The following is a 99,262-nucleotide window of genomic DNA, read 5'->3' as shown; positions in this document are numbered from 1 at the left end:
TCGCCTGTTTTTTCTTTTAGTTTTAGCCATTGATAAATGGTGTTGCGTGAGATTTGGAAAACAGCAGATGCTTCAGAAATACTGCCAGTTTTGTCACAGTATGCGAGAACTTTTTTACGAAAATCTAGTGAATATGCCATAAAAACATGATATCACAAATGTACTGTTTTTACTTCATTTTACTATACATCGAGTCAACAAGGTCTGCTTTTGATTTTAGAAGAGTATCAAGTATTGTTCTGCGTCTTTTTTTGTTCCTTGTTCTGAAAGTTAACTCATTTGACTATAAAAGGAGCTGAGATACTTTAGCCACAGTTCCTCGGTGTCCTCGTGACTTTTTGGGCAATGCTTAGAAATGGAATGCCATAGGAAATCGCTACCGTCTGAAATCACTTAAGAAAAGTTTCAACAAAAGGTTTGCAGATTGAAGAAAAGTCTGTTTTGGATCTTTTTCTTTGGAGTTAAAAGTAAAAAACCCCCAAAAACATTGAAACAACAGTTTTTTGGGGGTTAATGATTATCCATCCTTCTGCAAGATTTCCAAATGATCACATTTTCAGAAAGGGTCTACGTTTTGAGAGAAGTTTCAAAAAACGTTTTATTCTCAATTTGCAAGCACGTTTTTGCTTTCGTTTTATTTTGCGGTTGCTAGTTTCTCAGAAGGGTAAGTTTGTGTTTGGCTTGCTTGAGCTTTTTTAGCGTCTTTTTTGGCACAAAGGTTAGCATAGACGGTTCCCCATAGGGTGTGGACAATGGTACCAGCAGCACCAGCAAGGGCAGCCAGTGGTGAAAAGTGTGCCAAGCCCAGACTAGCAGCAAGTGAGGTATTTTGCAGTCCAACTTCAATAGCCATGGTACGTTGACTAGCAAGATCGTATTTAAAGAGTTTGGCTAGTCCCATACCAGCAAGATAACCTGATAAGCTGTGGAAAAAAACGACCAAGAAGATGACCCAACCCGTTGATAAGAGATTATCACGATTAACAGCAACTGTTCCAACCAGTACCATTAGGACTGCTAAGGAAGAAAATGTAGGCATTGCCACACTGACTTTTTGGGTGTATTTGCCAAAGAAAGCATTGAGTATCATACCACCGACAACGGGGAGTAAGACGACTTGAGCAACTGACATAAACATAGCAGTAAAGCTCATTTCAAAGTAAGAGCCCCCGTAGAGGGTTAGCATAATTGGTGTCATTAAAGGGGCTAATAAAGTAGACACCGATGTCGCAGAAATAGATAAAGGAACATCACCGTTAGCCAGATAAGCCATGATATTTGAAGATGTTCCACCTGGAACAGAACCGAGTAAAATCAATCCGAGGGCAACTTGATCTGGAAGATTGAAAAGTTTGGCAAAGACAAAACCAGAGAAAGGCATAAAAAAGAATTGGAGGACTTCAACTAGGAGAACACGGACGGGACGGCGAAAAACTTCCCCAAAATCTTTCATGGTCAAAGTTAGCCCCATAGTGAACATGATGAACTGTAAAAGTGGTGTTAAATAAGCTGTTATCCATGTAAATAGGTTAGGAAAAGTTAATGCCATAACGGCGACAGCAAGGACAACGTAAGAGAGGTAATCTCTAAAGACTTGGTTGCATTTATAAAATAGTTTCATAATCATTCTCCTGATAGTTCTAACAAAAAAGCTTCCCACAATGAGTGGAAAGCCTACAAGCAAGTCCACTCGTACGACGAATAGGACTTGGCAATATCATCGGTAAACGACGTCTGCTAAGTCCTGATTTTAATAATAATGACTGCTTTAGTATTTGAAACTGTCATTACGAGTGTCTCCAATCTTTTGTGATAATGCTAATACTATATCTTAACTATTCAGAAAAATCAAGTAATTTTTCGAAAAAATCAAAAAAATCTGATTATTAAGAGAAATGACTGTTTATTCAACCATTTATCAAGTCTCTTTAGCATTTTTAGTCAAGTAGTAGCGAGATACATCTGGCACTTAGTCTCCTTAGCCCCTATTAAAAACGTGATAAACAGTGTTGATAAAAGGTTTATGGTTCCATGTCATTAGAAAATAGCCGAAAAATCCCAGTGAAATGATGACCGATTTGTTTTTTATAAATCCTTGAAAATAATATCAACTAAGGTTGATAGGATAGAAGATGGGAATCTTTCTTGAAAAGGCATTCATAACCTGGCTGGCGCGTGATGAGAATGATCAAAGCCTTATCTAGATAAAGAGTGATTTTTATTAAAATAAAAACCATTTAGGAAAGTTAGATGACTGTTTAGGAATCAGAAGTCTTGATTTCCAATTTTTTTGGTATATTTAAAGCATGAAAGGACTTGATTATAAGATACATGATAAGGTGTTTATTAATTGAAATAAGTTAACAATCATAACAAGGAGGTGGGGGTTATGAATCACATTAATCCAATCATTTCCAACCAATGGTTGGAAGACAATAGAAAGCACTTATGTATACCTTTAGCGGACTCTAAATCTTTGAAAAAACTTCAAGAATTAGTTTATTCAAAAGATTGGGAAGAAACAAGAATTAATGGTGAAGCATATATTTAACATATTATAGTCAAATCAAAACTTGCCTAGACTGTATAAGTGTTAAGTTAAGACAGTTTTTAGGCGAATTTGTAGATTCTGATGATAGTGATAATATTTTTCCCAAAAATTGTAGACATTCGCTTTTAGCGACATATTTATTTTTAGAGGTTTTTCAGAAAAAAGCAAAAAGATATTTGATGAATTATACAATAAAGAAGAAATGATGTATTTTTTAAGTAACAGTTGTCTCAATGATTGGCTTTGGGAAAATAAGCAAAAGAAATTCTAGGAGGAAGACAGATTGTTTATGAAAAAATTATATGGTAATGCTTTCAAAGAAGTCTATATTGTAGACTTTTCACTGATGAGAGAAGTTCCCTTGTTTAGCAAGGAATACAATAAAATAGGCACTTGGTTTACAACGACAGGACAGAGATGGATTTGCCATACAGAAATACCGAAGGAAGAATTCAAAAATATGATATTAAGTAGCATAGTATCAGAGGATGTTGATAAAGTGAAGTTTTATAAGGATTATATTCCATTCTCAACTAATCATGAAATACCATTTTAGATCAATTATTTTTAAGTTTTGCATCTATAAATACACCTTATTCTTTACTGTATTTTACAGGTCATTAAAAAAAATAGATAATGATAAAAGAACGAAATATTAGAATAATTGAGAGGTGCAACAAGTATAGTCAAATGAATTAGCTTTCAGACAAGGAACGAAAGACGCAGACAGTACTCGCGTATGGCAAGTCGAAAGTGACGATGTATCAAAGTTAATCCAAAAGACTATACAAGGTGTCAATTAGCCATTGCAACCTGCACTCATGATACTATTTTAGGTGGACTTGGAACATCTAATCCAGAAAGTTTATGTGTTTATACGAGAAAAGTTTGCAAGTAATACCTCTCAAAGAATAAGGTTATTGTTAATAGGGTGGACGATTATTTCGTCCACTTTTTTATTGATATTTCTATGAAAATCTGTGATTGTTTTCTCACTTTATTTTCCTAACGCGCTTATTTTTTGTTATACTTTTTTTAGTTATTATTTTTCCATTTAGGAAATTTGAGTGACCGTTTAGGATTTACTGACTCAATGCGATTCTTTCTATGGTATTCTCCCTTTAGGAGGGTATTAAAATGACTGCTATTGTTTTTAGAATGAATCGTAATTATAAAAAAATTCCTTTATCAAACGTTTATTATATTGCAACTCATCCGACTAAACCTCATAAGCTGAGGATGGTTACAAATATTGGAATAATGGACTTTTTCGATAATTTAAATAAGTTAGAAAAACGCTATTCAGGTCATCTTGTAAGATGTCATAGAAGTTGCTTAGTTAATATTACTAAGATTAGGGAAATTGATTTTAGTGAAAGAACACTGATTTTGGAAAGTCCAGATGAGATGCGTGTTCCTTTTTCGAGAAGGCGTCAACAGCAGCTACTACAATCATGGTTAGAAGAAGGAGAAATGAGATGAATATTTTTGTATTAGAGGATGATTTTGCGCAACAGACACGGATGGAAACACTTATTAAAGAGATTGTTGCTAAACATAAGTTAGACGTTGAAAGTGTTGAAGTGTATGGTAAGCCCGACCATTTATTAGCAGCATCAAAAGAGAAGGGAGCCCATCAATTATTCTTTTTAGATATTGAAATTAAAAATGATGATATGAAAGGGTTAAAAGTAGCTAAGGAAATCACGTATAAAGATCCTTACGCAAACATTGTTTTTGTGACTACACACTCAGAATTTATGCCCTTGTCGTTTAAGTATCAAATCAAAGCCTTAGACTATATTGACAAAGAATTGGAAACGGTCGATTTTGAAAAGCGTATTGAAGATAATATCCTATACGCACAGACAAGAGATAGTAAAACGGTGACAGAAGATTCCTTTTATTTTCAATCAAAATATAACCAAATTCAGTATCCTTTTAATGATTTGCTTTATATAGAAACATCACCGCGTCCACATCGCGTCATCCTTCATACGGCTGTTGATCGCATGGAATTTACGGCTAGTTTATCAGATATTGTTAAGCAGGATAGGCGATTACTACAATGTCATAGGTCTTTTGTTATTAATCCTATGAATGTTATCAAGGTGGATAGGCATGAGCGGATTGCTTATTTAAAGGACGGTTCAACGTGCTTAGTTGCACGTCATAAAATGGATCTTTTACTGAAGACCATAGCAGATTTGCATTGATGGGAGAAATAATGGAGTTTCTTTTTGATATATTCAGTGTGTTTATTGCGTTTGGATTAGATCTATTTTTATTTTTATTCATAAGTAAACGCAAGTTTTCTGTTAGCACGATTTTTATAGCATTTCTTTTATATGAATTGCCTTTGTTATTAACATCTAGTTTGCAAAATTTTTTATTTCTTGATTTTAATTTTATCCCGTACTTATATCGAGCATTAGGGATGTTATCAATACCATTGTTTTTTTTAAGGGAATTACCAAAAAGTTTGCTTATTTTTTACGGTCTGTTTCCTATAACATTGAGAAATTTATTTTATAGATCTATTTCTTTTTTTCTTTTGCCAGTTTTTAGTTTAACAAACGATTATCTTGATTCGACAAAGTACTGGCTATTTTTCTATATCTTATCTGCTTTTTTGAGTACTTTATTTTTGAGATGGTTAAAATATGACTTTACCATTTTAGAACGAAAAAATTTGGATTCAGGCGAAAAACAGTTATTAAATTTCATAAATATTGTAATGATTGTATACTTTATTTTGATAGAAATATTTACCTATTTAGAATTTGAAAAATCATTAGAAACATTAGCCTACAGAAAGTTCTTAGTTATCTTGTTATTGATTCTCTTTATAGGAATTATAAATATACTTGATCGACGTTTGCGTGAGAGAGTCCAAAAAGATTTAATTTTACAAAGAGAGTTACAATTAAAAGATATGGAAACTTATAGCAAGCGGATTGAGGAACTTTACAAGGAAGTTCGTAGTTTTCGCCATGATTATGCCAATCTTTTGACGACTTTGAAGTTGGGGATAGAGAGTAAGGATATTGATGCGGTTAATGAAGTTTACCAATCTGTTCTCAAGGATTCTAATAAAACATTGAAAGATCATAAATATGATATTGGTAGGTTAACGAATGTAAAAAATTCAGCCTTAAAAAGTTTACTTGCTGCCAAATTTATTCAAGCTACTGAAAAAAATGTATCCATTAGTTTGGAGGTTCCAGAAGCAATTGAACCTAAGGGAATGGATTTAGTTGATTTTATTACGATAGTTTCCATTTTATGCGATAATGCTCTAGATGCTGCTTTAGATGCAACCGTATCATCAATTAATATTGCCTTTTTTTCTGAAGGAAATAAACAAATATTCATCATTGAAAATTCTATGAAAAATGAATCACTAAATATTGAGGATATATATAAGTTTGGGGTAAGTAGCAAAGGTAATGGAAGAGGAGTAGGACTATATAATGCACATCAAATTATAAATAAATATCCTAATATTTCATTAAAAACGACTAGTCACAATTATATATTTGCACAAAACTTAGAAATTAAACATTATAAATAGTTAACGCTTTTAATAATGAGATGAGGTTGTGGTAAAAAATATTTTGACGAGTGTTTTAAAAAAAGATAAAATTAGTTGATTTTAATTTAGGAAATTAGTTACCAATCTCGCCTTGAGATGAAAATAAGCAAAACTGGTATTAGTTACTATGAATAGGGGGAAGCGGTGAACATTTATATATTAGAGGATAATCTTTTCCAGAAGTCCTACTTAGAATTTTTGATTGAAGATATTCTTCGCGAAAACCAGTTCAAATCAAGTGCTATCTTTTCTTTTGATAATCCGGATAAGTTAATTCAGGCAATTGCTGGCAAGGGGCAAAAACAAATTTTTCTATTGGATATTGAAATCCATCAAGTAGAACAAGCGGGTTTACAGTTGGCACAACGTATTCGAGAACAGGATCCCTTGGCAACTATTGTTTTTATCACCACCCATACTGAAATGATGCCACTTGTTTTTCAGTTGCAAATTGGTGTTATGGATTATTTAGACAAGGACCTTTCAAAAGAAGCCTTGAAGCAAAGGTTGACATCCTTGTTGGATAAAATAAACGAGAGCAGCGAGCTAGTAGACTTGAAAGACTACTTTATCTATGAGACGGAGTACACGGAAGTTCAGCTTCCCTTTGCTAAGATCAACTATATTGAGACCTCCCCAAGACCACATAAATTAATCCTCCACACCAACACAGACCGTATTGAATTTACAGGAAAATTACAAGAAATCCTACAAAAAGAAAAACGTTTCATCAAGTGTCATCGGTCTTATGTGGTCAATCCGAAAAATATCAGTAAAATCAACACTAAAGAAAGAGTAGCCTACTTTAGTGACGGTAGTTCTTGTATTATTTCAAGAACAATGGTCAAAGAGTTGAAAAGAATAGTGAAAGAAGGGAGAGAGGTGTGACCGATTTAGTTCAATTTTTAGTTCAGTTCATTGACACACTGTGTTTTGTTTTTCTTTTTGCATTTACACAGGACAAAAAAATTACATTATGGCAATGTTTACTAATTGCTTTAGGAAAATACATAATCTTTTCATTACTATTTCTTTTTTTACCGAATTTCTTTTTTGAATTGGTCACTCCATTTTATTTTTTAAGTGTTTCTTTTTTATTAAATAGAAAATTAGAAGGTTGTTTACAGATATTTAGGGGACTTTTTCCGATAACGCTACATCATATTATTTATCTTGGTTTGGTCTATTTTATTATCCCCTTAGCTAAGATGGGTTATGAAGATGTTAATCGGAGTGTCATTATTTCAATCTCCCTTTCTATATCATCAACAATTATCTCTTATTGTTTTTTGAAATATTTTAATTATTATTTTAAAACAGAGTACTTTGCTAAATTAAACGCACAAGAGAGACGCTTTTTAATAATTATTAATGTTAGTATGATTTTATACTATATATTAATAAAATACGTTGTGCAAAGCGTAGGCATTGATACCGACCTCTACAAAGCTTCAATTGTTTTTATTTATATTGTTTTCTTTTTGACCATGATCAATCGTCTTGATAAATCAATGCAGATTGAATTAAAAGAAGAGTTGATGTTTCAAAAGGATATACAACTTCAAAATTTAAAAGAATACAGTAAGCAAATTGAAGATTTGTATATTGATATTAAACGTTTTAGACATGATTACCTGAATATCTTAAAAACGTTAGCTATCGGAATTGAAGAGAAAAATTTTACTGTCATTGAATCCATTTATCAGGAGACGATAAAAGACACAGATAAACCATTCAAGAATACCAAGTATGACATTGGACGATTAATCAATGTTAAAAATGAATCATTAAAAAGTCTGCTTGCCGTTAAGTTGACACAAGCTAGGGAAAATGGAGTAGTAACGTCCATTGAAATTCCTACTACAATTGATGTAGAGGATATTGAAATGATTGATTGTGTTACGATAATCTCAATATTATTAGATAATGCAATGGAAGCTGCTTTAAAATCCGAAAAGAAAATATTAAAATTAGCTTTTTTCGAAACAATTTCACAACAGATAATATTAGTTGAAAACACGATAAAGGAAGAGAGGATTGAAGTCAAACAGCTCTTTGAATTAGGCTTTAGTTCAAATGGATACGGTAGAGGGATCGGACTAGCAAATGTTTCTTCAATTATTGGAAAATATTCACATATTGTTTTAGAAACAAAATCACAAAATTACTATTTTACTCAAACAATAAAAATAAAAAAGAGAGTAAAGAGAGCGATGTAAAAGTCGGATTTCTACGAAATGACCAATTTTTACATCGCTTTCTATTTTTTCTTCAATTGATTTAGCTTCTCAACTTTCTAACGTGCTTTATAATCTGTTTTATGAATAATATCAAGAATTTTTTTAAAGATACTCTTACCTTTTCCTCCATCAATTTCAGCTAATTCTTTTTCGCTAAGCTCCTTGAATTGTTTAGACGTTTTTAAATGAGTCATTATTGCTTCTCCTTTTCGTAATAATGTTAAGTATAAACTAGATTTGTCTATTTATAACCAAAAATCCTGAATGGTTGTTATTTTGTTCTGAATGGATAAAAAACTAAGAAATTCAAGTTAAATATGATTTAAGTAAGTAGTATCGATTTTATTGTATATCATTCAAAATCTTATCCTTGTAATAATTAAAGAATGTTTTTTTCCCAATAATGCTTGTCACTCTTCCCTGCATGCCATATTTCAGAATACGGCTATCAGTTTCTGAAATCTTAGCTTGCGCTTTGACTTTAAAAAGATTTCCCTCCTTGGTTTCAGTTGAAGAGGCGTTGATAGCTCTGACTTTACCAATAACCACCAAATCTTGATTGCTGACTTTATCTAATCTGAGACGGACAGTTTGTCCTTTTTTAATTGTCGCAATGTCACTGGAATTGACGTAGTAAGTAATAGTGACTTTCCTCGTCTTACTCATATCAGGAAGGATCTGCGCAATCTCAGTCCCTTTTGGAATGATGCTCGTTTTAGATAGATGTCTTAAGAGGTGAACAATACCGTCTTGTGGCGCTTTAATCGTGTTATTTTGAACTTGAACATCTGCTTGTTGGAGTTTTCCCTCAAGCTCCGCGATTTGATTGGTAACAGTTGTCAACTGGTCATCCGTTTTTTGGATGTACTCCGTTCGGAGAATATCAATTTGTGATTGACCGTTCTGTGAGGCATTCTCTGTCAAAATAAACTTACCTCGGCTGTGGATTTCTTTAATTGCACTTTTAGGCGTGTGATACGTTAATAACTTTCCTCTTGCAGATCTAAAAGAAGTCATAGCCGTTTGCGGTGCTTGTTGTGATGGGATTTGAGGGGGCTGTTCCTGTATTCCTGTTGCGACATCTGGCTGACTAGAGGGGAGATTTGGCGTCTGAGGGACTTGAATTCCCTGATCTTGTTGTGGTGTTTGGCTAGGGTAGGGATAATTCCCATAGGGTTGTGATGGTGTCGTTTTAGGTTCCAATTCCTTTACTTTAAGCATAAAACTGTTATAAGTATTCAAATAGCCAAATTCATCCACGCCATCATCAATGAAAAAATTAACCCCTTGCTTTAAACTAGCTTTCAAAGTTTCAAGACCAATTTTTTGGCGTTTAGCACTGGCTAATTGAGTTTCTAGAACCGTTTTCTGAGATTCATCCATCGTCTCAGAATAGTTTAGGAGGACATCGTCTTTTTTGACGACCTTATTTTCCTCAAGGTGATGACTTGATAAGGGATTATCACTAGTTGATTGAATCGAGGCAATGACACTGGTTGGTGTGATTTCACCAATCGTTGAAACACTAATTTCTTTCTTGGCTACTAAAGAAAAGAGTCCTAAGAAGCCAACTAATAGGAGTAAGGGGTAAATCAGTAAGGTCGCAAAATTTTGGTAGCGTCTTCTGTAAAATTCAGCACCTTGAAAAAGATTCGGATTCATAAATTCTCCTTATTTACTAAATAAATGATAATAAAACCCTTGTCGTCTGACTAAGTCTCTATGCGAGCCTTCTTCGACAACTTTTCCTTGCTCTAGAACAAGAATTTTCTCCGCACGTTGGGCGATGCTCAAGCGGTGAGCGACAAAGATAATGGTCTTATCAAGGGCTAAGAGGTTGTCAATTACCTTTTTCTCAGTTAAGACATCTAACCCACTAGTAGCTTCATCAAGAATGAGTGTTGGTGCTTTTGTGAGCAAGGCACGAGCTAGAGCAATGCGCTGCTTTTGACCACCAGATAGGCCGGCTCCATCTGAGAGTTCGGTCTGATAGCCCATGGGCATCTGCTCAATGTCTTGACGGATTTCCGCAATCTCACAAGCCTTCAGGATGTCTTCTTGGCTAACGGTTTCTTTGATACCTAGGGTGAGGTTTTCAAGAATAGAGCCATTAAAAATATAGGCTTGTTGAGGCAAGTAGTTGATATGACGTCGTAGCACTTTCTTATCCAACGTTTTAAGATCCGTGCCATTCAAACGAATAGTCCCTTGATAAGGTTCGTAAAAATTGACAATCATCTTGGCAAGAGTTGTTTTGCCTGAGCCACTAATACCTACGAGAGCAACTTTTGTTTTTTCCTTGATGGTGATGGTAATATCAGACAGGGTGTCTCGTCCAAAACCATATTTATAAGAGACCTGATCAAAAACAATATCCCCTTTAAGTGTGGCAGGATCGGTCTCAAAGGTCTGGTCTTTAAATTCGGAATCAACCAAGTAGACTTCATTGAGACGTGTGTTGGCAACTTTGGCAGATTGCAACTTGGTTTGCAAGTTGATGATATTTTCAAGGGGGTCAGTGAAATAACTTAACAGGGTATTAAAGGTGATGAGCTGACCGACGGAAATCTTTCCTTTAATGACAAGGTCTGATCCCAACCAGAGAATGAGGACGTTTAGAAGGAGTTGAGCGCCTTGCTTCAAGGCTGATTGAAGGGTTGACAGTTTGCTTAAGGTAAAGGATTTGTCTAAGTAATCGACAAATTCACGGTCAATCTTTTGATAACGAATTTCTTCGCTAGTTAATGACTTAATCGTTTCAATCCCATTAATATCCTCAATAATGGCTGAACTAACCATGGAGTTGCTTTGCATGACATCGTTATTCATGCGTTCAAAAGGTTTCATAAAGGCAAAAATAATCACCAAATAAATGGGAATGGAAACTAAGGAGAGAAAGAAAAGGTTGGGGTTTTGAAGTAACAAGACACTTCCGACGATGATGACGATAGAGAAATCTAGGAAAAGGGAAAGAATAGTTGAAGCTAGTGCATCGATAATGGCATTGGCATCAGTAAAACGTGAGATAATTTCCCCAGTGCGTCTAGTCGCAAAAAAAAGACATGGGCAAGTTAAAGATGTGCTTGATATAAGATAAAATGACATCAATCGTCAAACGCTGACTGAGCACAGTGAGGAGGTAGTCTCTGGCAAAGGTCATGATTTGTTGGATGATGTAGGTGATAATCAATCCAACAGAAATAATGCCCAGCGTGGATAGCATGTGATTGGGGATGTAATCATCTAGGATAGATTGCAGGTAGTAAGAACCGACAATATTAATGACGGTAACCAGTAGGCTAGCAATGACAATTTGGGCAATCACTGCTTTTTGCTTAAAGATGAGTGGAAGAAAACTAGCTAGCCCATTCTTTTTATCTTTGTGCGGTTGATAAGATGGCTTAGGCGCCATGAAAAGCGCTACACCTGTCCATTCAGAAAGAAAGGTGTCGTAGGACATTTTAGTGACCTTGACACTCGGGTCAGGGTCACCAATGATGAGTCCCTTTTTGGTCGTTTGATAGACGACATAGTAGTGTTGAAGTTTACCTTCTTTATTGACATGAGCGATGAAAGGATAGGGGACATCTGTCATGTCAAAAAGGCTGGCGTCAGCTTGAATAGCACGTGTCTCAAAACCAATCTCTTGAGCAGCTTTGATCAAACCAAGAGCAGTCGTTCCTTCTTTATTAGTTTTCGCTAGTTCTCTCAAGTGTGCTAGGGAATATCTAGACCCATAAAAGGCAGCAATAGAAGCTAAAGCTGCCACTCCGCAGTCTCTAGCATCTACTTGGGGGATGAACGTACGTTTGTATTTGGACATTAATTCCTCCTCTAATGACTTTAATTTATGATATGCCTTTTTAATACTATCAAAAAGTAAGTCATGAAGATAAAAAAATCTTAAACGGTAAAAAATGAGTAGTGAATGGTAAAAAATGACCGTTCGCAACAAAAAAACGACTGTTTAGGATTTGAGTAAAAAAATAACTAAAAGTGAGTTACAATAAAAACGTGGTCGCGACACAAAATAAAAAATAGGAGGTATTCAAAATGAATACAAATACACTAGAACAGTTTACAATGATGGATGAGATGGTACTTTCAAGTATTGAAGGTGGTAAATGCACATGGAGTGGACTTGGTAAAGCAGCGATTGGCACTGGTGCAGGAAATGGTTTGAGAATGGGTATAAAAACTGGAACTTGGCAAGGAGCCATTGGAGGAGCTGCAGGCGGAGCAATCATTGGTGGTGTCGGATATGGAGCAACTTGTTGGTGGTGATGCATGGATTTTAAAAGTTTTTTTATAGGATTAATAATTGGTTTTTTATTACCAGCGTTAGATAGATTTTTGATGAAGAAAAAATAAAAATAATATTCAGAAAGTTTTTCTAGTGCTTCAAGTCAGGAAAATGAATAAACGTTTAGTCTTTGGAACTATTGCTAATAATTCAGTTATGAATGGATTAACAGGTGGAAATGCAGGTTGGCATTCGGGTGGTATCGGTTAATACAATAGCTAATGCCTTTGGAACAAATTTTAAAAAAGGTACTTGAGAATGAAAATTTCTAAGCACTCTTTCTATTGTTTTATATAAAAGGTTACCAAATAGAATAATAAAAGAACTTTGAAAATAAAGTAAACTATAATGGAGGATGTAAATTTGAGTATCGTTAAATGGTTTTCAGGTGGGAAGGAGCGAAAAGATAAGGCTTCAGAATTAATTCAGGATTTAATTTTAGATTTAAAAAACAGTCCTAATACTAAGCAATTAGAACAATTACTTGTATCCTATAAAAAGGAATTGGATGAAGAAAAATCATCTGTCCCTTTTATCTTAAGTCGATTAAATGTATCAATCTCAAAAATAATAAGTGAAAACAATATTTCTTTGACAAAGAGTCAGGCTGATATTTTAAAGAAAATAAGGACTTTATCGCACATTCGTTATGGATATTGAGAGTAGTAGCTGGCACGGGGAATGTTCAACCAAGGACGCATAGCTAAAATGCTTTTAGGTATTGAAGATAGTAACAATAACTGGTAAGCTAATGTCTTTGGTGCCTTGGTTTCAGGTAGTGTAGGAGCTGCTATAGTGTTTTTCCAATTTGTGGAATAGCTTGTGATTATATTGGTGCTAAAGCGGGTATTACTTTATGGACAATAGCAACAGGGGCAACAGGTGGATTTTAGAGAGGGTATACTGATGAAAAAATATAAAGAATTAGCAACAAATGATATTGCCAATATAAGTGGTGGTAACCCTACTGGAAATGCTGCAATTGGTGGACTTTCAGGTCTTAGTGCAGGTACGAAATATTGTAAAATTCCTCATCCTGTTTTAAAGGGAGTTTGTGCTGTTGGCGTTACAGCAGGTAGTGCCTATTTGGCATATAAGGTTAATTAAATGATTTACACAGTTTTTATAGTTTTATCATCTTCTATAATTGTTTTTACGACTATTCATGCTATTTATAGAAAAAGTGTAACTCATCTAACACCGTACTTATTCTTTTTAGTTTTTTATCAACTATCGTTATCAAAACAAACGACAAATATGTTATCAATTGTTACTTTATTAGCCTCTTTACTCGTTTATTTTGATAAAAAAGATTGAAAAGTGGATGACACGGCTGTGGAAGAAGATAATTTTCTTGTCAAGATTTTCCAAAGTTGTAAATGGAAAAACAGATTGTCTTATGATAAGAAACGAACTGTTCTTAAATGGTCTCATTATTATCTTAAACGGTAAAAAATGAGTAGTGAATGGTAAAAAACGACCGTTCGCAACAAAAAAACGACTGTTTAGGATTTGAGTAAAAAAATAACTAAAAGTGAGTTACAATAAAATCGTAGTCGCGATACGAAATAAAAATAGGAGGTGTTCAAAATGAATACAAAAATAGTTGAACAGTTTGAAGTTTTAAATGTTGAGAGTCTTTCAGTTGTTGAAGGTGGAGCCTTACCTCTGGGACCAGTTATCAAAGGGCTTGGGATCTATGTCGCTGGAAAAATTTTTGATGGCGTGGGAAAAGATAGCACAAAAAGTTGTCAACAAAATCCAAAGCAATGGTTTTGTTTTAAAGTTTAGTCCACCTTCAGGTACAGTTACGAATGAATAATTTAAAATCTTTAATAATTCTATTTTTAATATATAGATTTTCAGTACTTATTATAGAAATCGTTTCGGAAATCTATCCTTTAACGATTTGGTTGAAAGAATTATCTACACTGATAATTACGATTATCGGCTCAGTTTGTTACTATAAATATATTGGAAAGGGAAAATGATGAGTGCAATACAGACAAAAGAAATTAGTGAATATCAACTAGCAATAATTTCTGGAGGGAAAGTTTGTTCTATAGGGGATCCAAGCTGTTGGATTTGGCCGACAACTAAAAAAATAATCGGATTGATAAGTAACTCACCTACTAAATCAGCTCCGAAATGTTTTCCAAGAAGTGCTTCTAACCCTGCACCTCCAGTTTTCTGTCCATAATTTTTATTCTATAATCAATTAATTACTATTTTAGTATTCTTATTAGTTTTTCTCTTACTAGAATTAAGAATTTTCCAAGACTTGTCAGCATATGAGTCTTGGATTTTTACCATTCAGGAAAGTTAAATGACTGTTTAGGATTTAGACATTTATTTTAAAAAATGATTGCTATAATAAAATCGTAGTCGCGATACGAAATAAAAAATAGGTGGTATTCAAAATGAATACAAAAGTATACAAACAGTTTCCAGAATTAAGTGGCGATACTTTAGAAAACATTACAGGCGGTGATGATTTTACTAGAGGTATGTATAAATTAGGGAGAGCTGTAAGAGATACAGTAAACAAAACTGGTAAATTCATTTGTGATCGTGCACCATGGTGCTAAAACAATACGATATTTTAGAAATTATTTATAGTAAGTATTAAAGGAGAAAGAAACATGTCACAAAAAGAACTTAGTCACAAAGAACTTGAAAAAATCCTAGGAGGCGCTCCTGTTATCAATCTTGGTGCTGATGTCATTAAAGTTGTTAATAAACTTTTTGCAGGGACTTGTTCATTTATTGATGGTGTGAACGGTAAAAAGTATAAAGGTAAATGTTAAAAAGGGGAAAATAGAATGATTGGTGTATTTAAGAAGTGTTTCAGATTGGCTCTGTCTATTATATTCTTTATGGTCATGATTATGTTTATCCAAACACCTGTTATTTCTACTTTATCCAAAGACCATGTCAACTTTAAGCAAGATACTCAAGGGGATATACTAAGAGTTATGACGTGTATTGGAGCTATTATCCTCTCCCTTTATTTTCTGAGACTTTTAGCAAAATGTTTAGGGATAAATTTGAGTAAACCTCAGTCTAAAAGAAGGCTGTTCAATGATAAACGTTTATTGGCATATATCGTAGTAATACTTCTTATAACATTAATCTATTTGATTCTTTTGTTTATTGGTAATGGTTACAGTGTAGGAGTTGTGCCAAAAGAAATTTCTGAAATGTCCAACAAGCCAGTAATATTTATATTGTATATGTTTACAACTATTATTTCTCAACCTATTTTAGAGGAACTTTTATTTCGAGGGATACTTCAAGAAAGGTTAGCACGTTATTCAAGTTGGATAAGTATCATAATCACTTCGATAGTATTTTCATATATCCATGGCTATGGTGCAATAATTAATTCGCAATTCATCAGTTCCATAATATATGGCATAATCTACAAATCTAGCGATGATGTTAGGTTTCCTATTATCATACATTCTTTGCAAAATTTAGTAGTGGTGCTCTTCGTAATTGTATTTGCGTAAGAATTAATATTGAAAAGACAAGTCTATTACAACACCTTTCACTTAAACTAAGACATACGAATCCTGGTCACCAGCTTACATTGGTGACTAGGATTTTTGATATTTTTACCATTTAGGACGTTTCGGTGACCGTTTAGGATTTTAATGAAAAAATAAACAAATGAGAGTTATAATAAACATATGGTTGCTACACAAAATAAAAATAGGAGGTATTCAAAATGAATACAAAAGCAATGGAAAAATTTAACGATTTGAACTCTGCTGATCTTGCTACTGTAGAAGGTGGTGATGGAGGAGCATCTTTATTATGGTTCTTGGTAGGTGGGGTTTATTCATACTATGCTAATGAAGCTACGGCTAGCTGTCGGAAAAATCCTAAACAATGGCACTGTATTAATATTAAATAATAGGGAGGAATAAGTAAAATGAGACAGGCAGAATTACAATCAGCAGAATTAGAAACTATTGTCGGTGGGAAAGTTTGTTCAGTATTTGATATTTTTTGTGTGATTGGAGAGGGGATAAAAAGTGGTAGCAAGGGGCCAGTTAAACCACCTACTTGTAGTTATCCTTCTGCCTGGAATCCAGCTCCAGTAATTAGGTGTTATTGAGGGAAGTATTTATGAAAAAAATACTTATAATTGCTATACAAATACTAGTTTCGGCACCTTTAATTTATTATATTAGAGAAACTTTTGGTATATATAGTTTCATACATTGGGGGCTATTCCTCCTTATCTACTTAGTTAATCTCATCATTTATAAGAAAATTTGTCAGAAAATTACACCTAAATAAGTTATCTCAATTTTATTAGTCACTCAATTATTGATAGTGTGGGGTAAATATAAAATTGGTTGTTAGTTTAATTTACTATGCAATTGATTTTATTATCAGGCTCCTTCTCGAACGGTAGAATTTTCCCATTTAGGACAATTCAATGACCATTCAGGATTTTAATATAAAAATAACCAAATGTGAGTTACAATAAAAACGTGGTCGCGACACACAATAATAAAAGAGGAAAAATTAATATGAATTCAAAATCAATAATAAGTTTTCAAGAAATACAATTAGAAAGTCTATCCAATGTAAATGGTGGAGCAAATAAATGGAATAATGCAGCTACTGGAGCTGTATACGGAGCAGGAATTGGTGTAAGCTTATGTACAGCTGCAGGTATGATGACAGCAGGGGCTACCTTAGCTGCGACTGCTGGGTGTGCTTGGGCAGGTGCAAAAATAGGTGGTTCTATAGCATTTATTGCAGATAATATCATTAAATAGGAGATATATAATGGATAAAAACTTTTTTAATGAACTTTCAGTTAGTGATTTGTCAGATGTTTGTGGTGGTGGACTAGGTGGGCACTCGTAACTGGTGCTCTAGCAGGAGCTTTCCAAGCTGGACAACAGTGTATTTTAGCAGGTCCTCAAGCTTACTTAATTTGTGCAGCAGGAGGTGCTGTTGTTGGGGGAGTTGTTGCATATGGATTACGTCCTCCAAAATTGTAAGTAGGAGAAATTATGGGCACTATCATAACTCAGATGGTTATCTTAATCGTCTTTCTGCTCTATATTTTAATTAGTATTTCGTTAAAAAAATTTCACGGCAAGATTTATAGGGCTTGTACCTTCATTTTTATAATTGCAGGAATGGTTTCTTATGTGACCAAGGGTTCAAATTGGTTTGATTTTTTAGCTCTTCTTATTCCTTTGATGGTACTGTATCAGTTTGAAGATAGATTCACCAAGTGATAAAAACTATTATCTTATTGGAGGCAACATGGATAAACTAAAACGTCTTCTTCAGTTTGGATTTTTATTGTGTTTGACCATTGACTTGACAGTCTTTTATTTATTCTTTAGAACAATTCGTGTCGAAGAGAGTCATTTGACAGTTTATTTCTTGTTATTGACAATATTACATGTATTGGTTGTTTTATGGGCTTATGCCATGTTAAAACGTTATAAAGTAAACTATGTTTTTTTAAAACAACAAATGAAAATCGCTCTTCTAGTTGTCGTTGCCTCAGTTCTAGTAGTTGTCCCCCTCTTTATTTTAAAAGAGGATACAATACCAATGGCAATGCTATTAACAAATAGTGTTATATTCTTTTTATATCCGAATCGAAGAGGTTATATCAGTTAAGTAGGGTAGGAACAAAACTACATTAACTAGTTTGACTGGTATAAGTAGAAAACTACTGAAAATCAAGAGGACCTTTAATGAGTCTTCTTGGTTTTTGTTTAAATAAGAGTTGACAATTTAAAGTGATGAATGAAATGGTGCTTTCAGGTATTGAAGGTAGTAAAAATAATTGGCAAGTTAATGTCTCGGGTGCCTTGGTTTCAAGTAGTGCCAGAGCTACTATAGTGTTTTTCCAATTTGTGGATTAGCTTGTGTCTATATTGGGGCTAAAGCGAGTATTACTTTATGGACAGTAGCAACAGGGGCAACAGGTGGATTTTAGAGAGGAGTATAATGAAGAAAAAATATAAAGAATTAGCAACAAATGATATTGCCAATATAAGTGGTGGTAACCCTACTGGAAATGCTGCAATTGGTGGACTTTCAGGTCTTAGTGCAGGTATAAAATATTGTAAAATTCCTCATCCTGTTTTAAAGGGAGTTTGTGTTGTTGGCGTTACAGCAGGTAGTGCCTATCTGGCATATAAGGTTAATTAAATGATTTACACAGTTTTTATAGTTTTATCATCTTCTATAATTGTTTTTACGACTATTCATGCTATTTATAGAAAAAGTGTAACTCATCTAACACCGTACTTATTCTTNTTAGTTTNTTATCAACTATCGTTATCAAAACAAACGACAAATATGTTATCAATTGTTACTTTATTAGCCTCTTTACTCGTTTATTTTGATAAAAAAGATTGAAAAAATAGCTAATATATCTATAAACGAAGCCAATCTTCTTAATCAGTCTTTATAAAGTCCTAAGTGGAGGACGTCATGGAAACTATCATACCTCAAATGGTTATATTGACCGTCTTTTTTATCTATATTTTGGTCAGGATTTCCTTTAAAAAATTTCACGACAGAATTTATAGGGCTTGTACATTGGAAGCTTCAATTACCAAACATTCATAGCTCTTAGACTGATAACACATTAATAATTTATGAATTCTGTACAAAAAGTACTGCCTTTCAACTAGCTAGTTAATTTTTATCAGTACTGTTAAACCGTCGCTTATTTGGCATATATCATTTATATACCTCAACAATATTGAACATTACAGGAGAAAAATTAAAATGAAAATTTATGAAGAAATTGCAACAGAGAAACTGCTTGATATCAATGGTGGTGTCATGTTACCTTGGCACGATTATGGTTTAATACTATCACCTAAAAGTTCCGTTGATGCCGTTTTAAAATAACTATATTTTTCTATGCTAAAAAAAACATCCATTTACTTATTTCCCGTCTTTATTTATATTGTCTTCCATAATATATTAGCTCAGATACAGTTATATTGGTGGAAACAAAGGAATTTTGATGACAACTTCTATTTATTAGTAAATGCTATTCTCCTTCTGAATATCCTAATAATTTGCCTATGGCAAAGTACAAGATTTAATTCTAAGCCATTTCGTATATTCGGGGCAAAATGGTGGTATGCTCCGATAACTTTTTGCTTAGGTAGCGCTATATTTATCTTTGATCTAACTAGCTCTCGATTGTTTTCAATACCATTGACCGAAAACACTAATAGTCTGAACACCATCTTATCTTACAGCAATGGAAATTTCTTTTTACAAGGTTTTATACTTTGGAATGTCATCTTAGGACCAATACGAGAAGAAATATTTAATCGTATGCTCCTAATGGAGACCTATTTTAAAGAGTCACCCTATTACTTTGATGTTTTGCTTTCTGCAATAGTATTTAGTGCTAGTCACGTATTACCAAGTGGCAATTTCCAAGCATTCTGGGTGTATGCCATACCTGGAACTTTATATGCCCTGATGTATCGTTTTACTAGAACTATCTATTGTCCAATACTAGTTCATATATTATGGAATGGATATGTCTATTGGGATTTAATTAATCTAGTCATTACTTAAATAGGATGTTTTCACCTAACTGATAAATAGTTTAGGTGTTTTTAATATTTGTTGAAATTTCGTTTTTTAATTATACTGACACAATTAAAACTACTAACAAATGGTGTCCACTACTTTTTATCTGAATAAAAATGATTATATTAACTAAATATAACAATGGTGGCACTTTTAGCCAGTTATTATACATTCTTCCATAATAAATAACAGTCAAGGAGGCAGTGCAGTAGTCTTCTTGATTTTTGATATGCACTCCTGTTTTTGGATAGTGGTTCGTTTAGGAGAACAATGAGTAAGGGACAAATATTTGCCTCATATCTAACGTTTTATCTGCTCTTTTTATACAATAAATTGTAGATTTAACCACTTTTCCTTTAAATTAATGACCTTTTTACCATTCAGGAAAGTTAAACGACTGTTTAGGATTTAGACATTTATTTTAAAAAATGATTGCTATAATAAAATCGTAGTCGCGATACGAAATAAAAATAGGAGGTATTAATAATGAAGAACACAATTGAACAATTAGAAGTGATGGCTAATTTGAACCTTGAGAATACTGTCGGAGGTTATAGCGCAGGTGCTTGTTTTACTGATATTGTTTTGGTGGCAATAGATGGCATAGCATCTGGTGCTGCGGGAGGCGCACTAAGTGCAGGAGTTGGATGTTTTATAGCTGGTGCACAAGAGATTTCAGATGGACTATTTAAATGATTATTGTTAAATTTTTGTTACCTTATTTAATATTGACTCCAATTATGTATGTAATATCCAGAAAATCAAAAAATCTTTTCAAAAAATATATGCTAATCGCTACTATTTTTTTTTCTCATCCAATTACTATCTGAGATAGCTTATCATTTTTTTAGATAATGAGTTTTAAATCATTAAAATCAAGAAGACAGTAGCGGGATCTTCTTGATTTTTGATATGCACTCCTGTTTTTGGATAGTGGTTCGTTTAGGAGAATAATGAGTAAGGGACAAATATTTGCCTCATATCTAACGTTTTATCTGCTCTTTTTATACAATAAATTGTAGATTTAACCGCTTTTCCTTTAAATTAATGACCTTTTTACCATTCAGGAAAGTTAAACGACTGTTTAGGATTTAGACATTTATTTAAAAAAATGATTGCTATAATAAAATCGTAGTCGCGATACGAAATAAAAATAGGAGGTGTTCAAAATGAATACAAAAATAGTTGAACAGTTTGAAATGATGGATGAGATGGTGCTTTCAAGTGTTGAAGGTGGAATTCAAGTACCTTGGTATGATTATATGATATTTCCTAGAGATATTTCATCGGCACCGTGGAATAAATAGAATGAAAAAAGATAAGAGTCTTTTTAACATTATAGCTATGGGGCTAATAATGTTTTTTCATTTATCAATTCCTAAATGTTTGGATATTTTATTTCCATTTTATGGTTTTTATTCGGACTTATATTATCTATATTATGTTTTGTTGGATACAGTGACAATAATATTAGCCTATTTATTATTTAAACAAGTCAATAACGAGGAATTGTATCAGAACAAACTACTCACTCTAGAAAATATAAGAATTCTATGCATCAGTTTACTTGGTATATATAGCGTTGAATATTTTCTAATAAAACATTTAACTAATAGTACAGCTAATTCTCAAGCGATTAATGATTTTCTTTACTACAGTACCGGAAAATATTACTCCTATTTATTTTTATTATTAATCTGTCTGCTAGGTCCAATTGTTGAAGAATTGATTTATCGAGGATTGTTAATGAATGCATTATTCAGGAAAAGCACGTATGGAATTGATATTCTTATTTCAGCATGCTTATTCTCAATGATTCATATCTATAAATATCCTTGGTCAACCATCGCATTTTTTATTTACTTTGTTTATGGTTTAGGATTTGCGATGATTTACCATTATTCAAGGAATTTAAAGTTATCAATGGTTGCTCATGTTGCCGTTAATACTTTTATCAGTATTCCGTATATCATATATGTATTCACCAATTAAAATTTACGACAACCGTCATTATCATCCATTGTGAATAGATGGTCTAAATGAAAAGGCAACGCTTTTTCTGTACAAATGTTATAAAGTGTTTTTTCTTAAGCGATTAATCTCTTAGTCATTGGTGTTTAATAGCTAAGAACTGCTGTGAATACGGTGCGGTGGAGGTTCCACCAGTGAACATATTCCTCGGTTTTAAGATTGATTCTTCCAGAGTATGGAAGGTCTCTTGCTTGATAAACTCAATCTTAAAAGAATGGTAATTACTCTCAGAGACGGCATTGTCATAAGGGCAGCCGGCTTGATAAAGTGAACGAGTGATGTCAAAGACTTCTATGAAGTCATCAATCATTCGATTATCGAATTCTTTTCCGCAATCAGAGTGGAGTTAGTCTTGGTTAAGGCGTAAGGGGAGGATCTGAATAGCTTATTTCACCAACGCAGAGGTCTTACGCTAAACAACGGATACGTCAATGATTTCACGATTGAAGAGGTTGATAATGAATCAGACATAGGTTAATTCTGTCACAATAGTATTCAAAGGCTCTTGTTCGTAAAATAGTCTAGCTAAATGATTTGGAATTAGCGCCTCATTTTTCCCTTTAGAATGCGTTTTGAATCAGACTGTTGATAGATACAAACTAAGTTCAGTGTCTATTTATGATTCGACGACGGGATACGGTGATTCCCTTGGCTTCGAGACTTTCGTTATCTTTCTAGCTCTTTATTACGCTTCCCAAGGACAATCAGCTCACGCTGTTCATCCGTTAGCTCATCAATGGTTTTGTATGAATCAGTGGGTTTTGCCTATTTACCCCACTTATCAAAGGTTTAGGGTGTTAAATCATATTTCTTGATAAGCTCACTACGCTTTTTCCTGTATTCTGAAGTTCAACCATTTGTTGTTTGAGGTCACCTGTAGATTGTTGGCGTATTTTTTAGCCATCAATTCCCCTATTTCTTTTCCAGTGTAGAACACTTTGTAATTACTATCTAGTTTTTCTCTTACTGGAATTAAGAATTTTCCAAGACTTGTCAGCAGATGAGTCTTGGATTTTTACCATTCAGGAAAGTTAAATGACTGTTTAGGATTTTAAAAGAAAATACTACTTATTGGTGGTATACTTATTGAACAAGAGAAAATTAGTGTATAGGAGATAAGTCAATGACTAATGATAGAGAACAAATGTTGATTAGGGTTTATAATCTGATTTTAGACCCATCAGTCAGTCAAGAAGAAAGAGACATTTTACGGGCTTTTATGTCTGATTTGGAGCGTGGTAGTGACTATCAAGTTAGTGTGATGCGGTTTGCGGAGGATTTGCGACAGCTGGCAGTGAAAAATCTTAAAGACTATAAAAAATTATCTCCAAATGTTGCAAGGCTTTATCGGGAGATTGCCTATCGTGGTGAAAAATATTCAAATATCGCCAAGGGATTGATGAGCATAGGTTTATGGGGGCTTGGTAAATAATTTTAGGAGATTTCAGGTGGCGATTTTATATAGAAATGAACCTGTTTTGGTTTGGAAAGTTAATCGAATTGAACCTTATCCAGACTGGGTTCAAGAAGCTTTTGATAAAAACATTATGGTTTGGATTGATCATCATGTGAGGATTTTGATGGCTGCTTTACAACCATCAGCAATTGAAAATGCTAAAACAGGCGCCGTTGGTGCGATGGCAGGCGGATTTGGTGGCTACGGGATGTATGTCTTAGCCTATCCAGGTGACTATCTTGATGTCACCAATCATCGTGTCATTTCTGAAAAAACGTTTCAAAAGGAATACCAACTCGTTGAAGGAGAGGAAACTAATGTCTAAGAAATTAAAAGCAGAATTGAAAAATGAATTGATGAAGGTGCTAAACGATTATCATGTGCAAAGAAATGGTGACTTAAATTTATTATTTGAGAATTGTATGGCTGAGTTGGAGAATGCCAAAACGAATCGTGATGTTTCGGCAATTACAGCACGGCTTAGCCAATCTATTTCTTATTATCTCGTTTGTCATCGTTATGAGGCTCCCAAGTCGGTTATTGACTTAGGATTATGGTTGGCCAAATATCCTAGTGTTGAGCGTGGTCATCTAGCGCCATTACAGATGTTGGCTCAATCGTTAGCAGGCTTACTAAGATAAGAGACATAAGTATCACAAGATGACTATAAGCGATTGGAAGAAAAAAATCTCTTGAATGAAATAGGAATATCGTCATACCGAATGAAAGACAAGATAAGTGTTACAGGGGTTAATTGCCTTATCACTTTAATTTTGAGCTATTGTTGTGGACAAAGTTGGTGATAAAGTTTATTACGAATCCTGTTTATGGAGCTAATCCTGTTCTTCCTCAATCTGAGAATCTTCTTTTCTTATCTATCAAATCAAGAAAAATCTGACGTTTAAAAAAAGACATAATTCTGTCTTGCTATTACTTGAAGTAAAGCCAGTGGATGTTTTTATTCTTGATTATTCTCATTGGTGCATCCACTCTGGTCTCATCCGAGTGGTCTTTTAGTGTATATTTTTTTGAGCATTATCTCTTTTTAAAATTTCAAATCTGTTAGAAGTGTCGTGAATTTTCCGATAAAGCTCGGCGGTAAAGTAGATGACGTTATTGGTGAGGGCTAACACTCTTTTTTATCTCAAGACGCTTTTCTTGATAATATAACTAGTTAGTAATAAAATATTTTCAAGATAAAGAATTGAGGTATTATAAATGACTATTGAACTGGGAATTACAACTTTTGGCGAGACAACTCCTTTGGAAAAAACAGGTGAGCTTTTAAGCCACGGGCAACGTATTCGCAACCTGGTGGAGGAAATTGAGTTGGCTGACAAGGTAGGTTTGGATATTTATGCTATTGGCGAACACCATCGCGAAGATTTTGCGGTGTCTGCACCGGAGATTATTTTAGCAGCAGGAGCAGTTAATACCAAGCGTATTCGTCTCTCGAGCGCGGTGACTATTTTATCTTCTAATGATCCTGTTCGTGTTTACCAACAGTTTGCGACTATTGACGCCCTATCAAACGGTCGTGCAGAAATCATGGCTGGTCGTGGCTCATTTATCGAATCCTTCCCACTCTTTGGCTACGATTTACGGGATTACGATGAGCTATTTGATGAGAAATTGGATATGCTCATTAAGATACGTGATAATACAGAACTAAGCTGGGCAGGCAAACATACCCAAACGGTGGAAAAAAGACCTGTCTATCCAAGAGCTATCCAAGAAGACTTTCCAATTTGGGTGGCGACAGGTGGAAACTTGGATTCAACGGTTAAAATTGCGGAGCGTGGTTTACCTATCGCCTATGCGACAATCGGTGGCAATCCCAAGGCCTTTGGACAGTTAGTCGCTATTTATCGTGAAATTGCGAGTCGACATGGTCATGATTTGAGCAAAATGAAAGTTGCAGCACATTCATGGGGGTGGCTGGAAAAGAGTAACCAATCAGCTATTGACAATTATTACTACCCAACCAAGACTGAAACAGATAATATTGGGAAGGATCGTCCTCACTGGTCATCGATGACTTATGAGACTTACTTGCAACAAGTAGGACCAGACGGGGCAATGTTTGTCGGAGATCCAGAGCATGTTGCCACAAAAATCATCGGATTGATTGAAGCACTTGGACTTAACCGTTTCATGTTGCATTTACCGATTGGCTCAATGCCCCATGAAGAAGTATTGGAAGCCATTCGCCTCTATGGGGAAGAAGTAGCTCCCCTTGTTCGAAAATATTTTGACGGGAAATAAGTAGTTATTAAAAACAGTAAATGACCTAAAATAAATTAAGATAAAACCTGAGTACTGGATCAGGCAAAGTTGAAAAAAGTTCATTTTGGGTAATTTTGATATACGTCCCTGATAGTAGACAGTACTTGAGTACGGCAAGTCGAAAGTGACGATCTATCAAAGTTAATCCATTTGACTATACTTTTTCAATTTTTCTATTGTTTAGAGGGGGTGACCTTTTGTAGTATCTTTCTGAGTTGTTTTTCATACCCTAAGTTGACTAATGTTATTTTTAGAATTTTTCTTTTTGAAATAAAATTTGGAAAATTTGAATTTTTTTGAAAATAGTCTTGTTTTCAAGCTTATTTTCATGATATAATAAGCACAATTTTTATTTAGGAGGAACTCATGTGAAACAAACGCTATCACGAAAAGATTCATTCTTCATTGGCTCAATGCTTTTTGGTATTTTATTTGGAGCTGGTAATCTGATTTTCCCAGTTCATATGGGTCAAGAAGCAGGAGCAAACATTTGGTCAGCCAATTTAGGGTTTTTATTGACAGCTATAGGTTTTCCTTTTCTCAGTATTATGGCTATTGGGCTCTCAGGAGGAAAGGGGGTATTTCATTTGGCAAGTCGCGTAACTAAACCATTTGCCTACTTTTTCACAATTGCATTATATCTAGTGATTGGTCCTTTTTTTGCGATGCCACGTTTGGCGACAACTTCATTTGAAATTGCATTTGCTCCTTTTTTAAGTGATACAATGAAGACACCAGCACTGGCTGTTTATTCGGTGATTTTCTTTGGTTTAGCCTATCTGTTATCGAAAAAACCTGGTAAATTGATTGATATTATTGGAAAATATATCAATCCAGCCTTCTTATTGGTACTGGGAATTGTTCTTCTTCTTGTGATTGTCAGTCCATTAGGGGCTGTTAAAACTGCAGCAGTAGGTCAAGCCTATCAGTCTGCCCCATTCTTAAAAGGCTTTATTGAAGGCTATAATACTCTTGACGTTTTGGCTGGTTTAGCCTTTGGTATCGTCGTCATTACGGCTCTTAAACAAAAGGGGATTACTCAACCTAAATCACTTGCAATAGAGATGACAAAATCAGGTTTGATAGCCATGGGGCTTATGGGACTCATCTACACCCTGCTCGGCTATGCAGGAGCTACAAGTCTTGGTGGTTTTGATATGAGTGAAAATGGTGGTATTGCACTTGGACAAATTACAGCTCATTATCTTGGCGCCCTTGGAAGCATTATCCTTGCGCTTATCGTTTTCCTAGGTTGTTTTAAAACGTGTATTGGATTGACAACTGCTTGTTCAGAAACCTTTAACGAACTCTTTCCAAGCAAACCTTATGACTTCTACTTGATGGTCTTTTCAATCCTTCCAGCTATTATTGCAAATGTTGGTTTGACACAAATTATCCAACTATCACTCCCGGTTTTGATGTTTATCTATCCTTTAGCGATTGTCTTAGTTTTATTGGGAATTGCGTCAGCTTGGTTGCCATTGTCACAAAAAGTTTACCAATCCGTTATTGTGTTTACTTTATTAGCAGCTATCGTAGATGGATTAAACGCAACACCAGCGCTTATCCATGAGTTAGCACCTGTTCAAGGACTAATCAACTTTGCAGCAAAAGTGTTACCGTTTTTTGAACTTGGTATGGGATGGATTTTACCAGCTCTAGTTGGTCTAGCAGTAGGTGTCATCTGGCAACAGTTTGAAAAAGAAAAATTAACAGTTTATAGTTAATGTTTATGTTCTGATACTCATCCAAAATCAAAAACTAACTTTCTGTAACCATTGTCTGTTGACGATGGTTTTTAATACTCTGCAAAAATCCCAAGCAGACCTTATTGACGTGATTTGATGAACTTTAGTTCTATCTGCTATCTGTGTCGCCTAGTTTGCTTTGGATTTTCATTGAGTATAAGTTTGATAAGCTGCTATGAACACTAGTCGTGTGATAATATCTTCAAATCGTATAAAAGAGTGATTGTGCTTTCTTTTTCTGTGAGAAAGACTACAGTCACTCTTTTTATTGACCTAGCGAAATTCGGCTATTTAAGCTATAATAATTAAGTTATGGAAAATCAAAATCTTAGTAAAATCACCCAGGAATTGGGATTAAAAAGTCAACAAATTGAGCAAGTTTTAGCCTTAACGGCAGAAGGAAATACCATTGCTTTTATCGCTCGTTATCGTAAAGAAAAAACGGGTAATTTAGACGAAGTCCAAATCAAAGCTATTATCGATTTGGATAAGTCTTTGACGGTTCTTTCAGATCGAAAAGAGACTGTCCTTGCAAAGATTGAGGAGCAAGGTAAGCTAACAGAACAACTTCGTCAGGCTATTCAAGCAGCTGAAAAATTAGCGGATGTTGAAGAACTTTATTTACCCTATAAAGAAAAACGCCGTACCAAAGCGACAATTGCGCGTGAAGCAGGTCTGTTCCCATTAGCCCGTCTCATCTTGCAAAATGTTCCTCATCTCGAAAAAGAAGCAGAAAGCTTTACCACTGATGGCTTTGAAACAGCCGAAAAGGCCTTAGCAGGTGCTTGTGATATCTTGGTTGAGGCTTTATCAGATGATAATAAATTGCGGTCTTGGACTTATAATGAAATTTGGGCTAACAGTCAGTTAACTTCTCAGCTCAAGGATCAAGAAGCGGATGATAAGCAAATTTTCCAAATCTATTATGATTTTGAAGAAGCTGTGAAAAAAATTCAAGGGTATCGTGTTCTTGCCCTCAACCGCGGAGAAAAATTAGGAGTCTTAAAGGTTACTTTTGAGCATAACCTTGAGAAAATGCTTCGTTTCTATGAAGCCCGATTCAAAGAAAAAAACGACTATATCCACAAGATTGTTCAAGAAGCTTGTAAGAAAAAAATTATTCCAGCAATGGAACGTCGTATTCGGACAGAATTAACAGAAAGTGCAGAAGATGGAGCCATTGGTCTCTTTTCAGAAAACCTTCGTAATCTGCTTTTGGTATCTCCATTAAAAGGTAAAATGGTTCTTGGTTTTGATCCAGCCTTTCGTACAGGAGCTAAATTAGCTGTTGTTGATCAGACAGGAAAGTTGATGACAACACACGTTATCTATCCAGTACCACCAGCAGGTCAAGCGAAGATAGAAACAGCTAAAAAAGAATTGGCAGAACTCATCCGAACCTATGCTATTGAAATCATTGCTATTGGTAATGGGACAGCTAGCCGTGAAAGCGAAGCCTTTGTTGCAGAAGTTCTTAAGGAGTTTCCACAAGTTTCCTACGTTATTGTGAATGAATCCGGCGCATCTGTCTATTCAGCCTCAGAATTGGCTCGTCAGGAATTTCCTGATTTAACTGTTGAAAAACGTTCAGCCATTTCCATTGCACGCCGCCTCCAAGATCCGCTGGCAGAATTGGTGAAAATTGATCCAAAATCCATTGGTGTCGGTCAATATCAGCACGATGTTAGTCAGAAAAAACTGGCAGAGAATCTTGATTTCGTTGTGGATACCGTGGTTAACCAAGTTGGTGTCAATGTAAATACAGCAAGTCCAGCTCTCTTGGCTCATGTTTCAGGACTAAACAAGACTATTTCTGAAAACATTGTCAAATACCGTGAAGAAAATGGTACTATCAAATCTCGTGCGGAGATCAAAAAGGTTCCTCGTCTTGGTGCTAAAGCTTTTGAGCAAGCGGCAGGTTTCCTACGTATTCCAAACGCTAAGAATGTCCTTGATAATACGGGGGTTCACCCAGAAAGTTATGCGGCTGTTAAAACACTCTTCAAACAGCTTGACATCAAGGATTTGGATGATTCCGCAAAAGTAAAATTACAAGCCCTAAATGTTGCTGAAACAGCTAAGCAGCTCGAACTTGGTCAAGAAACGCTGAAAGATATTATTCAAGACCTTCTCAAACCAGGTCGCGATCTTCGTGATGACTTTGAAGCTCCTGTTCTTCGCCAAGATGTTCTTGATATTAAGGATTTGACGATTGGGCAAAAACTTGAAGGAACTGTACGTAATGTTGTGGATTTCGGTGCCTTTGTGGACATCGGTCTTCACGACGATGGTCTTATCCACATCTCACAAATGTCCAAGACCTTTGTCAAACACCCAAGCCAAGTCGTCTCAGTTGGTGATATTGTGACTGTCTGGGTATCAAAACTTGACCTTGAGCGCGATAAAATTAATCTTTCCTTGGTAAGTCCGCGTGAATCTAACTGATTTCGTTAGACAAGTTTCACTGGAAGATTTTGGTTGTGACTTTCGTCACCAAGCCTACTGGAATAAGCGCTTGAGAACGACTGGTGGACGATTCTTTCCTAATGATGGCCATTTAGATTTCAATCCTAAACACTTGGAAGTATATGGAGAAGCGATTTTTCGTCAGATTGTTCGACACGAGCTGTGTCATTATCATCTTTATTTTCAGGGAAAAGGTTATAAACACCAAGATCGAGACTTTAAACAGTTGCTAAAAGAAGTTGATGGGATTCGCTTTGCTCCTAAGCTTCAAGAAATCAGCTACAAACATACTTATTATTGTCAAAATTGTGGACAAATCTATCCTCGCAGACGACGAATTGACCTCAAAAAATACCGTTGTGGTAGGTGCCAAGGTAAGTTAAGTGATGAAAATATTGCAAATCAGTCGTAAGGCTGATTTGTTTTTTTCTGCTTTGGCTTATACTTATATTATGAAAATACGGGATCAGATTTATGGTTAGAAGGAGAATATGATGGAGGATCAATTTTATCGATTGAAACGTGGACGGGTTCTGGCAGGAGTGCTTGCTGGTCTATCAGATAAGTTCAATTGGGACCTTAATTTGGTGAGAGCACTTTTTGTAGTATCCTGTCTGTTTGCACAGTTTCCAATTATTATCTACGTGGTATTAGCTATCTTTTTACCCTATAAAGAAGATTTGGAGAGACAGCGTTTTGGTAGTAGCAAACGTCGTCGTAAAAATGCTGAATCAGTAGGTTCTGACGATGATGACTGGCTTTGGTAAGTCTATAAAAGAGCTATTTAAGAAGTATTACAGCAACAGCTATGTCTTTTGATATTATCGCTAGCTAGCTTTGAAGCCATAGTTTATGACTTGGAAGAGCAAACTATTTATGAGGACAAGGAAAGATTAGATTGGTTTGTGACATTTTCTAGCAAACTAGTCTCTCTTTTTTTGAAAATGCCCCCCTTTTTCTGAAAGTTGGTGAGCGCTTACTTTTTTCTGAAAATATGATATAATGTTCTGAAATAAAGCTTTTAGTTAAGGAGAACTTATGTCTGTTACAGTTCAAATGCTGGTAGATAAAATTAAGTGTGATATTATCTATGGTGATGACACATTGCTAGCTAAAAAAATAACGACTTCAGATATTTTAAGACCCGGTCTTGAAATGACAGGTTATTTTGATTACTATGCGCCTGAGCGTGTTCAATTGGTAGGAATGAAAGAGTGGTCTTACCTCAATGCCATGACGGCACATAACCGTTTTCAGGTTTTGAGTGAGATGTTCAGATCTCAGACACCTGCTATTATTGTCTCTCGTGGTTTGGAAATTCAGGAAGAAATTATTCAAGCGGCTAGTAAAAATGGTGTTGCTGTTCTCTCCAGTGAAATCCCAACTAGTCGATTATCCGGTGAAATCTCATGGTATCTTGATTCTTGTTTGGCTGAGCGAACCAGCGTACATGGAGTCCTTATGGATATCTATGGCATGGGTGTTCTGATTCAAGGTGACTCGGGAATTGGTAAGAGTGAGACCGGACTAGAGTTGGTCAAACGTGGTCACCGTCTCGTTGCTGATGACCGTGTTGATGTTTATGCCAAGGATGAAGAAACGCTTTGGGGCGAGCCAGCAGAAATTTTACGTCATCTCTTGGAAATTCGTGGTGTTGGTATCATTGATATCATGAGTCTTTACGGAGCAAGTGCTGTCAAAGATTCCTCACAAGTTCAATTAGCCATTTATCTTGAGAACTTTGAACCCGGAAAAGTTTTTGATCGCCTCGGAAACGGTAACGAAGAAATTGAATTTTCAGGTGTTAAAGTTCCCCGTGTGCGTATCCCTGTAAAAACAGGACGAAATGTATCGGTTGTGATTGAGGCAGCCGCGATGAACCACCGCGCAAAGTTAATGGGCTTTGATGCAACGAAAACATTTGAAAATCGTTTGACAAACCTTATTTCTAGAAATGAGGCTGCAGAAAATGATTGATCCTACAGCCTTAAAGCTAGGACCTCTTGAAATTCGCTGGTATGCCTTGTGTATCGTTACAGGCTTAATTTTGGCTGTTTATTTGGCTATGAAAGAAGCACCGCGAAAAAAAATAAATCCGGATTCTGTTCTTGATTTTATTCTCATCGCCTTTCCTATCGCTATTCTTGGGGCACGTTTTTATTATGTTATCTTTGAATGGTTATACTACAAGGATCATCTATCTGAAGTCTTCGCTATTTGGAATGGTGGGATTGCTATTTATGGCGGTTTAATAGCTGGAGCCTTGGTTCTTTACTTTTTCACGAGACATCATTTTATTGATACAGTGGACTTCTTGGATATTGCCGCACCGGGTGTTATGATTGCACAAAGTTTGGGACGCTGGGGAAATTTCTTCAATCAAGAAGCTTTTGGTAAATCAGTTCAACACTTGGACTACCTTCCAGAATTTATCAGAAATCAGATGTATATTGATGGTGCGTATAGAACGCCAACTTTCCTCTATGAATCACTTTGGAATCTTATTGGCTTTATTATCATCATTAGTTTGAGACACAAACCGAAACTTTTGAAAAAGGGTGAGCCAAGTCTCTTTTACCTAATATGGTATGGTTGTGGTCGTTTTGTAATCGAAGGCATGCGAACAGACAGTCTTATGTTGGCAGGATTGAGAGTATCACAATGGTTATCGGCTCTGTTGATTATCGTTGGACTAATTCTTTTTATCTACCGCAGACGCCGTTCTGATATTCCTTTTTACCTTAATCTTAAAAATGCAAACAAATAATAGGAGAACATATGAATTTAGTAGGTATTTCAGTTTTTATTATCGCTCTGGCCTTTGTTGCCTTAGTGGTTTACTTGATTATGGTATTGAAAAAAGTTGCAGGAACAATTGATGAGGCACAAGAGACCATCAAGGTACTGACCAGTGATGTGAATGTAACGCTCTTTCAAACCAATGAAATTTTAGCCAAAGCCAATGTCTTAGTTGAAGATGTTAATGGTAAAGTTTCGACGATTGATCCACTTTTTGTCGCTATTGCTGATTTGTCAGAAAGCGTCTCTGATTTGAATGTTAAAGCTCGTAATATTGGTCAGAAAACTAATGGTGTCGGCAGTGCATTAAGTACAGTTGGTAAATCATACGTTACTGGTAAAGTTGGCGCAAAATTATTTAAAAAAAAGAATAAATAAGTATTTGTTTAGGAGGAAACAACATGGCAAAATTAGGAAAATCATTACTCATTGGTGCAACAGTTGGTGTAGTGGCGGCGTATTTCTTTAGTACAGCTAAAGGAAAAGAAGCCAAAGCTAAAGCTAGTGACTTTATCACTGACTACAAAGAAAATCCTGAAGAATATAATCAGTACGCCAAAGAAAAAGCTAATAGCTATAAAGATTTGACTGTTGAAAAGTTCAATGATTACAAATCAAAATATGAAAACGGAAACTTGACTCCCGAAGAAGTTTTTGAACAGGTTAAAGAAAAAGCAGCTCTTGTTAAAGAAATAGCCGTTCAAAAAATGAATCAGATTGCTGATTGGGAAGGTGATGAAAAGGCAGATAAGAACAATCAAGATGTCAAAAGTGCAGTAGAAGTAGATGATATTGTTATTGACTACTCTGATGATGAAGAAGCTTAGTCATAACCGCCCGTGACGACAGGTGGTTATGATTTTCACAACGTGAAAAACTGGCTTGAAGCCATAATCACAAAAAGAGCGACAAAGTCGGATTTCTAGGAAATCAGCGATTTTGTCGTTCTTTTTTTATGGTTAGGTTATCTAGTTTGCTGGGGTATTTGTTTCTACTGCCCGTCAGTTACCGTCTTTACAAGCAATGCTAACTAAAAATCAAAAATAGATTATGCTCCAATTCTATAAACAATTGATTTTATATTCAATGAAAATTAAAATTAGACTGGGTAGCTCTGATGCAGCTAGAACTAAAGTTTATCACCTCAAGTCAATAAGGTTTGGATGTGATTTTTAAAGAGTGTTAAGTCAAAACAATGCAAATTTTGAAAGACTTTCTGCAGTTTTCAATCACTTCATTAAGCATTTTAAAGGCTTGATTCTCAAACGTTTGTGACGCGAAAGCAAGAAGATTACCGACAGGTAAAAACGTAAGTTCTCAGGACAGAGAATCATGCATTGGAGGTATCTGCAATAGAAAACATAGGAAAGATTGTTTAATTCGTTTCATCGATTAAGATAAAGTTGTTTTATAGTATTTGGGGTGTATCTATTTTTATTAAATATAAGGTAATCAAATGAAGAAGCTATGTGTTTTCGACCTTAACTGTTATTCAGGGGTGCAAAAATCCTACTACAACGAAAATAGTACCTCACAAGAAAAGTTGTAAGGTACTATTTTTTTAGAAATGTAATGATAATTTGGTATACAATAGAGGTTAAAGCAGTGGCAACCAACATTGCAATCGGAAAGGCTAAATAGGGTTCAACGCTAAAACTTAAAAGAACAAATGCTGTAAGTACAGTAAAAATCGAGAAAATCGCAATTTGTCCAAAAAAGGCTAACTCTCTAAGTCTGATGTTATTATGATCAAAGTCTTGGTAACTTTGATATTTTTCCTCTAACTCTACTTCTTGATGACGTTGCTCATCTGGCAGAGTTTTTTTATTTAAATGACTTGCCATAACAACTCCTACGTTTAATTCCATATCATAATACCATAATAAACGAAGCTTGTCACTAGTTTTTAGAAATAAAAAAGCTGTTTTAGTATTTAAATACCACAACAACTCAAAGTATTTCTTTTTGTAGTATTAGAATACAAAAAAAACACTTCCAAAATTAAGGTAAAATAATGATATAATGTCCCTATAATATCGAATTGATAATTAGGAGGTCTTTATGGCAGAATTTAAATTTGAAATTGTTGAAAAACTCTTAGTGTTATCGGAAAATGATAAGGGATGGACCAAAGAATTAAACCGTGTCAGTTTTAATGGAGCAGAACCAAAGTTTGACATCAGAACTTGGAGCCCTGACCATACTAAAATGGGTAAGGGAATTACGCTGACCAATGAAGAATTTCAAGTTCTGGTTCAAGAATTTAAGAAATAAAAAATAAGATTGGTGTTATTTACCAATCTTATTTTTATGTTGTAGACGATCCGCAATGCCAATGATAATAAAAACAGCACCGAGAAAGACAAATATCCATTTGGCTGCCATTAAACCGTATAAAATAAAAATAGCAGCGGATAAATAAGCAAGATATTCCCTAGACATGATAACTCCTCAAATTGTTATGAATATATAGTCTTTTGAATTAACTTTGATACACGTCATTTCCGATTTGTCGTACTCAAGCACTGCCCGCATCTTCCGTTCCTTATCTGAAAGTTAATTCATTTGACTATAGTGTAACATTTTTAGAATGACGGATAAAGAAAAATCGCCCTTTGAAAGAGTGATTTTTCTTTTTTATTACAGGTTATTTTTGAAACCAAATTTAAAATGAAATAGTATGTGCAACACGCATCCTCCCTAGATAAAAATTATTTTATTCAAGGGAGTAAGAGTGACCAGTAGGCATTCTTTGACCGTGATTCAAACCAGAAGGTAAACTTTTAGGATATGCTCTACTAATCTTGTCTCCAATGTAAGAATCACTTCATCGTTGGGAAAAGTAACACATCACGAATGGTTGTTGTGTCTGTTAGGAGCATGCAGAGGCGGTCAATACCAATACCCAGTCCACCTGTTGGTGGCATACCATATTCAAGAGCTTCAACGTAGTCATAGTCGATACCAGTTGCTTCGTCGTCACCTAGTTCTTTAGCTTGTGCTTGTGCTTCAAAACGTGATAACTGATCAATTGGATCGTTCAGCTCTGTAAAGGCATTACCGTATTCTTTAGTCATGATAAAGAGTTCAAAGCGGTCTGTGAAACGAGGGTCTTTATCATTTTTCTTAGCAAGTGGTGACACCTCAACAGGATGTCCATAGACAAAAGTAGGCTGAATGAGTGTTTCTTCAACGAATTCTTCAAAGAAAGCATTGATGATGTGACCGACGGAAGTAAAGTGTTTTTCAAGCGGTACTTTTTTCTCCTTAGCAACAGCAACAGCTTCTTCTAAAGTCATGTCTTGCCAGAAGTCAACTCCAGTGATTTCTTTAACAGCATCAACCATGTGGACGCGTTTGAACGGTTCATTGATTTTGATTTCAGTTTCTTGGTAGATGACTGGCTCATCTCCTTTTACAGCTTTTGTTACGTGCTGGATGATACCTTCTGTCAAGTCCATGATGTCTTGATAGTCAGCATAGGCTTGATAGACTTCGATAGATGTGAATTCAGGGTTGTGGGTAGCATCCATTCCTTCGTTACGGAAAATACGTCCGATTTCGTAAACACGCTCCATACCTCCAACGATAAGACGTTTTAAATGCAACTCAGTTGCAATACGAAGTACCATGTCAATGTTTTGAGCATTATGATGGGTGATAAATGGACGGGCAGCAGCACCACCTGCCTCATTATGAAGAACGGGTGTTTCTACTTCAAGGAAGCCAAGACCATCAAGGTAACGGCGCATTTCAGAAATGATTTTTGAACGGGTTACGAAGCGATCAAAACTGTCACGGTTAGAAATCAAATCAAGGTGGCGTTTACGATAAATGGTTTCAACGTCTGTCAATCCGTGGAATTTCTCAGGAAGAGGACGAAGAGCTTTTGAAAGGTGCGTTAATTTTGTAGCTTTAATAGAAAGTTCACCCATGTCTGTGCGCATGATTTCACCTTCAACACCAAGAAAATCACCCAAGTCAGCTTTTTTGAAAATCTCATAATTTTCTTCACCAACAGTATCTTTACGAACATAAAGTTGAATTTGACCTTCACGGTCTTGAAGGTGGGCAAATCCAACCTTACCTTTACCACGCTTAGTCATTAAACGACCTGCAACAATAGCAGTTTCGTTTAGATCGTGCAAGTCTTCCTTGCTCTTATCAGCATATTTTTCTTTTAATTCGCCAGAATTTGCAGTGCGTTCGAAACGTTTACCGAATGGGTCGATACCTTGTTCAGCAAGAGCCGTCATTTTTTCGCGACGGACAATCTCCTGGTCATTCAATTCTTCCATATGTTCTTTAGACATGATGACATCCTCCAATAAATAATCACCCTATTGTAACACAAAACGCTTGATAATTCACTATTGTTAGAATGCTGTTTGGTAAAAAATAAAGAAAATGATATAATAGTCACGTTTGAAAAAATAGAAAAAGGATTTAGCATTCATGATAACCTCAATTGTTTTTGATGTCGATGATACGATTTATGATCAGCAAGCACCTTATCGTTTGGCGATGGAGAAGTGTTTTCCTGATTTTGATATGAGTCAGATGAATCAGGCTTACATTCGTTTTAGACACTATTCAGATATTGGTTTTCCGCGTGTTATGGCTGGAGAATGGACGACAGAGTATTTTCGTTTTTGGCGTTGTAAAGAGACGTTGGTGGAATTTGGTTATCGTGAGATTGATGAAGCTGAAGGGAATCACTTTCAAGAAATCTATGAGCATGAGTTAGAGAATATCACCATGCTTGATGAGATGCGCATGACTCTTGATTTTTTGAAGTCTAAGAATGTGCCAATTGGGATTATCACCAATGGTCCAACTGAGCATCAATTAAAAAAAGTGAAGAAGCTTGGACTTTACGACTATGTTGATCCTAAGCGTGTGATTGTGAGTCAGGCGACTGGGTTCCAAAAACCTGAAAAAGAAATTTTTAATTTAGCCGCCGAGCAGTTTGACATGAGTCCAGCGACAACGCTTTATGTTGGGGATTCCTATGACAATGATGTCATGGGTGCTAAAAATGGTGGCTGGCATGCTATGTGGTTTAACCATCGTGGGCGGAGCTTAAAAGCAGGTACGAAACCGGTTTATGATGTCGCTATTGATAATTTTGAGCAACTGTATGGGGCGGTAAAAGTCTTGTTTGACCTCCCTGATAACAAGTTTATTTTTGATGTTAATGACAAGAAAAACCCTATTCTTGAAATGGGACTTAATAACGGACTTATGATGGCAGCTGAACGACTTCTAGAAAGTAATATGAGTATTGATAAAGTGGTTATTTTACTTCGTCTTGATGCCAAGCAAGAAAAAATCTTACGTATGAAATATGCAAATTAAAGGTCTTTGGGACGTGTTCCCAAAGACCTTTAATTATTATAATGACTGGTATCATTCCAGAGCTTCAAAGTATAATTTTTTAAATCATCGGTTTCTAGTATGGTGAGACTGGCATTATCCAAACCACCTTGTGCTCGTAATAAAGCAGGCTCAAAACCAAGTAGACTTCGGATGGAAGCCGTCAGATGGGCACCGTGTCCGACAAGAAGTATGTTCTCAAGTTGTTTATCGATTTTCTCTTGTAGGAAAACTTCTAAACGATGGGTTGCTTGGTAGACTGATTCCGCTTCAAAGTTATGTGCCTTGAAGACGCCTAGATTATGGCTAAAGGCGTTCATTTGAGAAGGATAGATTGATTTAACCAGACTTATTTTTTGTCCTTCAAGTTTTCCAAGATCCCATTCCCTCAAAGCCTTTGTGGTGATGATTTCTGTTGGGGTGTGACTTTGAGCCATGATCAGTTTTGCTGTGACTTTGGCTCTTTTCAAATCACTTGAGTAAACTTTGTCGAAGTGAACATCAGCTAGTCGTTTTCCTAATTTTGCAATAGTATCGTAGGATTCTTCTAGTAAGGGCGAGTCTCCTTTAGCGCCCTGAAAACGACCCTCTTCATTCCACAGGGTTTTACCATGTCGTACAAAATATAGTTTCATATTTACTCCTTACTCTTTGATGACTGTGATTCCAAAAGGGAAAAGACTGATTTGTACTAGTTTCCAACATTGTCTAGCAAAAGGGATTCCAATGATGGTTAGGCAGAGGAAAAAGGCAAACGTTAAGTGAAGTAGGGCTAATTCCCAACCAAAAAGCAGAATCCAGATGATATTGAGAAATAGGCTCGTTCCTTTATCAGAGATGATTACTTCTTTTCCAAAAGGGAAAAGACCAAAACTGGCAATTTTGAAACATTGCAGTCCTAGTGGGATTCCAACGATGGTTATACAGAGTAGGATACCGATCATTGACCATGTGATAAAAGACCAGAACCCAGAGAAGATGAACCAAATAAGATTTCCAATAAATGACATACTACTCCTTTATATCAGCGAATTTAGCTTGAACAAAATCAGCTAGGGTTTGACTATCAATTCTAATTGATCGACCGATCTCACCACCAGATACAATCATGTTTCCTTTTTCAAGAGCCACTTCATCAATAAAAATGGGGAAATTGTATTTCTGACGAATACCGACAGGATTGTTAGCGCCGTGGACATAGCCAGTTGTCTTTTGCAGATCTTTTTGAGGAATCATGTGAACTTTTTTATTACCAGAAATCTTAGCTAGTTTCTTTTCAGCTAAATGTTCTGTTATGGGGATAATACCAATGATTGGACCGGTTTTATCTCCGATTAAAGCTAGCGTTTTGAAAATATCATCTTTTTTGATATTTTCTGGAAGTTGTCCTGTCTTGGCATTGATGACAAGACTGTCGTGTTTTATACCGGCCTTATCGAGAATTTGATCAACGAGGGTTTTCTTGATTTTATTTTTCTTACTCATTTTTTGTATTTTCCTTCAAGACGACTCATCCAAACCCCTAGGGCAATCCCTGCTACAAATAAAATGGCAGAAAAGATGAAGGTAGCAAAACTTGCACCTGCATAGGAAATGCTTTCAGCTGAACGAGGATTTGGCAAAATAATTAAGAGGGTACTTGATGTTACCAAGCCCAAAATAAAATGGTAAACACGAGAATGATGGTTTTCGAGCGCATAATCCATTACTTTTGAAAAGAGAATCATGGTGACGGCGCCACCGATAGCGATGGGGAGAAATACACCAGCTAAGTCTAAGCGTTTAAATCCTGTAAGCATAGGGCTGTAAAGTCCCATGATTAAGAGGAGGTTGGATGGGCTTAATCCAGGAACCAGAACTCCCAGAGCAATAAGTGCACCAGCCAAGATGAAACTAGCAAAGCTTGCAGGTATCGTTCCAACTAGGTCATTGAGGAAGAAAAGAAGGAGTCCTGAAACGATGAAAGTGACAATTAAAATGCTCCAATCTGTTCTATCGCGGCGACCGTCAATAGTGGCTTCTTGCCAAAGTGAGGGAAGGGTACCAACGATAGCCCCCGTAAAAGCCCAAAGGGTAGCGACTTGATAATTAGCGAGTAACCATTCAAGCGGAGCAGAAAAGAGAGCAATTCCAAGAATACCGCCTACACCAACAGGTAGAAAAAAGAGAATATTTTTAAGAAAATCACGAGTAGGGTGAGCTAGAAATGCAATGATTTTTTGGTAGAGCCCCAAAATTGATGCTAGTACGCCCCCGGACACACCCGGCAGGATAAAACCAAGTGCAATGATAATACCTTTAGCCAAACGGCTAAGCCATGCAAACATATATGCCTCCAAATAAAAAATAGTACAACTTAAATTATACCATTTTTATGTCGTTATAGCTGATTATAATAGGTTTGAACCAACTTGATGAAGTCTTCAACAGTATAGTCTACACCCCAGTAATAGTTGGCCATGCTTGTCCAATAGTCAACAGGGTCGGTGTGATCAGTACCTCCAATATATCTGGAAATCATATCATGAGTCCAGATGGTTCCTTGTCCATCTTCTTGCCCAACTGTGACTGGTAGATGGTAATGGTGCAACTGTTTAGCAGTGTAGAAAGCTGCGTTAGCTAACTGTCTTGTAAAACCTTCTGAATCTTCTTCTCTGATCATTTCAAATTGGATATAGCTAGGATTTGCCTTAGGACCGGCACCCTGTGCCATAAAATTAGTATCTGCAATGGTCAAAATTTGATTGGCATCGATGAAGCTATGGACAAAGACGCCTGATGATAGATAATTTTTTTTCATGTAATTAACTTCATCATCAACAGTTGAGCTATCATTGCCTGTTTCATGAATGATAATGCCTTTTGGTTGACGGTTAAGGTTGAGATAGGGCAGCTTTGTAAAACTCTTGTTAATCTGTTTTGAAAAGTTGACTTTTGGATAGCCTAAGTCAGCAACAGATTGGTTAATAGGATTTTCTTGAATGACAGTAAGTTTATTGGCTAATGTATAATATTTCTTGCCATTAAATGTAAAGCCAGCAAATAGCTGATTATTCCCTCTGAACCACTCTTCCTGATAGGAAATGATGGTAATTGTCTCCTGTTTAGAAAATGGATTACTAACCTGGTGAAACTGCGCATCAAATAGTTTTTGATGATGATCGATTTTAGCTATTTGTTGCGTTTCGTATTGAAGTCGCTCTCTAGATTTGAAATAGTGGAATATTGCAAATCCGGTTAGAATAATTACCAGGAAAAAAAGTATGGCAATCAATTTTTTCTTGTTTTTTTTAGAACGCTTATGACGTCTTTTATATCTTTGCATGAACTATATTTTAGCACAAAAGCACAAAATGCTTCAAAAAAGTTTTAAATTATTTTGGTAAAAAGATTCTATTTGCATGGGCTGATACTAAGAGCATTAGGCTAATCAAAACAAGGACGAGCGTTGCTAAACCAGCAATACCATTAACACTCAAGGAGTACCAAAGGGCTGACATACCTTTAGGAGCGTATGAACCCCAGAAAATCACACCTGCGAGGAAGTGCCAGAAGTAGCGCACACCAACTGCTAGCAAACTAGCCAAAAAACTAGTAATGATGGCTGTTTTTGTATCTTTTGAACGAATAGCCGTCTGAAATGGCTTATGAAAAATTCCCGCTAAGCCCATTGAAACAAATGCTAGGATGTATTCTATTAATACTTGAGAGAAAGCTAAGTAGTAAACTTTTCCAAGAACAAAATGCATGAGTCCCCAAAGAAGTCCAGATAATAGACCGTATTTTGGACCGCGACGTAGTGCGAAGACGACCAGTGGAACAGCTCCGAAGGAAGGAGTGAACCAGTTGGCAAAATCAGGTATAAATGAGAGAACCATCGCCAGTGCGGCAAAAATGGCAGCTTCAACGAGAGCATTAAGATTTTTCGACATAAAAAGACTCCTTTTCGACAAAGAGGGAGTCTTACCAAGTTCATAATGACACAATTCCTACGCTGGTACTAACCAGATCAGGTTGATAAGGATTCCACAAACACGTGGTCTCAGCCAGAAGGCACTCCCTTGTGATATTTAATTTTAGATGTTGTTTATATTATAAATGACATCGATTACAGACAGTTTAACGAAAAAAAAACAACCTGTCAATAGATTGTTTTATTCTTGAGCCTCTTTGCTAGGCTTTCTGCCGAATAACTTTTTATACGTTGAGCCGATGTCTTTGTTACTAGCAATCTGATTTAAATCAAGAGGCTTAGCGAAACCGTCAACATAACCTTGAGAGGTGTACTGGTGGAGGTCGTAGTTGAGAGATGTATTTGGATCTTCTTCGTAGTAACCTGAATCAGTACCGTATGTTGGGAACCAAACGGCATCAAACTTATCAGTGGAAATACTATGTTCTTCCATAAAGTACGTTCCAATGTATATGCCGATATTTTTAGCACCTTGTTTTTCAAGTTCACTTCGGAAGGCTTCAACACCCTTGTTCATATCTTCCATCGTTTTTTCTTCAACATCTAACCAATAATAGGTTGGTTTATACGGCTTAGACTCTTTATAAAGGATGCGTGCTTCTTCTTTCATTTCTTTGACACTGGCGCCCATGACATAGGCATAGACAGCTACAGGGACATCACGCTTTTGAAATTCCTTGATATGTTTTTTGTAAGATTTATCAACGCCCTTAGCGTTGGTGGCATTATTATCAATTCCAATACCTGACCCTCCAAAGACACGAACAATTGCCCCAGAAATATTTTTTGATAGGGTGTCGTAGTCAATTTCTTCAGGCAACTGCCATCCAGAAACATCAATGATGGGATCAAGGGAAGTAATAGCTTCTTCTTTTTCTGTACTTGTTGCTGTTTTATTTTTAGGAGCAGTACTTACGGTTGGGATGGTCGCCTTAGCAGCATTTAGCTGAACTGTTCGGGCAAACATGGCATAAGACTTTGCAATTACCAATATAAGAATAGGTAAACCTAAGAGTATAAAAGCAACCGGTGGCTTAATTCTCTTTCTCATCTTCGTTATATTGTAACTTAAAAAATATAAAAAATCAAAGTAACTTGCCTTGAAAAGCGATAGTAAAGCTGTTTTGTCACATAATTGTCATATTTTAATAGTTTTAACTTATATCTGAGTATAGGAAAGATATATTTCTCAACTATAGGGAGCTTTGTTAAAATAAAGCAAAAAATGATTGGAGAACATTTATGGTTGAGAAATATTTTGAACATGTCGGTTCTTTTTTAAGGCCGGAAGTCTTGCAAAATGCACGTAGGGCTTACGAGTTAGGAAGGCTTTCGCAAGAAGATTTAAAGTCTGTTGAAGACATTGCCATCAAGGATTTGGTTGATAAACAAGTTGCTGCTGGTTTAGAAAAAGTGACTGACGGAGAATTTCGTCGTGCTTATTGGCATCTTGATTTTTTCTGGGGGTTTCAAGGAATTGAGCATGTTCAAGCCTCTTCGGGTTATCAGTTTCATGGGCAGGAGACGAAGGCGGATTCTGCTTTAATTTCTGGGAAGATCGCTGGAGAAAATCACCCTTTTGTTGAAGCCTATCGCTTTTTGAAAAACTATGTTGATTCCAAAGGTGTGGCTGTTGAAGCTAAGTACACCATTCCAGCTCCCTCGCAATTTTATTTTGAATTGATTCGGGATCAAGAGCATGTGGATAAGTTAAATGAGATTTATCCTGACTTTGAGGAGCTTCGCGCTCATATCAAAGCTGCTTACTTACAGGTTATTAATGATCTGGTTGATGAGGGCTTAAAAACGCTACAAATTGATGATTGTACATGGGGTGTCTTGGTAGATGATAATTTCTTAACTGTCTGGGCTCAAGCTCAAGGAAACTCTAAAGAAGATGTTAGAGATGAGTTATCTAAACTCTTTTTAACCTTGAACAATGATGTTTATGAAAATGTTCCCGAAGGGCTTTTGGTCAACACACATGTCTGTCGTGGGAATTTTCATTCCACTTGGGCATCATCAGGAAGCTATGATTCAGTCGCAAAAGCCTTATTTACTGATGAAGCAGCCAAAACCTATTTTTTGGAATTTGACGATGAACGTTCTGGTGGATTTGAGTCTTTGGTAGCAATCAAGGACCCAGAAAAAGTAGCCGTTTTAGGTCTAATCACGTCAAAATTTCCAGATTTAGAAGATAAGGAGCAGTTGATAGCTCGTCTTAAAGAAGCTAGTAGATACCTTCCTTTAGAACAACTTTGGCTTTCTACCCAGTGTGGCTTTGCCTCAACAGAAGAAGGAAATATTTTAACTGAAGAAGATCAATGGAAAAAATTGGCACTGGTTAAAGAAATTATTGATGAGGTTTGGAATTAAAAAATAAAGTCATTTCTAAAAATCCTTGAATTATTGATGATTTTACAACTTCTGGTCAAATTGAGACTTATTTGAGATAATAGGGTTATGAAAGATGCAAAAAAATTACGTTTAACCATCCAAAATATCACTAAAATTGCTATCTTATCTGCCATGTGCGTGGTTTTACGCTATGCTTTTTCAGCCTTACCAAATATCCAACCAATCACAGCTTTATTTATGATTTTGGTAGGGTTTGAAAGTTTGTGGCTTGCTTTTCTGGTGATGGCTTTAAGTATGCTGATTTCCTCTTTTTTATTGGGCTTTGGTCCCTGGGTTTTCTTCCAGATTTTTAGCTTTGGTGTCATTTTGTTTATTTGGAAAATACTGTTAATTAAAAAGTGGAATATTTATTATTTGTCATTTTTTTCAGCAATACTAGCCTTCTTGTATGGTATGATTATTGATAGTGTTATGGCTGTTTTCTTTAAAATGCCTTGGTGGTCTTATGTGCTAGCTGGGCTACCCTTTAATCTAAACCATGCCTTATCAACACTCTTATTTTACCCTATCTTAGAAAGAATTTTGAGGAGATTTTACTATGAAGAAAGTTTTAAAACCAATCGTACTTGCTAGTTCCTTGTTACTACTGGCAGCGTGCTCTAATGATGATGCCAATAAAAAGCCAGAATCTGACGAAGTCAAGGTAACTGTATCTGTCAAACCTCAAGGTGAAAAAGCTGATAAAAAAGAAGTCATCGTTGATAAAGATGATTCAGTTATGGATGCCTTAGAAGAAGCCTATGAAGTAGAAGATGATAATGGCTTTGTAACTGAGATAGATGGTCACAAACAAGACCCTGGAAAAAACCTTTATTGGATGTACAAAGTTAATGGGAAAATGCCAAGTAAGGGTGCCGAGCAAAACGGTGTCAAAGATGGTGACAAGATTGAATTTTATCAAGAAGTTTCCAACTAGCATAATAAAACGGACATTGATGTTTTATCAGTGTCCGTTTGTTGTTCATAGATATTTTTCAATATCCGTTTTTAGGGATGCGGGTTCTGTTTTGGATGAAAAGCGCTTGATGACTTTTCCTTCCCTATCTATCAAGAATTTAGCAAAATTCCATTCAATAGCCTTACCAAGAGGTCCTCTAGTTTCTTCTTTTAACCATGTAAAGAGAGGTGAGGCTTCTTTACCGTTAACTTTGATCTTAGCAAAACGTGGAAAAGTCGTCTGATAGTTGAGTTGGCAGAAGTTATTGATTTCATCAGCTGTGCCGGGTGCTTGATTCATAAACTGATTGCAAGGAAAGTCTAAGATGGCAAAACCTTGTTCATTATAGGTGTCGTAGAGTTCCTGTAGCCCCTGATATTGCGGAGTTAAGCCACAGCCTGTTGCAGTGTTGACAATTAAAACAACTTTACCAGAGTAGGCTTCAAGTGACACCTTACGACCATCTTGTGCCTTGACGGTAAAATCATTTAGCTTAGGCATTTTCGAGCTCCTGACTATAAGCGATGATTTGGTCAACAGTGTCGCTTAAGAACTGGATAGTGTCACGAAGTGGTTTATCAGTTGAAATATCAGCACCGATAATCAAAGCTGTGTCAAGTGGTGTTTTACTGCCTCCTGATTTTAGAAGGTTTAGCCATTCTTGAGCTCCATTGTCATTTTGTTTAAGATTGAGGTAACCAGCTGTTGAAAGAACTAGCCCAGCAGAGTACGTATAGCTGTAGAGTCCCATGTAATAGTGAGCTTGGCGCATCCAGGTCAAAGCAGCATCGTCGTCTATGTCAACAGCATCGCCCCAGAAGTCGGTCAAGACCTCTTTCATGAAAGTGTTTAAAGTGTCGGCACCGAACGTGCCACCTGCTTCAATTAAATCATAAACCTTACGCTGGAAGGCAGCTTCAAGCAAGTGTGTGATGAAGTTGTGGAAGTAAGTGTCCGTTAAACGATGAGCTAAGGCGAAGCGTTTTTGGCGTGGGGTGTCAAATTGATTTTCCAAATAGTCACTCAAAAGCAACTCGTTGAAGGTAGACGGAGCTTCCACATAGTAAGTTGACATGTGAGTATTGTAGTAGGATTGGTGGTTGTCTGAGAAGATGAATTGACCTGAATGACCAATCTCGTGGATAAGGGTATAGACATCAGACATGCGACCTGTCCAGCTCATGAGCACATAAGGATGAACCTTATAAGGATCAGCTGCATAGCCACCAGATTCCTTGTTTTCGTTAGCTGCAAAGTCAACCCAGCGTTCTGTTTGATAGCGTTCAACCTCTTTGACGTATTCCTGTCCAAGTGGTGCGACTGATTTCATGACCAAATCATAAGCATCATCAATGGAAACCTTCGGATTGAGGTCATTGTCAATGTCCAACTTCCAGTCGGCAAAGGTCATTTTATCTAAACCATTAACTTTAGCGACGTGTTTGAGGTATTTTTGAGCCACTGGTCCAAACTCAGACATGATGAGGTCTATTTGGCGGTCAAACATGCTACGGTCAACTTCTTGGTCAGCCAAAAGATAGTCGTAGACAGAATCGTAACCACGCATATCTGCGATTAATTTTTCAGCTTTGACTTTGGAAAGGTAAGCAGCGGCAGCAGCATTTTGATGAGCTTTCAAACCTTTTGAAAAAGAACGAAATGCTTTTTCACGAACATCAGCATTTTCATGATTTTGGTAGAAGTTTTCATAAGTGACAAAGGAATTCTTATAGGTTTTTCCATCAACTTCAAAGTCCTCCATAGTAAAATCACCAGCACGCATCTTAGTGTAAATATCATAAGGTGCATCAAGTACTTCTCTCAAGTTTGATAAGGCTTTTTCGACTTGAGGGTCAAGAAGATGCTCTTTTTGGATTTTTGCCTGACGAATGGCTGCACTAAAGTGTGGATTGGCTTCTAATTCATCTAGAATAGCTGAGTCAGCCGTTGCTAGAGCGGTATCAAAGAAACTGAGAGCTACACTAGCTTTAGTAGCAAAATCATCTCCTGCCTTAGCGATTTCAGCAAACTCTGCGCTTGAAAAGTCAGTCGTTTGAGGCATGAAAGCATAAGTTTCAATGTGACTCATTTGGATGTAGATTTGCTCCAATTCTATGAGCGCCTGTGTGAAATCATCAACTGACTCCAGTTTATTTTGATAATCACGAACGAAGACATCGATATCTCCCAAAGCTTTTTCAATGGCTAAAAGAAAATTTTGGCGGTCTTTGTAGAGGGCTGTCAAATCCCAAAGTTCATTTTCGGGAAATTCTGAGCGTTTTTTTAATTCCATAGCTAAACTCCTTTTTTTATCTAGTATACCAATCTGAAGTAAACTTATCAAAAATAGAACAATCGTTTTTAAAGACTTTTAGATTATAAAATGGAAGTATCAAGTGCAGTTCCTCACAAAAAGTGATATGATAAGGAATAGAAACAAAAAGAAATGGAGTGGTTTTGTGGACATCACCAAATTAGAAAGTAGCAGTAATCAGGCGCTTATACAAGAAGAGGTTGAGATACTAACTCAGCTTTTGGAGGAGATAACTCAAGGCCTTGTTGGAGAAGGTGTTTACTCGAAAATAAAGGAGTTAACAAGCTTATCAAAAGCTGATGATTATCAAGGCTTACAAGATGTCATCTCGACTATTAGCAACGAAGAAATGGTCTTAATTTCACGCTATTTTAGTATCCTACCTTTACTCATCAATATTGCTGAAGACGTTGATTTAGCCTATGAGGTCAACTATCAAAATAATGTTGATAAGGATTATCTCGGGAAGCTTTCAACGGTTATGGGAATGATTGCGGAGAATGAACAAGGAGCTGATTTCATTAATCATTTAAACGTTGTTCCGGTTTTGACAGCTCATCCTACGCAAGTACAACGTAAAACGATGCTTGAATTGACCAACCACATCCATGAGCTTCTTAGAAAACATCGTGATGTCAAGTTAGGGCTTATCAATCAGGAAAAATGGTATTCGGACATGCGTCGATATATCCAGATGATGATGCAAACGGATATTATTCGTGAGAAAAAGCTCAAAGTTAAAAATGAAATCACCAATGTTATGGAGTATTATCCTACTTCCTTGATTAAGGCTATTACTAAATTGACCCTAGAATATAAGTCATTAGCCGCCAAGCATGGTATCCCTCTTGAAAATCCAAAGCCCATCACAATGGGCATGTGGATTGGTGGTGACCGAGATGGGAATCCTTTTGTAACTGCTGATACCCTTCGTTTATCAGCAATGCTTCAAAGTGAAGTCATCTTGACCTACTACATTGAAAAAATCTCAGATCTCTACCGCCAATTTTCACTTTCAAGTACCTTAACGGCTGTTTCAAAAGGGGTCTTGGACTTGGCTGAGAAATCTTTGGATAATTCAGAGTTTCGTGAAAATGAACCCTATCGTAAGGCATTTAGCTATATTCAAGCAAAATTAGTCAATACATTAATTGATTTTAGAGGTCCTGATGCTGATTTTACAAAGAATTTAAGCAAATTAGGTCAGCTTGCCCGCCAACCGCACACGACTGATTATCATTTGGCTAATGCAGGTCACCGTGGGCTTGTGCATGATTTCTATACAAGTGTTGAGGAATTCAAAGCTGATTTAGGGATTATTCGAGAATCTTTGGAAAACAATGGCATGGAGAGTTTAATCAAGGGAGATTTTACAGAATTATGTCAAGCTGTTGATGTGTTTGGATTCTTTTTAGCAACGATTGATATGCGTCAAGATTCTAGCGTTCAAGAAGCCTGCGTGGCAGAACTGTTGAGAACGGCTAATATTGAAAATAACTATAGTGCCTTATCCGAAGAAAAAAAATGCCAATTGTTATTGAAAGAATTAGTGGAAGACCCTCGTCAGTTATCTGCTACAAACACACCAAAGTCAGAACTTTTAGAGACAGAATTAGCCATTTATCAGACAGCGCGTGAGTTGAAAGACCGTCTTGGTGAAGATGTTATTAAACAACATATCATTTCTCACACTGAAACTGTGTCAGACATGTTGGAATTGGCTATCATGCTTAAAGAGGTTGGACTTTTAGATAAGGATCATTCTCGTATTCAGATTGTGCCACTTTTTGAAACAATCGAAGATTTGGAAAATGCTAAGGGCATTATGACAGACTACTTGAATCTTGATATTGTGAAAACTTGGATAAAAGACCATCAGGGTTACCAAGAAGTAATGCTTGGCTATTCAGACTCCAACAAAGATGGTGGCTATCTGGCTTCTGGTTGGACGCTTTACAAGGCTCAAAATGAGTTGACAAAACTTGGTGAAGATTTTGGTATTAAGATGACCTTTTTCCATGGTCGGGGCGGAACTGTTGGCAGAGGTGGAGGCCCATCCTATGATGCTATCACTTCACAACCATTTGGCTCTATCAAAGACCGCATTCGCTTAACAGAGCAAGGTGAGGTTATTGGAACTAAATATGGTAATAGGGATTCAGCTTACTATAACTTGGAGATGTTGATTTCAGCGACGCTTGATCGCATGGTGACACGCATGATAACGGATCCAAATAAAATAGATGATTACCGTTCGATTATGGAAGAGATAGTCTCTGATAGCAATCTTATCTACCGCGATCTTGTTTTTGGAAACCCTCATTTCTATGACTATTTTTTCAAGGCAAGCCCAATAAAAGAAGTGTCTAGTCTCAATATCGGTTCACGTCCTGCAGCACGCAAAACAATTACCGAAATTTCAGGACTTCGTGCCATTCCTTGGGTGTTCTCGTGGTCTCAAAACCGTGTTATGTTCCCGGGTTGGTATGGTGTAGGTTCAAGTTTCCAACATTTTATTGATAAGGATTCAGAGAATCTAGCTATCTTGCAAGAGATGTATCAATCGTGGCCTTTCTTTAAGTCACTCTTGGCTAATGTGGATATGGTTCTCTCAAAATCGAATATGAATATCGCCTTTCAATATGCTCAAATGGCTGAGAGTCAAGAAGTCAGAGATGTCTTTTTGACAATTCTGGATGAATGGCAATTAACTAAAAATGTGATACTAGCTATTGAGCAGCATGAAGAATTATTAGAAGAACTCCCGAATCTAAAAAACAGTTTGGACTACCGTTTGCCGTACTTTAACGTTTTAAACTATGTGCAAGTTGAGTTAATTAAACGTCTTAGAGCTGGACAACTTGATCCAAGTCAAGAAAAATTGATTCATATTACCATAAATGGTATTGCCACTGGCTTACGTAATTCAGGTTAATAATAGAGAAAACTGGAATCTACTTCCAGTTTTTTGAGCATTTCATCTTTTGCTGGTTTTTAAGTCAGCTTCTGATTTTGCTTTTCTAGGAAAGATGTTATAATGCTAATGTTATTAATGGAAAGATTATAAAATATGCATATCGAAAAAAAACACCTTCTTAATTATTCGATACTCTTGCCTTACTTGATATTATCAGTGTTAGGCTTGATTATCGTCTATTCAACGACTAGTGCAACCTTGGTTGACTACGGTCTAAATCCATTCAAATCAATGATCAACCAGGGTGTCTTCTGGATCATCAGTCTCTTTGCCATATTATTTATCTATCGTCTGAGACTGAATTTTTTAAAAAATTCAAAGATTCTTACTGGTGCTCTAGCTATTGAGGTGATACTCCTACTAGTCGCACGCTTTTTTACGCAAGAAGTAAATGGTGCACACGGTTGGATTATTATTGGACCAATCAGTTTCCAACCAGCGGAGTACTTGAAAATATTGATTATTTGGTTTTTGGCATTTACCTTTAGTCGCAGACAACGCTCAATCGCCGTTTATGATTACCAAGCCTTGACCAGAAGGCGTTGGTGGCCAAAAAGTGGGAGTGACCTCACAGACTGGCGCATTATTTGTTTACTGATGATAGGATTAGTAGCCGCACAACCTGACCTTGGGAATGCTGCTATCATTGTTTTAACCGTTTTAATCATGATTACTGTGAGTGGCATTGGTTATAGGTGGTTCTCAGCTATTTTCCTAAGCATAACTGTAGCATCGACACTTTTCCTTAGCCTGATTGGAGTTGTCGGTGTTGAAACAATGGCTAAGGTTCCAGTGTTTGGTTACGTCGCTAAGCGTTTTAGTGCCTTTTATAATCCCTTTAAAGATTTAACAGATTCGGGACATCAGCTGGCGCATTCTTATTATGCCATGAGTAACGGTGGTTGGTTTGGTCTGGGACTAGGTAATTCCATCGAAAAAAGGGGTTATCTACCTGAAGCAACGACGGACTTTGTTTTCTCAATTGTCATGGAAGAGTTTGGGATGATTGGTGCTTGTTTGATTCTAGCCCTTGTTTTCTTCTTGATTCTCAGGATTATTCTTGTTGGTGTTAAAGCGACAAATCCTTTCAATTCAATGATGGCTATTGGCGTTGGTGGTATGATGCTCATGCAAATATTTGTCAATATTGGTGGTATTTCTGGATTGATTCCGTCAACCGGGGTTACCTTCCCTTTTCTTTCCCAAGGGGGAAACAGCCTGCTGGTATTATCGGTAGCAATTGCTGTTGTTTTAAATATTGATGCCAATGAGAAACGTGCTGAAATCATAGAAGAAGCAGAAAGAGAAGCTGCTAAAGTAGAAGTAGAAGACCTATAAAACCAGATTTTTCTGGTTTTTTTGTTACCTTTTGATGTTGTGAATCGTTATATTAGTGAAAGGTGGTGAGGGATAAGCGTGAAATTGGATGATTACGAAGAAAGTCTAGTCGAAATAGCCAAAGAGATTTCGTTTTATTTGCAAAAAGGAGGTGCTTTGAAGGCAGATGCTGATGACATTTCGCAAGATTTATTTGTCAAATTACTAGAAAGTGATATTGATTTACCTTTTGAAAAATTGCGTGCCTGGATGTATCGGACAGCCATTCGAAAATACATTGATAACTATCGACGTCATATGACTTATCAAAGTATTTTAAGAAAAGAATTTTTTACCCAATCTGCGCTAACCCCTTTCGATCAGGAAGATACTAGTGATTTAGAAGAGATTTTAAAACAATTGCCTGAAACTTATTTTCTTGTCATTGATCTCTTTTATTTCCAAGATTTTTCCATTAAAGAAATAAGTGGTTTGCTAGACATTCGGCAAGCAACGGTAAAAATGCGATTATCTAGAGCTAGAAAACAATTAAAAAAATTGATAGAGAAAGAAGGGAAAACTTATGAATTCACTAAGTCATTTTGAAAAAATAGCTAAAAAATCAAAACGCAAGCATACAATAAAAACAGCAATTTATGCTGCGCTACTTGCTACCTTGTTCTTGGGATTAGCGGTTAAAGGTTTGGTAGAGTTAACCAGCAAGAATGGACGGCGTATTTTAGAACGCTATGAATTCCTGAATCATATTGCCTACCCAAATATGTTTTATAAAAATTATTATTTTAATGCTTCGGGTTTATTTTCCGGAGAGTTTCAATCTAATCGTGTCAAAAATATTGATGGGATTGAAGTTCCTTTTGAACCAATGAAGGTTAAGTACTCTCTAACACAAGTATCAAGCCATGACAGCACTTCTTGGGGCTTATGGGATTCTAAAAATACGGGTGTATATAGTCAAGGACAACAGCTTAAAATACCAGTTTTTTACAATATAAATCATTCTTATACAGACGAAGTAGATCCAGTGGTGACGCAGGATTTGAATGTTATCCCAAAAATGCCTAATCAAGCAGTCGAAGTAGCTGTGACCTTTGACAAACCCTACACTTACTCAGAAATTCAGAAAATGGTTCCTGAAAATGTGTTAGTCAACTGGTACTGGATTGGTAGTAAAAGCCAATTCGACACAACAGCATTTGCTATGGATAATACTTTAGGGGTTATGGGAGACGATGAAGGTAGGCTATCTCCTAGCACTTTCAAGCAGTTCCGACACCATCTAAAGAAAGGAAGTCAATCATTATGGTTAGACAGTAGCTATGGTAGTGATGGAGAGAAGTGGGTGCGGATAAAGGATGAGGCTAAGGCTTACGTCAAAACGAATAAGACCCTCAAAGATGCTACTTTTTCAGGAATTGTGATTAGTGGACGCTCTGAAAATTTAGCTAAAATGAAAGATAGAGACTGGATTTTTGCATCTAATATTGGTCAATCCGTCCAAATTCAGCCCTATCACCAATTAACAAAATAGATGAAAATACTGAAAAGCGTATAAAACACTTGCAATTCTATGACATTCTGATAGAATAAAAGGGTAAAGTTAGACCGTATTGCCTACTGTCTATCTATAAAATATATTTTATTGGAGGCTTTTCCTAAAATGGCAAAAGAAAAATACGATCGTAGTAAACCACACGTTAACATTGGTACAATTGGACACGTTGACCACGGTAAAACTACTTTGACAGCAGCTATCACAACTGTATTGGCACGTCGCTTGCCTTCAGCAGTTAACCAACCAAAAGACTATGCGTCTATCGATGCTGCTCCAGAAGAACGCGAACGCGGAATTACAATCAACACTGCACACGTTGAGTATGAAACTGAAGCTCGTCACTATGCTCACATCGACGCTCCAGGTCACGCGGACTACGTTAAAAACATGATCACTGGTGCCGCTCAAATGGATGGAGCTATCCTTGTAGTAGCTTCAACAGACGGACCAATGCCACAAACTCGTGAGCACATCCTTCTTTCACGTCAGGTTGGTGTTAAAAACCTTATCGTCTTCATGAACAAAGTTGACCTTGTTGATGATGAAGAATTGCTTGAATTGGTTGAAATGGAAATCCGTGACCTTCTTTCAGAATACGATTTCCCAGGTGACGATCTTCCAGTAGTTCAAGGTTCAGCTCTTAAAGCGCTTGAAGGTGATACAGCTCAAGAAGATGTTATCATGGAATTGATGTCAATCGTTGACTCATACATTCCAGAACCAGAACGCGATACTGACAAACCATTGCTTCTTCCAGTTGAGGATGTATTCTCAATCACTGGACGTGGTACTGTTGCTTCAGGACGTATCGACCGTGGTACTGTTAAAGTTAACGACGAAGTTGAAATCGTTGGTATCAAAGACGAAATCACTAAAGCAGTTGTTACTGGTGTTGAAATGTTCCGTAAACAACTTGACGAAGGTCTTGCTGGAGATAACGTTGGTGTCCTTCTTCGTGGTGTTCAACGTGATGAAATCGAACGTGGTCAAGTTCTTGCTAAACCAGGTTCAATCAACCCACACACTAAATTCAAAGGTGAAGTTTACGTTCTTTCTAAAGAAGAAGGTGGACGTCATACTCCATTCTTTGACAACTACCGTCCACAGTTCTACTTCCGTACAACTGACGTAACTGGTTCAATCAAATTGCCAGAAGGTACTGAAATGGTAATGCCTGGTGATAACGTAACTATCGAAGTTGAGTTGATCCACCCAATCGCCGTTGAACAAGGTACTACTTTCTCTATCCGTGAAGGTGGACGTACTGTTGGTTCAGGTATCGTTTCAGAAATCGAAGCTTAATTTTTACAATTAAGTTTTCCCAAAATAACAATTAGAGTCAGACAACTTCTAATTGAGCACTTCCTCTGGGAAGTGCTTTTTTATTTATATTGCTTTAAGCCACATAAATAAGAAAAGCACCAGTTCTGTACTGACCCCAAAAAGTTGGACAGAAAATTAATGAACCTATGCTCACAAGAGTAGTCGCATAGATAGCACTATTCAACGAACGGAGAAGTCTACTAGTCTACTACCAATTAATCATCCTAAGTTGGGGAACAGACAATCTTATCACTGTTACCGTTCTTCATGACAGGTGACTCAGGCTGTTAATCAAGTAAGTGCTGAAGAGGTTACTACAGCTCAAAATCAGTCAATAAATCTAGGAAATACAACATTAGCTAGCGAAACAAACTAAAGATTAGGTAAGACTGAAGATGATGCTGCTAAGCAAGAAATTGGAAAAATTTCTGAAAGTATGTGAAAATAATAGCGATATTTACTCAATTCCTTTAAATCTAGAGGATTTTATGGTAAAATGTAAGTATACTATAAAAATAGAAGAGGTATGTGAAATGTCACGTAAACCAATTATTGCCGGAAACTGGAAAATGAACAAAAATCCTCAAGAAGCAAAAGCGTTCGTTGAAGCTATTGCGGGGAAATTACCAGCAGCTGATAAAGTAGAAGCGGCTATTGCAGCTCCAGCTGTTGATTTGGTAGCTTTGCTTGATGCTAATGTTGAAGGACTTAAAGTTGCAGCTCAAAATACTTATTCAGAGGATGCTGGTGCTTTCACTGGTGAAACTTCTCCAAAAGTGTTGTCAGAGATGGGCGTAGACTATGTTGTTATTGGTCACTCAGAACGTCGTGATTATTTCCACGAAACAGATGAAGACATCAACAAAAAAGCACATGCTATCTTTAAAAATGGTATGACTCCAATCATCTGCTGTGGTGAGTCTCTTGAAACTTATGAAGCTGGTAAAGCTGAAGAGTTTGTAGGAGCACAAGTATCAGCAGCGCTTAAAGATTTGTCAGCAGAACAAGTATCATCACTTGTAATTGCTTACGAACCAATCTGGGCTATCGGTACTGGTAAGTCAGCAACTCAAGACGATGCTCAAAAAATGTGTAAAGCAGTCCGAGACGTTGTTGCAGCAGATTTTGGACAAGAAGTTGCAGATAAGGTTCGTGTACAGTACGGTGGTTCAGTTAAACCTGAAAACGTTGCTTCATATATGTCTTGTGAAGACGTTGATGGAGCACTTGTTGGTGGTGCATCTCTTGAAGCTGAAAGTTTCCTTGCATTGCTTGAATTCTAAGTTAATAAACATGATTACAACTCAACCTTGGTTGAGTTGTTTTCTTATGTGGCTTTAAGCCCAGTCTCGCTCCGATAGGTGCGAGACAAATAAACCACTCGCTATGCGGGTGCGCATTGAATGTTATACAAAAAATCTCCAAACGCGATACAATAAAGGAGTTCAAGCCTACTGTACAGTGAAAGGAGATAATAATATGGCATAAAAGGCACATAGTTTATCGCACACAAAATGGATGTGTAAATATCACATTGTGTTTACCCCTAAGTATAGACGAAAAATCATCTATAATCAATATAGAGAAGTAGTTTGGAGGAGATATAACAAAATGAAATAAAAACATGATATCACAAGTGTACTGTTTTTATTTCATTTTGTTATATTTTTTAAAAATCATATTCAGCTCTTGTTGAATTTCAGTTCTATCGGCATCGCCGCTACCTAGTCTCATTTTGTTTTTCATTAAGTATAAAATCAATTGTTCGTAGCAGTTGAACTAGGATTTATTTTTGGTTAATATAGTCTTTTGAATTAACTTTGATACATCGTTACTTTCGACTCGTCGTACTCAAGTGCTGTCCGTGTCTCAGTTTCTTGTTTGAAAGTTAATTCATTTGACTACATTGGAATTATTCTTTGAAAGAATTTTGATAATTGTTTTTGAGTATACCAAAAACACTCTTGACTATTGAACTGTGTTCTCAAAAGTTGGATAAAAAACTACTGAGTAGGTATACAATTCATAGTTTATCGAGAGTGTTTTCGTGTATGTATGTGGTTCTCATTACTAGTTACGTCTGAGAACTGTTTTTAAGACTTGATAGAATTTATATTTGAGTGGTTTTGGATAATAGTTGAAACTACCTGGTCTTCTTTCAATATAACCGTTGAAATTCTGTTTAAAACGCAGAATGCCATCACTACCATCAAAAGTCCCCTCAACGCCTAAAAGATTATAGTTTAGGATACCTTTTTCAATGCTATCTTTCATGATATATTCTTGAAGGAGAGCAGGGGCGTAGAATTTATTGAATTCGGGGTACGACCCGCTAAAGAAGTAGGTTGTTTCTTGTGGCATTTGGATAAAGAGACTACCAGCTAAGATAACTTCCTTGTCACCATATTTTGCAATAAAGTCCTTAGCTTCAGCTTTTCGAGTATCAAATGTTTCTGATTGACTGCAAAATTCGCGATGTTGGTTGCGTTTTTTCTCTGAATTTGGATTTTTTGCTAGGTCGTTTTCAAGTTTAGTGATTTTTGCTTTTAATTTATCCTGGTCTGTGATTAGATGGTTGAGATAATCTTGGAAGTTTAAGCTGGCAACAAGGAATTTAGCTTTATCTTTAAATCCGTCATATAGGAATTCATAGTATTCAAGGGGTTTGTCATCGTAATCACGACGGTCAGACGTTGAAGAAGTGACTTCTTTGAAAAGATTCAATTCGTCCCGTTTGAGTTGACGAATATTAATGCCAAAGGTATTAGCTTTTTTGACAAGTGCCTTTCCTTTTTTGCTAAAGCTGTTCAAAAGTTTAGACGAGTCAACTGATGCTAGTGGTTTTACATAATGCCAGTCGCTACTTTTGAAACCACTTGTTAATCCTTGAAATTGGTAGCCAGCTTTCTCAAAAATATCAAGTAATTCTTGATTTTGAGGTGATGTTTCATTACCGTTATCGTCATAATTTTGATAACTGTCATAAGGTTTTACAGCAAGCTCGATGGTATTATTATGTTTTGCAAATTCTTTTAAGCCTTCAAGGAAGGGGCGAAGGTATTTGCTGTCATCAAAGACTGGTCCGTAGTGGATTTCTGAGTAAAGGCCACCAGCTACAGGTGTGCTGTATAAAATCGCTGCAACTTGAACAAGATCATTATGATCGACATAACCAATAGGAGAAACTTGATAGCCTCTTTTTTCGAGGAGATAGCCCATCTCAGAAGATTGTTCGAAACTTCGATGTTTTGCGTGATTGACAAAATGATCAAATACGTCCCAGGTTAATGCTTTAACAGGCATTTTAATGTTTGCTCCTTAATTTTTTTCGTAAAGTATAAGCGGTATTGGATAGGTGATAAAGAAGTGGGTTAACGGGTATGTTAAATTCGCCGATGAATTCTTCAATCATCGGATTGAATTTTGATTTAAATTGATACAGCCCACCATCTAACTGGTTTTCAATACCTCCCATGTTTTGCCACTTGGCTCCTTTTTCAAAGGCGTGTTGTGCTGTTTCAAACCAGGTGATAAGAGGAGCGTTATACTGTTTATAATCTTCATCCATGCCGGCATAAATGTTTTCTGAAGTGTCTCCAAAGTTTAAGGATAATGTTGCTGCCAGTGGGACAATATCCTGTTCTTTTTCAAGTTTTTCTGTAAAGAATGCTATATCTTTTTGGTGACGTTTAATTTCGTTTTCTGTTGCTTTTACTTTGCTTTGGCGCGTTTCTTCTGTAAAGGTTTTCTGGAGTTTTAGAGCGTTATTTAGTGCTGTCTGTGCTTGTTCTAATCTTTCGTTAAGATTTAACCTAGCCATGGTAATATAAGCATTGTCGCCATATGTTTTTAGCAATTTTTCGTAATAATCTTTCCCACGTAGGTGAATATGTTTACGCTCTTCGGTCTTTTTCATTAATTTGGCAAAATCATCAACTAAGTCCATGCCGCCAAAAATGATCTCGACTCCTTTATTTCGTGATGATCGAATGTTCTGACGGATTTTTTTAGGCAAAGCAGACTCTGAGAATCCTTCCGAATAAATATTAGCTTGAAAACGAGGCTGGATATTTTGCGCCAAATCTGCAGTTCGACCTGTCCAATAAGCGCCGACATCGGTTAAATTTTTGATAACCTCATGACCGAATGATTTCTCGTTTGATTCTTCATCGACTTTATGATCGGCTAAAAGAATGAAAGGATCGCATTTGATAAAGACGGCTTTTTTCTTTTTACCGTATTTCTTTAAGTTTTCAACAACAAATGCCAATAATTCTTTATTGCTATAATCCATAATAGGCCCACGAGGGCTGTAAATCATTGTAAATCCAAAAGGAAGTGGTTGGACTAGTACAGAAGCGACTGCAACTAATTGATCATTTTCGTAGAAACCGATACGATCATTTCCCCAAGTATCTTTAATATTAGCCCAGGAACTAGATTGTAGTATATTAGTCAGTGGATGATTGATTACAAACTGATCGTGTTCTTCAGCAGAAATACCGATTTTTACAGAATATGTCATTAGTTTAATACCCACTCTCTAATAGCATGTGCGACGCCAGATTCTTCATTTGATTTGGTAATGTACTTAGCGATTTTTTTGAGTTCTGGCACACCGTTTTCCATCACAACTGGCGTTCCGACAACTTCAAGCATGGCGCGGTCATTTTCCTCATCACCAATAGCCATAGTCTCTTCCATAGAAATTCCAAGTTGTTTAGCAAGTGCTTTGATAGCATTGCCTTTGCTGACACCTTTATCGACAACTTCAAGGTAGAATGGTTTGGACTTAACCAACATGAAGCGATTTGCAAAATCTTCTGGGATGTTAGCAATCGCTGCGTCAAGAACCTCTGGCTCATCGATAAACATGATTTTAACGATTTCTTTATTTGCCATTTCCTCTGGTGTGCGGTAATAAACAGGCATATCCACCAAGGTTGCTTCGTGGATAGTGTATTTTCCAATATCGCGGTTGGCTGTATAAATGCCGTCTTTTGTAATGGCGTGCATATGAACACCGAGTTTTCTCGCCATTAGCTCGATGTCAAGGTACTCTTCATATGAAAGAGGAACCTTGACAATATCAGAACCTGTATCTGTTTCTTGAACCAGTCCGCCATTGAAGGTAATGACATAATCACCTTTGTCACGCAGATTGAGTTCATCAAGCATTGTTGTAACACCTGCAATAGGACGTCCTGTTGTGATGATAATTTTAACACCAGCTGCTTTAGCATCCTGAATGGCAGCAAAAACTTCGGGTGTGATTTCTCTGTTTTCATTTAATAAAGTGCCATCGATGTCAATGGCAACAAGTTTGATAGACATAGTCGTCTCCTTTTTCCGTAAAAAGTGCTTCCTATCTAGTTTACTAAAAAACTGCCATTTTGTCATGGCAGAGCTTAGATTATGGGGTGCTGGTCAGGTGGCCATTAGAGATAAATTTTTGGAAATTTACCTTGTCTTGTGTGAATAAATCATCTGTTTGTAACATTTCTTTTGGAAAGTAAAATCGTCGGTCACCATGGATATTACCCGATAAAGATGCTACTAGTGGTGATAAGGCTGATAACTCTTCTTTGCTTCCATCTTTTTCAGCGATATCTATCTGTGTACGTGGTTTGTTGCTTTTAGGTTTATAGACATCGTAAGGCAAGTCTAGATTGATGTGAATGCCTGTGTAGTAATCAGGATCAAATCCGGTCTGCCTCACTAATTTTATCATGTCATTTAACTGCGACGCATTTTCCTCATCAAAACTAATTGAAGTTAAGAGCTTGCGATTGATGAATCGGCTAGCCAAGTCTTTTAGAATGCTGTCTTCACTAGTTATCCAGCTTTGAAAATAGGTATTCATGACACCATCGTCTAGAGCTAGGTAGTTTGCTAGACTGGGATTTTTTTCGAAGAATGGGATGAGATTTGGAGATGTCTGTTGAAAGTATTGTGGATGATTTTGATAAAGAAATTTAGCACGTTTTAAAAGATTTTGTAAGAGAACTTCCATCGCGCGGCTAGCTGGATGGAAATAAACTTGCATATACATCTGATAGCGACCAATTAGGTAGTCTTCAACAGCGTGCATGCCGTTTTTAGCAAAAGCAATACCATTTTCAACAGGTTGAATAACGCGTAAAATCCTTGTTAAATCAAACTGTCCGTAGGAAGTGCCAGTGTAGTAGGAGTCACGAAGTAAGTAGTCCATGCGGTCACAGTCGATTTGGCTGGAAATGAGTTGAACAACCTGTTTGTTAGCATAGGTATGGTCAATGACACTGGCGACTTTTTCTGGGAAATCAGGCGATACTTGACGCAGGATAGCGTTGACTTCGGTTTCTGGATTGGTAATTATTTCCTGTGTGTAGGCTTCGTGGTCTGTCTCAAAGAGTAACTCGAAGGTATGGGAATAGGCACCGTGTCCAATGTCATGAAGCAAGCCTGCTACCATTGTAATGAGAGATTCTTCGGGATTCCATTTATCAGCGTATTGTTGTTCGAAAATCTCTGTTACACGACGGGCAATATCATAAACACCAAGACAGTGGGAGAAGCGGTTGTGCTCGGCTCCGTGAAAAGTATAAGAAGTTGTAGGGACTTGTTTAATACGACGCAGGCGTTGGAATTCTTTGGAATCGATTAATTGTGCAATGATAGGCTCTTTCACATGGATGTAATTGTGGATGGGATCGCGGAAAACTTTTTCTTTCATAGCATATCCTTTCAATGGCATAAGTTGATTTTATTATAGCAAAAATTGCTGGAATCCTCATAAATTGGTACAATGTAAAGACTAAATTGAAGGAAGCTTTTATGAAAATTATCATTGATAACAAAATTATGATGGATCATGACCTTGATATGGTTCATGAGGAAGCAGATGGGGAGTATAAGGAAAAAGGTGAGTTTTCTTATCTCATTTATACTAATTCGGAAAAAGAGCGGGTGGTTCTTAAGTTTAACGAAGAAGAGTTGATGGTTACTCGTTTTAGCAAGCCTCAGAGCATTATGAAATTTGAAAATGGAAATTTTGCGGCAGCCCAAATCCCGTCTCCGTTAGGATTGCAGCGTTTGGTTACTAAAACCACACAATTTGAACTGAATCAATCTGCTCAGGAGTTAATACTTCATTACCAACTGTTACCCCATCCTGAAGCAGAAGAAGCCTTGGCAGACTATCAGATGCGTTTACGCTGGGAAGCGAAATAAAGGATAGTCTATAAAAGTAATCTTAAATAATAATTATCAGATGAATTTAGAGTGTTTTTGCTAAAAAACACTCTTTTTTTCACTTTAAACAAAAAATATGTTGACAAATCATCTGATGAATAATAGAATATAGGTAAATAAAAACGCTTTCACAAGAAAGCTTCAAGGAGGCGACTTATGATGAGTCATAAAAAGGATCGAAGTGAAGATGTTACCTACAATCGGGCGAAACTGTGGCAGATTATTTTATTTGCGGCAAATAATACGTCTACCAATATTTATCTGGTAGCCTTTAGTTTTGTTGCTTATTTTTCTACCGGTGTCCTTGGTTTAGCGGCTATTTTTGTTAGTCAGTTGATGGGTTATATTCGTATTTTTGACGGGTTTATTGACCCAGCTATCGGTGCCTTAATTGATAAGACGAATACTAAATTTGGTAAATATCGTCCTATTCTTGTCTTAGGTAACTTGATTACAGCTCTATCATTTCTATTCTTGTTCAATATCCATCATTTTGGTAAAGGAATGGTTATGCCATTGTTTATTGTGGCTTTAATTATCCATAAAATTGGTTATTCTATGCAACAAACCATTACCAAAGCTGGTCAAACTGCTCTTACTAATGATCCCAAGCAACGTCCTATCTTTAACATTGTTGATGGTATCATGACAGCTATTCTATTTTCAGGAAGTCAGATTGTCGTTTCTAGTTATTTAGTCAAAAAACATGGCGGCTTTACGGAAAGTTTCTTTATTGAGTTGATGTGGGAGGTTATCCTTATTTCAGCAGTCCTTGCCGTATTTGCCATTATTGGTATTTGGAAAAAAGATAATTCTAAATACTTTGGACTAGGTGGTGAGAAAAACAAGAAAACATCACTCAAAGATTACTGGCAAGTTATTAAAGGAAATAAACCTTTGCAAGTCCTTTCCTTGTCTGCCGCTCTTGTCAAATTCTGTGCACAATTGTTTGGTGATGCTGTTGTCACTGTCATGCTCTTTGGGATTCTTTTTGGTAACTATGCCCTATCTGGTGCTATCTCAGCGATGATGGTCATACCAAATATACTTGTAACAACCTTTGCAGCCAGTGTGGCGCGTAAAAGAGGGCTTCGAAGTGCTTATATTTTAGCTCTGCAGATTGGTATCGTTGGTTTGATGGCTATGGGAGCTCTTCTTTTCTTCGGTGAACAAGGTGGCTTGAGTTTTACAAAATGGACACCATATAGCATTGCTTTTGTTATTGCCTATATCTTTGCGCGTTATTTCTCATCAGCACCGTCAGGTCTTGTTTTGACGATGGGAGCTGATATTTCAGACTATGAAACGTCTGTCTCAGGGCGGTATGTTTCAGGTATGATTGGAACCATTTTCTCATTAACGGATTCAGTGGCATCTTCCTTTGCACCGATGGTTGTGGGTTGGGCTCTTACTTCAATTGGTTTTGCCAAAGATTATCCAACGGCAGAAACACCTTTGACACCAGAGTTGAAAATGATGACAATTATTTTATTTGCCATTATCCCAGCTGTTTTCTTACTGGTCTCACTTTTCTTGATGAAATTCTATAAACTTGATAAAGAAACGATGGTTCAAATTCAAGAAAAAATTCATACGATGAAAGCGGCTCGTGATAAAGAACGTGCGATGGCTATTGCTAAAAATGTTCCATTGTCAGATATGGATTATGTTGATTTGTCAAAATATCCAGTAGATGATAAATAAAATGAATTGCAGTTGCCCTTTTTGAAGCAACTGCTTTTATACTAGGGGAGGATAGAAAATTGAAGAAAAAAGTTGTTGCATTTGGTGAAATCATGTTAAGATTGTCGCCCCCACAACATCAAACCTTGACACAGGCTACTCAATTAGACTGTCAGTTTGGTGGATCTGAATTGAATGTTCTATCGACTTTGGGGCAATTAGGGCATACGGTTTCTCTGGTGTCAGCTATTCCTGATAATGACTTGGGACATATGGCAGAATCATTCTTATTTGCTCACCAAATTGGACAAGAACATTTGGTGAAAAGTGGGGATAGATTGGGGATTTATTACTACCAAAAAGGCTTTTCCCTAAGAAATAGTCGTGTTCTTTATGATCGCAAGTTCTCGTCATTTTACGAGTCGCAATTATCAGATTATGATTTGGAGGCTATTGTTGAGGATATGGATTGGCTTCATGTTAGTGGCATAACGGTAGCTTTGAATCCCAATATTTACGCTATTGCTCTTGCTTTAATGACTAAGGCAAAGGAAAAAAATATCCCTATTTCATTTGATTTAAATTACCGAGAAAGCCTTTGGGACTCTTTTCAACAAGCGCGTGACGATCTGTCTAAGTTGGTTGCTCTGGCAGATGTCTGTATCGGGATTGAACCTGTTTCCCTATTGACGGATAAAGGAGGGGATTTGAAGGATGAGTTAGGATTGACGAGACCTTACAAAAATCGTGAGGTTCTATTAACCGTTTTAGAGACAATGGCTGCTCGGTATGGTTTGAAATACATCGCCTTTACAGAAAGAGAAATTGGCGCAACGAATGAGTACTTGTTAAAAGCCTACCTCTATGATGCCCAAGAAGCTATCCTACATGAAACGGATAGGGAGGCTATTCAAGTTTTGGATCGCGTAGGAACTGGCGATGCCTATACGGCTGGGATTATTTATGGATTGCTTGAAAATGTTTCAGTTCCAGAAGTTTTAGAACTCGGTATGGCTAGCTTCAAATTTAAACATACCATTGAAGGTGACATCAATATCGTCACTAAAGATGATATTGAACAATTTATGAAAAAAGGTGACTTGGATATTAAACGATAAGGAGAAAAAGATATGTTATACCCAATTTTAACAAAAACACGTAATGTTTATGATTTAAATGGTTTATGGAATTTTAAACTTGGTGACCATAATCCCCAAGAGCTCTTAGCTTCAGATGAGGTTATGACTGTTCCGACCTCTTTTAACGATGTGCTTGTAGATCAAGCTAAGCGAGATTATATTGGTGATTTTTGGTATGAACGTTTTGTTGAGATTCCTGATATTACCAAAGAGCAAGAAGCTGTTTTACGCTTTGGTTCTGTAACTCATTATGCCAAAGTCTATGTGAATGGGGAATTGCTTGGAGAACATCGCGGCGGCTTTACACCGTTTGAGGTGCTTATTCCTGATCACTTGATGAAAGAAAGTCGTCTCAAAGTTTCTATCTGTGCAAATAATGAACTCAATTATACGACGTTGCCAGTTGGGAATTATAGCGAAGAACTTCAAGAAGATGGTAGCCTTAAAAAGAAAGTTCAGGAGAACTTTGATTTCTTCAACTATGCGGGGATTCATCGCCCAGTGAAGTTAGTGATTCGCCCTAAAATCCATCTTTCAGATCTTGTTATCACGAGCCAACTATCTGATGATATGACTTCTGCTGTTGTAAAAGTGGATGTGACCAGCAGTCAGCCTGTCGATGATGTTAAAGTAAGTATTTTTGATGAAAATCAACAAGAAGTTGCCGTCTTGGAAAATGGGCAGGCTGAGCTGCTAGATGTTCATCTATGGGAAGTTTTGGATGCTTATCTTTACACTGCACATGTTGAACTTATCAAGGATGGTAAAGTTTTAGATGTTTATGATGAGCCGTTTGGTATCCGAAGTGTTCGAGTGGCGGACGGTCAATTCTTTATTAATGAAAAACCTTTTTACTTTAAAGGTTTCGGAAAACATGAAGATACCTTTATCAATGGTCGTGGGTTGAATGAGGCAGCTAATTTGCTTGATCTGAACTTGCTTAAAGAAATCGGTGCTAATTCCTTTAGAACCTCACATTATCCTTATTCTGAAGAGATGATGCGCTTAGCTGATAGGCTAGGGATTGTTGTTATCGATGAAGTTCCTGCTGTAGGGCTTTTCCACAATTTTAATGCTTCGCTAGATGCATCTCGAGGAGGCAATGAGACGTGGAAACGTTTAGAGACGAAAGCGGCCCATGAACAAGTGATTAGCGAATTGGTTCAAAGAGATAAGAATCACCCTTCGGTTGTTATGTGGGTCGTGGCTAATGAGCCAGCGAGTCATGAGGACGGGGCGCACGAGTACTTTGAACCCCTAATTAAGCTATACAAGGATTTAGATCCTGAAAAACGCCCTGTAACCTTGGTTAATATCATGATGGCTGATCCAGAACATGATAAAGTTATGGATTTGGTTGATGTTATTTGCCTTAACCGCTATTACGGCTGGTATGTGCATCACGGTGATTTGAAAAAAGCAGAAGAGGGCTTGCGGAAAGAGTTAGAAGACTGGCAAGCGCTTTATCCAGATAAACCAATCATCATGACAGAATACGGAGCAGATACCCTTCCAGGTCTTCATTCCATGTGGAATATCCCTTATACAGAAGAATTCCAAATTGATTTTTATGATATGAATCATAAAGTCTTTGATGAAATTGCCAATCTCGTAGGTGAGCAAGTGTGGAATTTTGCTGATTTTGAAACAAATCTGATGATACTGAGAGTACAAGGTAATCACAAAGGACTGTTTTCAAGAAATCGTCAGCCAAAGAGTATTGTTAGGAATTTTAAAAAACGCTGGGATAGTGTTCCGAATTATGGTTATAAAGCTAAAAAGTAGTATAATAGCCATAAAAGGTTTAAGGAGGAACAATTATGGCAGCGCGTCCACTGGTTGAAAAAACAGCAGAACGCCTCTTGCAATTTATTTTGGAGCAGGGGTTTGAAGTTGGACAAAAATTACCAAATGAATATGATCTGTCAGAAGTGCTAGATGTGGGACGTAGTACCGTCCGAGAAGCAGTTAGAAGTCTTGTGGCTCGTAATATTTTAGAGGTTAGACAAGGCTCAGGAACTTATATTAGTTCCAAACAAGGAGTTGCTGAAGATCCCTTTGGATTTGCTTTTGTCAAAGATCGCATCAAATTAACGACAGATTTATTTGAATTAAGGTATCTTTTGGAACCAAGAATTGCTGAACGTGCCGCCCAATTTGCTAAAGAAGAAGACATTGAACGTTTGGAAAAACTTGCTCTGGCTATTGAAGAAGCACTAAAAGCTGATGATCCAAAACATTTAGAGCTAGATGTGGCATTCCACAGTTTAATAGCGGAAATGAGCGGGAACATTGCGGTTAAAAGTTTGATTCCTGTGATTAATGAATCCATTCAAATCATCAATGAAGACTACACAAATCGTCAGATGAAACAGGCTAGTATTGAGGCTCATCGCAATATTGTAAACGCTATTAAAGCAAGGCATCCAATAGGTGCTTATGATAGTATGATGTCTCATATCTTAACCGTCAGACAAACTGTGTTAGATGACTGGTACGACAAGAAAATTGAACTACATGGACTGCCGAAATCTAACGAATGATTAGCTACCTATAGCATATATAAAAAGATTGGGGATAGCCCCAATCTTTTTATATTTAAGCAGAAAATCCTTGACAAATCATCTGATGAATTTTATAATTAATTCATGATAACGATTACAAACAAGGAGGGGTCTATGTTAGATGTTCTAAAAGAAAATTATTTCTTTGCCGTTATACGTGGCAAAGATGAAAATGATGCGAAAGAGATTGCGCGACGTGCTATTGAGGGAGGGATTCGAAATATTGAAATCACCTTTTCAACGCCCAATGCCCCTCAGGTTATTCGTGATTTGACAGAAGAGTTTGAGAACTGCGACGATGTCGTTATTGGGGCAGGAACTGTGATGACAGTTAAACTTGCTAAAGAAGCGATTGTTGCTGGTGCGAAATTCTTAGTTAGTCCGCATTTTTCTGCTGAGATTCAAGACGTGGCAAAAGAAACCAAAAATCTTTACTTCCCAGGTTGTGCTACGGCGACTGAGGTGGTTGCGGCAATAGAAGCTGGCTGTTCGATCATCAAGATTTTTCCTGGAGGCATTGTAGGACCAAGTTTCATTAAAGATATTCACGGTCCGATTCCTCAAGTGGATTTGATGCCATCTGGGGGAGTATCCGTAGCCAATGTTGCTGATTGGAAAAAGGCTGGAGCTTGTGCTGTAGGTATTGGTTCTGCCTTAGCAGCGCGTGTCGCTGATGATGGATATGATTCAGTGACTGAGATTGCAAAAGAATTTATTGCAGCTGTAGGAGAATAAGATGGGATTTAATAACGAAACTTTTATGTTAACGAGCGAGCCAGCTCTAAAACTTTATGATCAAATTAAGGATCAACCAATTTTTGACTACCATTGCCATCTTGATCCAAAAGAAATTTTTGAGGATAAGGTCTATGACAATATCGTTGATTTATGGCTGGGTGGGGATCATTACAAATGGCGTCTCATGCGGGCGCACGGTGTCTCTGAAGACTATATCACAGGAGCAGCTTCTAAATTAGATAAGTTCAAAGCCTTTGCGCGCAGCCTCTCACGTTCTTACGGCAATCCTGTGTATCATTGGTCAGCCATGGAGTTAAAAAATGTCTTTGGGATTGATGAGGTGTTAACAGAAGAAAATGCTGAAGATATTTACCATCGGATTAATGAAACGCTAAAAACTAAAAAGATTAGCCCACGTAAACTGATTAAGGATAGTCAGGTGACGTTTATCGGAACGACAGATCATCCTTTGGATTCTTTAGAATGGCATCAAAAATTAGCTGACGATGCTAGCTTTGAAACGACTGTTGCACCGACCTTTCGTCCAGATGAGGCTTTTATCGAACATCGAAACTTTACTGATTTCATTCGTCGATTGAGTCAGGTGACAGCAGTATCAATTGAAGAATTTCAAGACGTTATCAATGCTCTTGAAAAGCGTGTCGCTTATTTTGCTGAAAAAGGCTGCAAAGCAAGTGATATTAGCTTTACCGAGATTGTCTTTGAAGAAGCTGATAAAGAGACTTTGGATAGTCTTTTGAAAACTGTTCAAGAAGGCTATCAGCCAAGCCAGTTGGAAATCAATCAATGGCAAACGGCAGTATTTGCAGAACTTTGTCGCCTTTATAAACAATATGGCTTTGTAACACAGGTTCATTTTGGAGCTTTGCGTAATAATCATTCTGGCATTTTTCAACAGTTAGGAAGTGATGTTGGGGTGGATTCGCTTGGTGATCAAACAGCACTGGCTATTAACATGAATCGACTTTTGGATCATTTAGCTCAACAAAACAATCTACCAAAAATGATTTGGTATAACTTAAATCCTAGCTACAACATTGTTGTTGCTAATACTCTAGCCAATTTCCAAACTAACGAAGAAGGGATTAAATCCTACCTTCAGTTTGGTGCTGGTTGGTGGTTTGCAGATACAAAGTCTGGTATGTTGAGCCAGATGACAGCTCTGGCAGAACAAGGTGTCCTGGCTAATTTTGTTGGTATGCTAACAGACTCTCGCAGTTTCTTATCTTACCAACGTCATGATTATTTCCGTCGCATCCTTGCTTCTTATTTGGGGCAGTGGATGGTAGATGGTGAAGTTCCAAACGATTATGACGCAATAGGTCAAATGGCTAAGGATATTGCTTATCACAATGCTGTTGAATATTTTAACGATTAAAGAAAAAACTTATCGTCAGCAAGGCTCTTGCTAGAAGATAACTAAGGTATGGGGGAATTATTATGAAAATGTCATTTCGTTGGTACGGGAAAAATGATCCTGTGTCACTTGAAGAAATTAAAGCCATTCCAGGCATGCAGGGGATTGTAACAGCGGTTTATGATGTGCCTGTCGGACAGGCATGGCCTTTAGAGAATATCCTTGAACTCAAAAAAATGGTCGAAGATGCAGGTCTTGAAATTACAGTTATTGAATCCATTCCTGTTCATGAGGACATTAAGCAAGGAAAACCTAATCGTGATGAATTGATTGAAAATTATAAAACGTCCATCAAAAATGTTGGAGAAGCTGGTATTCCGGTTGTTTGTTACAATTTTATGCCCGTTTTTGACTGGACGCGTTCTGATCTGAATCACCCACTTCCAGACGGTTCAACCTCACTTGCCTTTCTCAAAGAAGATTTAGAAGGGGTTGATCCAGTGGCAGATGATTTGAACTTGCCAGGTTGGGATTCATCTTATTCAAAAGAAGAGATGAAAGCGATTATTGAGAATTATCGCAATAATATTTCTGAAGAAGATTTGTGGGCTAACTTAGAGTACTTTATCAAAGCGATTATGCCAACAGCTGAAGCTGCAGGTGTTAAAATGGCGATTCACCCTGATGATCCACCTTATGGCATCTTTGGGCTTCCACGTATCATCACTGGTCAAGAAGCTGTTGAACGCTTCCTTGATATTTATGATTCGTCAAATAATGGCATTACCATGTGTGTGGGTTCATATGCATCAGATCCTCAAAATGATGTGATTGCCATGACAGAATATGCTCTAAAACGCAATCGCATCAACTTTATGCACACACGAAATGTTACTGCGGGGGACTGGGGCTTTCAAGAAACCGCGCATTTGTCGCAAGCTGGTGACATTGATATGAATGCTATCGTGAAGTTATTGGTTGATTATGATTGGAAGGGCGCTCTTCGTCCAGATCATGGGCGTCGTATCTGGGGTGATCAGACCAAGACTCCTGGTTATGGCTTGTATGATAGAGCGCTTGGTGCAACTTACTTCAATGGTTTGTACGAAGCTAATATGCGAGCAGCAGGTAAAACCCCTGATTTTGGTATCGCTGAAAAAACGGTTGGGAATAAATAATCCTCTTGGCTTACTATTTTTCTATCTAAGAGAATAAGAAAGGATAAAATCATGTCTAGAGTTATTGAATTTAAAGATAAAGTTGTTGTTGTTACAGGTGCTGGTGGTGTTCTTTGTGGTTATATGGCAAAAGAGTTTGCCAAAGCGGGTGCTAAAGTAGCGCTTTTAGACCTCAATCAAGAAGCAGCACAAAAATTTGTTGACGACATCGAAGCTACTGGTGGAGTTGCTAAAGCCTACAAAGCCAATGTTTTAGATAAAGACAACCTTGAAGAAGTACGCCAAGCAGTTTTATCGGATTTGGGTCCAACAGATATTCTTGTCAACGGGGCAGGGGGAAATAACCCTAAAGCAACGACAGACAATGAGTTTCACCAAACAGATTTGCCTGAGGGAACAAAATCATTCTTTGATTTAGATAAAGCTGGCATTGAGTTTGTCTTTAATCTTAATTACTTAGGAACCTTGCTTCCTACTCAGGTTTTTGCCCAAGATATGGTGGGACGTAAAGGAGCAAATATCATCAATATTTCTAGCATGAATGCCTTTACGCCATTAACTAAGATTCCTGCCTATTCTGGTGCTAAAGCTGCTATTTCGAATTTTACGCAATGGTTGGCAGTACATTTTTCAAAAGTTGGTATCCGCTGCAATGCTATTGCCCCAGGCTTCTTGGTAACCAATCAAAACCGTGGTCTTCTCTTTAATGAAGACGGTTCACCTTCAGAACGTGCGGAAAAAATTCTTCGTAATACTCCGATGGAGCGCTTTGGAGAAGCTGAAGAATTAATTGGTGGTCTTTTCTTCCTAGCGGATGACAATTCAGCAAGTTTTGTTAATGGTGTCGTCCTTCCAATTGATGGTGGCTTCTCAGCCTATTCAGGCGTCTAATATGTTTTAAGCGCTTGATGCGTCGTTGATGATTGCTCACGGTTTGAAAAGATAAAGGAGTTTTTATGGGTGAAATGATTACCTTGGAGCTAGAAAAGCTAGACAAGATACGTGATATAAATCCGCGTTTGGTTTCTTATAATGTTGAGTTTGCAGAAGTGACAGGTGGAACTTTCTGGAAGTCTTATTCAGAAGAGCAAATTGCTGGAACGGAAGATTTTTACGTCGAACCTTCTGATGAAGGAATCGCAGCGATGTATAAGGACCTTATGCAAGAGTATGATCCGATTGATTTATCAAATGAGAAACTACGCTATTTGACGAAAGAATTGGGAGAAGCATGGGTACGTGTCTCAGGAACTTGGTCAACCAAAACTTATTACGATTTTGATGGTGAAACTGCTGGAGTACCGCCACAAGGTTATCTGAATGTTTTGACAAAAGAACAGTGGCTGGGTGTTTTGGATTTTGTTAAAGCAGTTGGTGGACATTTGAAAATTTCCATGGCTAACTGTCCCGGTTTACACACGGCGGAGGAACCATGGCATCCTAGTGAAGCTGAAAAAATCTTTGCTCTAAGCCAGTCATATGGTGTACCGATAGAAGCTGTTGAATTTGCCAATGAACCCAATATCCTAGAGGACACTGGATTTCCAAAAGGCTATACAGCGGCACACTATCGCCGTGACCAAGACCTTTTCTTCCAATGGTTAGATGAGAATTATCCGGATTGCTTAAAAGTAGGACCAAGTTCGACAGGTGGAGATGATATTGTCTTTGGAGATCCAAGCCAGCAAAAAGGTATCGGGGGCATTGAGCAGATTGCTCATGAAACGGTTAACTGTGAAGATTTGTTAGAAGGAACAAAAGTGCCTTTAGATGTCTTTTCTTATCACTACTACAATGGGGTTTCAGAACGTCTGGCTTCTGTAATGCCAGCAGGGCATTGGTCAGTGGAAGCTGCCTTGTCAGAAGCCTATTTAGCTGTAGCTTCAAACTTTTGTAAAACCTACCTTCCCCTGCGTGATCGATTCGTTCCGGGGGCAGAAATGTGGGTAACAGAGTCAGGAGATGCTGGTGGTGGCGGCAATACTTGGGCGTCAACTTATCTTGATGTGCCGCGTACCCTTAATGAGCTGGGAACATTTGCTTGTTTGACAAATGGCGTTATCTTCCATAACACCTTAGCCTCTTCTGATTATGGTTACTTGGCACGAGAAGTGTTTGATCCACGTCCGAACTATTTTGCAGTTTTATTGTGGAATCGATTGATGGGTTCAGAAGTATTTGATAGTCAAATTCCAATCCATGAAGGGGCGCACGTTTTTGTGCATTCACGTAAAGATGGCAAAGATGGCAAAGCAATTTTGATCATTAATAATTCAGAAACGAAAGCTACCACCTTGGCTTTGGAAAAAGATGCTCAAGTATATCGCTTGTCAGGAAAAGACGGTGACAAACGTGCAAAAGAAATGTGTTTGAATGGTAAGGTCTTGGCTTTAGATGAAGACAACAAATTACCGAATTTAGAAGCAGACCTCATTTCGGCTGGCGAGTTGGTGATTGCCCCTACAGAATGTATGTTTGTGATTGTTTGATGAGTAAGAGTGGGAGTGGGACAAAATCGTGATGTCGAAGAAATCGATTATCCTCACTCCGCTATTTCTAGGTTCGGGCTAAAATAATCCAGTGGATTATTTTACTCCCACCTTCGCAAGGTTGACGAGACTTGTATAGTCTTTTGAATTAACTTTGATGCTTCGTTACTTTTGACTTGCCCTACCCATACGCTTCGAAAATCAAAAACAGATCTTGTTGACTTGATTTGATGAACTCTAGTTCTATCTGCTATCTGTGTCGTCTAGTTTGCTTTTGATTTTCATTGAGTATCAAGTACTGTCCGAGTCTTTTTGTTCCTTGTTTGAAAGTTAAGTCATTTTACAAGTCCGACAACTACTGTACTAAACGATTCTACTTATCTACTTAGTTAAAACTTAATGAGGTTAGGTACTTTGGTTCCTGCCTCACGTTATCAGAAATCTTTAGATGATTAAGAGTGCTTTATCAGACTGCAATAGTGGTGGGGTTGCTAGATAGTATTTATACCATAGAAGGATAAGAAGCGATTGAGAGGTTAGATAATCTAATACCAAATACCTTTTTAGTAGCTTCATTTTCAAAGAATTTCAGCTAAAATGATTGGTACGGTCTGTCTTACTTTTAGGTGAAATACCGTTGCCAGAAAACGCTGACTTCTGGGGTAAAAACGGATTGTCTGGCACTCTGTTTTAATCCTTAAGCATGATAGCATTGCATTATCAGATGAAGATAAGAATGAAAGGGGAAAAATGTCTAAACAGCAAGAATATGTCTTTTGCGTAGACTCAGATGGCTGTGCCATGGATACCATGACCTACAAACATCAGCTCTTTTTTGGACCACTAGCAGCTCAGTTTTTCGAGGTTACAAATAAAGAAGCTTTTTTGAAAGAGTGGGATAATATCAACCTTTACTCTCGTACAAGAGGCGTCAATCGTTTTGTCGGATTGGTGATGGGGTTAGAGTACGCAGGTCTGGAGGGCATTGATGCCTTGAAGAACTGGGTAGCCACTACCACATCACTATCAAATGCGTCTCTGGAGCAAGCGTTGGCTCAACAACCATCAGATGATTTACAGAAAGCATTGGATTGGTCTAACGAAGTTAATCGACAAATTAAATCTTACAAGGGTGAGGCACTTGCTTTTATAGGTGCTCGTTCAGGCTTAGAAAAACTTCACGAGCTTGGGAAGGTGTATGTTGTCTCTTCAGCCAATCGTGAAGCTGTCGAAGAGGAATGGCGCGATCAAGGCTTGTTAGAGTATGTCGATGACCTTTACTGTCAAGATCGTGGTAAGAAAGAAGATGTTATTGCAAGCTTGCTACAAGATGGCTACTCAAAAGATCATCTTGTAATGGTGGGAGACTCACCTGGTGATTTAGCAGCAGCTGAGCAAAATCAAGTGGCTTTTTACCCTATCTTGGTTGGTAAAGAAGCAGCATCTTGGAAAGCATTACAAGAAACATTTTCACCAGCTTTTGTCGCTGGTCAGGTAACAAAAGAAGGCTTAGAAAGCCTAAAAGAAACGTTTTGGAAACATTTAGATTAGGAGTGATAAGATGACACATTTAGTAGACTTAACTAAAAAGCCTTATAACCTAAATCAAGAAGCTATTGATTGGGTAGAAACGACCCTTAATAATATGACCTTAGATGAAAAAATTGGTCAGCTTTTTGTTAATATGGGTTCTAGTCGTACAGAAGAGTATCTAACTCAAGTTATGACAGATTACAAATTTGCAGCGGTAAGGTATGCTCCTGGTCCAGCAGCGGACATTTGGGAGCAAAATTACATTTTACAAACCAAATCAAAAATCCCTCTGTTGATTGCAGCCAATACAGAATCAGGGGGAAATGGGGCGGTCACAGATGGCACCAAAATTGGTGATGAGATTAAAATTGCCGCTACTAACGATCCTAAGTATGCTTATGAACTAGGGCGTATTGCTGGACTTGAGGCATCAGCCGTGGGATGTAATGCGTCATTTGCTCCTATTATGGATCTTAGCCGTAACTGGCGAAATCCTATTATTGCTAATCGTACATGGGGAGCTGAAGTCGAGCAAGTTATCAGCCTTTCAAAAGAATACATGCGTGGTATCATGGAACATGGCATTATTCCATTTGCTAAACATTTTCCTGGTGATGGCATTGACGAACGAGACCACCATCTTTCATATGCGTCTAACCCTATGTCAAAAGAGGAGTGGATGGAGACCTTTGGGCGTATTTATGGCGAAATGACTGAAGCGGGTCTTCCGGGTATTATGGCAGGTCATATTCATCTGCCAAATGTTGAAAAAGAAATGCACCCTGAGCGTGATTTGGATGATATGCTACCAGCATCGCTTAATAAAACACTTCTTGATGAACTTCTACGAGGTGAGCTGGGCTACAATGGGGCTATCGTAACCGATGCCTCTCATATGGTTGCGATGACAGCATCGCTTCCACGTCGTGAACTGCTACCAACAGCGATTGAAGCTGGATGCGATCTCTTCTTATTTTTCAACGATCCTGATGAAGATTTCCGTTGGATGAAAGAAGGCTATGAAAATGGTCTCTTAACAGAAGAACGTCTGCACGATGCCATTCGTCGTACCTTAGGGTTGAAAGCAAAACTTGGCTTGCATCAATTTGAAGGTCGCCGCAAGGAGATTTTGCTTCCAAAAGAAGAAGCGCTAGAAAAAATTGGTACAGACGAGGCTAAACGCCTTTCAGATGAAGTAGCTGATAAGGCAATCACGCTGGTCAAAGATAAACAAAAAGACATTTTCCCAGTCACACCAGAACGCTACAAACGCATTCTTTTAGTTGAAGTCGAAGGTTACAAGGGTGGCTTTGGTGCGATGATTAACTCTGGCAAAAAACGTGCAGCTGACACCTTAAAAGAGTTGTTAGAACAAGCGGGACATGAAGTATCGATTTGGGAAAATACAGAAGAGCGTATTAAAAAACTGCCGGAAGACGAACGTCCAGCAGCTATTCAAAATGTCTATGCTTCTAAACGACCAATTGCTCAAATCACGGATAATTATGATTTGATTATCAATCTTGTTGATGTCAATTCTGGCGGTACTACCCAACGTATTATTTGGCCCGCGGCTAAAGGAACACCAGATCAGCCATTTTATGTCCATGAAATCCCAACAATCGTCGTGTCAGTGCAACATCCATTTGCCTTGGCAGATATGCCACAAGTTGGAACCTACATCAATGCGTATGATGGCTTACCAAATACTATTGCCAGTTTGGTAAAAAAACTAGCAGGTGAATCTGAATTTACAGGAGTATCAAGCGTCGATCCTTATTGTGGCTTAATTGATACGCATATCTGGCGTTCACATGAAATGAAACAATAGTTTTCATTTACCTTGAGTCGATGAGCTATTTCTGTTATAATTATATCCATCAAGGGAGTAGCCGACGATGGTCATATCGTATCAGTGATATGGTGTCATCGTGATTATGTCGTCATTTCGAAACGTTTGTTTCCGGCATAGTCTTAATTTGCGAGACTTGTTTAAAAATAAACAGGTCTTTTTCTATAGAGAAAAGACCAAGGAGGAGAAAAAGTGTCAAAAGAACAAAAACGTCAAGCGTTTTACACACAGTCGGAAGACTCTGTTCTTGAAGCTCTTGAGACAAACAAAAAAGGTTTGACGAGCGCTCAAGCCGAGCAACGTTTGTCAGAGTATGGTCGTAATGAATTGGAAGAGGGTGAGAAGAAGTCACTTTTCCAAAAATTCTTGGATCAATTTAAAGACTTGATGATTATTATCTTGTTAGCAGCTGCAGCACTTTCAGTGATTACTGAAGGGATGCACGGTTTAACAGATGCTTTAATTATCTTATTCGTAGTTGTCATTAACGCTGCATTTGGTGTTTACCAAGAAGGACAGGCAGAAGCAGCTATTGAAGCACTTAAATCAATGTCTAGTCCATTAGCGCGTGTTCGTCGTGATGGACACGTGAAGGAAGTTGATTCTAAAGAATTAGTTCCTGGTGACATTGTCTTACTTGAAGCGGGTGATGTTGTTCCAGCGGATATGCGCCTTTTGGAAGCAAGCTCTTTGAAAATCGAAGAGGCTGCCCTTACTGGTGAGTCTGTACCAGTTGAAAAGTCTTTAGACGTTGAACTAGCTGAAGATGCTGGTATTGGTGACCGTGTCAATATGGGTTACCAAAACTCAAACGTTACATACGGTCGTGGTATGGGTGTCGTTACTAACACGGGTATGTTTACCGAAGTCGGTCACATTGCAAACATGTTACAAAACGCTGATGAAACAGACACCCCTCTCAAACAAAACCTTAACCAATTGTCTAAAATTTTGACGGTTGCTGTCTTGGTTATTGCAGCTGTTACCTTCGTAGTTGGCGTCTTCCTTCGTAATGAAAGCCCACTTGAAGGTCTCATGATTGCGGTTGCTCTTGCGGTTGCTGCCATTCCAGAAGGTTTGCCAGCCATCGTTACAGTTGTCCTTTCACTTGGTACACAGGTGTTGGCTAAACGTAACGCTATCATTCGTCAATTGCCTGCTGTTGAAACACTTGGCTCAACAGAAATTATCGCCTCAGATAAGACAGGTACTTTGACAATGAACCAAATGACTGTTGAAAAACTCTATACAAATGGTACCCTTCAAGATGCCAATGATGATTTGGATCACTCAAATATGGCTCTTCGCATCATGAACTTTGCCAATGATACCAAAATTGATGAGTCTGGTAAGTTAATTGGTGACCCAACTGAAACGGCTCTTGTTCAATTTGGATTGGATCATAGCTTTGATGTTCGTGATGCTCTCAAAGGAGAACCACGGGTTGCAGAATTACCATTTGATTCTGATCGTAAACTCATGTCAACAATCCACAAATTGGCAGATGGTCAATACCTTGTTGCTGTAAAAGGTGCCCCAGACCAATTGCTTAAACGTGTGACTAAGATTGAAGACAACAATCAAGTGCGTCCTATTACAGATGCCGATAAGGAAGCCATTCTTTCTACCAACAAGTCTCTTGCTAAACAAGCTCTTCGTGTTCTCATGATGGCTTACAAATATGAAGCAAGTATTCCTACCATGGAAACTGAAGTGGTGGAAAATGATTTGGTATTTGCTGGCTTAGTTGGTATGATTGACCCTGAACGTCCAGAGGCTGCCCAAGCGGTTAAAGTGGCTAAAGAAGCTGGTATTCGTCCAATCATGATTACTGGTGACCACCAAGACACTGCTGAAGCAATTGCTAAACGTCTCGGTATTATTGATGCCAATGACACAGAAGATCATGTCTTTACAGGTGCTGAACTTAACGAATTGTCAGATGAAGAATTCCAAAAAGTCTTCCAGCAATATTCAGTTTACGCTCGTGTATCACCAGAACATAAAGTCCGTATCGTTAAAGCGTGGCAAAATGAAGGCAAAGTTGTTGCCATGACTGGTGACGGTGTTAATGATGCGCCATCACTTAAAACAGCTGACATCGGTATTGGTATGGGGATTACCGGTACAGAAGTTTCCAAAGGAGCTTCTGATATGGTTCTTGCTGATGATAACTTTGCAACAATTATCGTCGCTGTAGAAGAAGGACGTAAAGTCTTCTCAAACATTCAAAAAACAATTCAATACTTGCTTTCAGCTAACATTGCTGAGGTTATGACAATCTTCCTTGCAACCTTGTTTGGATGGGATGTTCTTCAACCAGTTCATCTTCTCTGGATTAACTTGGTTACAGATACACTTCCAGCCATTGCTCTTGGTGTGGAACCTGCTGAGCCGGGTGTGATGAAACACAAACCGCGTGGACGCAAATCAAGCTTCTTCGATGGTGGTGTAAAAGAATCAATTATCTATCAAGGGCCACTTCAAGGTTTACTTGTTCTTGCTGTTTATGGCTTTGCTCTTAAATTCCCAGAACACACTACATATGCTGACATTCATGCTGATGCTTTGACAATGGCGTACGTTACGCTTGGTTTGATCCAATTGGTACATGCTTATAACGTTAAGTCTGTTTACCAATCTGTTTTCCAAGTTGGTCTCTTTAAGAACCGCTTGTTCAACTGGTCAATTCCAATTGCCTTTGTTCTGCTTATGTCAACAGTGGTCGTTCCAGGATTTAATAACTTCTTCCACGTGGCTCATTTATCAGTCACACAGTGGTTAGTAGTTGTTATCGGAAGTTTAATGACATTGGTAGTTGTTGAAATTGTGAAAGCAATCCAACGTGCAACAGGTCAAGATAAAAACGCCATTTAAGAGATAAACTAAAAAAATCAGATTGAAGAAAAAGTCCATTTTGGACCTTTTCTTCAATCTTTTTCTTTATGTTGGAACATGAAAACCTCTTAGAAATACTGTCATATCAATGGTAAACGTCCAATAACGAGGTATATTGAAAAACATTCCAAAGTCAAGCTGACTCTGGAATGTTTTCTACTAACAGTATACTGGAGGAGTGAGAGGATTACTAGATACCTCGTTATGGAGCGCTTACTATCAATACTTGTAAGAGTTTTATGGTTTAATGATGTCAAAATCAGTGCCTTGATATGTTCAGGTTAGAGAGGGGAAGCCATATTCTTAAAAAGAATCTGAAGCAAAGCGTTTCATTTTAGAAATTCTTTACTATCTAGTTCTATGAAGTTGATAGTATTATAAAAAAAGGAACAAGATAGAATTCTGTTTAATAGAAAACTATCTTGTTCCTTTTTTATGTTTGGTGTCAAACTTTTGCCCCAGACTCTTTTTAAGTGCTTTTAATCAGTCTATATCGGGGGATGATACAGTTTAGTAGGAGCAGTAAGAGTAAAATGAGCTGCGTAGGCAAATAGTCAGCATTAGTGAACAGTATGTTAAACTGTAGTCCGAGGCAAATGAGGAGTATTAATTCTAAGGCAAGCCACCATGGATTAGTCTTCATGATAATCTGATCACCATCAGCAACTTGGCATTTAGTCAAAATCCCCCAGCCTAAGCTGAGTGTTGCAGGAGTGTCTGGCATATCCAAACTGATTTGTTGGTCTTTGTAAAGTTTTCCCTGATAGATGCGATTAAGGTAGATATCACTTGGTTGATAGCGACCATCCCAGGTTTTTCGAATAAGAGTAATCGACAAGAGCCTTCCCTCCTTTGTCCAATCTGATAAGCTTTCCATGAAAAGGGTATCAAAAAAGAGATTAGAAGTCAAAAATCGTTAGCGACTGTCGAAATTCTTCTTCAAGCTGTTGTCGGGTAAAGTTTTTAAAGTCTGGCAATTTTTTGACCAGATTGTACCTTTTTGACAAATTCCATGTCCCTGTCGGATTGAGTTCTGGATGTTGGTTGACATAATCGATGGTTAAATCCCACTCACGACGGTAACCTAAGGGGCGAGAGTGATAGGTGATACCATCAAGAGTTTGACTGCCATAGGAACGGTGGGCATGACCAAAAACGACATCTTTTACGCCGTGTTTGACAAAAAGATTATGGAAATCTTGGCTACCCAAAAAGGCATTGAAAGGGATAAATTTTGGATGGGTCATGAGGAAGTTTTTATGGGGAACAAAATGTAGGGAAATCAATGTTATTTCGGGGTGCTTAGATAGGGTAATGTCTAGGACTTTGAGAATGTCAGCGGTCAGTTCAGAATCTGTTTTCCCCCTATCTAATCGCCTATCAAACCAAAAACGATTTTTAAAGGCAAGGTTTTCATCGAACGTTTTCTGAGGCTGAAAACTATAGTCATACCAGCCGTGAAAGGCTAAGAAGGATTTACCATTAATCTTATGAATCTTAAAATCTAAATGCTCAATCTCAGTTTCTGTCAAATCTAACATATCATGATTGCCAAGATTATAAGTGACAGGCAGGTGTTGCTGGAGGGTATCTAGAAAGGGAAGGGATACCTCGTAGTGGTGGTTGGAGATGTCTCCAGCGATATGAAGGTGGTCAATCTGTTCTTTTTTTAGTAAGTTGATAAGGGTTGTAGTTTCAAAGTCTGTGAAGTGATTGAGATCGACATGCAAATCACTCATAAAAGCTAGTTTTGTCATAAAGCTATTGTATCTTTTTTTAGCCGATTTGACACAAACTTGTTACTGATCTGACTTGCTATCAACATGATTTTCACTTAAAATAGTAGCATGGATATTAAGGTGGAAATTCAAAAACTTGCCAAGGAAATTGGCATTTCAAAGATTGGGTTTACAACTGCCGATGATTTTGATTATTTGGAAAAAACCTTACGGGCTGGTGTCGAGGAGGGTCGGACGACTGGTTTTGAGCACAAGGTCATCGAGGAGCGGCTTAAGCCTAAGTTGTCTTTGGAGTCTGCTAAGACTATCATCTCAATAGCAGTAGCTTATCCTAATAAATTACCCGTTAAACCTCCCAAAACCCAGTATAAACGGGGGAAAATCACGCCTAATTCTTGGGGTCTAGATTATCATTATGTCCTTCAAGACAAGCTCAACCGTTTGGCAAAAGGGATTGAGGAGCTGACCGAAGATTTTGAATACAAGGGTATGGTTGATACAGGGGCTCTTGTTGATACGGTTGTCGCTAAGCGAGCTGGTATCGGTTTTATCGGAAAAAATGGTTTGGTCATCTCTAAAGAATTCGGGTCTTATATGTATCTGGGGGAGTTGATTACCAACTTAGAGATTGAGCCTGATCAGGAAGTGGATTATGGCTGCGGCGATTGTACCCGCTGTTTAGAATCTTGCCCAACCTCCTGTCTGATTGGTGATGGAACGATGAATGCTCGCCGCTGCTTGTCTTTCCAAACTCAGGACAAGGGCATGATGGCTATGGAATTCCGCAAGAAAATCAAGACGGTCATTTATGGCTGTGATATTTGTCAGATTTGTTGCCCTTATAATCGCGGGATTGACAATCCATTAGCTAGTGAGATTGATCCAGAATTAGCCCAGCCCGAGTTGATTCCCTTTTTGGAATTGACGAATAGATCCTTCAAAGAACAATTTGGCATGATTGCAGGTTCATGGCGTGGAAAAAATATCTTGCAGCGTAATGCCATTATTGCTTTGGCTAACGCCCACGACCGCAGTGCTGTGGTTAAATTGGTGGAGATTATTGATAAGAATAACAATCCTATTCATACAGCGACAGCCATCTGGGCACTGGGTGAGATTGTGAAAAAACCAGATGAGGCCATGCTTGATTTTATGCGTAGCCTTTCTCTAAAAGAAGAAGATAGCATTAAAGAATGGGAATTAGTCCGTGAAAAATGGCAATTTTAGAGGCTTTGTGCTAGAATGAACAGGATTATACTGAGAATAAGGAGTTTATCATGGAAATTGCTGAAATGCGCCAAAAAATAGTAGAAAATCAAGAGAAGTTGACTAGCTTCAGGAGGTCTCTTTGACTTAGATCGTTTGGAAGAAGATATTGCGCTTCTTGAAAATCGAATGACCGAGCCAGACTTCTGGAATGATAATATTGCCGCTCAAAAAACTTCGCAAGAATTAAATGAGCTTAAACAAACTTATGAAACTTTTCATAATATGGAGGAGCTGTCCGAGGAGACAGAACTTTATTTGGAAATGTTGGAAGAGGACGACTCTGTCCAAGAAGAACTGGAAGAAAATCTTGAGAAGCTGGATAAAATGATGGCTAGCTACGAGATGACGCTTCTCTTGTCAGAGCCTTATGATTCAAACAACGCCATTATGGAGATTCATCCTGGTTCTGGAGGTACTGAGGCACAAGATTGGGCTGAGATGCTCTTTCGGATGTACACACGTTTTGGAAATGCCAAGGGCTACAAGGTGGAAACATTGGACTATCAGGCGGGAGATGAAGCAGGTATTAAGTCTGTAACCCTTTCTTTTGAAGGTCCAAATGCCTATGGTTTCTTGAAATCTGAAATGGGAGTTCACCGTCTTGTACGTATCTCACCTTTTGATTCTGCTAAACGTCGCCACACGTCATTTACTTCTGTTGAGGTTATGCCTGAATTAGACGATACTATTGAAGTTGATATACGTGATGATGATATTAAAATGGATACTTTCCGTTCAGGTGGTGCCGGTGGTCAGAACGTCAACAAGGTTTCGACAGGGGTTCGTTTGACCCATATTCCTACAGGGATTGTCGTATCCTCAACAGTTGACCGCACGCAATATGGCAACCGTGATCGGGCGATGAAGATGTTGCAGGCTAAACTTTACCAAATGGAGCAAGAGAAGAAAGCAGAAGAAGTGGATGCTCTCAAAGGTGATAAAAAAGAAATCACCTGGGGCAGTCAGATTCGTTCTTACGTTTTCACACCCTATACCATGGTTAAAGATCACCGCACTAACTTTGAAGTAGCGCAAGTCGATAAGGTTATGGATGGTGACATTGAAGGCTTCATTGATGCCTACCTCAAATGGCGCATGGATTAGTTGGCTCATTTAGAAGAAATTATTGAAAAGATGCGAGTTCAACCAAATTGAACTCCAACTAAAAGCAGAAGAAAAAAGATAGCCTTCCTCATGTGCAAACACAGGTCGTCTCTTCCCTATGTTCCTCCTGCTTTTGATGTTTTTAGTATCGTCAAATGAATTAACTTTCAGAAACAAAAAAGACACGGGCAGTACTTGATACTCTTCGACAATCAAAAGCAGACCTTGTTGACTTGATTTGATGAAGACAGATCTATCTGCAACGGCGTCGCCTAGCCTGCTTTTGATTGTCATTGAGTAAGAGTAGGGCAAGTCGAAAGTGACTATGCATCAAAGTTAATTCAAAGGACTATATCTGTAAAAACGAACATGGGACTACCCCCCCTTCGAAAAAAGATAAAACTTCCCTGATTTGACAAGTCTTTGGTAGTTTTCCTATTTTTCATTTGGAAGTTTTCGACGTGTCGAACGCGTCCTCTTGTATCTTACGAAGGGCATTGAGCGAGGCACCTAGCCTTGTTTATCACTTTTTTGAACTTATAGAAAGGAAAAGATACGAGTTCAAGCGAATTGAACTCGAGCCAAAAGCAAAAGAAAAAAGATAGGCTTCCTCATGTGCAAGCACATGTCGTCTCTCTCAATTTTCATCTGCTTCTAAGGGCTCTTAGTATCTTTTAGAAAGGAATTGAGCATAGCCCTTAGGCTTGGCATTTAGAGAAATCAGTTTGTGTCTGAGATACTGCATTGATTTCCTAAAATTTAGCCGCCTAATGATGGGCTTTTGCATCTGATTATTATGGCTTTAATTGAATTAAAGGATGTTTCTAAGAAATATCGTCGCTCCACGACGGCTCTCCAACATGTGAGTGTCTCTGTCAATCAAGGAGAATTTGTTTACATCGTTGGTCCCTCAGGAGCTGGTAAATCAACGTTTATAAAATTGTTGTACCGTGAGGAAAAATTGTCCAGTGGCTCTCTCAAAGTTGGAGAGTTCAACTTGGCTAAAATAAAAAAACGTCAAGTTCCCCTCTTACGTCGTTCCATCGGTGTGGTTTTTCAAGATTATAAATTGTTAGAACGTAAAACTGTGTATGAAAACGTCGCTTTTGCCATGGAAGTTATTGGTGAAAAGCGGAAACACATCAAAAAACGTGTGACGGAAGTTTTGGAACTGGTTGGTCTCAAACACAAAATGCGTTCATTTCCTAATCAACTGTCCGGCGGGGAGCAGCAGCGTGTTGCGATTGCGCGTGCTATTGTGAACAATCCGAAAGTTTTGATTGCGGATGAACCAACAGGTAACTTGGATCCTGAGATTTCTATGGAAATTATGCAGGTACTTGAGCGTATCAATCTTCAAGGAACGACTGTTTTGATGGCAACGCACAATGCACAGATTGTTAACAATCTGCGTCATCGTGTCATTGCTATTGAAGATGGTAAAATTGTTCGTGACGAAGAGGAAGGAGAGTACGGCTATAATGATTAGAAACTTTTTCAGACACCTATGGACATCCATCAAGAGTTTAAAACGAAATGGTTGGATGACTTTTGCTGCCATGTCAACAGTATCCATTACCTTGATTTTAGTGGGGCTTTTTGCCGGAGTTCTGCTTAATACAGAGAAGTTAGCTTCAGGGATTGAGGATAATATCCAAGTCAACGTTTTCTTGAACGTGGATTCGACAGACCCTCAAGAAACTGTCAAAGACAGCTCAGGCAAGAAAATCGTGAATAAGGATTATCATAAGATTTACGACCAGCTTAAGGAAATTGATGGTGTTAAGGCTATCGAATATTCAAGTAAAGATGAGCAGTTGGAAGATTTGAAAGCTAAAATGGGCGATTCTTTTTCAGAAGTCTTTGATGAAGATGCCAACCCACTTTACGATGTTTATTACTTGAAAACTAAGTCACCCGAAGACGTTAAAAAAGTCGCTCGTGCGGCAGAACAACTGGGTGGAATTGATTCAGTGGAATACGGTGGTGCAGATACAGAGCGTATCTTTAACCTAGCTAAAATGGTTCGTATTTGGGGACTTGTTGGAACGGGAATCTTACTTCTGGTTGCTATTTTCCTTATCTCAAATACCATTCGAGTGACTATCTTCTCACGTAGCCGTGATATTGAAATCATGCGTTTGGTTGGTGCTAAGAACTCTTACATCCGTGGCCCATTCTTTTTTGAGGGGGCTTGGATTGGCTTACTCGGTTCTATCCTACCAGCAGCCTTGGTTTCATACTTATACATCATTGCCTATAACTACTTGATGAAAGGTCTCGTACAGCAAAATCTAAGTCTTTATAAACCAGACTTAGCTGTACCTGTCGGCGTTATCGCCATGGTGCTTATCGGTATTGTGATTGGTTCTCTAGGATCTGTTTTATCAATGAGACGATTTTTGAAGATTTAGCAGTGATGCTGACAAATGAAGAAAAAATGAAGGTGCATGCTAGAGTCATGCGCTTTTTTTGTGTCCCAAAAATCGCGATATACTACAGTATATCAGGTATATAGGGATATTGACATATCCCTATATACCTACTAATAACTAACCAGCAAAGAAAAAAATTCTAGGGCTTTGCTCTATGTTGAGTTTAGAGCACCGTAAGTGGTGCTTTTTTATGTTTATAGTCTTTTGATTGTCATTGAGTATCAAGTACTGTCTGCGTCACAGTTTCTTGTTCTGAAAGTTAGTTCATTTGACTGTATATTAGGAGAATATGGGAGTTTTTAGAGTGGCGATTCAGTTAACGATTACAGAAATAGAAGATAAAATACAAGATTTACTTAAAAATCTCAATCAGGAGACTTTTTTCTATGACTTTTTAAGTTTATATCAATTTCCAAAATCTACCTTAACGCGTTTGCGCAAAGATAAGGGAAATCATATCAAAAATAAAGTTCTTTTTGAAAAGATAGAACATCAAAAATCTGTTGTTGCTCGAGTAGATGCAATGGAAAAAGAACTCATAGGAAAGAAATCTATACCGCGCTATCTTATTGCAACCGATTTTAATAATTTGGCAGCTAAAGATACTAAAACAGGCGATACTCGCGATATTGCCTTTTCTGACTTACCAATTTATGCAGACTTTTTCTTGGCTTGGAATGGTATCGAAAAGATAGATTATCAGAAAGAAAAGCAAGCAGATATTAAGGCTGCTGTACGTTTTACGCGTCTTTATGATGAATTGCGTAAAATCAACTATTTTGATGACCAAATGAAAGAAGAAAAAGAGTTCAATCTTTTCTTAATTCGCCTGCTTTTCTTGCTTTTTGCAGAGGATACGGAAATCATGAAGAAAGACATTTTTACTAATGTTATCAAGACACGTTCACGTGAAGATGGTAGTGATTTGAATGCTCTCTTTAACCAGATTTTTGCTATTCTAGATAATAACAATCGTTCTAACCAAAAAGCATGGTTGCAGGACTTCCCCTATGTGAATGGAAAATTGTTCACTCAAGCGCATACCAAGTTAATCTTTGACAGAAAAACCAGAAAGCTCATCCTAGAGGCGGGAGAAGTAGTCAACTGGAATGAAGTCAATCCAGATATTTTTGGTTCAATGATTCAGACAGCAACTAGCACTGAAAAGCGAGCACGGACAGGTATGCATTATACCAGTGTAGAAAATATCATGAAGGTCATCAGTCCTTTGTTTTTAGATGAGTTAAAAGGGGAGTATCAAGCTATTCTTGATAAACTGAATGAAAATGAAGATAAGGAGATTACGGAGCGTACAAGGAGAGCAAATCGCAGTCAATATGAAAAAGAGCTAAAAACTTTACATCGCCGCATCGCTGACATTAAGTTTTTAGACCCTGCCTGTGGGTCAGGGAATTTCCTGATTATCACTTATAAGGAAATCCGTCGTCTTGAAATCAAACTGCTCAAAACCATGCGTGAACTCCGTCAAGATGGCACAATTAACTTTTTCGAGAAGTCAAAAATCACTCTTAATCATTTCTACGGTATCGAGATAGATGACTTTGCCCATGAGGTTGCCAGATTATCTTTGTGGATAGCTGAATATCAGATGAATTTAGAAGCCGAAAAAGAAATCAATCTTAAATCAGCCTTCTTGCCGTTACAAGATGCAGGAAATATCACGCAAGGCAATGCTCTGCGCCTAGACTGGGAGGAAGTTCTTCCGCATACAGCTGATGATGAGATTTACATTATTGGCAATCCGCCGTATATTGGAAGTAAGTTACAATCCAAGGACCAAAAAGAAGATTTACGTCTATCTATTGGTGAAGACTATCAGTATAAAAAAATGGATTATATTGCTGGTTGGTTTTTCAAGGGAATTCATTTTATTCAGAACTTACATGCTAAGCTAGCCTTTGTATCAACCAATTCTCTTTTTCAGGGAGAACAGGTAGCCATTGTTTGGGAGTCTTTGTTGACTATTGCAGAAATTGAGTTTGCCTATACTTCTTTTAAATGGGGAAATAGTGCTTCTCACAATGCTATGGTATCAGTTGCTATCGTTGGAATTAGTAATAAAACGCACACGAATCCTATTAAGCTCGTCTTTACCGAAAGGCAAGAGAGAATGGAAGTTGACCATATCTCTCCTTATCTTACAAAAGCAGAGGACACTATTTTGGTGAAGAGTAGGAGACAGCCTCTTTCGGACTTGCCAGCCATGGTCTTTGGTAATATGCCAAATGATGGCGGAGGATTGATTTTTACGGTTGAGGAATACCACCAAGCTATTAGGGAATATCCTGAAATTCGTCACTTGTTTAAAAAATTTATCGGATCAGAAGAATTGATTAACGATAAAGTTCGATATGCATTATGGATGAATGAATCAGATTATAGGGAATTTAAGGAAAATAAGTTAATTCGAAATAGAGTTGAAATTACTTTGAACCATAGATTGAATTCAAAAAGTGAGTCAGCGAGAAGACTTTCTGTAAGACCATGGTCATTTAGAGATACCAATCAACCTCAAGAGCAATCAATCATCGTTCCACGTGTCTCATCTGAACATCGTGTATATGTCCCTATGGGATTTGTTGGGGAAGAGACGATTATATCGGACTCGGCTATGGCTATCTACAACGCTCCAATCTGGTTACTGGGACTTTTAGAATCACGTCTCCATATGGTTTGGCTAGGAGCAGTTGGTGGTAGACTTGGAACAGGTTATCGTTACTCGGCAGGACTGGTCTACAATACTTTTCCAGTACCAGCCTTATCAACCCATCGAAAAAACAGAATAGAAGACAAAGTCTGGGAGATTTTGGATTTACGAGAAGAGTTGGGAGGCACTCTTGCAGACTTGTATCATCGTGACACCATGCCTGAAGTGCTGAGACAAGCCCATCAAGAATTAGATGAGCTGGTTGAAAAAGCCTACAAAGAAACACCATTTAGAAGTGATGAAGAGCGCCTAAGCCATTTGCTCAAGCGCTATAAGGAGATGACTGATGAGTAAGGTTTTTGAAGTTTCATATGGTCAAAAAAGGACCTCTGTCAATACCAATCATCTCGGTATGCGAGAGATGCAAGCGCGTGTTTATGAAAAGCGTTCCAGTCGTCACCTCTTAGTCAAGGCACCTCCTGCTTCTGGTAAATCACGGGCTCTCATGTTTATTGCTCTTGATAAGCTGAAAAATCAAGGCTTAAAAAAAGCGATTATTGCTGTACCTGAACGTTCAATCGGTAAGTCTTTTCACTCAACTAACTTATCTGAGTTTGGCTACTATTGGGATTGGGTCGTCAAAGAGGAGAATAATCTAACCACAGCAGGAACAACTAGAAGCAAAGTTACTGCCTTTGTTAACTTTATGGACTCAAAAGATCCGACAGATGACGTTCTCATCTGTACCCATGCCACCCTTCGCTTTGCTTCGGAACAGCTGGATGTTAGCAGTTTTGATGATTGTCTTCTTGCCATTGACGAGTTTCACCACGTGTCCCAAGATGACAATTCTGTCTTAGGCAATGTTCTGCGTGAAGTCCTTCAAAAGTCCACGGCTCACGTCTTTGCCATGACAGGTTCCTACTTTCGAGGGGATAGCATTCCTATTCTTGAGCCGGCTGATGAGGCGCGCTTTAACCGCGTGACCTATACCTATTACGAGCAGTTGGAAGGCTATCAGTATCTCAAATCATTTGGAATGACTTATAAGTTCTATCGTGGGCGCTACATTGATGCTTTGCCTGAATTGGTAGCTGACTTTATTGACAAAAAGACAATTATCCATATTCCTAATGTTAATTCTGGCGAATCAACCAAAGACAAATATGGTGAAGTGGATGAGATTTTGGATCTTCTTGGGGACTATCTCAGAAAAGATGAACATGGCATTATTCATCTAAGAACATCTACTGGAAAGATTTTAAAAATTGCAGACTTGGTTACCGAAGAGGGGCGTGATGTCGTGGCATCCTATCTTGACAGTATGACTGAACTGGATGATTTGGATATGATTATCGCTCTTGGTATGGCAAAAGAAGGATTTGACTGGCCCTTTGCGGAGTATGCCTTGACCATAGGCTATCGTTCTAGTTTGACTGAAATTGTTCAGATTATCGGGCGAGTGACTAGGGACTCAAGCAATAAGAAAGAGGCAATCTTTACCAACCTCATAGCTGAACCAGATGCCGAAGATAGTGAGGTACAATATTCTGTTAATAACATCATGAAAGCTATTACAGCTAGTCTTCTCATGGAAAATGTCTTGTCTCCGTCTTTTACCTTTAAAACCAAAGATCGAAAGGATCAAAAAGCTAAAGGGGCAGAGATTTTCATCAAAGGACTAGCCAAGCCGTCAACACAACAGGTGAAAGAGATTATCCAACAGGATTTAATAGAGCTTAAGGCATCAACCTTGCAAGATGAAGTGGTTCAGGCGGCTATCGCAGCTGGTGCTGATAGTGAGACCATTAACAAACAGTTAATTCCTCGTGTGATTGCGACGCAATATCCTCAACTTACTCAAACTGAAGTTGAAGAAGTCAGGCAGCATCTCGTTTCTGACCTTAACTTATCAAATGCTAAACGAGATAAGGAGAACAATCAATTACTTAAAATGGCAGATAAATTTGTCAATATTGATGATTTAAACATTGACTTGATTGATAGCGTCAATCCATTTCAACGGGCTTACGAAGTGCTTTCTCGTGACGTGGATAGTAAGACGTTAAGCATGATTGCCCGTGTCTTTGATAGTAAAAAGATGGAGTTCACTGAAGATGAGTTGCGTATGCTCTATCCTAAAATCAAGGCCTTTCAGGCAGAACATGGGCGCTCGCCACAGCGAAATGCTAAGGAATTAAATGAGCAACGCCTCTATTTTGCCCTTGCCAAACTAAATCAACTTCGTCAGGAAAGGAGAAATGGTTAATGAATAATTTTGCGACTTTAGAGGATATTTTCACAGATCCTGACTTTGAAGGCTTAGTGGCAGGAATCAAAACAGCCCCTATTGAACGTGTTGACCCTGAAATTGAAAAATTCATGGAAATCATTGATTGGGTCAAAGTCAATGGTAGAGAACCTCAGAAAACTCTCAATATGAAAGAACGCTCCCTTTTTTCACGCCTTAAGGGGATTCGTAGCAACGAGGAAAGACTAACCAAGTTGCTGGCTTATGATACAATAGGCTTGCTAGGAGAAGGTCATGACTGATTTGGATGATATTTTAAATGACGATAGTCTTTTTGAAGGTTTTGAATCGGATGATAGATTATTCAACACCAAACGCTATAGCCGAACGGTAAAAGCCGCGGATAAAGTGGCAACACGCCAGCGAGTTAGATCTGGTTTTGATTACTATCAGAGACTTTTTCAAGCCGCGCAAGCTGATATTGCCAGTGGGAAACGACAGATTAAGCCTATTTCAACTATTGAAATTAGTCAGAAAAGTCCGATTAAACAAGGCAATTTTTACATTGATAATGGTGTTATGCTCTACGTCAATAAGATTTACAATCCAGAAAATGGTCAGGAAGTTTCTGAATCTACCAATCGAAAGTATAAAGCCCACACTGTTTATGAAAATGGGACTGAAAACCACATCTGGCTCTTGAGTCTGATTTCTTCCCTATATGATACAAAACGCTCTGGGCGAATGGTGACTGAGAATTCGGAAGACATTTCGTTACTAGGTGATTATGTAACCGATTATCAGACGACAGGCTATATCTACGTAGTGAAGTATGCTGGGCAAGATCAACGTTTTTTACAAATGAAAAATCTCTATAAAATTGGTGTTGCCAAAAACATCCAGCAACGTTTGGCAAATACTAGTAACGAAGCAACCTATCTTTTTGCACCTGTCGCTTTGGTAAAATCTTTTGAAATCCAAAATGTTGATGCTAGAAAACTGGAAACGTACTTGCATCATGCTTTAACTGATAAAAGAGTTAAATTATCGACAATCTCACCGAAAGGAAAAGAGATTACGATAAATGAGTGGTTTATTGCCGATTTAGATGAGATTGAATCTATCATCAATGAAATGATAGTTGAAGTGCAAAGATATTAATGACACGAAAATAATCAGCGGGTATATAGCAACTCGTAAAAATAAAAAGAAGAAAGAGGAAAAGATGAGGAGAAATGAAAAAACGTGGGACATGGGTCATTAATACCGGTTCAGCTGGCGCAGTAGCGAAAGGTTTAGCTATTAGCGATATTCATTTTCCAGTAGTGGAAGCTTAGGAGGTTTATAATGTTAGAGTTATTTATGTTAATATTATATATAGGGTTCGTCATAGCAAATATTTTTGTTGTGGTAGTTGGTGTAAAAGCCCTTATTGATTGGATTAATAGATTGGATTAATAGGTGAGTTATGGCAACTAAAGGTATATATATTGACTATTTAGAAGTTGAAAAAGAGGTTAAATATTTAGCATTTACTTATAATATTTTATCTGTAGACTCTTTTATGGAAGATGTTTTTGAAAAGGCAACCCTTTTCATAAACTTATCCAAGAAATTAATAAAATGGACACAACAGATTGGAAATATGAGGAATTATACAGAGAAATAAAATGGCACTATTACGAGGAGGACTACGATAATTATGGATTTATTGAATAAAATACTTTTCTATGTGATACTAGCTTTAGTTATAAATTACTGTTCAACCGCTATTAATTTGAGAAAGGGCAATACCCCTATAGGATTCGGAAGTACTAATCCTAATGAGAAAGAAAACGAGGTAAAGAATGATGAAACTATTGATGAAAAAGTAGATAGGCTAGGTATTAAACGTTTACCAAATGGGGATTACCCACTTGGCTTTTTTATTAATCTTGAATATACTGATGGAATAGAACATAGATACCCTTACAATGAAAAATTTAAATGTGAGGGAGGTTGGAAGGGTAATATATTGTTTATTGATAAAATTGACGGATACTTTTATAGCAATCTACCAACTAAAGGGAAAAAGATATATGTAGATGATAAAAATGGTATGTTTTATCTTGAACATGATTACAGAGTTATCTTAGGTTTACATGAAAGACCTGATGACTTTTCAGAATTTGGTTGTACTCCATCAGAAGAGGAAGTAGATAAAGAAATGGTAAAGCTATATGAGGAGAGTAGAAAGCAACGAGAAGAGATTATACTTGAACTAGAAACAACAGATATTTTGCCTGATAGTATGAAACAAGACTTATACAATAAATTAGCAAAAGCAAAAGAAGAGATGATAGAATACGTTAAAGAAAATAAATCATTCACAAATAGACAAAAAGAAAAGTATATAAAAATAATTGAGGAGATGAGATAATGGAACAAGAAAATAATTTAAACTTAATTAATCTGACAGGGCATGACATTGTGATTTATGATTGGGAAACAAATGAAAAAGTCATGACTATTCCTAAAACAAATGACACTTTACGAGCGCAAAAACATGTAAATCGGCTAAACCCCTCTTAACATCCTATAGTCTTGCTCATTGTTAGCGGTAGTGGGGGATTTATAGCTAAGTACGAGAGGGAATGATACTCTTTAAAAATCAAAAGCAGACCTTGTTGACTTGATTTGATGAAGACAGTTCTATCTGCTATCTGTGTCGCCTAGTCTGTTTTTGATTGTCATTGAGTATTAGACTTATTCTCTCTTTTAGCAGACACCCCAAAAACCCTGTCATCTCTATAGGATAGACTTACCTATTGCAGAAATGATAGAACTAAAAAACGGCACCTCATTTGGTGTCGTTTTTGCTTGTTTTAATAAAGTTGATGATGTTTTTAACGATCTCTTGCCGTTGTTTGGAGTTGGAAATGCTAGCTTCGCCATCTTTGGACTGTCTCCCGTAATCACCAAATCCAGCGTGATTACCGCCATCAATGGTGAGATAAGTGGTGCTCCTTGGCAAGCGACTCTTTGCCTCTTGGTAAGCTTTTTGATTGAGTACCTTGTCCTGACTAGCCCTAATAGATAGGACAGCTAAGTCCTTTTTCACCAAGTTCGTCTTATCAGAAGGGTAGCTAGCAAGTAGGATTAGGCCTTTGGTATCTTTTGAAAAATCCTCTACAGTTTGTGTAGCAACGACACCACCCAAGGAGTGACCAGCTAGATAGACTGGGGTACGGGCTATTTTATCCCTTAGTTGTTCAGCACGATTACCGGATAAGATAGCAAGATTAAGGGGCGCATCAAGCAAGTAGACATCAATCCCATGTTTAGCTAAGTCAGCTGCAAGTGGTGCGTAGGCTTTCTCTTCAACTAGTGCCCCTTGAAAGAAGATGAGCGATGCCTTGGTTTTCCCTTTAGCTTTAAAATAAAGGCTGTGGTCAATCGGCTGTGCTTTTTGAGCGATTTTATTAGCCGTTGGACTGGCTTTATAAGTTTTGTTTTCAAGTAAAATCAAGAGACCAGCCAGTAGTACCAAGATTAGCAGACAAAAGCTCAGAAGAATTTTCCTAAATCGTTTCATTGAAAGTAGGGGTTAAAGTTTTTTTCGTGGGCGATGGTTGTGCTCTGACCATGGCCGGGGTAAACAGAGAAGTGGTTTGGTAGTGTGAAGAGTTCCTGACGGATACCTGTGACAAGCTCGTCAAAATTCCCAGTAGGCAGGTCTGTCCGTCCAATCGTCTCTTTAAAGAGGGCATCACCAGAGAAGATGGCTTCTTCTTCAGAGAAGACAAATGAGACACTCCCCCAAGAGTGACCGGGTGTTGGCACGACTGTAAAAGCAAAGTCCCCAATCTGGTAAGGTTGACGCAATTGAAAAGTATGTTCAGCAGGTGCTACGATAACGTCTTTTAAGTCATCATGGCGAGGAAGTCCAGAAAGATTGTCCTTGGGTGATTGAAGCCACGATGCTTCCTCTTTTGAAACGTAAAGAGGAGGCTGATTAAAGTGTTCACGTACAGCATCCACACTCAAGATATGGTCATAATGGGTGTGGGTTAGAAGAATTGCTAAAACAGGTTTGTTTAAGTCCTTAATGCGTTTTTCAATTTTTTCCCAATCGCTTCCAGGATCGATAACAAGGAGACCAGTTTCAGTTTCTAATAAATAGGTATTTTCACTAGCTACGGTGTTAAAAATTTTATGTGTTTTCATAGCAATAGTGTATCAAAAAATGATGCGTTAGGGTATTTTTGAGCATTATTTTTTATTTATTCTAAATTTTCTGAAAAATGAGTAGATTTTTCCAACTGACTGTGTTAAAATACCTCTAACACAGTTAGGAGGAGATATTATGGCAGGTAAATTGAACTTTGTAATGATTTCGCCGCACTTTCCGACGAATTTTGAAACCTTTGCCCACCGCCTCTACGAGAGCGGTATTAACACATTAGGCATTGCGGACGTGCCGTACGATGAGCTATCAGAAGGTCTTCGCCAACATTTGACTGAGTATTATCGTGTTGATGACATGCAGGATTACGACCAGGTTTACCGTGCGGTAGGCTATTTCGCACATAAATACGGCCGTATCGATCGGGTGGAATCGCATAACGAATTCTGGTTGGAACTGGACGCTAAAATACGCACGGATTTTAATGTTTTTGGCTTTAAAAATGAGGATATGCTGGCTATTAAAACTAAGCGCCAGATGAAAGAAGTCTTTCGCAGTCAAGGTTTAAAAGTTGCAGCTGGAGATACCTTTAAGACCGATCAGGAAGCTAAAGCATTAGCTAAAAAACTTGGCTTTCCCATCATTGTCAAACCCAATTCAGGGGTTGGCGCTTCAGATACTTATAAGCTGAAAACTGCTGAAGAATTAGATCATTTCTTGGCTAACCGTCCTGCCCATGTTGATTACATCATGGAAGAGTTTGTGGATGGCGATATTATCACTTTTGATGGTCTGGCAGACCATGACGGCAAGATTGTCTTTTACTCTAGTTTAGAGCATTCAGAAGCAGTCTTAGAAACTGTAGCCAATGGCACAGATATGTATTACTTCCTTCCTCGTGAGATAAATCCTGAATTGGTTGTACTCGGTGAGAAGTGTGTCTCAGCCTTTAATATCAAAGAACGTTTTTTCCATTTTGAATTTTTCCGTATCAAGGAAACTGGGGAAATCATCCCGCTTGAAGTTAATTGCCGTCCGCCCGGTGGCTTAACGATTGACATGTGGAATTATGCCAATGATTTCGATATTTTTAAAGAATACGTCAATGTCGTCAAGGAAAATCACTTCAAGGCTGAAAGCAAACGCCCTTACAATGTTTTCTACATTTCACGTCGTGATGATATGAATTATAAGCATAGTCTAGACGAGGTTCGTCAATACTTTGGTCAGCATCTGGTTTCCATAGCTTCTGTTCCCGGAGTCTTTTCTGCTATCATGGGGAAAGATGGGATTATTGGGCGTTGTCCCGAGCGTGAAACCATGCGGGATCTGATCCGCTATGCCCAAGAAAAGGTTTAGGATTTTTCAGGAAAATGCCCAACCTTTGTTTAGTAGAATGCTTTGTCACTCAGTGATGATTTTTTGATATAGTCTTTTGAATTAACTTTGATACATCGTCAGTTTCGACTTGCCGTACTCAAGTACTGTCCGCGTCTCAGTTCCTTGTCTGAAAGTTAATTCATTTGACTATAACAATCCACAAATTAGAAAGTCTTTATATGAAATTTGAACGTCGTAGTCAGTGGTCAGGGGAACTTGGTCGTGAAATGTTTTTTAATGTCTATGGACATGCAGGCAAGCCTGTTGTTGTTTTTCCATCTTCTGGTGGTAGCCATGATGAATATGCTGATTTTGGTATGATTGAAGCCTGTCAATCATGGATTGATCGCGGTTTGGTTCAATTTTTTACACCAGATTCTTACGATGCAGAGTCTTGGTTAAATTTAGGAAAATCAGGTCATGATATGGCGCTTGCCCATGACGCCTATGAGCGTTATATCGTGAATGAGCTAGTTCCTCTGATCCGTTATGAAACAAACTGGCAAGGTGGTCTTTTAGCGACTGGATGCTCTATGGGTGGTTTTCATACGGTTAATTTTACTTTAAAACATCCTGATTTATTCGATGTTTCGGTTGCCCTATCAGGGGTCTATGATGCTAGATTTTTCACTGGCGAATTTGGCAATGATCAGGCTATTTATTTTAATTCGCCAATTGATTACCTATGGCAACAAAACGACCCTTGGTTTTTAGAGCACTATCGTCAAAATCGGATGATTGTCGCCGTAGGTCAGGGCGCCTGGGAAGAACCCCATGTCTATGATACCAAGCGTTTGGAAGAAGCCGTCGCAGCTAAAAATCTTCCCGCTTGGTTCGATTACTGGGGAGAAGATGTTGCCCACGACTGGGAATGGTGGCGCAAGCAAATGCCTTTCTTTATGGGGAAATTGGAAGAAGAAGGTCGTCTGGCTTAGTTTTATAGTCTTTTGATTTACCTTTGCTACACCGTCACTTTCGACTTGCCCTAGTCATGCTCACTGAAAATCAAAAACAGACTAGGCGACACAGATAGCAGATAGAACTAAAGGTCATCACATCAAGTCAACGAGCTCTACTTTTGATTTTCGAAGAGTATCACGTACTGTCCGTGTTTTTTATGTTCCTTGTTCTGAAAGTTAATTCATTTGACGATATCAGGGTTTCCGTTTGGGAAGCCCTTTCTTTTTTGATACAATAATGTGAGGAAGGAAGTGAGGTTTTGACATGAACAAAGCTAAAATCGTTATTTTAGGGCAACCTCTGGAAGAAGGCTTAAGCGAATTAAAAGAACTTTTTCAAGTAGATCAGGCTCCTTTGGAAAACACACGTGACTGGCTTTTAGAGCATCTCTCAGAATATGATGGACTCTACACGACTCAGTTGCCAGTTGATAAGGAAATGATTGATGCAGGTACAAACCTAAAAATCATCTCAACACATAGCGTTGGTTTTGACCATATTGATATTGACTATGCCAAGGAGAAAGGTATAGTTGTGGCGAATTCTCCTGAGGCTGTAATGGTTCCGACAGCTGAATTAGCTGTGAGTTTGATGTTAGCAAGTATGCGTCAAGTCGCTTTCTTAGATCGTCGTTTACGTGATGGCGAATGGGTGAATACCTCTCTGCCAGCAGGTCTTAGTCAAGGCTTGAGTGGAAAAACGGTTGGTATTTTTGGTTTTGGTCGCATCGGTCAAGAAGTGGCTAAAATGGTGCAAGCCTTTGGTGCCAAGGTTATTTATAATAAGCGCAACCCATTGTCCAAAGCGAAAGAAGAAGCTTTGCAGGTTTCTTATCGTGATTTTGCAGATTTGCTGGCAGAAGCTGATGTCATTAGTTTACATGCTCCAGCAACTGATGAAACCAAAGGACTCTTCAATGCGGAAATCTTTAACAAAATGAAAACAGGTGTCTTCTTGATCAATACAGCGCGTGGCTCATTGGTAGATGAAGAAGCTATGATTGCAGCTCTTAAGTCTGGCAAATTATCCGGTGCAGGCTTAGATGTTTACGAGGTTGAAGGGCAATCGCATCCAGAGCTAACAAAATTGGAGAATGTGGTCATGACCCCTCACTCGGGTTCAGCTACTTGGGATGCTCGTATCAAGCTTTCTCGAGAAGCAGCTCAAAATATCATTTCCTATCTAGACGAAGGAAAAATCATCAACCAAGTCAATGTCTAATAAATAGGGTTTGAGATAAAAAGATTTTCATTTGACTATAGACATTCTTTCCTATCTAACCATATGAAGTTGATAATATTATAAAAAA

Annotated in this window: 99 protein-coding genes, 3 pseudogenes and 1 riboswitch; of the genes and pseudogenes, 76 read left to right on the top strand and 26 right to left on the bottom strand. The window is 37.6% G+C overall.

The features are described from left to right. Both A3IA_RS12640 and A3IA_RS11925 read right to left on the bottom strand, forming a co-directional pair. A partial coding sequence (locus A3IA_RS12640; RefSeq protein WP_018380449.1) for an IS630 transposase-related protein occupies nt 1–140 on the bottom strand: 140 nt, incomplete at its 3' end. Nucleotides 141–634: 494 nt separating this feature from the next. Then, nucleotides 635–1,621, bottom strand: coding sequence for a bile acid:sodium symporter family protein (locus A3IA_RS11925; protein WP_018380448.1), 987 nt, complete (start codon nt 1,619–1,621; stop codon nt 635–637). Between the two features lie 768 nt (nt 1,622–2,389). Between A3IA_RS11925 and A3IA_RS13045 the strand changes: the two genes are divergently transcribed. The 7 genes from A3IA_RS13045 to A3IA_RS0106130 all read left to right on the top strand — a co-directional run bounded on the left by A3IA_RS13045 (nt 2,390) and on the right by A3IA_RS0106130 (nt 8,365). Then, on the top strand, nt 2,390–2,551 hold the full coding sequence (locus tag A3IA_RS13045) for a hypothetical protein (RefSeq protein WP_018380447.1): 162 nt from the start codon (nt 2,390–2,392) through the stop codon (nt 2,549–2,551). A gap of 289 nt (nt 2,552–2,840) precedes the next feature. Beyond that, nucleotides 2,841–3,107, top strand: a complete 267-nt coding sequence (locus A3IA_RS0106155; RefSeq protein ID WP_018380446.1) for a DUF3884 family protein — start codon at nt 2,841–2,843, stop codon at nt 3,105–3,107. 581 nt (nt 3,108–3,688) lie between these two features. Next, nucleotides 3,689–4,033 carry a LytTR family DNA-binding domain-containing protein gene (locus A3IA_RS0106150; protein ID WP_018380445.1) on the top strand — a complete coding sequence of 115 codons (345 nt, stop codon included), beginning with the start codon at nt 3,689–3,691 and terminating at the stop codon, nt 4,031–4,033. Then, nucleotides 4,030–4,767, top strand: coding sequence for a response regulator transcription factor (locus A3IA_RS0106145; RefSeq protein ID WP_018380444.1), 738 nt, complete (start codon nt 4,030–4,032; stop codon nt 4,765–4,767). Before A3IA_RS0106150 ends, A3IA_RS0106145 begins: the two co-directional genes overlap by 4 nt. After that, a complete protein-coding gene (locus A3IA_RS0106140) occupies nt 4,767–6,125 on the top strand; it encodes a sensor histidine kinase (RefSeq protein ID WP_018380443.1) in 1,359 nt (452 codons plus the stop codon). The genes A3IA_RS0106145 and A3IA_RS0106140 overlap by 1 nt, the downstream gene beginning before the upstream one ends. Before the next feature lie 165 nt (nt 6,126–6,290). Continuing rightward, entirely contained in the window at nt 6,291–7,034 is a 744-nt protein-coding gene (locus A3IA_RS0106135; protein WP_018380442.1) for a LytR/AlgR family response regulator transcription factor, read from the top strand. Further along, entirely contained in the window at nt 7,031–8,365 is a 1,335-nt protein-coding gene (locus A3IA_RS0106130) for a sensor histidine kinase (RefSeq protein ID WP_018380441.1), read from the top strand. The genes A3IA_RS0106135 and A3IA_RS0106130 overlap by 4 nt, the downstream gene beginning before the upstream one ends. Before the next feature lie 77 nt (nt 8,366–8,442). On the opposite strand, the gene A3IA_RS12635 is transcribed toward A3IA_RS0106130, so the two are convergent. From A3IA_RS12635 to A3IA_RS11920, 3 genes and pseudogenes are all read right to left on the bottom strand, one after another. Next, nucleotides 8,443–8,580 carry a bacteriocin class II family protein gene (locus A3IA_RS12635; RefSeq protein ID WP_018380440.1) on the bottom strand — a complete coding sequence of 46 codons (138 nt, stop codon included), beginning with the start codon at nt 8,578–8,580 and terminating at the stop codon, nt 8,443–8,445. 148 nt (nt 8,581–8,728) lie between these two features. Next, nucleotides 8,729–10,048 (bottom strand): HlyD family efflux transporter periplasmic adaptor subunit, encoded by a 1,320-nt coding sequence (locus A3IA_RS0106120; protein WP_018380439.1) that lies wholly within the window; start codon nt 10,046–10,048, stop codon nt 8,729–8,731. Nucleotides 10,049–10,057: 9 nt separating this feature from the next. Further along, nucleotides 10,058–12,209: pseudogene (locus A3IA_RS11920) on the bottom strand (peptide cleavage/export ABC transporter). A gap of 230 nt (nt 12,210–12,439) precedes the next feature. Between A3IA_RS11920 and A3IA_RS0106110 the strand changes: the two are divergent. The 18 genes from A3IA_RS0106110 to A3IA_RS0105995 all read left to right on the top strand — a co-directional run bounded on the left by A3IA_RS0106110 (nt 12,440) and on the right by A3IA_RS0105995 (nt 22,292). Then, the gene (locus tag A3IA_RS0106110) at nt 12,440–12,670 is read left to right on the top strand and encodes a Blp family class II bacteriocin (protein WP_018380438.1); all 231 of its coding nucleotides are present in this window, start codon (nt 12,440–12,442) and stop codon (nt 12,668–12,670) included. Nucleotides 12,671–13,052: 382 nt separating this feature from the next. After that, nucleotides 13,053–13,349 carry a bacteriocin immunity protein gene (locus tag A3IA_RS0106100; protein ID WP_018380436.1) on the top strand — a complete coding sequence of 99 codons (297 nt, stop codon included), beginning with the start codon at nt 13,053–13,055 and terminating at the stop codon, nt 13,347–13,349. A 246-nt stretch (nt 13,350–13,595) separates the two neighbouring features. Continuing rightward, nucleotides 13,596–13,796 carry a hypothetical protein gene (locus A3IA_RS0106095; RefSeq protein WP_018380435.1) on the top strand — a complete coding sequence of 67 codons (201 nt, stop codon included), beginning with the start codon at nt 13,596–13,598 and terminating at the stop codon, nt 13,794–13,796. A 483-nt stretch (nt 13,797–14,279) separates the two neighbouring features. After that, nucleotides 14,280–14,480 carry a hypothetical protein gene (locus A3IA_RS0106085; protein WP_018380434.1) on the top strand — a complete coding sequence of 67 codons (201 nt, stop codon included), beginning with the start codon at nt 14,280–14,282 and terminating at the stop codon, nt 14,478–14,480. Nucleotides 14,481–15,109: 629 nt separating this feature from the next. Next, nucleotides 15,110–15,277, top strand: coding sequence for a hypothetical protein (locus A3IA_RS13040; RefSeq protein WP_018380432.1), 168 nt, complete (start codon nt 15,110–15,112; stop codon nt 15,275–15,277). A gap of 54 nt (nt 15,278–15,331) precedes the next feature. Then, nucleotides 15,332–15,496, top strand: a complete 165-nt coding sequence (locus tag A3IA_RS12620; RefSeq protein ID WP_018380431.1) for a bacteriocin — start codon at nt 15,332–15,334, stop codon at nt 15,494–15,496. A 15-nt stretch (nt 15,497–15,511) separates the two neighbouring features. Next, nucleotides 15,512–16,201: a CPBP family glutamic-type intramembrane protease gene (locus tag A3IA_RS0106065; RefSeq protein WP_018380430.1), complete on the top strand. Its 690-nt coding sequence runs from the start codon at nt 15,512–15,514 to the stop codon at nt 16,199–16,201. A 218-nt stretch (nt 16,202–16,419) separates the two neighbouring features. Next, the gene (locus A3IA_RS0106060) at nt 16,420–16,608 is read left to right on the top strand and encodes a hypothetical protein (RefSeq protein ID WP_018380429.1); all 189 of its coding nucleotides are present in this window, start codon (nt 16,420–16,422) and stop codon (nt 16,606–16,608) included. Nucleotides 16,609–17,233: 625 nt separating this feature from the next. After that, on the top strand, nt 17,234–17,485 hold the full coding sequence (locus A3IA_RS0106045) for a hypothetical protein (protein WP_018380426.1): 252 nt from the start codon (nt 17,234–17,236) through the stop codon (nt 17,483–17,485). Nucleotides 17,486–17,545: 60 nt separating this feature from the next. Continuing rightward, the gene (locus A3IA_RS12615) at nt 17,546–17,713 is read left to right on the top strand and encodes a bacteriocin (protein WP_244862332.1); all 168 of its coding nucleotides are present in this window, start codon (nt 17,546–17,548) and stop codon (nt 17,711–17,713) included. A 12-nt stretch (nt 17,714–17,725) separates the two neighbouring features. Continuing rightward, the gene (locus A3IA_RS0106035) at nt 17,726–17,956 is read left to right on the top strand and encodes a hypothetical protein (protein ID WP_018380425.1); all 231 of its coding nucleotides are present in this window, start codon (nt 17,726–17,728) and stop codon (nt 17,954–17,956) included. 28 nt (nt 17,957–17,984) lie between these two features. Then, nucleotides 17,985–18,350: a hypothetical protein gene (locus tag A3IA_RS0106030; protein ID WP_018380424.1), complete on the top strand. Its 366-nt coding sequence runs from the start codon at nt 17,985–17,987 to the stop codon at nt 18,348–18,350. A 333-nt stretch (nt 18,351–18,683) separates the two neighbouring features. Further along, entirely contained in the window at nt 18,684–18,887 is a 204-nt protein-coding gene (locus tag A3IA_RS0106020; protein ID WP_018380422.1) for a hypothetical protein, read from the top strand. 585 nt (nt 18,888–19,472) lie between these two features. Further along, complete coding sequence (locus tag A3IA_RS13555; RefSeq protein ID WP_018380421.1) at nt 19,473–19,598, top strand: hypothetical protein; 126 nt, start codon at nt 19,473–19,475, stop codon at nt 19,596–19,598. Nucleotides 19,599–19,610: 12 nt separating this feature from the next. Next, nucleotides 19,611–20,285, top strand: coding sequence for a CPBP family intramembrane glutamic endopeptidase (locus A3IA_RS13680; protein ID WP_018380420.1), 675 nt, complete (start codon nt 19,611–19,613; stop codon nt 20,283–20,285). Between the two features lie 501 nt (nt 20,286–20,786). Continuing rightward, on the top strand, nt 20,787–20,996 hold the full coding sequence (locus A3IA_RS13445) for a hypothetical protein (protein WP_018380419.1): 210 nt from the start codon (nt 20,787–20,789) through the stop codon (nt 20,994–20,996). A 473-nt stretch (nt 20,997–21,469) separates the two neighbouring features. Next, nucleotides 21,470–21,607, top strand: a complete 138-nt coding sequence (locus tag A3IA_RS13315) for a hypothetical protein (RefSeq protein WP_018380418.1) — start codon at nt 21,470–21,472, stop codon at nt 21,605–21,607. A 1-nt stretch (nt 21,608) separates the two neighbouring features. After that, nucleotides 21,609–22,292 carry a CPBP family intramembrane glutamic endopeptidase gene (locus A3IA_RS0105995; protein WP_018380417.1) on the top strand — a complete coding sequence of 228 codons (684 nt, stop codon included), beginning with the start codon at nt 21,609–21,611 and terminating at the stop codon, nt 22,290–22,292. 125 nt (nt 22,293–22,417) lie between these two features. On the opposite strand, the pseudogene A3IA_RS11910 reads toward A3IA_RS0105995, so the two are convergent. Further along, nucleotides 22,418–23,188, bottom strand: a pseudogene (locus tag A3IA_RS11910) (IS3 family transposase). A 266-nt stretch (nt 23,189–23,454) separates the two neighbouring features. Here A3IA_RS11910 and A3IA_RS0105985 point away from each other — a divergent pair. The 12 genes from A3IA_RS0105985 to A3IA_RS0105930 all read left to right on the top strand — a co-directional run bounded on the left by A3IA_RS0105985 (nt 23,455) and on the right by A3IA_RS0105930 (nt 33,913). Next, nucleotides 23,455–23,763, top strand: coding sequence for a bacteriocin immunity family protein (locus A3IA_RS0105985; protein ID WP_018380416.1), 309 nt, complete (start codon nt 23,455–23,457; stop codon nt 23,761–23,763). A gap of 16 nt (nt 23,764–23,779) precedes the next feature. Then, nucleotides 23,780–24,112: a hypothetical protein gene (locus A3IA_RS0105980; protein WP_018380415.1), complete on the top strand. Its 333-nt coding sequence runs from the start codon at nt 23,780–23,782 to the stop codon at nt 24,110–24,112. Beyond that, the gene (locus A3IA_RS0105975; protein WP_018380414.1) at nt 24,105–24,428 is read left to right on the top strand and encodes a bacteriocin immunity protein; all 324 of its coding nucleotides are present in this window, start codon (nt 24,105–24,107) and stop codon (nt 24,426–24,428) included. The genes A3IA_RS0105980 and A3IA_RS0105975 overlap by 8 nt, the downstream gene beginning before the upstream one ends. Nucleotides 24,429–25,005: 577 nt before the next feature. Then, nucleotides 25,006–26,052: an LLM class flavin-dependent oxidoreductase gene (locus tag A3IA_RS0105970; protein ID WP_018380413.1), complete on the top strand. Its 1,047-nt coding sequence runs from the start codon at nt 25,006–25,008 to the stop codon at nt 26,050–26,052. Nucleotides 26,053–26,441: 389 nt separating this feature from the next. After that, entirely contained in the window at nt 26,442–27,800 is a 1,359-nt protein-coding gene (brnQ, locus tag A3IA_RS0105965) for a branched-chain amino acid transport system II carrier protein (protein ID WP_018380412.1), read from the top strand. Between the two features lie 333 nt (nt 27,801–28,133). Beyond that, nucleotides 28,134–30,266, top strand: a complete 2,133-nt coding sequence (locus A3IA_RS0105960; RefSeq protein ID WP_018380411.1) for a Tex family protein — start codon at nt 28,134–28,136, stop codon at nt 30,264–30,266. Beyond that, the gene (locus A3IA_RS0105955; protein ID WP_018380410.1) at nt 30,253–30,699 is read left to right on the top strand and encodes a SprT family protein; all 447 of its coding nucleotides are present in this window, start codon (nt 30,253–30,255) and stop codon (nt 30,697–30,699) included. Before A3IA_RS0105960 ends, A3IA_RS0105955 begins: the two co-directional genes overlap by 14 nt. Nucleotides 30,700–30,781: 82 nt before the next feature. Next, on the top strand, nt 30,782–31,054 hold the full coding sequence (locus A3IA_RS0105950) for a PspC domain-containing protein (RefSeq protein ID WP_018380409.1): 273 nt from the start codon (nt 30,782–30,784) through the stop codon (nt 31,052–31,054). A 271-nt stretch (nt 31,055–31,325) separates the two neighbouring features. Next, nucleotides 31,326–32,264, top strand: a complete 939-nt coding sequence (gene hprK, locus A3IA_RS0105945; RefSeq protein ID WP_018380408.1) for an HPr(Ser) kinase/phosphatase — start codon at nt 31,326–31,328, stop codon at nt 32,262–32,264. Continuing rightward, nucleotides 32,257–33,054 carry a prolipoprotein diacylglyceryl transferase gene (lgt, locus tag A3IA_RS0105940; protein WP_018380407.1) on the top strand — a complete coding sequence of 266 codons (798 nt, stop codon included), beginning with the start codon at nt 32,257–32,259 and terminating at the stop codon, nt 33,052–33,054. Before hprK ends, lgt begins: the two co-directional genes overlap by 8 nt. 11 nt (nt 33,055–33,065) lie before the next feature. Beyond that, a complete protein-coding gene (locus tag A3IA_RS0105935) occupies nt 33,066–33,464 on the top strand; it encodes a DUF948 domain-containing protein (protein WP_018380406.1) in 399 nt (132 codons plus the stop codon). A gap of 23 nt (nt 33,465–33,487) precedes the next feature. Continuing rightward, the gene (locus tag A3IA_RS0105930) at nt 33,488–33,913 is read left to right on the top strand and encodes a YtxH domain-containing protein (protein ID WP_018380405.1); all 426 of its coding nucleotides are present in this window, start codon (nt 33,488–33,490) and stop codon (nt 33,911–33,913) included. A gap of 726 nt (nt 33,914–34,639) precedes the next feature. Here the strand turns inward: A3IA_RS0105930 and A3IA_RS0105925 are convergent. Beyond that, complete coding sequence (locus A3IA_RS0105925) at nt 34,640–34,930, bottom strand: DUF3270 family protein (protein WP_018380404.1); 291 nt, start codon at nt 34,928–34,930, stop codon at nt 34,640–34,642. A 217-nt stretch (nt 34,931–35,147) separates the two neighbouring features. Here A3IA_RS0105925 and A3IA_RS0105920 point away from each other — a divergent pair, with 217 nt between their 5' ends. After that, complete coding sequence (locus tag A3IA_RS0105920) at nt 35,148–35,360, top strand: YdbC family protein (protein ID WP_018380403.1); 213 nt, start codon at nt 35,148–35,150, stop codon at nt 35,358–35,360. A 15-nt stretch (nt 35,361–35,375) separates the two neighbouring features. Here A3IA_RS0105920 and A3IA_RS13250 read toward each other — a convergent pair whose 3' ends face one another. Together A3IA_RS13250 and lysS are read right to left on the bottom strand one after the other, a co-directional pair. After that, nucleotides 35,376–35,528, bottom strand: coding sequence for a hypothetical protein (locus A3IA_RS13250; RefSeq protein WP_018380402.1), 153 nt, complete (start codon nt 35,526–35,528; stop codon nt 35,376–35,378). A gap of 380 nt (nt 35,529–35,908) precedes the next feature. Continuing rightward, the gene (gene lysS / locus A3IA_RS0105910; protein WP_018380401.1) at nt 35,909–37,399 is read right to left on the bottom strand and encodes a lysine--tRNA ligase; all 1,491 of its coding nucleotides are present in this window, start codon (nt 37,397–37,399) and stop codon (nt 35,909–35,911) included. Nucleotides 37,400–37,541: 142 nt separating this feature from the next. Here lysS and A3IA_RS0105905 point away from each other — a divergent pair, with 142 nt between their 5' ends. Then, nucleotides 37,542–38,444 carry an HAD family hydrolase gene (locus tag A3IA_RS0105905; protein WP_018380400.1) on the top strand — a complete coding sequence of 301 codons (903 nt, stop codon included), beginning with the start codon at nt 37,542–37,544 and terminating at the stop codon, nt 38,442–38,444. A gap of 29 nt (nt 38,445–38,473) precedes the next feature. Here the strand turns inward: A3IA_RS0105905 and A3IA_RS0105900 are convergent, their stop codons facing one another. The 7 genes from A3IA_RS0105900 to A3IA_RS0105870 all read right to left on the bottom strand — a co-directional run bounded on the left by A3IA_RS0105900 (nt 38,474) and on the right by A3IA_RS0105870 (nt 43,486). Continuing rightward, the gene (locus A3IA_RS0105900; RefSeq protein ID WP_018380399.1) at nt 38,474–39,097 is read right to left on the bottom strand and encodes a histidine phosphatase family protein; all 624 of its coding nucleotides are present in this window, start codon (nt 39,095–39,097) and stop codon (nt 38,474–38,476) included. Between the two features lie 9 nt (nt 39,098–39,106). Further along, nucleotides 39,107–39,472 (bottom strand): YccF domain-containing protein, encoded by a 366-nt coding sequence (locus tag A3IA_RS0105895; protein ID WP_018380398.1) that lies wholly within the window; start codon nt 39,470–39,472, stop codon nt 39,107–39,109. A gap of 1 nt (nt 39,473) precedes the next feature. After that, entirely contained in the window at nt 39,474–39,947 is a 474-nt protein-coding gene (locus tag A3IA_RS0105890; RefSeq protein ID WP_018380397.1) for a YbaK/EbsC family protein, read from the bottom strand. After that, nucleotides 39,944–40,789, bottom strand: coding sequence for a DUF368 domain-containing protein (locus A3IA_RS0105885; RefSeq protein WP_018380396.1), 846 nt, complete (start codon nt 40,787–40,789; stop codon nt 39,944–39,946). Before A3IA_RS0105885 ends, A3IA_RS0105890 begins: the two co-directional genes overlap by 4 nt. Before the next feature lie 53 nt (nt 40,790–40,842). Then, nucleotides 40,843–41,787: a peptidoglycan recognition protein family protein gene (locus tag A3IA_RS0105880; RefSeq protein WP_018380395.1), complete on the bottom strand. Its 945-nt coding sequence runs from the start codon at nt 41,785–41,787 to the stop codon at nt 40,843–40,845. Nucleotides 41,788–41,836: 49 nt separating this feature from the next. Next, nucleotides 41,837–42,394, bottom strand: coding sequence for an energy-coupled thiamine transporter ThiT (gene thiT, locus A3IA_RS0105875; RefSeq protein ID WP_018380394.1), 558 nt, complete (start codon nt 42,392–42,394; stop codon nt 41,837–41,839). A gap of 37 nt (nt 42,395–42,431) precedes the next feature. Then, a riboswitch (TPP riboswitch) is annotated at nt 42,432–42,533 on the bottom strand. A gap of 83 nt (nt 42,534–42,616) precedes the next feature. Then, a complete protein-coding gene (locus A3IA_RS0105870) occupies nt 42,617–43,486 on the bottom strand; it encodes a glycoside hydrolase family 25 protein (protein WP_018380393.1) in 870 nt (289 codons plus the stop codon). 191 nt (nt 43,487–43,677) lie between these two features. On the opposite strand from A3IA_RS0105870, the gene A3IA_RS0105865 reads away from it, so the two are divergent. The 3 genes from A3IA_RS0105865 (at nt 43,678) to A3IA_RS0105855 (ending at nt 45,769) form a co-directional block, all read left to right on the top strand. Beyond that, nucleotides 43,678–44,811: a 5-methyltetrahydropteroyltriglutamate--homocysteine S-methyltransferase gene (locus tag A3IA_RS0105865; protein WP_018380392.1), complete on the top strand. Its 1,134-nt coding sequence runs from the start codon at nt 43,678–43,680 to the stop codon at nt 44,809–44,811. Nucleotides 44,812–44,898: 87 nt separating this feature from the next. Further along, a complete protein-coding gene (locus A3IA_RS0105860; RefSeq protein ID WP_018380391.1) occupies nt 44,899–45,426 on the top strand; it encodes an ECF transporter S component family protein in 528 nt (175 codons plus the stop codon). After that, nucleotides 45,392–45,769: a DUF4430 domain-containing protein gene (locus A3IA_RS0105855; RefSeq protein ID WP_018380390.1), complete on the top strand. Its 378-nt coding sequence runs from the start codon at nt 45,392–45,394 to the stop codon at nt 45,767–45,769. Before A3IA_RS0105860 ends, A3IA_RS0105855 begins: the two co-directional genes overlap by 35 nt. A gap of 45 nt (nt 45,770–45,814) precedes the next feature. Here A3IA_RS0105855 and A3IA_RS0105850 read toward each other — a convergent pair whose 3' ends face one another. Both A3IA_RS0105850 and pepF read right to left on the bottom strand, forming a co-directional pair. Beyond that, on the bottom strand, nt 45,815–46,291 hold the full coding sequence (locus A3IA_RS0105850; protein ID WP_018380389.1) for a glutathione peroxidase: 477 nt from the start codon (nt 46,289–46,291) through the stop codon (nt 45,815–45,817). Further along, on the bottom strand, nt 46,284–48,083 hold the full coding sequence (gene pepF / locus A3IA_RS0105845) for an oligoendopeptidase F (RefSeq protein WP_018380388.1): 1,800 nt from the start codon (nt 48,081–48,083) through the stop codon (nt 46,284–46,286). The genes A3IA_RS0105850 and pepF overlap by 8 nt, the downstream gene beginning before the upstream one ends. Before the next feature lie 166 nt (nt 48,084–48,249). On the opposite strand from pepF, the gene ppc reads away from it, so the two are divergent. The 7 genes and pseudogenes from ppc to A3IA_RS13030 form a co-directional block, all read left to right on the top strand. Next, on the top strand, nt 48,250–51,039 hold the full coding sequence (gene ppc / locus A3IA_RS0105840) for a phosphoenolpyruvate carboxylase (RefSeq protein ID WP_018380387.1): 2,790 nt from the start codon (nt 48,250–48,252) through the stop codon (nt 51,037–51,039). A 135-nt stretch (nt 51,040–51,174) separates the two neighbouring features. Then, nucleotides 51,175–52,419: a cell division peptidoglycan polymerase FtsW gene (gene ftsW, locus A3IA_RS0105835; RefSeq protein WP_018380386.1), complete on the top strand. Its 1,245-nt coding sequence runs from the start codon at nt 51,175–51,177 to the stop codon at nt 52,417–52,419. Nucleotides 52,420–52,491: 72 nt separating this feature from the next. Continuing rightward, nucleotides 52,492–53,004: an RNA polymerase sigma factor gene (locus A3IA_RS0105830; protein WP_026217580.1), complete on the top strand. Its 513-nt coding sequence runs from the start codon at nt 52,492–52,494 to the stop codon at nt 53,002–53,004. Further along, nucleotides 52,982–53,950 (top strand): anti sigma factor C-terminal domain-containing protein, encoded by a 969-nt coding sequence (locus tag A3IA_RS0105825; protein ID WP_018380384.1) that lies wholly within the window; start codon nt 52,982–52,984, stop codon nt 53,948–53,950. Before A3IA_RS0105830 ends, A3IA_RS0105825 begins: the two co-directional genes overlap by 23 nt. A gap of 129 nt (nt 53,951–54,079) precedes the next feature. After that, a complete protein-coding gene (gene tuf, locus A3IA_RS0105820) occupies nt 54,080–55,276 on the top strand; it encodes an elongation factor Tu (protein WP_018380383.1) in 1,197 nt (398 codons plus the stop codon). A 554-nt stretch (nt 55,277–55,830) separates the two neighbouring features. Then, the gene (gene tpiA, locus A3IA_RS0105815) at nt 55,831–56,580 is read left to right on the top strand and encodes a triose-phosphate isomerase (protein WP_018380382.1); all 750 of its coding nucleotides are present in this window, start codon (nt 55,831–55,833) and stop codon (nt 56,578–56,580) included. Nucleotides 56,581–56,815: 235 nt separating this feature from the next. Then, nucleotides 56,816–56,884 (top strand): annotated as a pseudogene (locus A3IA_RS13030) (transposase); the annotation flags it as partial. Nucleotides 56,885–57,367: 483 nt separating this feature from the next. Here A3IA_RS13030 and A3IA_RS0105805 read toward each other — a convergent pair. The 4 genes from A3IA_RS0105805 to A3IA_RS0105790 form a co-directional block, all read right to left on the bottom strand. Beyond that, entirely contained in the window at nt 57,368–58,600 is a 1,233-nt protein-coding gene (locus A3IA_RS0105805) for an aminoacyltransferase (protein WP_018380381.1), read from the bottom strand. 1 nt (nt 58,601) lies between these two features. Continuing rightward, on the bottom strand, nt 58,602–59,822 hold the full coding sequence (locus tag A3IA_RS0105800; protein WP_018380380.1) for an aminoacyltransferase: 1,221 nt from the start codon (nt 59,820–59,822) through the stop codon (nt 58,602–58,604). Further along, complete coding sequence (gene yidA / locus A3IA_RS0105795; protein ID WP_018380379.1) at nt 59,822–60,631, bottom strand: sugar-phosphatase; 810 nt, start codon at nt 60,629–60,631, stop codon at nt 59,822–59,824. Before yidA ends, A3IA_RS0105800 begins: the two co-directional genes overlap by 1 nt. A 79-nt stretch (nt 60,632–60,710) precedes the next feature. Further along, nucleotides 60,711–62,012, bottom strand: coding sequence for an HD domain-containing protein (locus A3IA_RS0105790; protein ID WP_026217579.1), 1,302 nt, complete (start codon nt 62,010–62,012; stop codon nt 60,711–60,713). Between the two features lie 101 nt (nt 62,013–62,113). On the opposite strand from A3IA_RS0105790, the gene A3IA_RS0105785 reads away from it, so the two are divergent. From A3IA_RS0105785 to A3IA_RS0105725, 13 genes are all read left to right on the top strand, one after another. After that, nucleotides 62,114–62,509 carry a YwiB family protein gene (locus A3IA_RS0105785; RefSeq protein WP_018380377.1) on the top strand — a complete coding sequence of 132 codons (396 nt, stop codon included), beginning with the start codon at nt 62,114–62,116 and terminating at the stop codon, nt 62,507–62,509. A 177-nt stretch (nt 62,510–62,686) separates the two neighbouring features. Beyond that, nucleotides 62,687–64,234 (top strand): MFS transporter, encoded by a 1,548-nt coding sequence (locus A3IA_RS0105780; RefSeq protein WP_018380376.1) that lies wholly within the window; start codon nt 62,687–62,689, stop codon nt 64,232–64,234. A gap of 59 nt (nt 64,235–64,293) precedes the next feature. Next, nucleotides 64,294–65,331, top strand: coding sequence for a sugar kinase (locus A3IA_RS0105775; protein ID WP_018380375.1), 1,038 nt, complete (start codon nt 64,294–64,296; stop codon nt 65,329–65,331). A 12-nt stretch (nt 65,332–65,343) separates the two neighbouring features. Then, entirely contained in the window at nt 65,344–67,137 is a 1,794-nt protein-coding gene (gene uidA, locus A3IA_RS0105770) for a beta-glucuronidase (protein WP_018380374.1), read from the top strand. 35 nt (nt 67,138–67,172) lie between these two features. Beyond that, nucleotides 67,173–67,895, top strand: coding sequence for a FadR/GntR family transcriptional regulator (locus A3IA_RS0105765; RefSeq protein ID WP_018380373.1), 723 nt, complete (start codon nt 67,173–67,175; stop codon nt 67,893–67,895). Between the two features lie 135 nt (nt 67,896–68,030). Then, nucleotides 68,031–68,651 carry a bifunctional 4-hydroxy-2-oxoglutarate aldolase/2-dehydro-3-deoxy-phosphogluconate aldolase gene (locus tag A3IA_RS0105760; RefSeq protein ID WP_018380372.1) on the top strand — a complete coding sequence of 207 codons (621 nt, stop codon included), beginning with the start codon at nt 68,031–68,033 and terminating at the stop codon, nt 68,649–68,651. A gap of 1 nt (nt 68,652) precedes the next feature. Further along, nucleotides 68,653–70,053 (top strand): glucuronate isomerase, encoded by a 1,401-nt coding sequence (gene uxaC / locus A3IA_RS0105755; RefSeq protein ID WP_018380371.1) that lies wholly within the window; start codon nt 68,653–68,655, stop codon nt 70,051–70,053. A 62-nt stretch (nt 70,054–70,115) separates the two neighbouring features. Further along, complete coding sequence (locus A3IA_RS0105750) at nt 70,116–71,210, top strand: mannonate dehydratase (RefSeq protein WP_018380370.1); 1,095 nt, start codon at nt 70,116–70,118, stop codon at nt 71,208–71,210. Nucleotides 71,211–71,261: 51 nt separating this feature from the next. After that, nucleotides 71,262–72,101, top strand: a complete 840-nt coding sequence (locus A3IA_RS0105745; RefSeq protein ID WP_018380369.1) for an SDR family oxidoreductase — start codon at nt 71,262–71,264, stop codon at nt 72,099–72,101. 65 nt (nt 72,102–72,166) lie between these two features. After that, nucleotides 72,167–73,699 (top strand): hypothetical protein, encoded by a 1,533-nt coding sequence (locus tag A3IA_RS0105740; RefSeq protein WP_018380368.1) that lies wholly within the window; start codon nt 72,167–72,169, stop codon nt 73,697–73,699. Between the two features lie 750 nt (nt 73,700–74,449). Beyond that, nucleotides 74,450–75,250, top strand: coding sequence for an HAD family hydrolase (locus A3IA_RS0105735; protein ID WP_018380367.1), 801 nt, complete (start codon nt 74,450–74,452; stop codon nt 75,248–75,250). 10 nt (nt 75,251–75,260) lie between these two features. Then, complete coding sequence (locus A3IA_RS0105730) at nt 75,261–77,063, top strand: glycoside hydrolase family 3 protein (protein WP_018380366.1); 1,803 nt, start codon at nt 75,261–75,263, stop codon at nt 77,061–77,063. A gap of 213 nt (nt 77,064–77,276) precedes the next feature. Continuing rightward, a complete protein-coding gene (locus A3IA_RS0105725) occupies nt 77,277–79,961 on the top strand; it encodes a cation-translocating P-type ATPase (RefSeq protein ID WP_018380365.1) in 2,685 nt (894 codons plus the stop codon). Between the two features lie 490 nt (nt 79,962–80,451). Here A3IA_RS0105725 and A3IA_RS0105720 read toward each other — a convergent pair whose 3' ends face one another. Together A3IA_RS0105720 and A3IA_RS0105715 are read right to left on the bottom strand one after the other, a co-directional pair. Beyond that, entirely contained in the window at nt 80,452–80,820 is a 369-nt protein-coding gene (locus A3IA_RS0105720; RefSeq protein WP_018380364.1) for a hypothetical protein, read from the bottom strand. A gap of 61 nt (nt 80,821–80,881) precedes the next feature. Continuing rightward, nucleotides 80,882–81,739, bottom strand: coding sequence for a metallophosphoesterase (locus tag A3IA_RS0105715; protein WP_018380363.1), 858 nt, complete (start codon nt 81,737–81,739; stop codon nt 80,882–80,884). Nucleotides 81,740–81,829: 90 nt separating this feature from the next. Here A3IA_RS0105715 and queG point away from each other — a divergent pair, with 90 nt between their 5' ends. The 11 genes from queG to A3IA_RS13025 all read left to right on the top strand — a co-directional run bounded on the left by queG (nt 81,830) and on the right by A3IA_RS13025 (nt 94,019). Beyond that, nucleotides 81,830–82,948: a tRNA epoxyqueuosine(34) reductase QueG gene (queG, locus tag A3IA_RS0105710; RefSeq protein WP_018380362.1), complete on the top strand. Its 1,119-nt coding sequence runs from the start codon at nt 81,830–81,832 to the stop codon at nt 82,946–82,948. A gap of 50 nt (nt 82,949–82,998) precedes the next feature. Continuing rightward, a protein-coding gene (gene prfB, locus A3IA_RS0105705) for a peptide chain release factor 2 (RefSeq protein WP_156802407.1) occupies nt 82,999–84,094 on the top strand; the annotation gives its coding sequence in 2 pieces (ribosomal slippage) (nt 82,999–83,070 and nt 83,072–84,094; 1,095 coding nt in all). A 796-nt stretch (nt 84,095–84,890) separates the two neighbouring features. Then, on the top strand, nt 84,891–85,583 hold the full coding sequence (gene ftsE / locus A3IA_RS0105700; RefSeq protein WP_026217577.1) for a cell division ATP-binding protein FtsE: 693 nt from the start codon (nt 84,891–84,893) through the stop codon (nt 85,581–85,583). Next, complete coding sequence (ftsX, locus tag A3IA_RS0105695) at nt 85,576–86,508, top strand: permease-like cell division protein FtsX (RefSeq protein WP_018380359.1); 933 nt, start codon at nt 85,576–85,578, stop codon at nt 86,506–86,508. The genes ftsE and ftsX overlap by 8 nt, the downstream gene beginning before the upstream one ends. 310 nt (nt 86,509–86,818) lie before the next feature. Continuing rightward, entirely contained in the window at nt 86,819–89,551 is a 2,733-nt protein-coding gene (locus A3IA_RS0105690) for a class I SAM-dependent DNA methyltransferase (protein ID WP_018380358.1), read from the top strand. Continuing rightward, on the top strand, nt 89,544–91,466 hold the full coding sequence (locus A3IA_RS0105685; RefSeq protein ID WP_018380357.1) for a DEAD/DEAH box helicase: 1,923 nt from the start codon (nt 89,544–89,546) through the stop codon (nt 91,464–91,466). Before A3IA_RS0105690 ends, A3IA_RS0105685 begins: the two co-directional genes overlap by 8 nt. Then, nucleotides 91,466–91,750 (top strand): hypothetical protein, encoded by a 285-nt coding sequence (locus tag A3IA_RS0105680; RefSeq protein WP_026217576.1) that lies wholly within the window; start codon nt 91,466–91,468, stop codon nt 91,748–91,750. The genes A3IA_RS0105685 and A3IA_RS0105680 overlap by 1 nt, the downstream gene beginning before the upstream one ends. Continuing rightward, nucleotides 91,743–92,609: a GIY-YIG nuclease family protein gene (locus tag A3IA_RS0105675; protein WP_026217575.1), complete on the top strand. Its 867-nt coding sequence runs from the start codon at nt 91,743–91,745 to the stop codon at nt 92,607–92,609. The genes A3IA_RS0105680 and A3IA_RS0105675 overlap by 8 nt, the downstream gene beginning before the upstream one ends. A gap of 307 nt (nt 92,610–92,916) precedes the next feature. Further along, nucleotides 92,917–93,117: a hypothetical protein gene (locus A3IA_RS0105660; protein WP_018380354.1), complete on the top strand. Its 201-nt coding sequence runs from the start codon at nt 92,917–92,919 to the stop codon at nt 93,115–93,117. A 33-nt stretch (nt 93,118–93,150) separates the two neighbouring features. Next, entirely contained in the window at nt 93,151–93,867 is a 717-nt protein-coding gene (locus tag A3IA_RS0105655; protein ID WP_018380353.1) for a hypothetical protein, read from the top strand. Continuing rightward, nucleotides 93,867–94,019 carry a hypothetical protein gene (locus A3IA_RS13025; protein WP_018380352.1) on the top strand — a complete coding sequence of 51 codons (153 nt, stop codon included), beginning with the start codon at nt 93,867–93,869 and terminating at the stop codon, nt 94,017–94,019. The genes A3IA_RS0105655 and A3IA_RS13025 overlap by 1 nt, the downstream gene beginning before the upstream one ends. 268 nt (nt 94,020–94,287) lie before the next feature. On the opposite strand, the gene A3IA_RS0105645 is transcribed toward A3IA_RS13025, so the two are convergent. Together A3IA_RS0105645 and A3IA_RS0105640 are read right to left on the bottom strand one after the other, a co-directional pair. Next, nucleotides 94,288–94,956 carry an alpha/beta hydrolase gene (locus tag A3IA_RS0105645; protein ID WP_244862331.1) on the bottom strand — a complete coding sequence of 223 codons (669 nt, stop codon included), beginning with the start codon at nt 94,954–94,956 and terminating at the stop codon, nt 94,288–94,290. A 62-nt stretch (nt 94,957–95,018) separates the two neighbouring features. After that, nucleotides 95,019–95,654, bottom strand: coding sequence for an MBL fold metallo-hydrolase (locus A3IA_RS0105640; RefSeq protein ID WP_018380350.1), 636 nt, complete (start codon nt 95,652–95,654; stop codon nt 95,019–95,021). 139 nt (nt 95,655–95,793) lie between these two features. Between A3IA_RS0105640 and A3IA_RS0105635 the strand changes: the two genes are divergently transcribed. The 3 genes from A3IA_RS0105635 to A3IA_RS0105625 all read left to right on the top strand — a co-directional run bounded on the left by A3IA_RS0105635 (nt 95,794) and on the right by A3IA_RS0105625 (nt 99,174). Next, entirely contained in the window at nt 95,794–96,972 is a 1,179-nt protein-coding gene (locus A3IA_RS0105635) for an ATP-grasp domain-containing protein (RefSeq protein WP_018380349.1), read from the top strand. Between the two features lie 200 nt (nt 96,973–97,172). Continuing rightward, on the top strand, nt 97,173–97,928 hold the full coding sequence (locus tag A3IA_RS0105630; protein ID WP_018380348.1) for an esterase family protein: 756 nt from the start codon (nt 97,173–97,175) through the stop codon (nt 97,926–97,928). 289 nt (nt 97,929–98,217) lie between these two features. Beyond that, nucleotides 98,218–99,174, top strand: coding sequence for an NAD(P)-dependent oxidoreductase (locus A3IA_RS0105625; protein WP_018380347.1), 957 nt, complete (start codon nt 98,218–98,220; stop codon nt 99,172–99,174). Nucleotides 99,175–99,262: the final 88 nt, after the last annotated feature.

Origin of the sequence: Streptococcus thoraltensis DSM 12221, assembly GCF_000380145.1 — a bacterium.
GTDB lineage: Bacteria > Bacillota > Bacilli > Lactobacillales > Streptococcaceae > Streptococcus > Streptococcus thoraltensis.
Note: the sequence above shows the minus strand (reverse complement) of the source record. Positions and strands in the feature narration are given on the sequence as shown.

Excerpts from the sequence above, each read along its gene's own strand:
- A3IA_RS13250 (WP_018380402.1), bottom strand. The coding sequence starts at position 35,528 with ATGTCTAGGGAATATCTTGCTTATTTATCCGCTGCTATTTTTATTTTA.
- A3IA_RS0105625 (WP_018380347.1), top strand. The coding sequence starts at position 98,218 with ATGAACAAAGCTAAAATCGTTATTTTAGGGCAACCTCTGGAAGAAGGC.
- tpiA (WP_018380382.1), top strand. The coding sequence starts at position 55,831 with ATGTCACGTAAACCAATTATTGCCGGAAACTGGAAAATGAACAAAAAT.
- A3IA_RS0106155 (WP_018380446.1), top strand. The coding sequence starts at position 2,841 with ATGAAAAAATTATATGGTAATGCTTTCAAAGAAGTCTATATTGTAGAC.
- A3IA_RS0105985 (WP_018380416.1), top strand. The coding sequence starts at position 23,455 with ATGACTAATGATAGAGAACAAATGTTGATTAGGGTTTATAATCTGATT.
- A3IA_RS0106065 (WP_018380430.1), top strand. The coding sequence starts at position 15,512 with ATGATTGGTGTATTTAAGAAGTGTTTCAGATTGGCTCTGTCTATTATA.
- A3IA_RS13680 (WP_018380420.1), top strand. The coding sequence starts at position 19,611 with ATGCTAAAAAAAACATCCATTTACTTATTTCCCGTCTTTATTTATATT.
- uidA (WP_018380374.1), top strand. The coding sequence starts at position 65,344 with ATGTTATACCCAATTTTAACAAAAACACGTAATGTTTATGATTTAAAT.
- A3IA_RS0105995 (WP_018380417.1), top strand. The coding sequence starts at position 21,609 with ATGAAAAAAGATAAGAGTCTTTTTAACATTATAGCTATGGGGCTAATA.
- A3IA_RS0106045 (WP_018380426.1), top strand. The coding sequence starts at position 17,234 with ATGAATTCAAAATCAATAATAAGTTTTCAAGAAATACAATTAGAAAGT.
- A3IA_RS0106020 (WP_018380422.1), top strand. The coding sequence starts at position 18,684 with ATGAAGAAAAAATATAAAGAATTAGCAACAAATGATATTGCCAATATA.
- A3IA_RS0105730 (WP_018380366.1), top strand. The coding sequence starts at position 75,261 with ATGACACATTTAGTAGACTTAACTAAAAAGCCTTATAACCTAAATCAA.
- A3IA_RS0105750 (WP_018380370.1), top strand. The coding sequence starts at position 70,116 with ATGAAAATGTCATTTCGTTGGTACGGGAAAAATGATCCTGTGTCACTT.
- A3IA_RS0106030 (WP_018380424.1), top strand. The coding sequence starts at position 17,985 with ATGGATAAACTAAAACGTCTTCTTCAGTTTGGATTTTTATTGTGTTTG.
- A3IA_RS0105885 (WP_018380396.1), bottom strand. The coding sequence starts at position 40,789 with ATGTTTGCATGGCTTAGCCGTTTGGCTAAAGGTATTATCATTGCACTT.
- A3IA_RS0105900 (WP_018380399.1), bottom strand. The coding sequence starts at position 39,097 with ATGAAACTATATTTTGTACGACATGGTAAAACCCTGTGGAATGAAGAG.
- A3IA_RS0105745 (WP_018380369.1), top strand. The coding sequence starts at position 71,262 with ATGTCTAGAGTTATTGAATTTAAAGATAAAGTTGTTGTTGTTACAGGT.
- A3IA_RS0105790 (WP_026217579.1), bottom strand. The coding sequence starts at position 62,012 with ATGAAAGAAAAAGTTTTCCGCGATCCCATCCACAATTACATCCATGTG.
- A3IA_RS0105805 (WP_018380381.1), bottom strand. The coding sequence starts at position 58,600 with ATGCCTGTTAAAGCATTAACCTGGGACGTATTTGATCATTTTGTCAAT.
- A3IA_RS13315 (WP_018380418.1), top strand. The coding sequence starts at position 21,470 with ATGAATACAAAAATAGTTGAACAGTTTGAAATGATGGATGAGATGGTG.
- ftsW (WP_018380386.1), top strand. The coding sequence starts at position 51,175 with ATGCATATCGAAAAAAAACACCTTCTTAATTATTCGATACTCTTGCCT.
- A3IA_RS0105630 (WP_018380348.1), top strand. The coding sequence starts at position 97,173 with ATGAAATTTGAACGTCGTAGTCAGTGGTCAGGGGAACTTGGTCGTGAA.
- hprK (WP_018380408.1), top strand. The coding sequence starts at position 31,326 with ATGTCTGTTACAGTTCAAATGCTGGTAGATAAAATTAAGTGTGATATT.
- A3IA_RS0106140 (WP_018380443.1), top strand. The coding sequence starts at position 4,767 with ATGGGAGAAATAATGGAGTTTCTTTTTGATATATTCAGTGTGTTTATT.
- A3IA_RS11925 (WP_018380448.1), bottom strand. The coding sequence starts at position 1,621 with ATGAAACTATTTTATAAATGCAACCAAGTCTTTAGAGATTACCTCTCT.
- A3IA_RS0105800 (WP_018380380.1), bottom strand. The coding sequence starts at position 59,822 with ATGACATATTCTGTAAAAATCGGTATTTCTGCTGAAGAACACGATCAG.
- A3IA_RS0105635 (WP_018380349.1), top strand. The coding sequence starts at position 95,794 with ATGGCAGGTAAATTGAACTTTGTAATGATTTCGCCGCACTTTCCGACG.
- A3IA_RS0105785 (WP_018380377.1), top strand. The coding sequence starts at position 62,114 with ATGAAAATTATCATTGATAACAAAATTATGATGGATCATGACCTTGAT.
- A3IA_RS0105895 (WP_018380398.1), bottom strand. The coding sequence starts at position 39,472 with ATGTCATTTATTGGAAATCTTATTTGGTTCATCTTCTCTGGGTTCTGG.
- A3IA_RS0105925 (WP_018380404.1), bottom strand. The coding sequence starts at position 34,930 with ATGGCAAGTCATTTAAATAAAAAAACTCTGCCAGATGAGCAACGTCAT.
- A3IA_RS0105675 (WP_026217575.1), top strand. The coding sequence starts at position 91,743 with ATGACTGATTTGGATGATATTTTAAATGACGATAGTCTTTTTGAAGGT.
- A3IA_RS0105680 (WP_026217576.1), top strand. The coding sequence starts at position 91,466 with ATGAATAATTTTGCGACTTTAGAGGATATTTTCACAGATCCTGACTTT.
- A3IA_RS12635 (WP_018380440.1), bottom strand. The coding sequence starts at position 8,580 with ATGACTCATTTAAAAACGTCTAAACAATTCAAGGAGCTTAGCGAAAAA.
- A3IA_RS0105870 (WP_018380393.1), bottom strand. The coding sequence starts at position 43,486 with ATGAGAAAGAGAATTAAGCCACCGGTTGCTTTTATACTCTTAGGTTTA.
- A3IA_RS0106120 (WP_018380439.1), bottom strand. The coding sequence starts at position 10,048 with ATGAATCCGAATCTTTTTCAAGGTGCTGAATTTTACAGAAGACGCTAC.
- queG (WP_018380362.1), top strand. The coding sequence starts at position 81,830 with ATGGATATTAAGGTGGAAATTCAAAAACTTGCCAAGGAAATTGGCATT.
- A3IA_RS0105735 (WP_018380367.1), top strand. The coding sequence starts at position 74,450 with ATGTCTAAACAGCAAGAATATGTCTTTTGCGTAGACTCAGATGGCTGT.
- A3IA_RS0105930 (WP_018380405.1), top strand. The coding sequence starts at position 33,488 with ATGGCAAAATTAGGAAAATCATTACTCATTGGTGCAACAGTTGGTGTA.
- A3IA_RS13040 (WP_018380432.1), top strand. The coding sequence starts at position 15,110 with ATGAATACAAAAGTATACAAACAGTTTCCAGAATTAAGTGGCGATACT.
- A3IA_RS0105865 (WP_018380392.1), top strand. The coding sequence starts at position 43,678 with ATGGTTGAGAAATATTTTGAACATGTCGGTTCTTTTTTAAGGCCGGAA.
- ftsE (WP_026217577.1), top strand. The coding sequence starts at position 84,891 with ATGGCTTTAATTGAATTAAAGGATGTTTCTAAGAAATATCGTCGCTCC.
- A3IA_RS0105780 (WP_018380376.1), top strand. The coding sequence starts at position 62,687 with ATGATGAGTCATAAAAAGGATCGAAGTGAAGATGTTACCTACAATCGG.
- A3IA_RS0106035 (WP_018380425.1), top strand. The coding sequence starts at position 17,726 with ATGGGCACTATCATAACTCAGATGGTTATCTTAATCGTCTTTCTGCTC.
- A3IA_RS0105935 (WP_018380406.1), top strand. The coding sequence starts at position 33,066 with ATGAATTTAGTAGGTATTTCAGTTTTTATTATCGCTCTGGCCTTTGTT.
- A3IA_RS0105655 (WP_018380353.1), top strand. The coding sequence starts at position 93,151 with ATGGATTTATTGAATAAAATACTTTTCTATGTGATACTAGCTTTAGTT.
- A3IA_RS0105970 (WP_018380413.1), top strand. The coding sequence starts at position 25,006 with ATGACTATTGAACTGGGAATTACAACTTTTGGCGAGACAACTCCTTTG.
- A3IA_RS0105905 (WP_018380400.1), top strand. The coding sequence starts at position 37,542 with ATGATAACCTCAATTGTTTTTGATGTCGATGATACGATTTATGATCAG.
- lgt (WP_018380407.1), top strand. The coding sequence starts at position 32,257 with ATGATTGATCCTACAGCCTTAAAGCTAGGACCTCTTGAAATTCGCTGG.
- A3IA_RS0105660 (WP_018380354.1), top strand. The coding sequence starts at position 92,917 with ATGGCAACTAAAGGTATATATATTGACTATTTAGAAGTTGAAAAAGAG.
- A3IA_RS0105685 (WP_018380357.1), top strand. The coding sequence starts at position 89,544 with ATGAGTAAGGTTTTTGAAGTTTCATATGGTCAAAAAAGGACCTCTGTC.
- A3IA_RS12620 (WP_018380431.1), top strand. The coding sequence starts at position 15,332 with ATGTCACAAAAAGAACTTAGTCACAAAGAACTTGAAAAAATCCTAGGA.
- lysS (WP_018380401.1), bottom strand. The coding sequence starts at position 37,399 with ATGTCTAAAGAACATATGGAAGAATTGAATGACCAGGAGATTGTCCGT.
- pepF (WP_018380388.1), bottom strand. The coding sequence starts at position 48,083 with ATGGAATTAAAAAAACGCTCAGAATTTCCCGAAAATGAACTTTGGGAT.
- A3IA_RS0105715 (WP_018380363.1), bottom strand. The coding sequence starts at position 81,739 with ATGACAAAACTAGCTTTTATGAGTGATTTGCATGTCGATCTCAATCAC.
- A3IA_RS0105920 (WP_018380403.1), top strand. The coding sequence starts at position 35,148 with ATGGCAGAATTTAAATTTGAAATTGTTGAAAAACTCTTAGTGTTATCG.
- tuf (WP_018380383.1), top strand. The coding sequence starts at position 54,080 with ATGGCAAAAGAAAAATACGATCGTAGTAAACCACACGTTAACATTGGT.
- A3IA_RS13555 (WP_018380421.1), top strand. The coding sequence starts at position 19,473 with ATGAAAATTTATGAAGAAATTGCAACAGAGAAACTGCTTGATATCAAT.
- A3IA_RS0105825 (WP_018380384.1), top strand. The coding sequence starts at position 52,982 with ATGAATTCACTAAGTCATTTTGAAAAAATAGCTAAAAAATCAAAACGC.
- ftsX (WP_018380359.1), top strand. The coding sequence starts at position 85,576 with ATGATTAGAAACTTTTTCAGACACCTATGGACATCCATCAAGAGTTTA.
- A3IA_RS0105765 (WP_018380373.1), top strand. The coding sequence starts at position 67,173 with ATGGCAGCGCGTCCACTGGTTGAAAAAACAGCAGAACGCCTCTTGCAA.
- A3IA_RS0105960 (WP_018380411.1), top strand. The coding sequence starts at position 28,134 with ATGGAAAATCAAAATCTTAGTAAAATCACCCAGGAATTGGGATTAAAA.
- A3IA_RS0105690 (WP_018380358.1), top strand. The coding sequence starts at position 86,819 with ATGGGAGTTTTTAGAGTGGCGATTCAGTTAACGATTACAGAAATAGAA.
- A3IA_RS0105890 (WP_018380397.1), bottom strand. The coding sequence starts at position 39,947 with ATGAGTAAGAAAAATAAAATCAAGAAAACCCTCGTTGATCAAATTCTC.
- yidA (WP_018380379.1), bottom strand. The coding sequence starts at position 60,631 with ATGTCTATCAAACTTGTTGCCATTGACATCGATGGCACTTTATTAAAT.
- A3IA_RS0106095 (WP_018380435.1), top strand. The coding sequence starts at position 13,596 with ATGAAAAAATATAAAGAATTAGCAACAAATGATATTGCCAATATAAGT.
- A3IA_RS0105740 (WP_018380368.1), top strand. The coding sequence starts at position 72,167 with ATGGGTGAAATGATTACCTTGGAGCTAGAAAAGCTAGACAAGATACGT.
- A3IA_RS0105850 (WP_018380389.1), bottom strand. The coding sequence starts at position 46,291 with ATGCCTAAGCTAAATGATTTTACCGTCAAGGCACAAGATGGTCGTAAG.
- A3IA_RS0105760 (WP_018380372.1), top strand. The coding sequence starts at position 68,031 with ATGTTAGATGTTCTAAAAGAAAATTATTTCTTTGCCGTTATACGTGGC.
- A3IA_RS13045 (WP_018380447.1), top strand. The coding sequence starts at position 2,390 with ATGAATCACATTAATCCAATCATTTCCAACCAATGGTTGGAAGACAAT.
- A3IA_RS13025 (WP_018380352.1), top strand. The coding sequence starts at position 93,867 with ATGGAACAAGAAAATAATTTAAACTTAATTAATCTGACAGGGCATGAC.
- A3IA_RS0106060 (WP_018380429.1), top strand. The coding sequence starts at position 16,420 with ATGAATACAAAAGCAATGGAAAAATTTAACGATTTGAACTCTGCTGAT.
- A3IA_RS0105860 (WP_018380391.1), top strand. The coding sequence starts at position 44,899 with ATGAAAGATGCAAAAAAATTACGTTTAACCATCCAAAATATCACTAAA.
- A3IA_RS0106085 (WP_018380434.1), top strand. The coding sequence starts at position 14,280 with ATGAATACAAAAATAGTTGAACAGTTTGAAGTTTTAAATGTTGAGAGT.
- A3IA_RS0106150 (WP_018380445.1), top strand. The coding sequence starts at position 3,689 with ATGACTGCTATTGTTTTTAGAATGAATCGTAATTATAAAAAAATTCCT.
- thiT (WP_018380394.1), bottom strand. The coding sequence starts at position 42,394 with ATGTCGAAAAATCTTAATGCTCTCGTTGAAGCTGCCATTTTTGCCGCA.
- A3IA_RS0105950 (WP_018380409.1), top strand. The coding sequence starts at position 30,782 with ATGGAGGATCAATTTTATCGATTGAAACGTGGACGGGTTCTGGCAGGA.
- A3IA_RS0105880 (WP_018380395.1), bottom strand. The coding sequence starts at position 41,787 with ATGCAAAGATATAAAAGACGTCATAAGCGTTCTAAAAAAAACAAGAAA.
- A3IA_RS0105975 (WP_018380414.1), top strand. The coding sequence starts at position 24,105 with ATGTCTAAGAAATTAAAAGCAGAATTGAAAAATGAATTGATGAAGGTG.
- A3IA_RS0106145 (WP_018380444.1), top strand. The coding sequence starts at position 4,030 with ATGAATATTTTTGTATTAGAGGATGATTTTGCGCAACAGACACGGATG.
- A3IA_RS0105640 (WP_018380350.1), bottom strand. The coding sequence starts at position 95,654 with ATGAAAACACATAAAATTTTTAACACCGTAGCTAGTGAAAATACCTAT.
- uxaC (WP_018380371.1), top strand. The coding sequence starts at position 68,653 with ATGGGATTTAATAACGAAACTTTTATGTTAACGAGCGAGCCAGCTCTA.
- A3IA_RS13445 (WP_018380419.1), top strand. The coding sequence starts at position 20,787 with ATGAAGAACACAATTGAACAATTAGAAGTGATGGCTAATTTGAACCTT.
- A3IA_RS0105855 (WP_018380390.1), top strand. The coding sequence starts at position 45,392 with ATGAAGAAAGTTTTAAAACCAATCGTACTTGCTAGTTCCTTGTTACTA.
- A3IA_RS0106110 (WP_018380438.1), top strand. The coding sequence starts at position 12,440 with ATGAATACAAATACACTAGAACAGTTTACAATGATGGATGAGATGGTA.